Origin of the sequence: Chromobacterium sp. IIBBL 290-4, from assembly GCF_024207115.1 — a bacterium.
Taxonomy (GTDB): domain Bacteria; phylum Pseudomonadota; class Gammaproteobacteria; order Burkholderiales; family Chromobacteriaceae; genus Chromobacterium.
Genome location: NZ_CP100128.1, coordinates 3,338,751 through 3,451,950 on the forward strand (window position 1 = coordinate 3,338,751; position 113,200 = coordinate 3,451,950).

General features: G+C 63.8%; 102 protein-coding genes (2 of these 102 only partly in view). 55 read left to right on the plus strand and 47 right to left on the minus strand.

Going from position 1 to position 113,200, the window contains the following annotated elements; genetic code table 11:
• Window positions 1–584: the 3' portion of a cytochrome b/b6 domain-containing protein gene (locus NKT35_RS15630; RefSeq protein ID WP_254294615.1), read on the plus strand. 73 nt of this gene lie to the left of the window's left edge; the window shows 584 of its 657 coding nt (coding positions 74–657); the start codon falls outside the window, past its left edge; its stop codon occupies window positions 582–584.
• Window positions 585–696: 112 nt separating this feature from the next.
• Here the strand turns inward: NKT35_RS15630 and NKT35_RS15635 are convergent, their stop codons facing one another.
• Together NKT35_RS15635 and NKT35_RS15640 are read right to left on the minus strand one after the other, a co-directional pair.
• Window positions 697–1,137 carry a c-type cytochrome gene (locus NKT35_RS15635; protein WP_254294617.1) on the minus strand — a complete coding sequence of 147 codons (441 nt, stop codon included), beginning with the start codon at window positions 1,135–1,137 and terminating at the stop codon, window positions 697–699.
• A gap of 105 nt (window positions 1,138–1,242) precedes the next feature.
• Complete coding sequence (locus tag NKT35_RS15640) at window positions 1,243–1,671, minus strand: c-type cytochrome (RefSeq protein ID WP_254294618.1); 429 nt, start codon at window positions 1,669–1,671, stop codon at window positions 1,243–1,245.
• 142 nt (window positions 1,672–1,813) lie between these two features.
• On the opposite strand from NKT35_RS15640, the gene NKT35_RS15645 reads away from it, so the two are divergent.
• The 6 genes from NKT35_RS15645 to NKT35_RS15670 are packed head-to-tail and all read left to right on the plus strand — an operon-like array spanning window position 1,814 to window position 5,891.
• Window positions 1,814–2,248, plus strand: coding sequence for a Fur family transcriptional regulator (locus tag NKT35_RS15645; protein WP_254294620.1), 435 nt, complete (start codon window positions 1,814–1,816; stop codon window positions 2,246–2,248).
• A gap of 12 nt (window positions 2,249–2,260) precedes the next feature.
• On the plus strand, window positions 2,261–3,178 hold the full coding sequence (locus NKT35_RS15650; RefSeq protein WP_254294622.1) for a CobW family GTP-binding protein: 918 nt from the start codon (window positions 2,261–2,263) through the stop codon (window positions 3,176–3,178).
• A complete protein-coding gene (locus tag NKT35_RS15655; protein ID WP_254294624.1) occupies window positions 3,175–3,366 on the plus strand; it encodes a hypothetical protein in 192 nt (63 codons plus the stop codon). Before NKT35_RS15650 ends, NKT35_RS15655 begins: the two co-directional genes overlap by 4 nt.
• On the plus strand, window positions 3,363–4,106 hold the full coding sequence (locus tag NKT35_RS15660) for a metal ABC transporter ATP-binding protein (RefSeq protein ID WP_254294626.1): 744 nt from the start codon (window positions 3,363–3,365) through the stop codon (window positions 4,104–4,106). The genes NKT35_RS15655 and NKT35_RS15660 overlap by 4 nt, the downstream gene beginning before the upstream one ends.
• A complete protein-coding gene (locus tag NKT35_RS15665) occupies window positions 4,106–4,981 on the plus strand; it encodes a metal ABC transporter permease (RefSeq protein WP_254294627.1) in 876 nt (291 codons plus the stop codon). The genes NKT35_RS15660 and NKT35_RS15665 overlap by 1 nt, the downstream gene beginning before the upstream one ends.
• 13 nt (window positions 4,982–4,994) lie before the next feature.
• Entirely contained in the window at window positions 4,995–5,891 is an 897-nt protein-coding gene (locus NKT35_RS15670) for a metal ABC transporter substrate-binding protein (protein ID WP_254294629.1), read from the plus strand.
• Here NKT35_RS15670 and NKT35_RS15675 read toward each other — a convergent pair.
• Window positions 5,884–6,549: a sulfite exporter TauE/SafE family protein gene (locus NKT35_RS15675; RefSeq protein WP_254294631.1), complete on the minus strand. Its 666-nt coding sequence runs from the start codon at window positions 6,547–6,549 to the stop codon at window positions 5,884–5,886. The genes NKT35_RS15670 and NKT35_RS15675 overlap by 8 nt on opposite strands.
• A 351-nt stretch (window positions 6,550–6,900) precedes the next feature.
• Between NKT35_RS15675 and NKT35_RS15680 the strand changes: the two genes are divergently transcribed.
• From NKT35_RS15680 to NKT35_RS15695, 4 genes are all read left to right on the plus strand, one after another.
• A complete protein-coding gene (locus NKT35_RS15680; RefSeq protein WP_254294633.1) occupies window positions 6,901–7,689 on the plus strand; it encodes an enoyl-CoA hydratase in 789 nt (262 codons plus the stop codon).
• A 151-nt stretch (window positions 7,690–7,840) separates the two neighbouring features.
• Window positions 7,841–8,764, plus strand: a complete 924-nt coding sequence (locus tag NKT35_RS15685; RefSeq protein ID WP_254294635.1) for a LysR family transcriptional regulator — start codon at window positions 7,841–7,843, stop codon at window positions 8,762–8,764.
• A 10-nt stretch (window positions 8,765–8,774) separates the two neighbouring features.
• The gene (locus tag NKT35_RS15690; RefSeq protein ID WP_254294637.1) at window positions 8,775–9,224 is read left to right on the plus strand and encodes a hypothetical protein; all 450 of its coding nucleotides are present in this window, start codon (window positions 8,775–8,777) and stop codon (window positions 9,222–9,224) included.
• A 29-nt stretch (window positions 9,225–9,253) separates the two neighbouring features.
• Complete coding sequence (locus NKT35_RS15695) at window positions 9,254–9,775, plus strand: GNAT family N-acetyltransferase (protein ID WP_254294639.1); 522 nt, start codon at window positions 9,254–9,256, stop codon at window positions 9,773–9,775.
• 70 nt (window positions 9,776–9,845) lie between these two features.
• On the opposite strand, the gene NKT35_RS15700 is transcribed toward NKT35_RS15695, so the two are convergent.
• The gene (locus NKT35_RS15700) at window positions 9,846–10,049 is read right to left on the minus strand and encodes a cold-shock protein (protein ID WP_254294641.1); all 204 of its coding nucleotides are present in this window, start codon (window positions 10,047–10,049) and stop codon (window positions 9,846–9,848) included.
• A gap of 295 nt (window positions 10,050–10,344) precedes the next feature.
• On the opposite strand from NKT35_RS15700, the gene NKT35_RS15705 reads away from it, so the two are divergent.
• The 3 genes from NKT35_RS15705 (at window position 10,345) to NKT35_RS15715 (ending at window position 18,437) form a co-directional block, all read left to right on the plus strand.
• Window positions 10,345–10,797, plus strand: coding sequence for a MarR family winged helix-turn-helix transcriptional regulator (locus NKT35_RS15705; RefSeq protein ID WP_254294643.1), 453 nt, complete (start codon window positions 10,345–10,347; stop codon window positions 10,795–10,797).
• A 389-nt stretch (window positions 10,798–11,186) separates the two neighbouring features.
• Complete coding sequence (locus tag NKT35_RS15710) at window positions 11,187–13,658, plus strand: two-component system response regulator (protein WP_254294646.1); 2,472 nt, start codon at window positions 11,187–11,189, stop codon at window positions 13,656–13,658.
• 54 nt (window positions 13,659–13,712) lie between these two features.
• Window positions 13,713–18,437, plus strand: coding sequence for a PAS domain-containing hybrid sensor histidine kinase/response regulator (locus NKT35_RS15715; RefSeq protein WP_254294648.1), 4,725 nt, complete (start codon window positions 13,713–13,715; stop codon window positions 18,435–18,437).
• A gap of 52 nt (window positions 18,438–18,489) precedes the next feature.
• Here NKT35_RS15715 and NKT35_RS15720 read toward each other — a convergent pair whose 3' ends face one another.
• Window positions 18,490–20,793, minus strand: a complete 2,304-nt coding sequence (locus tag NKT35_RS15720) for an FdhF/YdeP family oxidoreductase (RefSeq protein ID WP_254294650.1) — start codon at window positions 20,791–20,793, stop codon at window positions 18,490–18,492.
• Between the two features lie 147 nt (window positions 20,794–20,940).
• A complete protein-coding gene (locus tag NKT35_RS15725) occupies window positions 20,941–21,222 on the minus strand; it encodes a hypothetical protein (protein ID WP_254294652.1) in 282 nt (93 codons plus the stop codon).
• Window positions 21,223–21,282: 60 nt separating this feature from the next.
• Here NKT35_RS15725 and fdhD point away from each other — a divergent pair, with 60 nt between their 5' ends.
• Window positions 21,283–22,101, plus strand: a complete 819-nt coding sequence (gene fdhD / locus NKT35_RS15730; RefSeq protein ID WP_254294654.1) for a formate dehydrogenase accessory sulfurtransferase FdhD — start codon at window positions 21,283–21,285, stop codon at window positions 22,099–22,101.
• A 9-nt stretch (window positions 22,102–22,110) separates the two neighbouring features.
• On the opposite strand, the gene mobA is transcribed toward fdhD, so the two are convergent.
• The 8 genes from mobA to NKT35_RS15770 form a co-directional block, all read right to left on the minus strand.
• Window positions 22,111–22,722: a molybdenum cofactor guanylyltransferase MobA gene (mobA, locus tag NKT35_RS15735; RefSeq protein ID WP_254294656.1), complete on the minus strand. Its 612-nt coding sequence runs from the start codon at window positions 22,720–22,722 to the stop codon at window positions 22,111–22,113.
• Between the two features lie 215 nt (window positions 22,723–22,937).
• On the minus strand, window positions 22,938–26,000 hold the full coding sequence (locus NKT35_RS15740) for an efflux RND transporter permease subunit (protein ID WP_254294658.1): 3,063 nt from the start codon (window positions 25,998–26,000) through the stop codon (window positions 22,938–22,940).
• A gap of 9 nt (window positions 26,001–26,009) precedes the next feature.
• Window positions 26,010–27,116 (minus strand): efflux RND transporter periplasmic adaptor subunit, encoded by a 1,107-nt coding sequence (locus NKT35_RS15745; RefSeq protein WP_254294660.1) that lies wholly within the window; start codon window positions 27,114–27,116, stop codon window positions 26,010–26,012.
• 47 nt (window positions 27,117–27,163) lie between these two features.
• Window positions 27,164–28,690, minus strand: coding sequence for an efflux transporter outer membrane subunit (locus tag NKT35_RS15750; RefSeq protein WP_254294662.1), 1,527 nt, complete (start codon window positions 28,688–28,690; stop codon window positions 27,164–27,166).
• Window positions 28,691–28,871: 181 nt separating this feature from the next.
• Window positions 28,872–29,639 carry a glycine betaine ABC transporter substrate-binding protein gene (locus tag NKT35_RS15755; protein WP_254294664.1) on the minus strand — a complete coding sequence of 256 codons (768 nt, stop codon included), beginning with the start codon at window positions 29,637–29,639 and terminating at the stop codon, window positions 28,872–28,874.
• Window positions 29,636–30,595, minus strand: a complete 960-nt coding sequence (locus NKT35_RS15760; protein WP_254294666.1) for an alpha/beta hydrolase — start codon at window positions 30,593–30,595, stop codon at window positions 29,636–29,638. Before NKT35_RS15760 ends, NKT35_RS15755 begins: the two co-directional genes overlap by 4 nt.
• Window positions 30,592–30,888: an antibiotic biosynthesis monooxygenase family protein gene (locus NKT35_RS15765; RefSeq protein WP_254294668.1), complete on the minus strand. Its 297-nt coding sequence runs from the start codon at window positions 30,886–30,888 to the stop codon at window positions 30,592–30,594. The genes NKT35_RS15760 and NKT35_RS15765 overlap by 4 nt, the downstream gene beginning before the upstream one ends.
• 47 nt (window positions 30,889–30,935) lie before the next feature.
• Window positions 30,936–31,949 (minus strand): zinc-binding alcohol dehydrogenase family protein, encoded by a 1,014-nt coding sequence (locus NKT35_RS15770; RefSeq protein ID WP_254294670.1) that lies wholly within the window; start codon window positions 31,947–31,949, stop codon window positions 30,936–30,938.
• Between the two features lie 106 nt (window positions 31,950–32,055).
• Here NKT35_RS15770 and NKT35_RS15775 point away from each other — a divergent pair, with 106 nt between their 5' ends.
• The 7 genes from NKT35_RS15775 to panD all read left to right on the plus strand — a co-directional run bounded on the left by NKT35_RS15775 (window position 32,056) and on the right by panD (window position 37,705).
• Entirely contained in the window at window positions 32,056–32,961 is a 906-nt protein-coding gene (locus NKT35_RS15775; RefSeq protein WP_254294672.1) for a LysR family transcriptional regulator, read from the plus strand.
• A gap of 142 nt (window positions 32,962–33,103) precedes the next feature.
• A complete protein-coding gene (gene pcnB, locus NKT35_RS15780) occupies window positions 33,104–34,462 on the plus strand; it encodes a polynucleotide adenylyltransferase PcnB (protein WP_254294674.1) in 1,359 nt (452 codons plus the stop codon).
• Window positions 34,459–34,947 carry a 2-amino-4-hydroxy-6-hydroxymethyldihydropteridine diphosphokinase gene (folK, locus tag NKT35_RS15785; RefSeq protein ID WP_254294676.1) on the plus strand — a complete coding sequence of 163 codons (489 nt, stop codon included), beginning with the start codon at window positions 34,459–34,461 and terminating at the stop codon, window positions 34,945–34,947. Before pcnB ends, folK begins: the two co-directional genes overlap by 4 nt.
• A gap of 24 nt (window positions 34,948–34,971) precedes the next feature.
• Window positions 34,972–35,607: a deoxynucleoside kinase gene (locus NKT35_RS15790; protein WP_254294678.1), complete on the plus strand. Its 636-nt coding sequence runs from the start codon at window positions 34,972–34,974 to the stop codon at window positions 35,605–35,607.
• 51 nt (window positions 35,608–35,658) lie between these two features.
• Window positions 35,659–36,447: a 3-methyl-2-oxobutanoate hydroxymethyltransferase gene (gene panB, locus NKT35_RS15795; protein ID WP_254294680.1), complete on the plus strand. Its 789-nt coding sequence runs from the start codon at window positions 35,659–35,661 to the stop codon at window positions 36,445–36,447.
• Window positions 36,448–36,466: 19 nt separating this feature from the next.
• Window positions 36,467–37,300: a pantoate--beta-alanine ligase gene (panC, locus tag NKT35_RS15800; RefSeq protein ID WP_254294682.1), complete on the plus strand. Its 834-nt coding sequence runs from the start codon at window positions 36,467–36,469 to the stop codon at window positions 37,298–37,300.
• Between the two features lie 24 nt (window positions 37,301–37,324).
• Window positions 37,325–37,705 (plus strand): aspartate 1-decarboxylase, encoded by a 381-nt coding sequence (panD, locus tag NKT35_RS15805; RefSeq protein WP_043573938.1) that lies wholly within the window; start codon window positions 37,325–37,327, stop codon window positions 37,703–37,705.
• Window positions 37,706–37,756: 51 nt separating this feature from the next.
• On the opposite strand, the gene NKT35_RS15810 is transcribed toward panD, so the two are convergent.
• The gene (locus NKT35_RS15810; protein ID WP_254294684.1) at window positions 37,757–38,545 is read right to left on the minus strand and encodes a substrate-binding periplasmic protein; all 789 of its coding nucleotides are present in this window, start codon (window positions 38,543–38,545) and stop codon (window positions 37,757–37,759) included.
• Between the two features lie 271 nt (window positions 38,546–38,816).
• Here NKT35_RS15810 and NKT35_RS15815 point away from each other — a divergent pair, with 271 nt between their 5' ends.
• From NKT35_RS15815 to NKT35_RS15825, 3 genes are all read left to right on the plus strand, one after another.
• A complete protein-coding gene (locus NKT35_RS15815; RefSeq protein WP_254294686.1) occupies window positions 38,817–40,811 on the plus strand; it encodes a bifunctional 2',3'-cyclic-nucleotide 2'-phosphodiesterase/3'-nucleotidase in 1,995 nt (664 codons plus the stop codon).
• Window positions 40,812–40,864: 53 nt separating this feature from the next.
• Window positions 40,865–41,572, plus strand: a complete 708-nt coding sequence (locus NKT35_RS15820) for a tetratricopeptide repeat protein (RefSeq protein WP_254294688.1) — start codon at window positions 40,865–40,867, stop codon at window positions 41,570–41,572.
• Window positions 41,573–41,710: 138 nt separating this feature from the next.
• On the plus strand, window positions 41,711–42,118 hold the full coding sequence (locus NKT35_RS15825; RefSeq protein ID WP_254294691.1) for a GFA family protein: 408 nt from the start codon (window positions 41,711–41,713) through the stop codon (window positions 42,116–42,118).
• Here NKT35_RS15825 and rraA read toward each other — a convergent pair.
• Both rraA and aceA read right to left on the minus strand, forming a co-directional pair.
• Window positions 42,115–42,594 (minus strand): ribonuclease E activity regulator RraA, encoded by a 480-nt coding sequence (gene rraA, locus NKT35_RS15830; RefSeq protein ID WP_254294693.1) that lies wholly within the window; start codon window positions 42,592–42,594, stop codon window positions 42,115–42,117. The two genes, NKT35_RS15825 and rraA, sit on opposite strands and share 4 nt — an antisense overlap.
• A gap of 106 nt (window positions 42,595–42,700) precedes the next feature.
• Window positions 42,701–43,999, minus strand: a complete 1,299-nt coding sequence (aceA, locus tag NKT35_RS15835) for an isocitrate lyase (RefSeq protein WP_254294695.1) — start codon at window positions 43,997–43,999, stop codon at window positions 42,701–42,703.
• Between the two features lie 443 nt (window positions 44,000–44,442).
• Here aceA and grpE point away from each other — a divergent pair, with 443 nt between their 5' ends.
• From grpE to dnaJ, 3 genes are all read left to right on the plus strand, one after another.
• Complete coding sequence (gene grpE, locus NKT35_RS15840; RefSeq protein ID WP_254294697.1) at window positions 44,443–44,988, plus strand: nucleotide exchange factor GrpE; 546 nt, start codon at window positions 44,443–44,445, stop codon at window positions 44,986–44,988.
• Between the two features lie 114 nt (window positions 44,989–45,102).
• Window positions 45,103–47,028, plus strand: coding sequence for a molecular chaperone DnaK (gene dnaK / locus NKT35_RS15845; RefSeq protein ID WP_254294699.1), 1,926 nt, complete (start codon window positions 45,103–45,105; stop codon window positions 47,026–47,028).
• Window positions 47,029–47,154: 126 nt separating this feature from the next.
• The gene (gene dnaJ / locus NKT35_RS15850; protein WP_254294701.1) at window positions 47,155–48,279 is read left to right on the plus strand and encodes a molecular chaperone DnaJ; all 1,125 of its coding nucleotides are present in this window, start codon (window positions 47,155–47,157) and stop codon (window positions 48,277–48,279) included.
• A gap of 141 nt (window positions 48,280–48,420) precedes the next feature.
• On the opposite strand, the gene NKT35_RS15855 is transcribed toward dnaJ, so the two are convergent.
• Together NKT35_RS15855 and NKT35_RS15860 are read right to left on the minus strand one after the other, a co-directional pair.
• Complete coding sequence (locus NKT35_RS15855) at window positions 48,421–49,491, minus strand: porin (RefSeq protein WP_254294703.1); 1,071 nt, start codon at window positions 49,489–49,491, stop codon at window positions 48,421–48,423.
• Between the two features lie 489 nt (window positions 49,492–49,980).
• Complete coding sequence (locus NKT35_RS15860; RefSeq protein ID WP_254294705.1) at window positions 49,981–51,087, minus strand: porin; 1,107 nt, start codon at window positions 51,085–51,087, stop codon at window positions 49,981–49,983.
• Window positions 51,088–51,512: 425 nt separating this feature from the next.
• Here NKT35_RS15860 and hemB point away from each other — a divergent pair, with 425 nt between their 5' ends.
• From hemB to tdh, 4 genes are all read left to right on the plus strand, one after another.
• Window positions 51,513–52,520, plus strand: a complete 1,008-nt coding sequence (gene hemB, locus NKT35_RS15865) for a porphobilinogen synthase (protein WP_254294707.1) — start codon at window positions 51,513–51,515, stop codon at window positions 52,518–52,520.
• Between the two features lie 69 nt (window positions 52,521–52,589).
• The gene (locus NKT35_RS15870; RefSeq protein ID WP_254294709.1) at window positions 52,590–52,796 is read left to right on the plus strand and encodes a hypothetical protein; all 207 of its coding nucleotides are present in this window, start codon (window positions 52,590–52,592) and stop codon (window positions 52,794–52,796) included.
• Between the two features lie 133 nt (window positions 52,797–52,929).
• On the plus strand, window positions 52,930–54,129 hold the full coding sequence (locus NKT35_RS15875; protein WP_254294711.1) for a glycine C-acetyltransferase: 1,200 nt from the start codon (window positions 52,930–52,932) through the stop codon (window positions 54,127–54,129).
• 54 nt (window positions 54,130–54,183) lie between these two features.
• Entirely contained in the window at window positions 54,184–55,209 is a 1,026-nt protein-coding gene (tdh, locus tag NKT35_RS15880) for an L-threonine 3-dehydrogenase (protein WP_254294713.1), read from the plus strand.
• Window positions 55,210–55,317: 108 nt separating this feature from the next.
• Here the strand turns inward: tdh and NKT35_RS15885 are convergent, their stop codons facing one another.
• Complete coding sequence (locus NKT35_RS15885) at window positions 55,318–56,850, minus strand: methyl-accepting chemotaxis protein (protein ID WP_254294721.1); 1,533 nt, start codon at window positions 56,848–56,850, stop codon at window positions 55,318–55,320.
• Window positions 56,851–56,936: 86 nt separating this feature from the next.
• Complete coding sequence (locus NKT35_RS15890) at window positions 56,937–58,586, minus strand: methyl-accepting chemotaxis protein (RefSeq protein ID WP_305883434.1); 1,650 nt, start codon at window positions 58,584–58,586, stop codon at window positions 56,937–56,939.
• 435 nt (window positions 58,587–59,021) lie between these two features.
• On the opposite strand from NKT35_RS15890, the gene hemG reads away from it, so the two are divergent.
• The 9 genes from hemG to NKT35_RS15935 all read left to right on the plus strand — a co-directional run bounded on the left by hemG (window position 59,022) and on the right by NKT35_RS15935 (window position 67,990).
• Window positions 59,022–60,308, plus strand: a complete 1,287-nt coding sequence (gene hemG, locus NKT35_RS15895; protein ID WP_254294723.1) for a protoporphyrinogen oxidase — start codon at window positions 59,022–59,024, stop codon at window positions 60,306–60,308.
• Window positions 60,309–60,385: 77 nt separating this feature from the next.
• Window positions 60,386–61,276, plus strand: coding sequence for a glycine--tRNA ligase subunit alpha (gene glyQ / locus NKT35_RS15900; RefSeq protein WP_254294725.1), 891 nt, complete (start codon window positions 60,386–60,388; stop codon window positions 61,274–61,276).
• Between the two features lie 62 nt (window positions 61,277–61,338).
• A complete protein-coding gene (locus tag NKT35_RS15905; protein WP_505190921.1) occupies window positions 61,339–61,770 on the plus strand; it encodes a surface-adhesin E family protein in 432 nt (143 codons plus the stop codon).
• A 14-nt stretch (window positions 61,771–61,784) separates the two neighbouring features.
• Window positions 61,785–63,845, plus strand: coding sequence for a glycine--tRNA ligase subunit beta (gene glyS / locus NKT35_RS15910; protein ID WP_254294732.1), 2,061 nt, complete (start codon window positions 61,785–61,787; stop codon window positions 63,843–63,845).
• Window positions 63,846–64,039: 194 nt separating this feature from the next.
• Entirely contained in the window at window positions 64,040–64,591 is a 552-nt protein-coding gene (gene gmhB, locus NKT35_RS15915; protein ID WP_254294734.1) for a D-glycero-beta-D-manno-heptose 1,7-bisphosphate 7-phosphatase, read from the plus strand.
• A 2-nt stretch (window positions 64,592–64,593) separates the two neighbouring features.
• Window positions 64,594–65,370 (plus strand): lysophospholipid acyltransferase family protein, encoded by a 777-nt coding sequence (locus NKT35_RS15920; protein ID WP_254294736.1) that lies wholly within the window; start codon window positions 64,594–64,596, stop codon window positions 65,368–65,370.
• Window positions 65,330–66,040, plus strand: a complete 711-nt coding sequence (locus NKT35_RS15925) for a M48 family metallopeptidase (protein ID WP_254294738.1) — start codon at window positions 65,330–65,332, stop codon at window positions 66,038–66,040. Before NKT35_RS15920 ends, NKT35_RS15925 begins: the two co-directional genes overlap by 41 nt.
• Before the next feature lie 13 nt (window positions 66,041–66,053).
• Window positions 66,054–66,443 (plus strand): lactoylglutathione lyase, encoded by a 390-nt coding sequence (gloA, locus tag NKT35_RS15930; RefSeq protein WP_254294740.1) that lies wholly within the window; start codon window positions 66,054–66,056, stop codon window positions 66,441–66,443.
• 137 nt (window positions 66,444–66,580) lie between these two features.
• Entirely contained in the window at window positions 66,581–67,990 is a 1,410-nt protein-coding gene (locus NKT35_RS15935; RefSeq protein WP_254294743.1) for a sodium:proton antiporter, read from the plus strand.
• Window positions 67,991–68,052: 62 nt separating this feature from the next.
• Here the strand turns inward: NKT35_RS15935 and NKT35_RS15940 are convergent, their stop codons facing one another.
• From NKT35_RS15940 to NKT35_RS15955, 4 genes are all read right to left on the minus strand, one after another.
• Window positions 68,053–69,861, minus strand: a complete 1,809-nt coding sequence (locus NKT35_RS15940) for a carbon starvation CstA family protein (protein WP_254294745.1) — start codon at window positions 69,859–69,861, stop codon at window positions 68,053–68,055.
• A 119-nt stretch (window positions 69,862–69,980) separates the two neighbouring features.
• On the minus strand, window positions 69,981–70,751 hold the full coding sequence (locus tag NKT35_RS15945; protein ID WP_254294747.1) for a type 2 periplasmic-binding domain-containing protein: 771 nt from the start codon (window positions 70,749–70,751) through the stop codon (window positions 69,981–69,983).
• Between the two features lie 89 nt (window positions 70,752–70,840).
• The gene (btsR, locus tag NKT35_RS15950) at window positions 70,841–71,560 is read right to left on the minus strand and encodes a two-component system response regulator BtsR (RefSeq protein WP_254294750.1); all 720 of its coding nucleotides are present in this window, start codon (window positions 71,558–71,560) and stop codon (window positions 70,841–70,843) included.
• Window positions 71,554–73,395, minus strand: coding sequence for a sensor histidine kinase (locus tag NKT35_RS15955; protein ID WP_305883435.1), 1,842 nt, complete (start codon window positions 73,393–73,395; stop codon window positions 71,554–71,556). The genes btsR and NKT35_RS15955 overlap by 7 nt, the downstream gene beginning before the upstream one ends.
• 117 nt (window positions 73,396–73,512) lie before the next feature.
• Between NKT35_RS15955 and NKT35_RS15960 the strand changes: the two genes are divergently transcribed.
• From NKT35_RS15960 to NKT35_RS15975, 4 genes are all read left to right on the plus strand, one after another.
• Entirely contained in the window at window positions 73,513–74,292 is a 780-nt protein-coding gene (locus tag NKT35_RS15960) for an HAD-IIA family hydrolase (RefSeq protein WP_254294752.1), read from the plus strand.
• Window positions 74,293–74,387: 95 nt separating this feature from the next.
• Window positions 74,388–74,762, plus strand: coding sequence for a VOC family protein (locus NKT35_RS15965; RefSeq protein ID WP_254294753.1), 375 nt, complete (start codon window positions 74,388–74,390; stop codon window positions 74,760–74,762).
• 76 nt (window positions 74,763–74,838) lie between these two features.
• Entirely contained in the window at window positions 74,839–75,528 is a 690-nt protein-coding gene (locus NKT35_RS15970; RefSeq protein ID WP_254294756.1) for a helix-turn-helix transcriptional regulator, read from the plus strand.
• 214 nt (window positions 75,529–75,742) lie between these two features.
• A complete protein-coding gene (locus NKT35_RS15975; RefSeq protein WP_254294758.1) occupies window positions 75,743–76,393 on the plus strand; it encodes a hypothetical protein in 651 nt (216 codons plus the stop codon).
• 76 nt (window positions 76,394–76,469) lie between these two features.
• Here NKT35_RS15975 and NKT35_RS15980 read toward each other — a convergent pair whose 3' ends face one another.
• From NKT35_RS15980 to NKT35_RS16000, 5 genes are all read right to left on the minus strand, one after another.
• The gene (locus NKT35_RS15980; protein WP_254294760.1) at window positions 76,470–77,702 is read right to left on the minus strand and encodes a cytochrome c; all 1,233 of its coding nucleotides are present in this window, start codon (window positions 77,700–77,702) and stop codon (window positions 76,470–76,472) included.
• Window positions 77,703–77,714: 12 nt separating this feature from the next.
• Window positions 77,715–79,592, minus strand: coding sequence for an NAD(P)/FAD-dependent oxidoreductase (locus tag NKT35_RS15985; protein WP_254294762.1), 1,878 nt, complete (start codon window positions 79,590–79,592; stop codon window positions 77,715–77,717).
• Window positions 79,593–79,832: 240 nt separating this feature from the next.
• Window positions 79,833–80,906, minus strand: a complete 1,074-nt coding sequence (gene arsB, locus NKT35_RS15990; RefSeq protein ID WP_254294764.1) for an ACR3 family arsenite efflux transporter — start codon at window positions 80,904–80,906, stop codon at window positions 79,833–79,835.
• Window positions 80,907–80,915: 9 nt separating this feature from the next.
• On the minus strand, window positions 80,916–81,329 hold the full coding sequence (locus NKT35_RS15995; RefSeq protein ID WP_254294766.1) for an arsenate reductase ArsC: 414 nt from the start codon (window positions 81,327–81,329) through the stop codon (window positions 80,916–80,918).
• Complete coding sequence (locus tag NKT35_RS16000; RefSeq protein ID WP_254294773.1) at window positions 81,326–81,682, minus strand: ArsR/SmtB family transcription factor; 357 nt, start codon at window positions 81,680–81,682, stop codon at window positions 81,326–81,328. Before NKT35_RS16000 ends, NKT35_RS15995 begins: the two co-directional genes overlap by 4 nt.
• A 305-nt stretch (window positions 81,683–81,987) precedes the next feature.
• Here NKT35_RS16000 and NKT35_RS16005 point away from each other — a divergent pair, with 305 nt between their 5' ends.
• From NKT35_RS16005 to NKT35_RS16045, 9 genes are all read left to right on the plus strand, one after another.
• Window positions 81,988–82,731: a (Fe-S)-binding protein gene (locus tag NKT35_RS16005; RefSeq protein WP_254294780.1), complete on the plus strand. Its 744-nt coding sequence runs from the start codon at window positions 81,988–81,990 to the stop codon at window positions 82,729–82,731.
• The gene (locus NKT35_RS16010) at window positions 82,728–83,426 is read left to right on the plus strand and encodes a LutC/YkgG family protein (protein WP_254294782.1); all 699 of its coding nucleotides are present in this window, start codon (window positions 82,728–82,730) and stop codon (window positions 83,424–83,426) included. Before NKT35_RS16005 ends, NKT35_RS16010 begins: the two co-directional genes overlap by 4 nt.
• Window positions 83,423–84,880, plus strand: a complete 1,458-nt coding sequence (locus NKT35_RS16015; protein ID WP_254294791.1) for a LutB/LldF family L-lactate oxidation iron-sulfur protein — start codon at window positions 83,423–83,425, stop codon at window positions 84,878–84,880. Before NKT35_RS16010 ends, NKT35_RS16015 begins: the two co-directional genes overlap by 4 nt.
• Window positions 84,877–87,696 (plus strand): FAD-binding and (Fe-S)-binding domain-containing protein, encoded by a 2,820-nt coding sequence (locus NKT35_RS16020; RefSeq protein ID WP_254294793.1) that lies wholly within the window; start codon window positions 84,877–84,879, stop codon window positions 87,694–87,696. The genes NKT35_RS16015 and NKT35_RS16020 overlap by 4 nt, the downstream gene beginning before the upstream one ends.
• Window positions 87,697–87,821: 125 nt before the next feature.
• On the plus strand, window positions 87,822–89,456 hold the full coding sequence (locus NKT35_RS16025; protein ID WP_254294796.1) for a lactate permease LctP family transporter: 1,635 nt from the start codon (window positions 87,822–87,824) through the stop codon (window positions 89,454–89,456).
• A 514-nt stretch (window positions 89,457–89,970) separates the two neighbouring features.
• On the plus strand, window positions 89,971–90,855 hold the full coding sequence (gene cysM, locus NKT35_RS16030; protein ID WP_254294798.1) for a cysteine synthase CysM: 885 nt from the start codon (window positions 89,971–89,973) through the stop codon (window positions 90,853–90,855).
• A gap of 224 nt (window positions 90,856–91,079) precedes the next feature.
• A complete protein-coding gene (locus NKT35_RS16035) occupies window positions 91,080–91,751 on the plus strand; it encodes an HAD family hydrolase (RefSeq protein WP_254294800.1) in 672 nt (223 codons plus the stop codon).
• Window positions 91,752–91,830: 79 nt separating this feature from the next.
• A complete protein-coding gene (gene yfcF, locus NKT35_RS16040) occupies window positions 91,831–92,442 on the plus strand; it encodes a glutathione transferase (protein ID WP_254294802.1) in 612 nt (203 codons plus the stop codon).
• A 397-nt stretch (window positions 92,443–92,839) separates the two neighbouring features.
• Window positions 92,840–93,748, plus strand: a complete 909-nt coding sequence (locus tag NKT35_RS16045; RefSeq protein WP_254294804.1) for a S41 family peptidase — start codon at window positions 92,840–92,842, stop codon at window positions 93,746–93,748.
• A 120-nt stretch (window positions 93,749–93,868) separates the two neighbouring features.
• On the opposite strand, the gene NKT35_RS16050 is transcribed toward NKT35_RS16045, so the two are convergent.
• From NKT35_RS16050 to NKT35_RS16110, 13 genes are all read right to left on the minus strand, one after another.
• A complete protein-coding gene (locus NKT35_RS16050; protein WP_254294806.1) occupies window positions 93,869–95,500 on the minus strand; it encodes a sigma 54-interacting transcriptional regulator in 1,632 nt (543 codons plus the stop codon).
• Window positions 95,501–95,593: 93 nt separating this feature from the next.
• A complete protein-coding gene (hycI, locus tag NKT35_RS16055) occupies window positions 95,594–96,073 on the minus strand; it encodes a hydrogenase maturation peptidase HycI (protein ID WP_254294808.1) in 480 nt (159 codons plus the stop codon).
• Window positions 96,063–96,473 carry a formate hydrogenlyase maturation HycH family protein gene (locus NKT35_RS16060; protein ID WP_254294810.1) on the minus strand — a complete coding sequence of 137 codons (411 nt, stop codon included), beginning with the start codon at window positions 96,471–96,473 and terminating at the stop codon, window positions 96,063–96,065. The genes hycI and NKT35_RS16060 overlap by 11 nt, the downstream gene beginning before the upstream one ends.
• Entirely contained in the window at window positions 96,470–97,216 is a 747-nt protein-coding gene (locus NKT35_RS16065; protein WP_254301402.1) for an NADH-quinone oxidoreductase subunit B family protein, read from the minus strand. The genes NKT35_RS16060 and NKT35_RS16065 overlap by 4 nt, the downstream gene beginning before the upstream one ends.
• Before the next feature lie 50 nt (window positions 97,217–97,266).
• Window positions 97,267–97,806, minus strand: a complete 540-nt coding sequence (locus tag NKT35_RS16070) for a formate hydrogenlyase complex iron-sulfur subunit (protein ID WP_254294812.1) — start codon at window positions 97,804–97,806, stop codon at window positions 97,267–97,269.
• A 9-nt stretch (window positions 97,807–97,815) separates the two neighbouring features.
• Window positions 97,816–99,522, minus strand: coding sequence for a hydrogenase large subunit (locus tag NKT35_RS16075; protein ID WP_254294814.1), 1,707 nt, complete (start codon window positions 99,520–99,522; stop codon window positions 97,816–97,818).
• Between the two features lie 16 nt (window positions 99,523–99,538).
• Window positions 99,539–101,056, minus strand: coding sequence for a hydrogenase 4 subunit F (locus NKT35_RS16080; protein ID WP_254294816.1), 1,518 nt, complete (start codon window positions 101,054–101,056; stop codon window positions 99,539–99,541).
• Between the two features lie 4 nt (window positions 101,057–101,060).
• On the minus strand, window positions 101,061–101,711 hold the full coding sequence (hyfE, locus tag NKT35_RS16085) for a hydrogenase 4 membrane subunit (protein ID WP_254294818.1): 651 nt from the start codon (window positions 101,709–101,711) through the stop codon (window positions 101,061–101,063).
• A 10-nt stretch (window positions 101,712–101,721) separates the two neighbouring features.
• Window positions 101,722–103,161 (minus strand): hydrogenase 4 subunit D, encoded by a 1,440-nt coding sequence (locus NKT35_RS16090; RefSeq protein ID WP_254294820.1) that lies wholly within the window; start codon window positions 103,159–103,161, stop codon window positions 101,722–101,724.
• 9 nt (window positions 103,162–103,170) lie between these two features.
• Complete coding sequence (locus NKT35_RS16095; protein ID WP_254294822.1) at window positions 103,171–104,109, minus strand: respiratory chain complex I subunit 1 family protein; 939 nt, start codon at window positions 104,107–104,109, stop codon at window positions 103,171–103,173.
• Window positions 104,110–104,119: 10 nt separating this feature from the next.
• Window positions 104,120–106,141 carry a hydrogenase 4 subunit B gene (gene hyfB / locus NKT35_RS16100; protein WP_254294823.1) on the minus strand — a complete coding sequence of 674 codons (2,022 nt, stop codon included), beginning with the start codon at window positions 106,139–106,141 and terminating at the stop codon, window positions 104,120–104,122.
• Window positions 106,138–106,704 (minus strand): 4Fe-4S dicluster domain-containing protein, encoded by a 567-nt coding sequence (locus tag NKT35_RS16105; protein ID WP_254294825.1) that lies wholly within the window; start codon window positions 106,702–106,704, stop codon window positions 106,138–106,140. The genes hyfB and NKT35_RS16105 overlap by 4 nt, the downstream gene beginning before the upstream one ends.
• Window positions 106,705–107,030: 326 nt before the next feature.
• A complete protein-coding gene (locus NKT35_RS16110; RefSeq protein WP_254294827.1) occupies window positions 107,031–107,963 on the minus strand; it encodes an IS5 family transposase in 933 nt (310 codons plus the stop codon).
• A gap of 208 nt (window positions 107,964–108,171) precedes the next feature.
• On the opposite strand from NKT35_RS16110, the gene NKT35_RS16115 reads away from it, so the two are divergent.
• Entirely contained in the window at window positions 108,172–108,744 is a 573-nt protein-coding gene (locus tag NKT35_RS16115) for an REP-associated tyrosine transposase (RefSeq protein ID WP_305883437.1), read from the plus strand.
• A 126-nt stretch (window positions 108,745–108,870) separates the two neighbouring features.
• Here the strand turns inward: NKT35_RS16115 and hypE are convergent, their stop codons facing one another.
• The 4 genes in view from hypE to hypF are tightly spaced (at most 10 nt apart) and all read right to left on the minus strand, a layout consistent with a single transcriptional unit that may run on beyond the window.
• Complete coding sequence (gene hypE, locus NKT35_RS16120) at window positions 108,871–109,902, minus strand: hydrogenase expression/formation protein HypE (protein WP_254294829.1); 1,032 nt, start codon at window positions 109,900–109,902, stop codon at window positions 108,871–108,873.
• On the minus strand, window positions 109,899–111,038 hold the full coding sequence (gene hypD / locus NKT35_RS16125; protein WP_254294831.1) for a hydrogenase formation protein HypD: 1,140 nt from the start codon (window positions 111,036–111,038) through the stop codon (window positions 109,899–109,901). Before hypD ends, hypE begins: the two co-directional genes overlap by 4 nt.
• 9 nt (window positions 111,039–111,047) lie before the next feature.
• Window positions 111,048–111,290 carry a HypC/HybG/HupF family hydrogenase formation chaperone gene (locus NKT35_RS16130; RefSeq protein WP_254294834.1) on the minus strand — a complete coding sequence of 81 codons (243 nt, stop codon included), beginning with the start codon at window positions 111,288–111,290 and terminating at the stop codon, window positions 111,048–111,050.
• Between the two features lie 10 nt (window positions 111,291–111,300).
• Window positions 111,301–113,200 carry the 3' portion of a carbamoyltransferase HypF gene (gene hypF / locus NKT35_RS16135; RefSeq protein ID WP_254294836.1) on the minus strand. Its footprint extends 395 nt past the window's final position, so only the last 1,900 of its 2,295 coding nucleotides appear in the window; its start codon lies beyond the right edge, outside the window — the gene reads right to left on this strand; its stop codon occupies window positions 111,301–111,303.

Sequence of the window (113,200 nt, forward strand, 5' to 3'; positions counted from 1 at the left end):
GCATGTGGTTTTGCGCGGAGCAGGGCGGCGACTGGCTGCAATACCATATCTATTGCGGCGTGGCGCTGGCGGCATTACTGGTGTTCCGTTTGATCTGGGGCGTGGTGGGCAGCCAGACCGCGCGCTTCTCCAATTTCGTGCGCGGGCCGCGCGCGATCTTGCGCTATTTGAAGGGCGAGATGCCGGAGCGCGAAGCGCCGGGTCATAATCCGCTGGGCGGCTGGATGGTGGTGGCGATGTTGCTGGCGCTGCTCGCGCAGGTGGGAACGGGCTTGTTTTCGGCCGATGTGGACAGCTATCTATACGATGGCCCGCTGGCCAAGCATATCGACGGCTCGCTGGCGGAGTCGCTCACCAGCGTGCACAAGCTGTTGTTCAATGGCTTGCTGGGCCTGATCGCGCTGCATGTGACGGCCATCATCCTGTACCGGGTGGTGAAAAAGCAGAACCTGGTGCGGCCGATGCTGACGGGTTACAAGCAAATGGCCGGGGACAAGCCCAAGCTGCATTTCGCGCACGGGGCCCTGGCGCTGGCGGCGCTGCTGTTGTCGGCCGGCGGAATATACTTCGCGCTGTTGCGCTGAGCCGGCTAACGTTCTCGTGCGGCGGGGGCGCGTTCTTGGCGCGTCGAATGAAAAAGCACCGTCTGGATGACGGTGCTTTTTGTTTGGGCTGGCGGCGCGCGGCGGCTTGGGTTTACTTCTCCGGCCCGCGGAAGGCGTCATGACAGGTCTTGCAACTCTGCGCCACTTGGCCGTAGCTCTTCTTGATGGCGGCCAGATCGCCGCTCTTGGCGGTGGCGGCCAACTCGTCGACGGACTTCAGGAAGGCGTCTCGATCAGCCTGGAATTTGGCGGGCTGGCTCCAGATTTCCGGCTTGGCGCGGCTCTTGTCGCTGATGCTGCCGGCCGGGAAATGCTTGAACGGCTCCGCGGCCAGCGTTTTCAATGCTTCAGCCTGCTGTTCGAACTGGGTTTTGTTGTAGGGCGCGCGTTCGCGCACGGCCATGCCCATCGGTTCGAAAGAGGTCAGCAACATTTTCTTGAAGGCTTTGCTGCGGATTTCTGCGGGCGTATCGGCTTGGGCGGCCGGAATGGCGATGGCTGCCAGCAGCAGCGCGGTGAGGATTGTTTTCATGGTCACTCTGCAAGAGGTGGATCAATGCGGCCGCGGTGGGGCGGCCTGCCGATTATATCCATGATGCGAGCGTAATGGGCCGGCGAGCGGCCCAAGATGGCGGGATCAGTCTTTGCGGAAAGATTGATGGCAGGCTTTGCAGGTCTGGCTGGTGTCGGCGAATTGCTTCTTGATGGCGGCCAGGTCGCCGGTTTGCGCCGCTTGTTTCAGTTTGGCGGTGGCGGCCTTGTGGTTGTCGACGGCCTTTTGCCAATCGGCTGGCTTGCTCCAGATTTCCGGCTTGGCATCGGTTTTCCCTGCATCGCTGCCAGGAGTGAAATATTGCCAGGGTTGCTGCGACAGCTCATCCAGCTTGCCGGCCAGCTTGGCGAACTCTTCCTTATTGTACGGCGTGTCGCCCTTTACCATTTTGCCCATGGCGCCGACCACCGGCTTGTATTGCTTGAACACTTCCTTGCGCTGGCTGATGGGGTCGGCGGCGAAGGCGTGGGCGGCGAAGGCGGCTAAACAGGCGCCGATCAGGATATTTTTCATCTAAATTTCCACTTTTCAGGGCAAAAAATAGCTATGACAGGCGAGGGGGCTGGGCGTTCCCAAGAAACCCTGTTTTTTTCATGGTTGTGAGTTTGTGATGTTATACAGTAACATCTGGTATTCATTACGCCATCGCTTAATCATGGATGCCATCGCTTATCTCGCCGCCGCCGAGCGCCATTGCGCCGCGCGCGGCAGCAAACTCACCGATTTGCGCCGCCAAGTGCTGGAGCTGGTGCTGAGCCGCAGCGGCGTGGTCAAGGCCTACCAAGTGCTGGCCGACCTGCAGCAGCAGCGCGGCTCGGCCGCGCCGCCCACCGTTTACCGCGCGCTGGACTTCCTGGTGGAGCATGGCCTGCTGCACAAGGTGGACGCGTTGAATGGCTTCATCGTGTGCGAGCACTTTGATTGCCAGCACGAGAGCCTGATCCTGGTGTGCGAACAATGCGGCCGCGTCAACGAAGTGGACGCCGCAAGCGGCCTGGCCCGGCTGCGCGAGATGGCGCAAGCCGCCGGCTTTGCGCTCAGCCCGCAAAACCTGGTGCTGGCCGGACGCTGCCAGTCCTGTGCCGCCTGAACCTGAAAAATCATGAACAAGACCAAAGTCAATCTGTTTACCGGCTTTCTGGGCGTGGGCAAGACCACCGCGCTGCGCCATCTGATAGCCAACCGTCCACAGCATGAAAAGTGGGCGGTCATCGTCAATGAGTTCGGCGAAGTCGGCATCGACGGTGCCGCGCTGCTCAACGACGAACTGGCGGTGGCCGAGATCGCCGGCGGCTGCCTGTGTTGCGTGGCCGGCCCGCAAATGACCGCCACCGTGGCCACGCTGCTGCGCCGCGAGAAGCCCGACCGCCTGTTGATCGAGGCCAGCGGCCTGGCTCACGCCGCCGGGGTGATCGACGAATTGCGCGCCAAGCCGCTGGGCGAGGCGCTGGAAGTGGCCGCCGTGCTGACGCTGGTGGACCCGCGCCAGTTCATCCAGCCCGATTACCACCGCCAGCCTTTGTACCGCGACCAGATCTCCATCGCCGACGTGCTGGTGGCCAACAAGATAGACACTGCCGACATCCCGACCATGGAAGCCTTCCGCGCGCAGGCGGCGGCGTTGTTTCCGCCCAAATCGCTGGTGGGCGAAGTGCGCGAGGGGCAACTGGACGTGTCCTGGCTGGACGCCGAGCTGGCGGCCAAGCCGCGTTACCGCCCGGCGGCGCTGCCGGACAATAGCAGCGCTTGGCAATCGGCCGGCTGGACGTTCGATCCCGAACTCAATTTCGACGGCGAGCGCTTGACCCGCTTCTTTGACGACTTGCCGAAGAAAGTGCCGGGCCTGGTGCGCGCCAAGGGCGTGTTCCGCGTGCTGGACAGCTGGGTATGGTTGAACTGGGCGGCAGGGCAGTGGGGCGCGGCCCAGGTATCCTGGCGGCGCGACAGCCGTTTCGAGCTGATCGCGCCGGCGTTTGCAGCCGAGCAAGTGGAAGCCTGGCTGAAGGAGTGCCTGGAATGAGCGGCGAACACAAGCATGAGCATGGCCACGACCATGCCCATCCGCCGCATCAGCATCTCACCGCCGCCAATCTGCGAGCGCCGCTGAGCCTGCTGGCGATGTCTGCCGGCCAGCGCGTGCTGCTCGCGTTATTGCCCTTGGCCGGCTTGTGGCTGCTGGTGTGGTGGGCTTTGCAGGAGCTGGCATGAGCATCATTCTGAACAATCTGACAGTCTCCTATCAGCGCCATCCGGCGGTGCATCACATCAGCGGCCGTTTCGCCGAGGGGGATGCCACGGCTATCTTCGGCCCGAACGGCGCGGGCAAGAGCACCTTGCTGAAAACCATGATAGGCGCGCTGACGCCGGATTCCGGCCATGTGGACCTGAACGGCCATCGCCGCGGCGACATCGCCTATCTGCCGCAACAGGCGGAGATAGACCGCAGCATGCCGGTGAGCGTGCTGGAGCTGGTCGGCACCGGCTTGTGGCATCGCACCGGCCCGTTCGGCAAGATTCCGCAGGCCGGCATTGAACGCGCGCTGGCCGCGCTGGAGCAGGTGGGCCTGGCCGACTTCGCGCTGCGGCCGATCGCGGCGCTGTCCAGCGGCCAGTTTCAACGGGTGTTGTTCGCCCGCATCCTGGTGCAGGATGCGCGGGTGATTCTGCTGGACGAGCCCTTCAACGCGGTGGATGCCAAAACCACCGAGGATTTGCTGCGGCTGGTAGCGCGCTGGCGCGAGGAAAAGCGCACCGTGATCGCGGTGCTGCATGACGCCATGCAGGTGAAAACGCACTTTCCCAACACGCTGCTGATGGCGCGCGAAGTGATCGCCTGGGGCGGCACCGGCGCGGTATTGACGGACGACAATCTGCTGCGCGCGGTGGAAACCGCCGCCCACTGGCAGGCCCAGGCGCCGGTTTGCGGCCTGGATGGAGCGAGAGCCTGATGCAACATTTGTACGATTTATTGGTTTCGCCGTTTGTCGAGTTCGGCTTCATGCGCCGCGCCTTGGCCGGTTGCCTGGCTCTGGCGCTGGGTTCCGGCCCTATCGGCCTGTTCCTGGTGATGCGGCGCATGAGCCTGATGGGCGACGCGATGAGCCATGCGGTGCTGCCCGGCGCGGCCATCGGCTTCATGTTCGCCGGCCTCAGCCTGCCGGCGATGAGCCTGGGCGGTTTCTTCGCCGGCGTGCTGGTGGCCTTGCTGGCCGGCTTGGCCACCCGCTTCACCAGCATCAAGGAAGACGCCAGCTTCGCGGCCTTCTATCTGTTGTCGCTGTCGCTGGGCGTGCTGCTGGTGTCCAAGGGCGGCAGCAATGTCGACCTGATGCACATCCTGTTCGGTTCGGTGCTGGCGGTGGACGACGCCGCGCTGTACCTGGTATCCGGCGTCGCCACGGTCACGCTGCTGACGCTGGCCATCATCTACCGGCCGCTGCTGCTGGAAAGCCTGGACCCGGTCTATCTGCGCGCGGTGGGCGCGCGCGGCGCCTGGTGGCATCTGTTGTTCCTGATGCTGGTGGTGCTGAACCTGGTGGCCGGCTTTCAATCGCTGGGAACCTTGATGGCGGTGGGTTTGATGATGCTGCCAGCCATCACCTCGCGGCTGTGGACCGAGCGCATCGAGGCCATGCTGGCGCTGGCGGTGGCCATCGCCTTCTTCAGCGGCCTGGGCGGCCTGTTGCTGTCCTATCACTTCGAGCTGCCGTCCGGCCCCGCCATCATTTTGCTGGCCGGTGTCGTTTATCTGCTGTCTTTGTTGTTCGCGCCGGTGGGCGGCGCCTTGCCGCGCTATATCCGCGCCCGCCATTTGGAATCCTGAGGAGAGGAAAAGTATGAAGAAGCTGTTTGGCGCCCTGCTGTTGCTGGGCATGCCGGTGTTCGCGCTGGCCAAGGTGCCAGTGGTGGCGAGTTTCAGCATCATCGCCGACATGACCCGCGAAATCGGCGGCGACCGCGTGGAGGTGGTGTCGCTGGTGGGGCCGGATCAGGACGCCCACGTGTTCCAGCCTTCGCCGGCCGACATTAAAAAAGTGTCCGCCGCCAAGGTGCTGGTGGTGAATGGCCTGGGCCTGGAAGGCTGGATGTCGCGGCTGGACAAGGCGGCCAATTTCCGCGGCGTGACCGTGGTGGCGTCCAAAGGCATCAAGACGCGCCAAGCGCCGGCTGAAGAGCACGCTGAAGGCGAGCACGGCCACGATCACGGCGATGTCGATCCGCATGCCTGGCATGATCCCTCGCGCGTGCAGACCTATATCAAGAACATCAGCGCCGGCCTGATCCAGGCCGATCCGGCAGGCAAGGCCGAATACCAGCGCCGCGCCGCCGATTACGCCGCCAAGCTGCAAACGCTGGATGACTGGGCGAAGAAGCAATTCGCCACCGTGCCGGTCGCCAAGCGCAAGATGCTGACCTCGCATGATGCTTTCGGTTATATGGGCGAGCACTACCAGCTGAAGGTGCTGGCGATCCAGGGCGTCAGCACCGAGGCTGAGGCATCGGCCAAGGGCGTGGCTCAACTGACCCGCCAGGTGCGGAAAGAGGGCGTCAAGTCCATCTTCATGGAAAACATGAGCGACAAGCGTTTGCTGCAGCAGCTGTCCAACGAGGCCAAGGTGCAGATCGGCGGCGAGTTGTACGCCGATGCGCTGTCCGGCCCCAAGGGCCCGGCCGCCAGCTATCTGCAGCTGGTGCGCTACAATGTCGAGACCATCCTGAGGTCGTTCAAATAAGCAGCTGAAGCAGCCGCCAGGCGCCCAAGCCCGCTACGCCCAGTCCGGCAGCCAGCCGAACTGGGCGTTGTTGCATCCAGCGGCGCAGTTTGTCCGCGAACACCCCCATCAGCAGTAAATTAGGCAGCGTGCCCAGACCGAAAGCCAGCATCAGCCCCGCGCCGCGCCAGGCTGAGCCGCTGGCCAGCGCCGACAGCGAGGCGCTGTAGACCAGGCCGCAGGGCAGCCAGCCCCAGACGGCGCCGACGGCCAGGGCTGAAGCCGGGCTGCGGATGGGCAGCATGCGGCCGAGCAGCGGTTGTAATCTGCGCCAAACCGGCTGGCCGATTTTTTCCAGCAATACGATGGCGCCGGTCAGACCGGCCAGATACAGGCCCATCGCCACCAGCATCAGATTCGCCAGCGCGTAAAGACCAAGTTGGAAGGGGTGGGAATCCGCCAGGCTGAGCCCGGCGGCGGCCAGGCCGCCCAGCAGCGCGCCGATCAAGGCGTAACTGGCGATCCGGCCCAGGTTGTAGCCCGCCAGTATTGTCCAGCGAGCGGCGCCGGCCGGCTGATTAAGCGTGAGTGCGGCGACGATGCCGCCGCACATGCCGACGCAGTGGCCGCCGCCCAGCAAGCCGGCGGCCAGCAGAATCCAGAAATTGCTTTCGATCATGCCGCAATTCGACCATGAAAGCTCTATGGTAACAGAGTGGCATGACGAAGTTACGGTTTGCGCGTCTGGGCTTGCCGTGCGGATGGGCCATGTCGCTCGCCGATTCTTTTTGGCATTATCGAAACAATCCTTCTACAAAAAAGGTTGGATATAATTGTTTCGCCTACTGGCCAAAAGGTCAGTTTGCAATGAGAATGTAACGGATTGGCGCGGCTTGCGTTTTGCTCATGGCGATACGTAAAGGGCTGCGTCGATACCCTTACCGTGATGGAGAAGTCACAGCCCGCTCGCTGGATACCGCCAGCGCGGCGGACTGAACGAAGATAGATGGGGATACATGAGGAACACAATATGGCCAGGTATTTGACACTTGAACGGCTGGGCAAGTCAGCCATCATCACCCTTTCCAATCTGCCTGCGAACCTGTTGACGACGGAAAGCCTGAAAGAGCTGACGGCGACGCTGCGGGATTTGAATGCTGATGACGGCGTGCGTTCGGTGGTGATTACCGGCGCCGGCGACGCGTACTTTTCCGCCGGAGCGGATTTGAAGCAATTCGCCTCGGGTGACAAGGCAGCGGCGGATGTCGTGCTGCAGGCTTTCGCCGATGCCCTGCAGGCCATACGCAATTATCGCGGCGTGACCGTGGCGGCTGTCAATGGTTACGCCTTGGGCGGCGGGCTGGAATGCGCCCTGGTATGCGATTACATCATCGCCGAACGCGGCTCCAAGCTGGGGCTGCCTGAGACGAAGGTGGGCCTGATCCCCGCGGCGGGCGGCACCAAGACGCTGGCCGACAAGGTCGGCGTGTCTTGGGCCAAGCGCATCATCCTGGGCGGCGAGGTGGTCAGCGCGGAGCAGGCGCTGAAAATCGGACTGATCGAAGAGGTGGTGGATCAAGGTTTCGCCAAGATCGTGGCCGTGAGCCTGGCCAACAAGGTGTCGTCGCAGGCGCCTGGCGCGGTGGCGGTGGCGCGCAAGCTGATTGAGGACAGCCCTAATCTGTCACTCGATGAGCATCTGAAGCGCGAGCGCGCGGCCACGCTGGGCCTGGTGGGCGGCGACGAGCAGCTGGAAGGCGTGTCCGCCTTCATCGGAAAACGCGCGCCGAGCTGGGCGCAGGAGGATGAGGACGACTGATCGACGCCCCTGACGCGTCGATCCTGTCAGCCGCCCGTCAGCATGTTCTGCCGGGCGGCTTTGTTTTGCCTGCGGGCCCTGTGCTAGCCTAGACTGCATTTGGCATCATCCTGCCGAATTCAAAAAATAGTCTTTAAAGACAGGGGAGAACATGGAAATCTACCAGTTGCGGACCTTTGTCACCGTGGCTCAGCAGGGCCACTTGACGCAGGCAGCCGAACTGTTGCATCTATCGCAGCCGGCGGTGACGGCCCAGATCAAGGCGCTGGAGGAGGAGGTGGGCATGCAGCTGTTCGAGCGCAACGCCGGCGGCGTCAGCCTGACTCGGGCAGGGCAGGAGCTGCTGCCGCAGGCGCAAGGCGTGCTCGGCGCGGCGCGAGACATCATTCATCATGCCAAACAATTGAAAGGCCAACTGGCCGGCGCGGCTAAAATCGGCGTGACGCTGATGCCCGATATCCTGAAGCTGGGGCCTTGGGTGGCGGCGCTGGTGGAGCGCTATCCCTTGCTGGAAGTGCAGCTGACGCATGGCGTGTCGGTGGATGTCTTGAATCTGGTGCGCAAAAAGGAACTGGACGCGGGCTTCTTTCTCGGCCGCAATCCCTATATGAACGTCTGCACGGTGCCGCTGCAAACCTTGAATTTCCGCGTGGCGCTGCCCGTGGCCTGGGCGGGGCAGCTGCGCGAAGGCAAGCTCAAGGATTTGGGCAAGCTGCCCTGGCTGGGCATCTCGCAATTCTCCAGCTTGTCCAAGATCACCTCGGAACTCTGGCGCGAATTGAATATCTCGCCGAAGAAAGTGACCGAGTGCGACCACCTGTCGGTTATGCTGGAACTGGTGGCCGCCGGCGTCGGCGCGGCGCTGATCCGAGATGAAGACGCCCAGCCCTGGCAGGACGCCGGCAAGATTTGGTTGGCGCCGGATGTGAGCAAGCGCGCGGATTTACAATTTGTTTATCCGGCGGACCGGGCGGGCGATCCGGTGCTGGAAACCCTGCTGCGGGAGTTGAGGTCGGTATGGCAACTGCCCTGTCCCCAGCCCATGACAGATCCCGGCGCGTTTGCGCCAAGCTAGAGGAGGCCACATGGCCAGCTGGATAGTCGGTGCGGTGGAAACGTATTGCGGCGCGGTGGAAAGGGGTCAGCGCCGCTGGTTGGAGGTGCAGGAGGATGTCTGTCGCAGCTGGCTGTCGTCGATTGTGCCAGGCTTTCCGATGACGCAGGGCGAGCTGGACGACAGGATAGACGGCAATCTGCTGGTGGGCGCCTCTGTATGGCAGGCGCAGGCGGATACCCAGCGCGACTTGATGCTGGCCACGGAAAAAATGTGGGCCGAGATGGGGCGATGTATCCAGCAGCAATTGCCCGATCACCCGCCCATCGCAGTGATGCGCCAGGCACTCGAGCTTGGTTATGCCTCCGGCGCGGCGATGTCCAAGGCGTCCAGGCAAGCGGGCCATTTCGCCGCGACCAATCTATCCGCCACTCCCCTGAAAGCAGCCCGCAATATGCGCAAGGTCATGCGCAAAACATGACGGCGCGCACTTGAAAAAAGAAATTGCGCATGTCGATTATCATTGAGCCGGCCGCGGACATGCGGCGGGTGGTGCTGGAGCCAGCGTCTATCCGTCAATGGCGCGAGTGGCTGGCCGCCGGCGAGGCCTCTGCCTTGGGCCTGCGCAGCGCGGTTGGCGCCTTGCCGCCCGCAGAAGTGCTGCTGCGGGGGTTCGAACAAATGGATCAAGGCGGGGATGCCGCATGGTGCTTGCCTTACTGCATGGCACTGGCCGACTGCGTGGTCGGTTCCTGCGGCTTCAAGGGCGAGCCTTGTCTGGGCATTGTCGAGATCGGCTATGGGGTGGCGCCTGCTTGGCAAGGACGCGGCATAGCCAAGGGCGCGGTGCTGGCATTGCTGGATATCGCGCGCGATAGCGGGAGGGTCCGGATGGTGCTGGCCCAGGTGAATCCGCAAAACCAGCCATCCACTCGACTGGTTCGCTCGCTGGGTTTTGAGGCGGGGGAGATACTGCTCGACGAGCGGGATGGCGAACCGTTGCGGCAGTGGTTATGGCCTGTCGAGGGCTGAAGCGGGACGGGTTGCGGAGAGATCAAAAAAACCGGCCAAGGCCGGTTTTGCTCATCGATGCCAAGGCGCTTTATTCAGGCTGGATGTTGGAGGCCTGCTTGCCCTTGGGGCCTGCGATGACGTCGAAACTTACACGCTGGCCATCTTTCAGCGATTTGAAACCGCTGGAGTTGATGGCGGAGAAGTGGGCGAACAGATCGTCGCCGCCTTCATCCGGCGTGATGAAGCCAAAGCCTTTTGCATCGTTGAACCACTTTACGGTACCGGTTGCCATTGTGTTTCGTTCCTAATCGAAATAAGAGCGGATGCCCTGATGGAATGATATGCAAGGCGGGAGAGGAAGTTCAAATGCAATTGACATGGTTGATGCTGGCCGTTAGGTCAGTTTTTACGTTTTAGCACGGGAAAATTGGTTCCGAAGGGAACTTTCCATGCTTGATATGGCCGGCTTGGGCATGTCTTGATCGATAGGGAATGGGGGGGGCAGTATGGAGAGTCAAGGGCCTTGAGGTGGTCATGCGGGGCGTTTTATTGTAAAAATAATAAGCTAACTTACTATAAGCAGAGTGATGAAACTGACCCTGATAGAGCGATTCGGCTTCCTGGTGAGCGACACCGGGCGTTTATACGGCAGGGTGTTCGATCAACGCGCCAGGCAGCAACTGGGGCTATCGTTGGCCCAATGTCGTTTGCTGGGCGCCTTGGCCGCGCATCAAGGCAAAGACGCATTGTCGCAGGCGGAACTGGCCGATAGGCTGGACCTGACCCCGATGGGCGTGGCAACCCTGTGCGATCGAATGCAGGCGGCTGGCTGGCTTAGGCGCGTGGCCTGTCCGCAGGATCGACGCGTCAATAAGATAGAACTGTTGCCGCCAGCCTATGAGGCGCTGACTGCGGCGATGGCGCTGGGGGATGAATTGCAGGCCCAAGCGCAGCAAGGCTTGAGCGAAGAGGAGGCGGCGCGTTTGCGCGTCCTGCTGCGCAAAGTCCATGGCAATCTGTCCGCGCTGATGGTGCGGTGAAGGCTGCTGTCCGCCAGCGCGGGCGTTGACCTTGGGCGGCATCCCGCCGCCCTTCTGTTCGCCGCGTGTCGCGCGCGTTTTTGAATTTCCCTTCCCTATGGATTTCAGGCGGGCTTCACGCGGCCATTCCTGATCTTTTCCGACGTTTTGATTGGACGCGTTCGACGCCAGTTCTGGCGGTCAATTGTCCTCAAGGGCTACGTACTTACCATTAATTTGCTGCAGGTGCGATGCAAACAGGGTGGCGGGTCCTTGTCGCTGCTTCCGGAGAAGTCTATTCCTAAAAGCGATGGCTCAGTTGATCCATGTCCCTGCCGTCCCTCGAGGGCTGCATACCGATTGATCCGGAAGCATGCCGGCGCGGCATGCGTTTGGTCCAGGAATGCCAGATGTTCAATGATACTCTGCAAGAACAGGTCAAGATACTGATTGTCGATGACATGGCGAGCAATATCCATGTGATACGCGAAGCCGTGCGCGACCTGGGAGAGGTGCGCTTCGCGACCAGCGGGCAGGCCGCGCTGGAGATCGCCCGCCGCATCGTGCCGGATCTGATCTTGCTCGATATCGAAATGCCGGGCATGGATGGCTACGCGGTATGCCGTGAAATCAAGACGATTCCAGGCTTGGCGGATATCCCGGTGATTTTCGTCACCTCGCACGACCAGGATGGCCATGAGCTGCAGGCGCTCAATCTGGGGGGCGTGGATTTCCTGCTCAAGCCGCTGAACGTCCCGATCGCGCGCGCGCGCATCCAGACCCAGCTCAATCTGCGCCATCAAACCCGGCAACTGGCGAGGGCGCGGCAGGACATGGCAGATGTCTTGCAGTATCTGCCTGCTTTCGTCGCCAGCTGGAACGCCGAGTTGCGCAACGAGTTCTGCAATGATCAGAACGGCAAATGGTTTGGCCTGGGCGCGGCGGCGATATTGGGCATGCATTTGCGCAAGGTGTTGGGAGAGGCGAACTTTCGCGAAGTGGAGCCCCATTTGGGCGCGGTGCTACGGGGTGACAATTGCGCCTTCGATTTGTGCCTGACCCGCCGCGACGGGGGCGTCGTCTACGGGCAGGCTGCCTTGGTCCACCGTCCGCAAGCGAGTGGGGAGCCGGGTTTCTTGATGCTGATCACCGATGTGACCGAGCGCCGCCGAGCGGAGCAGGCGCTGCGCGACGAGAAGGAGCGCATCCGCATCATGCTCAACTCCATCGGCGACGCGGTGATCGCGACGGATACCGCCGGCCGGGTCACCTTTCTCAATCCCATCGCGGAGGCGATGACAGGCTGGCAAGCGCGCGAGGCGATGGGAGAGACGATTGAAAAAGTGATGCCCTTGCGGGCGAGCGACTCCGGCCATGTGCACGACAACCCTGTCCGCCTGGTGTTGAGCGAGCAGAGGGCGGTGGGCATGGCGATGAACTGCTCGCTGCAAACGCGCGATGGCCGGTTGGTCGAGGTCGAAGACTCGGCATCGCCGGTGCTGGACCACGCCGGGCGGCTGTCAGGCGCCATCGTCGTGTTTCATGATGTCAGCGAGGCCAGGGCGCTGGCGGTCAAAATGAGCCATATGGCGCATCATGACGCCCTCACCAATCTGCCCAACCGGATGCTGCTGAAGGATAGAACCCTGCAGGCCTTGCAGCAGGCGGCCCATGTCGGCGAGCGGCTGGGCTTGTTCATCCTGGACCTGGACCATTTCAAGACCATCAATGACGCCATGGGCCACTCCACCGGCGACAAACTGCTGCAATTGGTCGCCAAAAGGCTGTTGGAGTTGGCGCAGCCGGGCGATACCGTCAGCCGGCAGGGCGGCGACGAGTTTTTCATTCTGAAACGCGGCATGCCGGGCATCGAGTCGCTGGGCGCGTTTGCCAGCCGGCTGTTGAAAAACCTGTCCGAGCCTTACTGGCTGGGCGAGGGGCGCTTCGATCTGTCGGTCAGCATCGGAATCAGCGTCTACCCGGACGACAGTCAAAACCAAGAAGAGCTGTATCGCCATGCCGACGCGGCGATGTATCAGGCCAAGGAGGAGGGGCGCAACCGCTTCCGCTTCTTCTCTTCGGAAATCGAGGAGGCGCTGCTGACCCGCCAGGCGCTGGAGCGCCATATCCGGATGGGCGCGGAGCAGGGCGGCTTCGTCGCTTTCTATCAGCCCAAAGTGCTGGCGCCGTCCGGCAAGGTGGTGGGCGTGGAGGCGCTGATGCGATGGCGCAAGGACACCGGAGAGGTGGTGTCGCCGGGCGCTTTCATTCCCTTGGCGGAGGAAACGGGACTGATCCTGCCGCTGGGGCGATATATCCTGCGGCAAGCCTGCCTGGACGGCAAACGTTGGGCGGATGCCGGCCGCAGGCTCAAAGTGGCGGTGAATGTGTCGGCGGTGCAGATCGCCGAAGGCTGCTTTTCCGATACGGTGCGCTCCATCATCGCGGAAACTGGCTTCGATCCCTGCCTGCTGGAGCTGGAGATCACCGAGGGCGTATTGGCCGCCAATGTTCAGCAAACCATGCAGGTGCTGAGCGAACTCAAGACCTTGGGCGTATCCATCGCCATCGACGATTTCGGCACCGGCTATTCCAGCCTGGCCTATCTGAAACAGTTCCCCATCGATGTGCTGAAAATAGACCAGAGCTTTGTCCGCGACATGCTGGAAGACCGCAGCGACGCGGCGATTGTGGCGGCCATCGTCAATATGGCGCAGGGACTGGAATTGCAGCTGGTGGCCGAAGGGGTGGAGCGTCCAGAGCAGGAGTCGGCGCTGCTGTGCCTGGGCTGCCGGGTGATGCAGGGCTATCTATATGGACGGCCGATGCCGGCGGGCGAGTTGGAGCAGAGCCTGAATGCGGACATGTCGGCCGCCGATTGATCCGGGCCATGGCGCCCGGCTTTGCGGCTTATGGCCGTTACAAGGGGAAGCGTCGTGAAAGCGATAGCAAGACTGGCCGTCCTGAAGGGCGGCCGCGGCATGATATGGGCGTGGCTGCTTTGGCTGGGCGGGCTCCTGTGCACCGCCGCGCTGATCAACCAATTGCTGCGGGAGGACGCGGTGCAGCGGAGCGTGGAGACCAGCCGCCTGGCCCGTCTCGCCTCTGAGCAATTGCAATCCGCCTATGCCGAAAAGCTTGCCTGGTTGCGGACCTTGGACCGGGTGATCGATGCCGGAGGGGCGCCTGAGCATGTTCGGCGGCAACTGGCCCTATGGTTTCCCAAATCGGCATCCGCCAGCGTGGGTCCTGGCTTCGTCGCCAGGCCGGCGCCGAGCGCTGGCGCGTCTCCAGTAGAGGCGTTCAGCGGCATGAAGGCGGATCAGCGCGCGCTCATACAGGCATCGATGCGCGATGGCCATGCCGTTCTGATCTTTCCGTTCGCGGGAGCGGGCAGCGCCGACATCTGGCTGCCCGTTTACCGCGGCGCTCCGCCGCCGGGCGATGGCTACGCCAGGATGCGCCAGGGCGTGGGATGGCTGACGCTTGAGGTCCCGGTTCGCAGTTTGCTGCCTGGCGGTGAAATCCTGCCGAATGGGATGCGTCTCGAGTTGAGGCATTTGGGCTTGGCCCAAATCTCCTGGGCCGGCATGGGCAAGGCGAGTCCAAGCAAGCTAGAGGCTGTGGCGCCCTTGTCCGGTTTGGGCGAAGGATGGCAGTTGGCGGTACTGTCTAGCCCGAATTGGCGAGTGGGATGGGCGTGGCGGCTCTGGCTGGCGGGGCTGTGCGGCGTTTTGGCCAGTTCAGCCTTGGCCCTGTGGCTGGGCAAGCGCTTGGCTGAGAGGCATGGCAAGGCCAGGGAGGCGGACCAGCTCAGCCTGCGGGCGCGGAATGACGCCCTGGAAGGCTTGGTGGCGGAGAGGACAGCCGAACTGAGCCGCGCCAGGCATGCCTGGAATTTGGTGCTGGACGGCGTGCCGTCCCTGATCGGCTATTGGGACAGGCAGCAGATCAATCGCGTGGCCAATCATGGCTATACCGACTGGTTCGGGGTGCCGGCTGAATCGCTGATCGGCACCTCGCTGCGCGACTTGCTAGACGAGTCGCGCTATCAATCCATTCTGCCGCATATCGAAGGCGCGCTGCGCGGCGAGCCGCAGGCGTTTCAGCGCGAGCTGCCCAAGCCGGATGGCCGGATGCGTTATGTGTTGACGCACTTTCTGCCGGATGTCGACCATGGCGAAGTGATGGGTTTCTTCTCCATTGCCCATGACGTGTCGGAGTTGGTGGAAAGCCGCCACAGCCAGGAGCATGCCCAGCAGGAGGTCGAGAGGCTGCTTGCAACGGTCAATGAACAGCTGTTGCACTGGGTGGTGGACGAGGATGGATGTCTGCTGGAGTGCAATGCGATGTTCCGCCAGGCCTTGGGCTATGGCGAGGATGCCTTGCCCGAGTCCGGATGGTTGGATGAAAGTCAGCATGCTGACAGCTTCTGGGCGGGCGTGGCCGCGCATCTGCGCGACAATAAAGCGTGGCGCGGCGAACTCTGCCTGGTGGCGCGGGATGGCGGCCGACGCTGGCTGGATACGGTATTGGCCCCAGGCGTGGGCCAAAACGGCATGGCGACGAGCTATATCGCGCTGAGCACGGACCGTACGGATAGGCGGCAGGCCGACGCCGAATTGGCCAGGCTGAACCGCTTGCTGGAAAATGTGCTGGATGCCGCGTCGGAGTTTTCCATCATCGCCACCGACGCCCACGGCATCATCACCCTATACAACAGCGGCGCCGCCAGAATGCTGGGGTATAGCGAGGAAGAGATGGTCGGCGTCAGCACGCCGCAGCGTTTCCATATACCGGAAGAGGTGGAGGCGCGCAGCCGCGAATTGAGCGCGCGATACGGCAAGCCGATTGAAGGCTTCGACATCTTTGTGCACGAGCCCAATCTCCATGGCGTGGACAGCCAGAAATGGACCTATGTCCGCAAGGACGGCAAGCAATTGATGGTGTCTTTGGTCGTGACAACCATGCGCGACGAGGCCGGCCGCATCCATGGCTATCTTGGGGTCGCCATCGACATTACCGATCAAGTCCGGCAGCAAAGCGAATTGACTGCCGCGCGCGACCAATTGCAGATGGCGGCGGAAATGGCGGGGCTGGGCGTGTGGAGCTGGTCTCCGCTCGAGGATAAGCTGCAGTGGAACCGCAAGATGTACGAGATTTACCGCCAGCCTGAAGCGCTGGAGGCCGAGGGGCTGGGTTACGGGCATTGGCGGGAGCGCATACATCCCGATGACCGGGACGAGGCGGAACGCATCGTCCGCGACGCACTGGATGGAAAAATCCCCTACGAAACCAATTTCAGGGTGGTCTATCCGGATGGACAGGTCCGTCTGATACAAGCCGGCGCCCGGGTGGAGAAGGACGCGAGCGGCCGCGCGCTGCGCATCACCGGCATCAATCGCGACATCACCGAGCAGCGCGGCTACGAGGACAACCTGCTCAAGGCCAAACAGCAGGCGGAGCAGGCCAGCGTGGCCAAAAGCCGTTTCCTCGCCAATATGAGCCATGAAATACGCACGCCGATGAACGCGGTGCTGGGCTTGCAGCAATTATTGCTGCACACCAGCCTGAACGAACGGCAGCGGGACTATGTGGACAAAACCCAGAAAGCCGCGCGCTCGCTGCTGGGATTGCTCAACGACATTCTGGATTTTTCCAAGATCGACGCCGACAAGCTCAAATTGGATCCGCATCCTTTCGACCTGGAAGCGCTGATGCGCGACCTGGCGGTGGTGTTGTCCGGCAATCACGGCGAAAAAGACGTGGAAGTCATGTTCAGCATGGATCCGGTCTTGCCGACCATGCTGCATGGCGACCGTTTGCGATTGCAGCAGGTGTTGATCAATCTGGCCGGCAATGCGCTGAAATTCACCGAACAGGGACACGTGCTGGTGTCGCTCAGCCTTCAGGCGCGCAGGGAGGCGGAAATCACCTTGCGCTTCGAGATCATCGACACCGGCATCGGCATCGCTCCGGATCAGCTGGAGCGGATTTTCGATGGCTTCACCCAGGCCGAGGCGTCAACTACGCGGCGTTTCGGCGGCACGGGCTTGGGTTTGGTGATCAGCAAGCGCTTGATCGAGCTGATGGGCGGCAGCCTGCATGTGGAAAGCGAGCCGGGCAAGGGCAGCCGTTTCTGGTTTGAATTGCCTTTCGGCATGACTGGCGATGCGATGCTGGCCGTTTCGCCGGCGGAATTGAAGGCGGACATGCGGGTGCTGGTGGTGGACGACAATGCCATCGCCGGCGAAATCCTGGTCAACACCATCACGCAGGTGGGGTGGCAGGCGGGTTATGCCGAAGGCGGCGATGAGGCCATCCGCTTGTTGCGGGAGGCGGTGGCCGCGGGCCAGCGTTACGATGTGGTGCTGATGGATTGGCGGATGCCGGGCCTGGACGGCGTGGCGGTGGCGCGGCAGGTGCGGCAGGAAACCGAGCCGGACTACGCTCCCATCATCGTGATGGTGACGGCTTTCGGCCGCGAGGTGCTGGCTGAGATCGCCCGCCGCCCCTTGGCGCCGTTCTGCGATGTCTTGACCAAGCCCGTTACGCCGCAGCAGCTGGTCGACTCCATCGGGAGGGCCGTGGCGGGGCTGGAGCTGATGCCGCCCCTGGCGTCGGCGGGGCCGAGATTGGGCGGCATGCGGGTATTGCTGGTGGAGGACAATCCGCTCAATCGCCAGGTGGCTTCCGAATTGCTGAGCGCCGAAGGCGCGATGGTGGCGCTGGCCGAGGGCGGCCGCCAAGGGGTGGACAGGGTGACGATGTCGGGCGAGGCGTACGATGTGGTGATCATGGACATGCAAATGCCGGACATGGACGGCATGGAAGCGACGCGCCATATCCGCGCCGATGCGCGTTTCTCCAAGCTGCCTATCCTGGCGATGACAGCCAATGTCTCCGCTGCCGATAGGGATGCCTGTCTGGCCTCAGGCATGAATGATCATGTCGGCAAGCCTATCGACATCGATGAAGTCGTGGCCAAATTGTTGCAATTGTGCGGCCTGGAACACGAGCTTAAGCCAGAGCCGGTCCTGGGCGGGGCGTTGGATGGCGCCTTGATTGAGCCCCTGTCGTCTCGGCTGCGGCGTTTTGGCAACAAGCTCAAGGTATACCGCGCGGCATTGACGGCCTTCTACCCGGAATGCGACCGCCTGTTGAAACTGATGGTCTCGCAAGCGCAAAGAGAGGATTGGGCGGAACTGATGGCCAGCCTGCATGCGCTCAAGGGAGCGGCGGCCACCATGGGCGCCTTGGAATTGGCGCGGCAGTCCGCCTTGCTGTTGCAGCAGTTGCGCGCGGCGGATGACAGATTGAGGCGGGAACTGGCCGTCGCCGCCCATCTGACGGCCTTGGCGAGGCTGGCGGCGGATAGCGCCGAGCATTTGATCGCCTCGCTTCCTGAAGAGCCCAGAGAAAAACAGGCTGTCGTTCTTGAGCCCCAGAGCCTGTTAAGAATGCGCGGCCTGCTGGAGGATAATAATCTGGAGGCGATGGACTTGGTGGCGGATTGGCTGGAGCGCGATCTGGGACGCCATGAATCCGCCATGAACCAAGTGGCGCTGTGTGTGCAGAGGCTGCAGTTCGACGAAGCCAAGCGCATCGTGGGCGAATTGCTGGCCGAACTTTCCCGTGAGGGCGAGGCATTCGAGCGTTAGGGCGGCCGCCCGGCGTGGCCGGGCCGGCCGAGATCCCCTAGCCAGGCGTGGCTTATGCGACGGCTGGCCGCAGCAGCACCGGGACCGATTTGGAGGTGGGGGTGTTGGACACGTCGGCCACGCTGTCCAGCGGGATCAGCGGGTTGGTTTCCGGAAAGTAAGCGCCCAGGCAGCCGCGCGGGATGTCGTATTCCACCAGGCGGAAACCGTCGGCGCGGCGTTCGACGCCATCGTGCCATACCGTGAAGATGTCCACTTTGTCGCCGTCGGCGAAGCCCAGCTTCGCGATGTCGTCGCGGTGTATCAGCAGCACGCGGCGCTGGCCATACACGCCGCGGTAGCGGTCGTCCAGCGCGTAAATCGTGGTGTTGTACTGATCGTGCGAGCGCGCCGTCATCAGCACCATCAGCTTGTCGCCGTGCAGCGCGCGTGCGCGGGAAATCGGGGTGTCTTGCTGCAGCGCGTTGACGATGAACTGCGCTTTGCCGCTGGCGGTGAGCCAGCGCCGTTCGCGTGAGGCCGGCGTCAGATGGAAACCGCCGGGCTTGGCCACGCGGGCGTTGAAGTCGTCGAAGCCGGCGATGGCTTGCGCGATTTCATCGCGGATTTTGGCATAGTCATCCGCATAGTCCAGCCAGGCGACTTTGCCGCTGCCCAGCGTGGCGTGCGCCATGCCCGCCGTGATGGCGGTTTCCGAGCGCAGCAGCTTGGACGCCGGCGGGTTGATGCCGTAGGACAGGTGCACCATGCACATCGAATCCTCCACCGTCACGCCTTGCGCGCCGGTTTTTTGCTGGTCGATCTCGGTGCGGCCCAGCGTAGGCAGGATCAGCGCGTCCTTGCCGTGGATCAGGTGGCTGCGGTTGAGCTTGGTGGATATCTGCACCGTCAGCTCGCAATTGCGCAGCGCTTCGAAAGTGCGCGGCGTGTCCGGCGTCGCCATGGCGAAGTTGCCGCCGAGGCCGACGAAGACCTTGACCCGGCCGTCCAGCATGGCGTGGATGGTTTCCACCGCGTCCAGGCCGTGGCGGCGCGGCGGCTCGAAATCGTAAACCTTGGCCAGGCGGTCGAGAAAGGCCGGCGTCGGCTTGTCCTCTATGCCCATGGTGCGGTCGCCCTGCACATTGGAGTGGCCGCGCACCGGACACAGGCCGGCGCCGCGCCGGCCGATCTGGCCGCGCATCATCATCAGATTGGACAGCATTTGGATGGCGGCCACCGAATCGCGGTGCTGTGTCAGGCCCATGCCCCAGGTGCAGATGACTGCCTTGCCTTTGGCGTAGACCTGGGCGAGGGCGTCGATGTCCTGGAACGGCACGCCGGAGGCGGAAACCAGGCCAGGCCAGCTTTCGGCGCGCAGATCGGCGGTGAAGGCTTCGAAACCATCGCAGTGCTCAGCCAGGAAGTCGACGTCCAACACCCGCGCCGTGCCTGCGGAGACGGCGGCGTCATCGAGCTCCAACACCCGCTTGGCCACGCCCTTGATCAGCGCGAAATCGCCGCCCAGCGTCGGGCGAATGAACAGCGAGCTGATCTGCGCGCCGCCGTTCACCAGGTCCAGCGGGTGCTGCGGGCTGGCGAAGCGGTCCAGCCCCTTTTCCTTGAGCGGGTTGATCGAAACAATGGTCGCGCCGCGTTTGGCAGCCGCGCGCAGCTCGTTCAGCATGCGCGGATGGTTGGTGGCCGGGTTCTGGCCGAATACCAGGATGGTGTCGGCGTGTTCGAAATCTTCCAGAATCACCGTGGCTTTGCCGACGCCTACCGTCTGCGGCAGCGCGCGGCTGGACGATTCGTGGCACAGGTTGGAACAATCCGGGAAGTTGTTGGTGCCGTACAGGCGTACAAACAATTGGAACAGAAAGGCGGTTTCATTGCTGGTGCGGCCGGAAACGTAGAACGAAGCCTGGTCCGGATCGGGCAGGGCGTTCAGATGCCGGGCGATCAGGGCGAAGGCGTCGTCCCAGGCTATCGGCAGATAGCGGTCGCTGGCGCGGTCGTAAACCAGCGGCTCGGTCAGGCGGCCGTGTTGCTCCAGCTCGTAGTCGCTTTGCTCCAGCAGCTCCGTCACGCTATGGCGGGCGAAGAAGTCCGCGCCTACGCGCTTGGAGGTGGCCTCGGCCGCCACCGCCTTGACGCCGTTCTCGCAAAACTCGAAGGTGGAGGTGTGTTCGCGGTCCGGCCAGGCGCAGCCGGGGCAGTCAAAGCCGTCGGGCTGATTCTGGTGAAACAGCGTTTTGTAGCGGTTGCCCGGCACTTTTTCCTTGAGCAGCGACACGGTGGTGCTCTTGATCGAATCCAGGCCGCCCGCAGGCTGCGCGTAAGGCTGGATGCGTTCGCTGTTCTTGGAATGGCTCATAGGGGGACGGCTCCTGCTGAACGGATGGGTTCCGGTTTTGTTTTGGATCAAGGGGTGAAGGATAAAGGAAGGCGGCTGATGGCGGTCAACTTCCTTGCAAACAAGCGTTGCCGCGCTGGCGCGCGCGGCGGATCGGGCGGGATAATGTCAGCCGGAGGCGTTTGAGCCAAACCAGACCTGGCAACAAGCCAGGCCGTGTTCGCTCAGCCAGGCGCGGCCGCGGCTGTTTTCGCCGATTCTCGCCTGAGCCAGTTCCGCCTCCAGCAGCAGATTCAGGCTGCGCAGCAGCGTGCTCATCCGCAGGCCGGATTGTTTGGCCAGCCGGGCGAGCGACCAGGGCGCATCGCCGGATTGGGCGGCGCGCCATAGCTGGGCCAGCAAGGCTGCGAGCTGGGGATCGAGCTGATCGAGAGCGGGAAGGTCGGTCATGGCATGGGCGTGATGGCTGGGCGATCAGTTTACCCGATGAAGCATCAAGCGAGACAGGGAATGGATAAAAGCGATAGCGAGGCAAAGCGCGGCGCGGCGGCGTTGGCGGTGAGGCGGCACCGGGATGGAGAGTGCCGGGCGGATCAGGACCGCGTAGCCGAGGAGACGCCGGTGGCGCTGGTGTTCAACGGCATTTCCCACGCGGTGATGATGGCGACGCCGCTTGATCTTGAGCAATTGGCCATCGGCTTCGCGCTGACCGAAGGCATCGTGTCGCGCGCCGCCGAAATTTTCGATGTCGAGGCCGAGTTTGTCTGCGGCGGCGCGGAAGTGCGGCTGGAAATCGCCCAACCGGCTTTCCTGGCGCTGAAGGACAAGCGACGCAGCCTGGCCGGCCGCACCGGCTGCGGTGTTTGCGGCATAGAAAGCCTGGGCCTGCTGGATTTGCAGCCGGAGCGGCTATCCTCGCCGCGCATGCGCGCCGATGCGGCGGCGATTTCCCGCGCCGCGAGCGAGCTGCCGCGCTGGCAGGCGTTGATGAAGGAGACCGGCGGCGTCCACGCGGCGGCCTGGTGCGCGCCGGCTGGCGAGGTGTTGCGGGTGTTCGAAGACGTCGGCCGCCACAACGCGCTGGACAAGCTGATCGGCCAACTGACGCGGGATGGGGAAGACATGGGCAGGGGCTTCGTGTTCATGTCCAGCCGCGCCAGCTACGAACTGACGCGCAAATGCGCGCGCATGGGCATTCCATTGCTTGCCACCATCTCCGCGCCGACGTCCTTGGCGGTGGATATCGCCCGCCAGGCGGGGATGACGCTGGCGAGCTTCTGCCGGCAGAACGGTTTTGTCGAATATACGGCGGACGACGCTCAAGCCTGAGCAAGGGCCTTAGTTTTGCTGCCGCCAGGCTTGCTCAAGCTTGGCCAGGTCTTCCGGATGATTCAGATTGCTGAAGGCTTCCGGAAGGTCGTCGAACGCCACCGCGACGGCGCCGGCCGACGCCTGCCATTCACGTACCCGGCGGCCGCCGCCGCGAAGATAAGCCTGCAGCGACGGCAACAGCCCGCGCGACAGCGCCATGCACACCGGATGCGGATGGCCGGCGCAATGCGCCACGCTGATTCGGGCCTCGCCTTGCAGCAGCGGCTCCATCAGCCGCGCGGCCAGATCCGCAGGCAGCAAGGGCAGGTCGCAAGGGGCGGTGACTAGCCAATCGCTGGCGCAAGCTCTTAAACCCGCCTCCAAACCCGCCAGCGGGCCGCACTCTGAGAACTCAGGCGCGTCTTCAATCACTAGGCCGAGCGCGGCGTAGCGTTGCAGATTGCGATTGGCGCTGATCAACAGCGCTTCGGCCTGCGGCCGAAGCCGCGCCGCCACGCGTTCGGCCAAGGCTTGTCCCTCCAGCATCAGCCAACCCTTGTCCGCGCCGCCCATGCGCGTGCCTTGGCCGCCAGCCAGCAGCAGGGCGGTGAGTCGGGGCGTGGGGCAGGGTGCAGACATGGCGGACTCCAACAGTGAGTGGCGGGCGTAAGCCTCGGTTAGGCAGGGTTGTTGCGCCTTGGCTTGAACAGCCCTTGTGGAAGCCCTGATGGACGGCGACGGCGGAACGCCCAGCGAGCCGGGCTTCCGCCCTACGGGGCCATCTCGGCATGGGCCTGGGCAATGAAAAACGGCGGCCAAACGGCCGCCGTCAGATCATAGCCCAAAGCGCGCGCTCAATGCAGCTGCGGCGCTTCCTCCGGGATGGTCTCTTCTTGCTTGGCATCGCGGCGCGAGGCGATGAACATATACATCGCCGGCACCACGAACAGCGTGAACAGCGTGCCAATGGACAGGCCGGTGAAGATCACCAGGCCCATGGCGTAGCGGCCGGCGGCGCCGGCGCCGGAAGCGATCACCAGCGGGATCACGCCGAACACCATGGCGGCGGTGGTCATCAGGATGGGGCGCAAGCGGATGGATGCCGCCTGTTCGATGGCCTCTCGCTTGGACAGGCCGGTTTTGCGCAGCTCATTGGCCACTTCCACGATCAGGATGCCGTGCTTGCTGATCAGGCCCATCAGCGTCACCAAGCCCACCTCGGTGTAGATATTGAGCGAGGAGAAGCCCAGGAAGATGAACATCATCGCGCCGAACAGCGCCAGCGGCACCGACACCAGAATCACCACCGGATCGCGGAAGCTCTCGAACAGCGCCGACAGTGCCAGGAATACGATGATGACCGCGAACAGCATGGTGACCAGGAAGCCGCCGGATTCCTGCATGAACTGGCGCGACTGGCCGGAGTAATCCACGCTGTAGCCGGATGGGGCAGCCTGTTGCACCGTGTCGCGCAGGAATTGCAGCGCTTCGCCTTGCGACACGCCGGACACGCCGGAGATGGTCACCGAGTTGAGCTGCTGGAAGCGGGTGATCGATTCCGGCACCACGCTATAGCTGAGCTTGGCCACAGTGCCGACCGGGATCACGCCGCTGGCCGGCGTCTTGATGTAGTAGTCCATCAATTGCGAGGGGTTGAGGCGGTCCACCTGCTGCACCTGCGGAATCACCTTGTAGGAGCGGCCGTCGATGGAGAAGTAGTTGACGTAGCCGCCGCCCAGCGCCGCCGACAGCGCATTGCCCACGTCCTGCTGGGTCAGGCCCAAGGCGGTCAGCTTGTCTCTATCCACTTGCACCGTGGCTTGCGGCTTGTCGATTTTCAAGTCGCCGTCGATGAAGTAGAACTTGCCGGAGGCGCGCGCCTTGTCCAGCACCTGCTGCGCCACCTGGTTCAGGTTTTCGAACGGTTCGGTGGTGTTGATCACGAACTGCACCGGCAAGCCTGAAGCGCCAGGCAGCGGCGGAAACTGGAAGGCCGCCACGCGCGCGCCGGCGATCTTGTTCCAGCGGGCTTGCAGATCCAGCTGGATTTCGTGCGCATTGCGCTTGCGCTCGCCCCAGTCTTTGAACAGCACGCCGCCGATGCCGGCATTGACGGTCGGCACGCCGGTGATCTGGAACATCTGCTCGTATTCTGGCATGCCCTTGGCCACCTGGAACACCTGGTTGGCGTAAGTCTGCATCTGATCGGACGTCGCTGTCGGCGCGCCCACCACTTGCGACATCACGATGCCCTGGTCTTCCTCCGGCGCCAGCTCGGACTTGGACATCTTGAACATCAGGCCCAGCAGCAGGATCAGGATCACGCCCATCACGATCAGCACCGGCCAGGTTTGCAGCAGGCTGTGCAGCAAGCGCTGATAGCCGTGGCGCACCCGCTCGAAGGTGCGGTCGATGGCGTGGACGAAGGGGCTGTTGTCCATGTCGGCGTTGAAGAAGCGCGAGCACATCATCGGCGACAGGGTCAGCGCCACGATGCCGGACACCGTCACCGCGGCCGCCAGCGTGAAGGCGAACTCGGTGAACAGCGCGCCGGTCAGGCCGCCCTGGAAGCCGATGGGCACATATACCGCCACCAGCACCACGGTCATGGCCAGAATCGGGCCGCCCAGCTCGCGCGCGGCGACGATGGAGGCCTGGAACGGCGTCATGCCCTCGCGCATGTGCCGGTCCACGTTCTCCACCACGATGATGGCGTCGTCCACCACCAGGCCGATGGCCAGCACCAGCGCCAGCAGCGTCAGCAGGTTGATCGAATAGCCCAGCATCAGCATGATGAAGAAGGTGCCGATCAGCGACAGCGGCATGGCGATGACCGGCACCACCACGGCGCGGAAGCTGCCGAGGAACAGGAAGATCACCACCGTTACGATCACCAGCGCTTCCACCAGCGTTTTCACCACTTCGTCGATGGAGGTGTTGATGAAGTCGGTGGAGTCGTAGACGATCTCGCCGGTCAGCCCGGAGGGCAGTTGCTTTTGCACGTCGGGGAAGGCTTTGCGCACGCGCGAGGCGACGTCCAGGATGTTGGCTTCCGGCGCCACCTTGATGCCGATGAATACCGAGCGCACGCCGCTGAACGCGACATTGAAGTCATAGTTGTCCGAACCCAGCGTCACATTGGCCACATCCTGCAAGCGGACGATGGCGTCGCCGTTGCGCTTGACCGCCAGTTGCTTGAACTCGTCGACCGTGTGCAGGTCGGTGGCGGCGGTCAACGGGATGGTCACCATCTGGCCCTTGCTGGAGCCCAGCGCCGTCAGCGTGTTGTTGCTGGCCAGCGCGGCGCTGACATCGGCCGCGGTGACGCCGTGCGCCGCCATCTTGGCCGAATCCAGCCAGGCGCGCAGCGCGAACTGGCGGCCGCCCAGGATTTCGGCGGTTTGCACGCCGGAGATGGAGTCCAGCTTGGGCTTGACCACCCGCACCAGGTAATCGGTGACGTTGTTGGTCGGCAGCGTGTTGCTGTAGAAGCCCATATACATCGCGTCGGTGGTCTGGCCGGTCTGCACCGTCAGCACCGGCTGCTGAGCCTGGGCAGGCAGCTGGTTCTTAACCGAGTTGACCTGGGTGTTGATCTCGGTCAGCGCGCGGTTGGCGTCGTAGTTCAGCCGCAGCGTGGCGGTGATGGTGGACACGCCGCTGGTGCTGGACGAGGACAGATAGTCTATGCCTTGCGCCTGGGCGATGGCCGATTCCAGCGGCTGGGTGATGAAGCCGGCCACGGTCTTGGCGTCGGCGCCGTAATAGGCGGTGGAAATGGTCACCACCGCGTTCTGCGTCTGCGGATACTGGTTGATCGGCAGGCCGAACAGCGAGCGCAGCCCCAGCACCACAATGAGCAGACTCACCGTGGTGGCCAGCACCGGCCGCTTGATGAAGATGTCGGTAAAGTTCATGGCTGCGCCTTATTGTTCCTGCGGCGTCGGATTCGGGCTGTTGGCCGGCTGCACCGAGTTGTTGACGGCGATCGGCGTGCCGGTTTTCAACTTCAGCTGGCCGGTGGTGACAACTTCGTCGCCTTCCTTGACGCCGCTGAGCACCGCCACCTGATCGCCGCGGGCGTCGCCGGTGGATACGAAGGCCTGCTGCGCCTCCAGGCCGTTCTTGCCCTGCTTGACGATGAATACGGTGGAGCCGTAGGGGTTGTAGGTGATGGCGGTTTGCGGCAGCGTCAGATGGGGCTGCTTGCTGCCCACTGCGATGCTGGTGTTGGCGAACATGCCGGGAATCAGCTTGCCCTTGGGATTGGCGATGGTGGCCTGCACCTGCACATTGCGGGTGGCGGGGTCGATCTTGGGGTTGATGGCGTTGATCTTGCCGTGGAACAGCTCCTGGCCGAAGGCGTCGCTCTTGATGCTGACCGGCTGGCCGGCGCGGATTTGTCCGATCTGGCGCTGCGGCAGGTTGAAATCGACGTAGATCGGGTCGATGGTCTGCAAGGTGACGATCTTGTCGCCCGGGTTCAGATACTGGCCAGGATTGACCGGGCTGATGCCGACGCGGCCGGAGAAGGGCGCGCGTATGGTTTTCTTGGCCACTTGGGCGGCTTGTTGCGCCACCAGCGCCTTCTTGCTCTTCAGGTCGGCCTCGTCGGCGTCCACCTGGGCTTGGCTGACGCCTTGCACTGCCAACTGGGCGCGGTCGCGCTTCAGCGTGGTGGCCGACAGCTCGGCGGCCGCTTCAAGCGAGCGCAGCTGGGCCTGGTCGGCATCGGCGTTCAGCTGGACCAGCACGTCGCCGGCCTTCACGTCCTGGCCGGACTTGAAGTGCAAGCTGCGCACTTGCCCCGCCACTTCGCTGCTGATGTCCACGCCGTGGACGGCGGAGAGAGAGCCGACGGAATTGAGCTGGGGCTGCCATTCCAGCTTTTGGGCCTTGGTGGTGGAGACGGTCTGCGGGCCCGGTTTGGGCGAGCTGGCGATCAGCTTCTGGATGTGCAGGAAAAAGCCGCCGGCGAGCAGGACAACCAGCGCCAGCACGCCGCCCAGCATGATCAGCATTCGTTTGGTCATGGTTATGGTTCTCTATGATTGTGTGATTACGTGTTCTAGCCGCGGGTTCAACTGCCGCTGTTCTTGTCCAGCGTGGCAGGCTGGTTCCACCAGCCGCCGCCCAGCGCCGCGAACAGCGCCACGGTGTCGCTGTAACGGGTGGCCTGCGCCTGGATCAGGCCGATGCGCGCCTGTTGATAGCTGCGCTCGGCGTCCAGCAGCGCCAGGTAGCTGATGCCGCCCAGCTTGTATTGGCTGGTATGCACCTCAAGCGATTCGCGGGCCCGGGTTTCGGCTTCCGTCTGGGCCTTCAGAGCCAGCGCGTCGGATTCGACCGCGCGCAGGCTGTCCGCCACGTTCTGGAAGGCTTTCAGTACGGTAGATCGGTATTGCGCCTCCGCTTGCTGGTAGGCCGCCTCGGCGCCGCGCCGCTTGGCGCTGAGCGCGCCGCCGTTGAACAGCGGCTGGGTCAAGCCGCCCATGGCGTTCCATAGCGTGTTGCCGATGTCCATATTGGGCAGCACCGTGTGCTGGGTGCCGTAACTGCCGCTGAGCGTGATCTGCGGGTATTGGCTGGCCGTGGCCACGCCGACTTGGGCGCTGGCCTGATGCAGCAAGGCCTCGCTGGCGCGGATGTCGGGCCGCTGCCGCGCCAGGGCGGAGGGCAGCGATACGGGCAGTTGTTCCGGCAGCCGCAGCGCGTCGAGATGGAATTCCGGCAGGCCGCCTTCGCCGGGGAAGCGGCCGGCCAATACGGCCAGTTGATGGCGGGTTTGCGCCAGCGCCTTGTCCAGCGGCGGCACCTGGGCGCGAGTCTGCGCTACCAGCGTATCCTGAGTCAGCGCGGTGGCGCGGGGCTGGGCGCCCAACTCCACTTGCTTGACGATGATGGCCAGCTGCGCCTCTTGAGCCTTGAGCAATTCGCGGGTCGCGTTCAGCTGGCTGCGCAAGGAGGCCTCCTGCACCGCGGTGGTCACGACATTGGCGATCAGGGTCTGGTAAGCGGCCTCGGTTTGGAAGCGCTGGTATTCGGTCGCCGCCATCAGGCCTTCCAGCTGCCTGCGCTCGCCGCCGAACAGGTCCAGCGTGTAAGACACGCCTATGGTGCCGCTGTAAACGTTGAACTCGTTCGGCGTTTCGCCGCTGAGGATGGCGCGTTGGCGACCGCCTCCCAGCTGGGCATTGACGCTGGGGAAATAAGTGGTGCCGGCGGCGGCGTTGTAGTTTTCGCGGGCCTGGCGCAGCGCCGCCTGAGCGGCGTCCAGCGACGGATTGTGCTCCAGCGCGGCGCGGATCAGCTGATCCAGCTCAGGCGAGCGGAACAGCTCCCACCAGCGGGCGGGGATATCCCGGCCGGGCGCGAAAGACTGGGCGGCGCCGGCCTGGCCGACATGGTCGCCGCGAGCCTCTACGGTGCGGGGGGCGAGCGGGCTTTCGGTGTAAGGGCCCTCGGCGGCCTTGGGCAGCGAGGGGCTATGGAAGTCCGGGCCGACCGCGCAGCCGGCGAGGGCCAGCGCGGCGGCCAGCGCGCCTATGCGCAATAAACGCGGCCTTCGCGGATGGGCGGCCGAGGAGGGCATTGATTTGGAATGCACAGCATGCTCCTGAATGATTGAACCGCCGCGCCGTTTGGGGCGCGGCGTTTCCGGAACTTTCCCTTGCCGCCGGCGGCGAGCGGGCGCAAAGGGATCAGCCTGCTATGCTCTATGGATTTTGTTCGTATGTCTACTGACTTGTCGCGCGGGTGAATAAAATGTCGTTTTGTTGATAGGCGGCTTATTGCCCCAGTTGCGCGGCCGCTTCGCGGGGCGTCAGGCCTTGGTGGCCTGTCAAGTGGTCCAGATAGCATATGGCCTGGTTGCCGGGGGCTAGCGCGCGTAATTCCTTCAGCGCTAGCGCTGGCAATTTGGCCAGGGCTGTTTTGCGTATCAGCAAGGTCGCTTCGTCTTTGCCGCGCAACAGCTTGTCCGGGTCGGACAGTTCGCGGATGCGCTGCGTCCAGTGCAGGTATTGCGGTTGCCACAGCGGCGCCACCACCCAGTCGCCCCGCGCCGCGGCTTGCTCGTACGCGCCGACGCAGTCTTCCAGGCTGCCATTTTCAAAATGGTATCCCAGTTCGTCCAGGCGATAGCGGGCCATGATCTCTCGGGAGAAGCGGCTGATGCCGGCGCCGGGGTTGATGCCCTGGATTGTCTTGATCATCCGGGCGGCGACCTCTGGTTTGGCCAGGTCCGCCAGCGTGGAGACAGCTTCCACCGGCACATAGTCCGGCACGCCCCACATGGCGTACGGCGTGTACAAAACGGCCAGCTTTTCCACTTCCTGCTCGAAGGGCGCCAGATAGGCGCCGTGGCTGCCGGGCAGCCAGGCGCTGCATAGTATGTCTCCCTGGCCGCTGGCCAAGAGTTCGAAGGCGCGCTCGTGAGGCGCGCGCCATTCGCTGACGCTGATGCCGTGCTTTTCCAGCACGGCGGCGACCAGGCCGGCGCTGGCGGCGTGAAAGGAGAGATCAATGCTGATTAGGGTCAGATGGGCTTGGGTCATGATTGCTGTCCATGGTTGAGGAGAGCCTGGCGCAAGACCCGACCGGCATGGTCGATCACGGCTCGGGCAGAGGGGGCGACGCCGTCCAGATGCAGGCTGGCGTGGGGCAGGCCAGGCAACAGGGTGGATTCAACCGCCACGCCGGCCGCGCGCAGCGCGTTTGCGTAATCGAGGCCATCGTCGCGCAGCGGATCCAGTCCGGCGGCGATGATGGAGGCGGGAGGCAGGTCTGCCAGGTCAGCGCGCAGCGGCGAGGCATACGGAGACGCGGTGGCCGCGGCATCCGGCAAATACATGTCCCAGCAACTACGCATCGCGTCGCGGGTGAGCAGATAGCCATCGCCAAAGTGCTGATACGATTCGGTGTCGAAGCGGCAATCGGTGGCCGGATAGATCAGCAGTTGATGGCCAGGCATCGGGCCGCCATGGTCGCGCAGCCACAAGCAGGCCGCGGCGGCCAGGTTGCCGCCGGCGCTGTCTCCGGCCAGGGTCAGCCGCGTTTCGTCCGCGCCCAGCGCGGCGGCGTGGGCGGCTGCCCATTTGAAGGCCGCGGCCACGTCGAGCAGAGGCGTGGGGAAACGGTGCTCCGGCGCCAGCCTATAGTCCGGCGCCAACAGCAGGCAGCGGCCAGCGTTGGCCAGCGCGCGCGCCGGGGCGTCGTACAGATCCAGCGTGCCGCGGGTCCAGCCGCCGCCGTGGGCGAATACCGCCAGCGGCAGCACGGCGTCGCCGCTGCCGGCCGGCCGATACAGCCGCGCCGGCAAAGCGAAGCCATCGGCGGCGGGAAGGGTCAACATCTTGACTTCATCCACCGCCTCCGGCGGCGCTTGCCAGCGGCGAAGTCCCTCGGCCGCCGCCCGCGCCTGTTCCAGCGTTTCGGCTGAGATGTCCAGCGCTCCGGCAGCGCGGGCGCGCGCCAGGAAAGCGGTCATCTGCGGGTCGGCGGGCTGGCTCATAGCGCCGGGTTGGGCTGGAAGTGGATCAGGTCCGGCTCGCCGTCGAAGAAGTGCCAGAAGCTTTGGGCGAAGGGCTGGAAGTCGGCGTGGGCCATGAAGGCGAGGTGCGCGTCCAGGCTGTCCCACTGCACGGCCAGCACGTAGTCGCGTTCGGTTTCCAACTGGCGGCCCAACTTGTGCGCCTGATAGCCAGGCTTGCCGCGCAGATAGCGGCCGGAAGCCTCGGCCCAGGCGGTTTCGAAGGCTTGCAGTTGGCCCGGTTTGACGCGCAGGCGGACGATTTCGACGATCATTTCATTGTCTCCATTGACGATGGGGGGCGAATAGCGGCGGCAAAAGCTCAGAAGCCGGACAGTACGATCTTGCCCTTGGCGGTATTGCTCTCCAGCAGCGCGTGGGCGCGCTTGATGTTGGCGGCGTTGATCGCGCCGAAGCGTTCCGCCACCGTGCTCTTGACGATGCCGGCGTCGACCAGCCGCGCCAGTTCGCTCAGCAGCTTGTGTTGCTCGATCTGGTCGTCGGTGGCGAACATCGAGCGGGTGTACATGAATTCCCAGTGCAGCGAGATGCTCTTGCGCTTGAGCTGGGCAATATCCAGCGCGGCCGGGTCGTCGATCAGCGCGAGCTTGCCCTGCGGCGCCAGCGATTCAACAATCTCGGCGAAATGCTGGTCAGTCTGGTTCAGGCTGGCCACGTAATCGACCTGTTCGATGCCGATGCGCTTCAGTTCCCGGCTCAGCGGCTGGCGGTGGTCGATGACGTGATGCGCGCCCAGCTCGGTCACCCAGGCTTGGGTTTCCGGGCGCGAGGCGGTGCCGATGACGGTGAGGCCGGTGAGCTGGCGCGCCAGCTGGACCAGGATGGAGCCGACGCCGCCGGCGGCGCCGACCACTAATAGTTTCTTGCCGGAGGGCTGTTGGTTGGCCAGCACCTGCAAGCGGTCGAACAACAGCTCCCAGGCGGTGATGGCGGTCAAGGGCAGCGCGGCGGCGGTTTCGAAGTCCAGGCTGTTCGGCATGCGGCCGACGATGCGCTCGTCCACCGCGTGCAGTTCGCTATTGGCGCCTGGACGCTGCAAGGCGCCGGCGTACCAGACGCGGTCGCCCGGCTGGAACAGGCTGACCTGGCTGCCTACGGCCTTCACCACGCCGACGGCGTCCCAGCCCAGCACGCGGGCCTGGCCGGCTTCAGGCGGCATATTGGCGCGGACTTTCACATCCACGGGGTTGACCGAGATGGCTTTCACTTCGACCAGCAGGTCGCGCTCGCCGATCGCGGGTTCCGGCAGCTGAATGTCCAGCAGCGCTTCCGGATGGTTGATAGGCAGGCTTTGGTAGTAGGCGACGGCTTTCATCGCGGCTCCTTGAGGTGGGAAGTTGTCGATGGCTGCATGGTAGGGGGATTCGCCGCGGAGAAAATCCGGCTAGAATTCAAATCAGTTTCAAAAATAAATTGATAAAATGGTCAGACTGGACGATTTGCAGGTATTTATCCGCGCAGCGGACCATGGCAGCCTGTCGGCGGCGGCGCGGCAGCTGGATTTGAGCCCGGCGGTGGCCAGCGCGGCGTTGAAGCGGCTGGAGCAAGCGGTGGGCGCGCAGTTGCTGGCGCGCTCCACGCGCAGCCTGCGGCTGACGCTGGCCGGCGAGCGTTATCTGGAGCACGCCCGCGTGGCGCTGGATGCGGTGGTGGCCGGCAGTCTGGCGCTGGCGCAGGATAGGCAGGCCTTGAGCGGCAGCCTGTCTTTATCCATGCCGTCCGATCTGGGGCGCAATCTGCTGCGGCCCTGGCTGGATGATTTTCTGGACGAGCATGCCGGCTTGGGTTTGCAATTGCGCATCAGCGACCGGCTGGCGGACTTGTACCGGCAGCCGGTGGACGTGGCCCTGCGTTACGGCGTGCCGGAGGATTCCAGCCTGGTGGCGCTGCCCTTGGCGGCGGACAACCGCCGGGTGCTGTGCGCTTCGCCGGAGTATTTGGCGCGGCAGGGCGAGCCGGATTCGCCGCAGGCTTTGCGCGATCACGTGTGTTTGCGGCTGGTGTTGGGCGACGCGGTGCATGAGCGCTGGCGCTTCGGGCGGGATGGCGAGTCCTTGATCGTGCCGGCGTCTGGGCGCTGGGTGAGCGACGACGGCGAAATCGTCCGGCAATGGGCCCTGGCCGGGCGAGGCATCGCTTACAAGTCGCGGCTGGATGTGCTGGCCGATCTGCGGGCCGGCCGCTTGCGGGCTTTGTTGCCCGATTATCAAACCGAGGCCGCGCCGCTGTATCTGGTGACGCCGCATCGTTTGATGCTGTCGCCGGCGGTCACCGCCATGCGCGCGTATCTGCAAAAGCGGCTGGATGATTATCAGTCTGAGCCATAATGGAGTTCGGCAGTAGATTCAAATCGGAACAAGTTCTTATCGCGGAGGCGGCGATGTGTATTTTCCATAAAGAATCGGGCTATAATCGCGGCCTCGAATCCCTAACCTTGCGAATCCAGCATTCCAAGTCACAATCTTCCACATGATCCGCAAGCTCATCCGTAAAGTCCTGGAACTGCCCATGGGCAAACGCCGCGGCAAGCCGCGCGTCTATCCTTTGCCGCAACACGGCGTCCGCCGCGACCAACTCAGCTCCGCCGCCCTGCGCGTGACCAGCCGTCTGCAAGAAGCCGGCTACTCCGCCTTCGTGGTGGGCGGCGCGGTGCGCGACCTGATGTTGGGCGTGTCGCCCAAGGATTTTGACGTGGCCACCAACGCCACGCCGGAGCAGGTGCATCACCTGTTCCGCCGCTCCCGCATCATCGGCCGCCGTTTCCGCATCGTCCATGTGATGATGGGTCCGGAAACCATTGAGGTGACCACCTTCCGCGGCGGCAGCGTCGACGACACCAATGAAACCGGCCGCATCATGGCCGACAACAGCTTTGGCAGCCAGGAAGAGGACGCGCACCGCCGCGACTTCACCGTCAACGCCTTGTTCTACGATCCGTCGAATGAGACGGTGATCGACTATCACAACGGCGTCAAAGACCTGCATGCCAAGAAACTGGTGATGATAGGCCAGCCGGCCCGCCGCTATCAGGAAGACCCGGTGCGCATGCTGCGCGCGGTGCGTCTGGCCGCCAAACTGGGTTTTGAGATCGACGACGACACCAAGAAGCCCATCCGCGCGCACGCCCATCTGCTGAAAAAAGAGCCGGCGGCGCGTCTGTTCGACGAAATGCTGAAGCTGCTGATGTCCGGCCATGCTTACGCGTGCTTGAAAAAGCTGCGCGAAGAAGGCCTGGCCCGCGGCGTATTCCCCTTGCTGGACGCGGTGATGGACGACAAGGGCGGCGATGACGCCTTCCTGCGCCTGAGCCTGGAAAGCACCGACGCGCGCTTGCGCGCCGACAAGCCGATCTCGGTCGGCTTCCTGCTGGCCACGCTGCTGTGGCGCCAGGTGAATCAAGGCTGGCAGAAGCGTCTGGCCGCCGGCGAGAAGAGCCTGCCGGCGCTGCTGGAAGCCATCTCCGAAGTCGAGAGCGAGCAAGACAATGATTTCGCCATTCCGCGCCGCTTCAGCGTGACCATGCGCGAGATCTGGACCCTGCAGGCCCGTTTCGACAGCCGCACCGGCGCGCGTCCTTACCGCTTCCTGGAGCAGCCGCGCTTCCGCGCCGCTTACGACTTCATGGCCTTGCGCAGCGAGGCGGGCGAAGTGCCGGCCGAACTGGTGCGCTGGTGGGAAGCCTTCCAGCGCGGCGACGCCGAGGATTGCGAGCGCTTGATCGCCGAAGCCAAGCAGGGCGGAGCGGAAGAGCCGGCCAAGAAGCGCCGTCGCCGCCGTTCCAACGGCCGCCGCAAGACCGAGGGCGGCGGCGGGGAGAGCGCCGAGTGACGCTGGCCTATGTGGCGCTCGGCAGCAATCTGGAACACCCGGATCGGCAAGTGAGCGCGGCGCTCGCTGCGCTTGCCGGGATCGCCGGCACCCGCGTGCTGCGGCATTCCTCTTTATACCGCACCGCGCCGGTCGGCTATGCCGACCAGCCGGACTTCATCAATGCGGTAGCCGCCCTGGACACCGCATTGCCGCCGCAAGCTTTGTTGGCAGAGCTATTTGCGCTGGAGCAACGCTTTGGCCGGCAGCGCAGTTTCCGCAATGCGCCAAGAGTTCTAGATCTTGACCTTTTGTATTACGATGGCGTCATGTCGTCTGATCCGAACATGATCCTGCCGCACCCGCGCATGCATGAGCGCGCTTTCGTGATGGCGCCGTTGGCCGAAATCGCTGCCGGACAAACGCTGGCGGGCATAGGCGATGTTTCCGAACTGGCGGCGTCGCTCGACGCCGGCGGCATCGTCCGGCTGGATGAGGCTGTCTGAACCCATCCCTATTCTGGAATTAAGATGACCCAATTGCGCTATGTCGTGGTGGAGGGGCCTATCGGCTCCGGCAAGTCTTCGCTGGCCAAACGCTTGTCCGGCTACTGGAATGTGCAGCTCAAGGCCGAGGATCCCGCGGCCAATCCTTTTCTGCCCCGTTTTTACCGCAATATGCCGGCTCATGCGCTGTCTACCCAACTGAGCTTTTTGCTGCAGCGCGCCGACATCGCGCGCGACATGCTGCAAGGCGAACTGGCGGCCGCGCCGCTGGTGTCGGACTTTCTGTTCGAGAAAGACGAGCTGTTCGCCCGCGTCAATCTGGACGAGCAGGAGCTGGCCTTGTACCGCCGGCTGGCCCGTCAGGCCTTGCCCGAGTATCCGGTGCCGGACCTGGTGATCTATCTGCAAGCGTCGGAGGACGTATTGCTGGAACGCGTCGCCGCGCGCGCCATCGATTACGAAGTGAACTTCCCCGAGGGGTACCTCAAGCGGGTGCACGCCGCCTATAGCGAATTTTTTCATCAGTACGAAGCCGCGCCGTTGCTGATAGTCAACACCGACCACCTGAATCTGGTGGACGGCGACGAGGACTTCGAGTTATTGATCCGCTGCATTGCCGAAATGCGCGGTCAACGCAGCTATTTCAACAAGAGCGCCTGATCCGGAAAGCTTCCGCGCGGCGCCGCAGATGGAACACGAGGAAATCGAGAGATGAAAATAACCGTCAATACGCTGAACAAGCTGGCTGCGGAAGGCCAGAAAATCACCATGCTGACCTGCTATGACGCCAGCTTCGCCAGCTTGCTGGACGAGGCCGGCGTGGAAATCCTGCTGGTCGGCGATTCGCTCGGCCCGGTGATGCAGGGCGTGGATTCCACGCTGCCGGTGCGCGAGGAAGAGATGCTCTATCACATCCGTTGCGTGGCCCGCGGCAGCAAGAACGCGCTGATTCTCGGCGACATGACTTTCGGCGCCTACCAGGAAACGCCGCAGCAAGCCTTCGCCCACGCCGCCCGCCTGTTGCAGGCCGGCGCGCATATGGTGAAGCTGGAAGGCGGCGCCTATATGGCTGAAACCACGCGTTTTCTCGTGGAGCGCGGCATTCCGGTCTGTTCCCACATCGGCTTGACTCCGCAGTACGTCAATATGTTTGGCGGCTACCGCGTGCAAGGCCGCGGCGATGACGCGCAGCGCATCCTGAACGATGCCAAGGCTCTGGCCGAGGCCGGCGCCAACTTGGTGCTGATGGAGTGCGTGCCGGCGGCGCTGGCCAAGGAAATCACCGAAACCGTCAAGGTGCCGACCATAGGCATAGGCGCAGGCGCGGACACGTCCGGCCAGGTGCTGGTGCTGCACGACATGCTGGGCGTGTATCCGGGCAAGAAGGCCAAGTTCGTCAAGAATTTCATGGAAGAGGCCGGCAGCATCCAGGGCGCTGTCGAAGCCTATGTCAAGGCCGTGAAGGATAAGACCTTCCCGACTGAAGAGCACACTTACTAAGCCCGGGAGAGAACAAACGATGGAAATCATCCGTAGCGTGGCGGACATGCGCGCCTGGCGGAAGCAGGCCGGCAAGCTCGCCTTTGTGCCCACCATGGGCAATCTGCACGAGGGGCACTTGAGGCTGGTGGCGGAGGCGCGCCAGCGCGCCGAGAAGGTGGTGGTCAGCATTTTCGTCAACCGGCTGCAGTTCGGCCAGGGCGAAGATTTCGACGCCTATCCGCGCACCTTCGAGGCGGATTGCGACAAGCTGCGCGCCGCCGGCGTGGACGCGTTGTTCTTCCCGTCCGAGCGCGAACTGTACCCGCGCGTGAAGCAGGATTTCAACGTCGAGCCGCCGCATATCCAGGACGAGCTGTGCGGCGCCTTCCGCCCCGGCCACTTCCGCGGCGTGGCCACCGTGGTGACCAAACTGTTCAATATCGTGCAGCCGGATCTGGCTTGTTTCGGCAAGAAGGATTACCAGCAGCTGCATGTGATCCAGGCGATGATCAGCGATCTGAACTCGCCGATCGAGATCGTGCCGGTGGATACCGGCCGCGCGGAAGACGGCCTGGCGCTGTCCTCGCGCAATGGCTATCTGACCGCCGAAGAGCGCGCCGAAGCGCCGCGCCTGTATCGCAACCTGACAGCGATCCGCAATGGCCTGATGGCCGGCAGCCAGGATTACGCGGCGCTGGAACAAGCCGCGCGCGGCGACCTGTCCGCCGCAGGCTGGACGGTGGATTATGTGGAAGTGCGCCAGGCCGATACGCTGGAAATCGCCCACGCCGGCGAAAAGCGCCTGGTGGTGCTGGCCGCCGCTCGCCTGGGCAAGACCCGTCTGATCGACAATATCGAAGTGTTCCGTTAAACCGGGACGAGAAGGAAAGCTGTCATGCAACGCAATATGCTCAAGTCCAAGCTCCATCGCGTGACCACCACGCATGCCGAGCTGCATTACATCGGCTCCTGCGCCATCGACGAGAACCTGCTGGAAGCGGCGGATATTCTCGAATACGAAGAAGTGCAGATCTGGAACGTCACCAACGGCGAGCGTTTCGCCACTTACGCGATCAAGGCCGAGCGCGGTTCCGGCGTGATTTCGGTGAATGGTTCGGCCGCGCGCCGCGCCGCGCCGGGCGATTTATTGATCATCGCTTCGTTCGCGCAGTATGAAGACGCCGAGCTGAAAAACCATTCACCCAAGCTGGTGTTCGTCGACGGCGACAACCGCCTGACCGAGGTCAAGGGCGCGACCCCGACGCAACCGGCTTGATGGAACAAGCGTTTCATTCCAAACCGCAGGGCCTTGGCCTTGCGGTTTTTTTTATCGCTTCACGTATTTCGCCAGCAACCGGTCCAGCTCGCCGGAGCGGCGCATGGCTTCCAACTCGCTGTTCACCAGCGTCTGCAGTTCCTGGCCGCGCGGATTCTTGCGGCTGAAAATCATGTGGAAAGGGTTGCTGCTGATGCCGGGCATGGGCGTTCTGCCTATTTCCTTGTCCCCGATGACATCCAGCGAGCCTAGGCTGGCTATGCCGGCCAGCACCTCGTAGTCTTCGGCGAAAACATCCAGACGCTTGGCTTTCAGCATTTTGACCAGTTCAGGATAGTTGGCGGCGCGGATCATCTTGTCGCGGTCGACGAAGTCCAGGCTGGAATAGGCATAACCCTTGATGCCGCCCAGCCGGTAGCGATTGAGATTGGCCTGGGTGTCCAAGGTCAGCCCTTTTGGAAATTTCTCTTTCGAATAAAAAACATAGTAGTGGGTTTGGTAGTAGGGGTTGGAGTACAAGAATTGCTTTTCCCGTTGAGGGTTCTTGCTGGCGCTGAGCGCCATGACATATGTTTCGCCGGCGTCGATAGAGGCCAGGCAACGTTTCCAGGGGGGCAGCTCGATGTGGAAGGGAATCTGGTGCTTGTTCAGGATTTCGCTGATGACGTCAACGGAAAAGCCGACGATGCGCTGGCTGGGTTTGCCGTCCACCCGTTGGTAATAGGTGAATGGCGGCCACTCGTCGCCATCATCGCAGATTTGAACCATGGAGCGATCCAGCGCCCAGCCGCGAAGCGGAGAGCCGAGCGCGAGGATGAGGAGGGCAGCATTGAGGCGCATGTGGTTCTCCTTGGCGTGGATTGGATGGTTTATAGCCTTTTCATTTCATTTTTGCTGAAAATAATTGCGTATCGAGATGTTGATGGATTGGGCGGTTTGAATGTCCGACATTTTCCTGTTTATTTTCGATGCGGCATGGCTAAATCATTTTTTGTCAGATTTGTCTTTATATTGAAATAAAAAAATAATGTTTGCATTGTGAATAATTTTTACAAAAGGAATAGAATGCCGCTGGGCATGAAACGCCCGTATAAAAATGAAAGGCTCTGTGATGAAGAAATGTCTTGCTCTGGCGGGATTGGCAGGGGTTGTGCTATCCGGCTGTTCCAGTGTTTCCAATAACAATCAGCCAGCCGAAGGGACTACAGTCAATGTGGCGCTGCTGGAGACTACCGACATCCACCAGAATGTGCTCAGCTACGATTACTACAAGCTGGCCGCTAATCCGTCTTTCGGCTTGGAGCGCGCGGCTACCTTGATTCAGCAGGCGCGCGCGCAATATCCTAATAATTTATTGCTGGATGATGGTGATTTGATTCAAGGCACGGCCTTGGGCGATTATCAGGCGGTGGTGAATCCGGTCAAGTGCGGCGATACGCTGGCGGTGCACAAGGTAATGAATTACCTGAAGTATGACGCCGGCACCATAGGCAATCACGAATTCAATTACGGCCTGCCTTTCTTGTCGCAGGTGACCAATACCAATTTCCGCTTGTCCAACATCCAGGCGCCGAATGGCTGCGGCGCGCCGGCTTATCCGCTGGTATTGGCGAATGTCGCCAATTTGTCCGACAAACAGCCAATCTTCAAGCCATATGCCATTTTGTCCCGCACTTTCGCCGGCACCGCGCCGGACGGCAGCAGCGTGCAGGTGCCGGTGAAAGTGGGCGTGATCGGCTTCACCCCGCCCACCATCATGGATTGGGACAAGAAAAACCTGCAGGGCCAGGTCTACACCAATGGCGTGGTGGAAACCGCCAATACCTATATTCCCAAGATGCGCCAGGAGGGCGCGGACCTGGTTGTCGCCTTGTCGCACGGCGGTCTGGACCCATCGGCTTATAGTCCGACGATGGAAAACGGCAGCTGGCATTTGACCAAGACCGGCATAGACGCGCTGCTGATCGGCCATTCGCACGATATCTTCCCCAATCCGGGCGCAGCCAGCTCGCAGTTCAACAATATGCAGGGCGTGGACAACAGCAAGGGCTTCGTCAACGGCGTGCCGACGGTGATGGGCGGCAACTGGGGCAATCGCCTGGGCGTGATCAAGCTGACCTTGAAGTTCACCGGCGGCAAATGGGTGGTGCAGAACGACAAGAGCGCGGTGGAAACCCGCTCCATCCGCAATGCCGATGGCAGCTATGTGGCGGCGGATCCAAATGTGTCCCAGCTGGCGGCGGCCGAGCATCAAGGCACCATCAATTATGTGAAGACGCCGATCGGCACCACCGATTTCGAGATGAATACCTATTTCGCCCTGCTGGGCGATGTCAGCGCGATCCAGATCGTCAATATGGCGCAAAAGGCTTACGTGGAAAACTACGTCAAGACCAACCTGCCGCAATACGCCAATATCCCGGTCTTGTCCGTGTCCGCGCCGTTCAAGGCCGGTCGCAACGGCGCCAGCGACTATACCGATGTGGCGCCGGGCGCGGTCGCCATCAACAATGCCGCCGACCTGTATCTGTACCCGAATACCGTGCAGGCGGTGCTGGTGAAGGGCAGCGACATCAAGAACTGGCTGGAGCGTGCGGCCCAGATGTTCAACACCATCGCGCCGGGCGCGGCGGGACAGGAGTTGATCAATTCCAACTTCCAGGTGTTCAACTTCGACGTGATGTATGGCGTGAAGTATCAGATCGATGTCAGCCAGCCGGTTGGCAGCCGCATCGTCAATTTGACTTACAACGGCAGCGCTATCGATCCGAACCAGCAGTTCATCGTCGCCACCAATAATTACCGCGCCAGCGGCGGCGGCAACTTCCCCGGCATTGACGGCACCAAGACCATTGTCCAGGCCCCGGATGCCAACCGCGATGTGCTGATCCAGTACATCAAGGATAGAGGCGGCAAGCTGGATCAGGCGACTTATGGCGCCAGCCGTTCCTGGTCTTTCGTGAAAATATCCACGCCGGGCGGCGTCGTGTTCAAGAGCATAGATGGCAAGCAGGCGATCGCCCAGGCGGCTGGCGTCAGCCTGATCGGCTCTCCCAAGCCGAATGGCGACGGCACGGCCACCTATATGGTGGATCTGGGCCAGTAAGCGGATAGGCGCTGCGCGCGCCCGGTTTCGGCTGGGCGCGCGGGGAGATGGATATGAAAAGAATGAGTTGGCTGCTCTTGTGCTGCGCGCTGTCGGCTTGCGCGGGCAAGCCTACCCAAGCCGAGCTGGACGATGCCAGGCAGCATGCCTTGTTCGCTCGCGACGCCGATGCCTGGCGCAAGCTGAAACAATGGGCGCAAAGCGGCGATCCGGCCGCTCAGCGGGCGCTGGCCGATGCTTTGGTCAACCCCGGATCGCCAGCGGCCTGGCGCGACGCCGCGCCCTGGTATCGCCAGGCGGCGGAGCAGGGCGATGCGGAGTCGGCTTTCCGTTTGGCGCGCATGCATGGCAAGGGTTTGGCCGGCGAGAAGAACGCCGCGCAATCGGCTTATTGGCTGGGGCGCGCCGCGCAAGGCGGCCAGCCTGACGCGGCTTGCCTGCTGGGGCTGAGGGCGAAAGACCGGGGCGATCAGGCGACCGCTCGCGGCTGGTTCGCGCGGGCCGCGGCCAAGGGCAGTTCCGAAGCGATGTTTCAGCTGGCCATCATCTATCAAGAAGGGCTGGGCGTGCGGCCGGATCGCGCCAAAGCGCTGGATTGGTATCAGCGGGCCGCCAAGCTGGAAATGCCGGGGGCGCTGCAGACCTTGGCGATGGCCTATCAGGATGGCGATCTGGGGCTGCCAAGGGATGCGATCAAGGCTGGCGAGATGTTCAACCTGGCCGCGCATGCGACGCATGAGTTCGAATCGCAGCTGTTTTGACATGGTTTTGTAGCATGCGCATCACCGGACCCGTCTGGCGGACGGGTTTTTTTGCGCTTGCAGCATCGGTCAGGCATAGTAAAGCAGAGGGCCGCAAGATCCTTTTGGATCAAGGGCCTGCCACTGTGGGAGCCTTGGATGATTCCTAGCCTGACCGGCGGTTGTTTGTGCGGCGCAGTACGTTATCGCCTGAGGGGCCAGCCCTACCATGTGACCCACTGCCATTGCCGCAGTTGCCGGCGGGCCAGCGGGGCAGCTTTCGTCACCTGGTTCACCGTGAGGGTGCATGAGCTGGAATGGCGGGGCGAAAAACCGGTGCAATATCATTCATCGGCGGCGGTGTCGCGCGGCTTTTGTCCGCATTGCGGGTCCACGTTGACCTATTTCCATGAGTCGGATCCAGAGGAAATCGACATCACCGCGGCTTCGCTGGACACGCCCGAAGTCTTGGCGCCTGAGCATCATACTTGGTGGGAGCAACGCCTGGAGTGGGGCACCGCCAGCGCGCAAGGCGCTTTGCCGGTGCATCAGCGCGGCGGCGGCTAAGCCAGGGCGCGCGGGCTGATGATCACGCCGTCTTCATCGGCATAAAGCCATTGTCCTGGTTCGATGTCCTGGCCGGCGATGCGGATCGCCAATTGTTTCTGGCCCGCGCCGGTTTTCACTGATTTGCGCGGATGCGCCGCCAAAGCTTTGACGCCCAAGGGCAGTTGGGCCAGCGCTACGCTATCGCGCACGCAGCCGTCTATCACCAATCCCGCCCATCCGTTTTTCACCGCCATTTCGCCCAATTGATCGCCCAGCAGGGCGCAGCGGCGCGAGCCGCCGCCATCCACCACCAGCACCTTGCCCTGGCCGTCCTCGCCCAGCGTTTCCCGCACCAGACTATTGTCCTCGAACAGTTTCAGCGTGACGATGCGGCCGTGAAAACGGGCATGGCCGCCGAAGGACTGGAAAATGGGCTCCAGCACCTGGATTTCATTTTCGAAGGCGTCGCAAAGATCGGTTGTGGCGAAGCTCATGTCAGGCTCCTTGTGCGAAACAGGATATGAAAATGCCGTCCCGGCGCAAGGCTGGACGGCATGGCCCGCGGGGTACGCGGGCGGTGTGGTCGCCGCTTGTGGCAGCTTAATGGAACTGTTCTTCTTCCGTGGAGCCGGTCAGCGCGGTGACGCTGGACGCGCCGCCTTGGATCACGGTGGTCACATCGTCGAAGTAGCCGGTGCCCACTTCCTGCTGGTGGGACACGAAGCTGTAGCCGCGGTCGCGCGCGGCGAACTCGGGCTCCTGCACCTTTTCCACGTAGGCGGACATGCCGCGGGCGACGTAGTCCTGCGCCAGGTCGTACATGTTGAACCACATGCTGTGGATGCCGGCCAGGGTGATGAACTGGTACTTGTAGCCCATGGCGCCCAGCTCGCGCTGGAATTTGGCGATGGTGGCGTCGTCCAGGTTCTTCCTCCAGTTGAAGGAGGGCGAACAGTTATAGGCCAAGAGCTTGCCCGGATGCTTGGCGTGGACCGCTTCCGCGAACTTGCGGGCGAATTCCAGATCCGGCGTGCCGGTTTCGCACCATACCAGGTCGGCGTAGTCGGCGTAGGCCACGGCGCGGCTGATGGCTTGCTCCAGACCCTTCTTGGTCTTGTAGAAGCCCTCGGCGGTGCGCTCGCCGGTCAGGAAGGGTTCGTCGTTGGCATCCACATCGCTGGTCAGCAGGTCAGCGGCTTCCGCGTCGGTGCGGGCGATCACCAGCGTCGGCACGCCGTAGACGTCGGCGGCCAGGCGAGCTGCGATCAGCTTCTGGATGGCTTCCTGCGTCGGCACCAGCACCTTGCCGCCCATGTGGCCGCATTTCTTCACCGAGGCCAGCTGGTCTTCGAAGTGCACGCCGGCGGCGCCGGCGCGTATCATCGCCTTCATCAGCTCATAGGCGTTCAGCACGCCGCCGAAGCCGGCTTCCGCGTCCGCCACGATGGGGGCGAAGTAGTCGACATAGCCCTTGTCGCCTTGTTCCAGGCCCTTGGCGTGCTGGATTTCGTCGGCGCGGGTGAAGGCGTTGTTGATGCGCTCCACCACCTTGGGCACCGAATCCACCGGATACAGCGACTGGTCCGGATACATGGCCGAGTATTCGTTGTTGTCGGCGGCGACTTGCCAGCCGGATAGGTAGATGGCCTTGACGCCGGCTTTCACCTGCTGCATGGCTTGGCCGCCGGTCAGCGCGCCCAGACAGTTGATGTAAGGCTCGTTGTTGACCAGATTCCACAGCTTTTCCGCGCCGTGGCGGGCCAGCGAGTGCTCAACTTGCAGCGAGCCGCGCAGGCGTTCGACGTCGGCGGCGGTATAGCCACGCTTGATGCCTTTCCAGCGCGGGTTTTCGTCCCAGTCTTTCTGGATGGCTGCAATGCGTTGTTCGCGAGTCGTCATGTTAGAACCCTTCTCGATACGTTTCTCTGCTCGCCGGCGGGGCCGGCGTCCTCATAGCGTTTTGCGTATCCGGTGTTCCGGATTTTTTTGTCTAAATCAGGCCTTGTCGGCTCGGATTTATCGGCCGCGGCCCGGCGCGCGGTTGGCGCCGCCGGAGCGGCTTGCTCCTTGGTGTGAGCCCATTATAAGCACAAAAAAAACGGCTTGTGTGCGGTGCAGCAGAGAAAAAAGCCAGTGTTTTCATTAGTTAACAATCCGGCTATTTAAACGAATCGATAAGCCGCTGGAAATGTTGTCATTGCGAAAAAATGACAGCTTGAATGTGCGCATTGCGGATTTTTCGCTTCAGATCAAGATTGACGAATCAGGGCTTGAAATCGAGCCAAAAGGCCCTACCTAGCGTCTGGACATCGATTTAGCCGGTGCAATTCCGAGGAAACGTCATGCAAGAAAATCAAAACCCGACGGCAGAAGCCGTAGAAAACGAAGTGACCGATACCGCCAGCGCGGCGCATACCGAGCTGGAGCAAACCCCTGAGCAGCATATCGCCGGGCTGGAAGCCGAAATCGCCGAACTGAACGACACCCTGCTGCGCGCCCGCGCCGAGCTGGAAAACCAGCGCCGCCGCGCGCAGGACGAGGTGGCGGCCGCGCATAAATATGCGATCGGCAAATTCGCGGCCGAGTTGGTGACGGTGAAGGATTACCTGGAAATGGCGCTGCTGGACCAGAGCGGCCAGATCGACACGCTGAAGATGGGCGTGGACATGACGCTGAAGCAGCTGGTCTCCGCTTTCGAAAAGGCCCAGATCAAGGACATCGCGCCCAAGGCCGGCGACAAGCTGGACCCGCACCAGCATCAGGCGATGAGCGCGGAAGAGTCCGACGCCGAGCCGAACACCGTGGTGCGCGTGATGCAGAAGGGCTATCTGCTGGCCGACCGCGTGCTGCGTCCGGCCATGGTGGTGGTAGCCAAGGCCAAAGCATAAAAAAGGCGGATGCCGCCCTCTTGAAAAGCGCGGCATAGCCAATATTTATTGAGACAACAGGTTCTGACTATCAGACAAGTCAAAGCCGGAACGAATAGAGAAAAGGAATACATCATGGGTAAAATCATCGGTATCGACCTGGGCACCACCAACTCCTGCGTAGCAGTCGTAGAAGGCGGCAATCCGAAGGTTATCGAAAACGCCGAAGGCAACCGCACCACCCCGTCCATCATCGCTTATGTGGAAGACGGCGAAATCCTGGTGGGCGCGCCGGCCAAGCGCCAGGCCGTGACCAATCCGAAGAACACCATCTACGCCGCCAAGCGCCTGATCGGCCGCCGCTTCGAAGACAAGGAAGTGCAGAAGGACATCGACCTGATGCCTTTCGAAATCCTCAAGGCCAAGAACGGCGACGCCTGGGTGAAAGTGCGCGAGCAGGAACTGGCTCCGCCGCAAATTTCCGCAGAAGTGCTGCGCAAGATGAAGAAGGCCGCCGAAGACTACCTGGGCGAAGAAGTGACCGAAGCCGTGATCACCGTGCCGGCCTACTTCAACGACAGCCAGCGCCAAGCCACCAAGGACGCCGGCCGCATCGCCGGCCTGGAAGTGAAGCGCATCATCAACGAGCCGACCGCGGCCGCGCTGGCCTTCGGCCTGGCCAAGCAGGAAGGCGACCGCAAGATCGCGGTATACGACCTGGGCGGCGGCACTTTCGACGTGTCCATCATTGAAATCGCCGACGTGGACGGCGAGCACCAGTTCGAAGTGCTGTCGACCAACGGCGACACCTTCCTGGGCGGCGAAGACTTCGACCAGCGCGTGATCGACTACATCGTCACCGAGTTCAAGAAGGAGCAAGGCGTCGACCTGAAGAAGGACGTGATGGCGCTGCAACGCCTGAAGGAAGCCGCTGAAAAGGCCAAGATCGAGCTGTCCTCGGCCACCCAGACCGAAGTGAACCTGCCGTATATCACCATGGACGCCACCGGTCCGAAGCACCTGGCGATGAAGATCACCCGCGCCAAGTTCGAAAGCCTGGTCGACGACCTGATCACCCGCTCCATCGAGCCGTGCCGCGTGGCCCTGAAGGACGCCGGCGTATCGCTGTCCGACATCACCGACGTGATCCTGGTCGGCGGCCAAACCCGCATGCCCAAGGTGCAGGACGCGGTCAAGGAATTCTTCGGCAAGGAACCGCGCAAGGACGTGAACCCGGACGAAGCCGTGGCCGTGGGCGCCGCCATCCAGGGCTCCGTGCTGTCGGGCGACCGCAAGGACGTGCTGCTGCTGGACGTGACTCCGCTGTCGCTGGGCATCGAAACCCTGGGCGGCGTGATGACCAAGCTGATCCAGAAGAACACCACCATCCCGACCAAGGCCTCGCAAACCTTCTCCACCGCCGACGATAACCAAACGGCCGTGACCATTCACGTGCTGCAAGGCGAGCGTGAAAAGGCTGCCGCCAACAAGTCGCTGGGCCAGTTCAATCTGGGCGACATCCCGCCGGCGCCGCGCGGCATTCCGCAGATCGAGGTTGAGTTCAACATCGACGCCAACGGCATCCTGCACGTGTCCGCCAAGGACAAGGCTTCCGGCAAGCAAGCCAACATCACCATCCAGGCTTCCTCGGGTCTGTCCGAAGCCGAGATCGAGCGCATGGTGAAGGACGCCGAAGCCAACGCCGAAGAAGACAAGAAGCTGCACGAGCTGGTGACCGCGCGCAACCACGCCGAAGGCCTGATCCACAGCATCAAGAAGTCCCTGTCCGAGCATGGCGACAAGATCGGCGCCGACGAAAAGGCCAAGATCGAAGACGCCATCAAGGCGGCTGAGGAAGTGGTGAAGAGCGACGACAAGGAAGCCATCGAAGCCAAGGCCGAAGAACTGGCCAAGGCCAGCCAGAAGCTGGGCGAGATCATGTACGCTCAAGCCGCTCAGGCTGAAGGCGGCGCCGAGGGCGCGCAAGCCGCCGCCGGCGACAAGAAGGACGACGGCAACGTAGTGGACGCCGAATTCGAAGAAGTGAAAGACAAGAAGTAAGCTGCGGTCTTCATAGATCGAGGCACAGGGAATGGGGGAGGCGTCTCCGCCGGCCTCTGTGCCTTTGCCGTATCAAGACGAGCGATTGTGCGGAGCGATTCCGGACAATTCTGAAAGCGAATGACAATGTCGAAAAAAGATTTCTACGATGTGCTGGGCGTCAATCGCGATGCGTCCGACGACGACATCAAGAAGGCCTATCGCAAACTGGCGATGAAGTACCATCCGGACCGCAATCCGGACAGCAAGGAAGCCGAAGACAAGTTCAAGGAGGTGAAAGAAGCCTACGAGATCCTGTCGGATAGCCAAAAACGCAGCGCTTACGATCAGTTCGGCCATGCCGGCGTCGATCAGCAAGCCGGCGCGGGCGGCGGCCAGGGCTTTGGCGGCTTTGGCGATTTCGCCGACATCTTCAGCGACATCTTCGGCGGCGGCCGGGGCGGTCAAGGCGGCGGGCGTTCCAACGTCTATCGCGGCGCCGACCTGCGCTACAACATGGAGATTTCGCTGGAAGAGGCGGCGCGCGGCTGCGAGAAGCAGATCCGCATCCCCTCGCACGAATCCTGCGCCACCTGCAGCGGCACCGGCGCCAAGCCGGGCACGTCGCCCAAGACCTGCTCCACCTGCGGCGGCCACGGCCAGGTGCGGATGAGCCAGGGCTTCTTCTCCATCCAGCAGACCTGCCCGACCTGCCACGGCAGCGGCAAGCAGATCACCGATCCGTGCACCAGCTGCCACGGCGCGGGCCAGAAGAAGACCACCAAGACGCTGAACGTGAAGATTCCGGCCGGCGTGGACGAGGGCGACCGCATCCGCCTGGCGGGCGAAGGCGAACCGGGCCAGAACGGCGGTCCGGCCGGCGATCTGTATGTGGTGACGCATATCAAGCAGCACGCGGTGTTCCAGCGCGATGGCATGGATCTGCATTGCGAGATGCCGATCTCCTTCGCCATCGCTGCCTTGGGCGGCGAAGTGGAAATCCCGACGCTGGACGGCATGGCCAAGGTGAAGATCGCGGCTGAAACCCAGAGCGGCCGGGTGTACCGTCTGCGCGGCAAGGGCGTGAAGGCCGTGCGCGGCGCCGAGTACGGCGATCTGCATTGCCATGTGATCGTCGAGACACCGGTCAATCTGACCGAGCGCCAGAAAGAGCTGCTGCGCGAGTTCGAGTCCATCAGCCAGGGTGATGTGGCCACGCACAATCCGCGTTCCAAATCCTTCATGGACAAGCTGCGAGACTTCTTCGAATAATCGAAGCCTGTCTTTTCAGTCAAACGCCAGCCGGTTTACGCCGAGCTGGCGTTTTTCATGCTCTTTGAATTTTATTGTTCCAAGCAAAACAGCCGCCCTTGCGGGCGGCTGTCTGCACATTCCAGAAACCGGGACGACTGCTTAGAAGTTGTGCTTCATCATCGCCCAAGCCAGGGAAGACGTGTCTTGCGAGTGCTTGGCAATCGCTTGAGCGTCCTTATTCTCCTTCAGCTGGCCGTAGCCGACTTGCACCAGGGTGCGCTTGCTGACGGTGTAGTCCAGCGCGGCGGCCCATTGCTTGGCGCCGAGATCATAGCGCACGCCGTCGATCTTGGCGTTGCCGCGCTGCGAGTACACGACGGACGGTTTGAAGTTGCCGAAGCTGTACGCGGCGTTGATGGCCCAGGTGGTGTTTTCAACCTTGTTGCCGCCCGTGGCCGGAACAGGCGTCAGCGCCAGGCCGCTAGCGTCGCCATAGGTGGTCAGCCACTGATAGCTGGCCGCCAAGTACAGGTTGTTGGCGTTGTAGCCGCCTTCCAGGCGATTGGTGGAGCTGTTGCTGCCTGCTTTGGTATTCAGTTGCGTAGCATTGGCGATGGCGCCGAAGAAGCCGGAATTCTGATAGGCCAGACGCACGCCGTATTGCTCGCCTTGCTTCATTTTGCCGGCGGCTTGGTTTTCGCCCGCGCCGTATTGCAGGGTGGCGTTAAAGCCGGCCAGATCCGGGCTGTCGTAGCGGATGCTGTTCTTGAAGCGGGCATCGCCGTAGGAGAACAGGTCGCCCTGTTCGTACAGCGGGAAGTTGGTGCTCATGCCGTCGCGGCGGGGGCCGTACAGGTTGTCGGTCGCTTCGGTGTCGGCCAGCACATCATCCAGATAGCCGACGCGCAGCTTGCCGAATGCGCCTTCCACGCCGACGAAGGTTTGGCGGTTGGCCAGCGTGCCGGAAGCGGTGCTGCTGCCGATCACGCCATCCATGGCGAAGCCGTTTTCAACTTGCCAGATGGCTTTCAGGCCATTGCCAAGGTCTTCGCTGCCCTTGAAGCCGATGCGGCTGCCGAAATCGTCGACGCCGAAGGTGTTGGAGTAGTTGTTGGCGCTGTTCTTGGTCATGGAAACGCCGGCGCGCAGAGAGCCGTAGAGCGTCACATCAGCTTGAGCGAGTGCGGGGACGGCGGCAGCCAGCGCTGCGAACAGAATGGTTTTTTTCATTTTCTCTAGAAATCCTTTGTTGAGGCCTGCCTGTGGCATTTCTTGCGACGGTTGCTGTTTTTATTCCGTCCGTATTGGCTAGCCGAGTGTCCGTTGCGGCTTGGTTTTTCGTCAAGAAACATTTGTTAACAGGCAAATTTAAATAGCACAACAATGCTGTTTCGCAATGTTTTTGTTTGTCATAGTCCAATGTAATTGGTATTAATAATCATGAATTTGCAGTGATGAGTTGCAAGAATGGAATGGCTTTCATCACGGATGGCATGTTTGTTTTGGTTGCCAATATTTATTTTAAATATTATTTCCTTGTTGTTTTTTTGCTAATTTGTTGCTTAGCAGCAAAGAGAATTTATTTTGAATAATGGTAAGGTCGTTTGACTTTATTTTAGTGAATCGCCCCAAATTCATATTTAAATTGAATGGAATTGCGCTGGGGGATGCAAAACGCCGCCTGAAAAGGCGGCGTGTCAGGGGGCGGATCCAGCCTTTTTAGAAGCTGTGCTTGATCATGGCCCAGTAGCTGGATGCGGTGGTGTCGGTCCAGGCGAAGGCCTTGCGCGCGCCTTCGCCCTGCTTGATCTGACCAAAGCCCGCGCGCAGCAGCGTGGCTTTGCTGGCCTTGTAGTCCAAGGCCAGCGCCCATTGATTGGCGCTGCTGTTTTCGATGCGCGCGCCGTCCACCTTGGCGTCGCCGCGGCGGGAGAACATCGCCCACGGCGTGTAATTGCCTATGGTGTAGCCGGCGTTCAGCGCCCAGTCATGGTTCTGCAGATGGTTGCGGCCGCTCGGCGCGATGCCGGTGCTGGCGACGCCGGGCAGTATCAGCTTGCCCTCTTTTTTGGCCCAGGCATCGCCCCAGAAATCGACATCCTGATAAGTCGCGGCCAAGTAGAGGTTGTTGGCGTCGTAGCCGAATTGCAGGCGGTTGATCACGCTATTGTGATCGGCCACGGTGTTCAACTTGTTGGCGTAAGCCCAGGCGCCGAAGAAGCCGGCGCGCTTGTATTCCAGGCGGCTGGACCAGAAGTTGTCCTGCTTCATCTGGCCGGCGGCCTGCTTTTCTCCGGCGCCATATTGCAGCGCCAGGTTGAAGCCGGCGTAATCGGCGCTGTCGAAGCGCACGCTGTTCTTGAAGCGGCCATCGCCGTAGCTGCCGAACAATTCGGTTTTTTCGTACAGCGGGAACATGGCCATGGTGTAGTCGCGGCGCGGCGCGGTCAGTTTGTCCGTCGCTTCCGTATCGGACAGGATGTCGGTGACGTGGCCGATGCGGATCTTGCCGAAATTGCCTTGCACGCCGAGGAAGCTTTCGCGATTGGCCAGGATGCCGGAGCCGGTGCCGGTATCCGGCATGCCGTCCACGTGGAAGCCCGTTTCCACCTGCCAGATGCCTTTCAGGCCATTGCCGAGGTCGTCGCCGCCCTTGAAGCCGATGCGGCTGCCATAGTCGTCCACGCCGAAAGTGGAGCGGAAGTTGTTGGGATTGTCCTTCACCACCGAGAGGCCGGCGCGGATGGAGCCGTAGATGGAAACTTCGGCCTGAGCGAGAGCCGGGAGCATTGCGGCGGAGCAGGCCGCCAATATCATTTTTTTCATGCCACTACATTCCTTTGCTATCCAAAACAGCCGACAGGCTGGCCGCGCGCCGTCTAAGCGGGCTGCGAGGCGGCGCCAGTTTGTAGAGCTTGGGAATGACGGTCAAGAAACATTTGTTAACAATATGATGTAATTATAAATGCGCTTAATTGCTACCTATTATTGTCGGACAGTGCGTGAATCTGGCGCTTTGTGGGATTCTTGTAAATTCAAGCATGGATAAAATTTCAAATGAAGAGATATCCTTGGTCATAATATGCTTTTATGTCGAATGGGAATTGCGGCGGTGCGGCATGAATGTTGCAAAAATGTTTCGCGCTGAATTTACGCATCGGTAGCGCCGCGCGATTGCATCCCGCTTGGCTCTGCCGATGCGAGCGGAATCGGCGTACAATTGCCCCTGTCTTTTTGGGGGTATTGCCGTCATGATTTTTGCAAATCGCTTTTTCCCTGCGGCCCGTCTGCGCCGCATGCGTTCCGATGATTTTTCCCGCCGCCTGATGCGCGAGAACGTGCTCACCGCCAACGATCTGATCTATCCGGTGTTTGTGATGGAAGGCAGCAACCAGGTGCTGGAAGTGTCGTCCATGCCGGGCGCGCCGCGCCAGACGCTGGACAAGCTGCTCTATACCGCCGAAGAGGCCTTGAAGCTGGGCATCCCGATGCTGTCGCTGTTCCCGGTGATCACCGAGGGCAAGGACAACGAGGCGCGCGAAGCCTACAACCCGGATGGCCTGGTGCCGCGCGTGGTGCGCGAACTGAAGAAGCGTTTCCCGGAATTGGGCGTGATGACCGACGGCGCGCTGGACCCGTATACCATCCATGGCCAGGACGGGCTGATAGACAACAAGGGCTATGTGCTCAACGACGAAACCATCGAGGTGCTGGTCAAGCAGGGCTTGTGCCACGCCGAGGCCGGCGTGGATGTGTTCGGCCCGTCGGACATGATGGATGGCCGCATCGCCTCCATCCGCGAAGCTTTTGAAGAAGAAGGCTATCGCAATACCAAGATTCTGGCTTACTCCGCCAAATACGCCTCCGCCTTCTATGGCCCGTTCCGCGACGCGTTGGGCTCGGCCGCCAATCTGGGCAAGGCCGACAAGAGCACCTATCAGATGGACCCGGCCAATCTGGACGAAGCCATCCAGGAAGTGGCGCAAGATCTGGAAGAGGGCGCCGACATGGTGATGATCAAGCCGGGCATGCCGTACCTGGATGTGATCCGCCGCGTCAAGGATACCTTTCATGTGCCGACTTTCGCTTACCAAGTGTCCGGCGAGTACGCCATGCTGAAGGCGGCCTTCCAGAACGGCTGGCTGGACGAAGAGAAATGCGTGCTGGAAAGCCTGCTGGCCTTCAAGCGCGCCGGGGCCGACGGCATCCTGACTTATTTCGCGATGGATGCCGCTCGCCTGTTGCGCCAGCGCGGCTAAAATAATGATGTGCCCACGCCCCTTTCCGCAGCCGCGGCGAGGGGCGTTTTGCATGGCGGGGAGACAATAATGGATGTATTGCATGCCACTTGGTTCTGGGTCGTGATCATCGTCGCGCCGGCGCTGGCGGTGGTGGGGACGCTGGCACGTCTGGCCAGGCGCGAGCCGCCGATCAAACTGCCGCCGGGCGTGCGGGCGCAGGCGTGGGATGACGAAGAAGAGGACGCGCCGTCCGGCGAAACCGGCAACGGTGACAGAGAGGTTGCAAAACACTGACAACTGTCACTGCTGAAGCGCCAAGGGAAGGGCTAGAATGGCGACAGTTATCAGAGCGCGCCGATTCGCACGGCGGCGCGCAGCGCCTGAGGCCGCGGGTTCGATTCCCGCCGCCGCCATCCAAAGGACTGTCATGAACCATACTTATCTGGCCCACCTGGAGGCCACCCTGGCGCAGATCCGCGCCGACGGTTTCGAGAAACCGGAACGCGTGATCGCCACGCCGCAAAGCGCCGGCATCGCCCTGAAGAGCGGCGAACAGGTGCTAAACTTCTGCGCCAACAACTATCTGGGCCTGGCCGACGATGCCCGCCTGGTGCAAGCGGCCAAGGATGGCATGGACCGTTACGGTTACGGCTGCGCGTCGGTGCGCTTCATCTGCGGCACCCAGTCCGTGCACAAGGATCTGGAACAGGCGATTTCCGATTTCCTCGGCACAGACGACACCATTCTGTATTCCAGCTGTTTCGACGCCAACGGCGGCGTGTTCGAAACCCTGCTGACCGAAGAAGACGCGGTGATTTCCGATGAGCTGAACCACGCCTCCATCATCGACGGCGTGCGTCTGTCCAAGGCCAAGCGTTTCCGCTACAAGAACAACGATATGGCCGATCTGGAAGCGCAGCTGCAAGCGGCCGAAGCGGCCGGCGCGCGCTTCAAGCTGATCGTCACCGACGGCGTGTTTTCGATGGACGGCATCATCGCCGACTTGAAAACGCTGTGCGAAGTAGCCGACCGCCACGGCGCCATCGTGATGGTGGATGATTCCCACGCCGTGGGCTTCATCGGCGAAAGCGGCGCCGGCACGCCCGAGCAGTGCGGCGTGGCTGATCGCATCGACATCTACACCGGCACCCTGGGCAAGGCGCTGGGCGGCGCATCCGGCGGCTACGTCTCCGGCCGCAAGCCCATCATCGACTTGCTGCGCCAGCGTTCGCGTCCCTATCTGTTCTCCAACACCCTGGCCCCGGCCATCGCCGCCGCCAGCATCGAGGTGTTGAAGATCCTGAAGGGCGGCGAAGGCGCGGAGTTGCGCGCCAAGGTGCGCCGCAACGCCGAGCTGTTCCGCCAGGAAATGTCCGCAGCCGGCTTTACACTGGTGCCGGGCCAGCATCCCATCATCCCGGTGATGCTGGGCGATGCCCGCCTGGCCGGCGAAATGGCCGCCAAGCTGCTGGCCGAGGGCGTGTACGTGATCGGCTTCTCCTTCCCGGTGGTGCCCAAGGGCAAGGCGCGCATCCGCACCCAGATGTCCGCCGCGCACAGCGAGGAGCAGGTGAAGAAGGCCGTGGCCGCCTTCATCAAGGTAGGCCGCGAACTGGGCGTAATCTGATTTGACCGCATGACAGGCCGCGCGGCCATCCGCGCGGCTATCAAGGATAGAGACATGAAGGCGCTTGCCAAGCTGAAGGCCGCTCCCGGCCTGGAAATGACCGACGTTCCGCTGCCGGAAGTCGGCCACAACGATCTGTTGATCAAAATCACTAAGACCGCCATCTGCGGCACCGACATTCACATCTGGAACTGGGACGAGTGGTCGCAGAAGACCATCCCGGTGCCTATGCATGTCGGCCATGAGTACGTCGGCGTCGTCGCCGGCATGGGTTCGGAAGTGCAGGGCTTCCAGATCGGCCAGCGCGTGTCCGGCGAAGGCCACATCACTTGCGGCCATTGCCGCAACTGCCGCGCCGGCCGCCGCCACCTGTGCCGCAACACCACCGGCGTGGGTGTCAACCGCGAAGGCGCGTTCGCCGAATACCTGGTGATCCCGGCCTTCAACGCCTTCCCGATCCCGGATGACATCTCCGACGATCTGGCTTCCATCTTCGACCCGTTCGGCAACGCCGTGCACACCGCGCTGAGCTTCAACCTGGTGGGCGAGGATGTGCTGATCACCGGCGCCGGCCCGATCGGCATCATGGCGGTGGCCATCGCCAAACACGTCGGCGCGCGCCACGTGGTGATCACCGATGTCAACGATTATCGGCTGGAACTGGCGAAGAAAATGGGCGCCACCCGCGCCGTCAACGTCGCCAAGCAGGACCTGAAGGAAGTCATGCAGGAATTGGGCATGACCGAAGGTTTCGACGTCGGCCTGGAAATGTCCGGCAATCCGCAAGCCTTCCGCCAGATGCTGGAAACGATGAACCACGGCGGCAAGGTGGCCTTGCTCGGCATTCCGCCGTCCAACACCGCCATCGACTGGAACCAGGTGATCTTCAAGGGCCTGGAGATCAAGGGCATCTACGGCCGCGAAATGTTCGAGACCTGGTACAAGATGGTGGCGCTGATCCAATCCGGCCTCGACATCAAGCCCATCATCACCCATCACTTCAAGGTGGACGAGTTCGAAGCCGGCTTCGCCGCCATGCTGTCCGGCCAAAGCGGCAAGGTGATCCTGGACTGGAGCTGAGCGTCGCAGGGCAGAAGCCCGGCTAGCCGGGCGTTCTGCCTCGTCTGGCGTCATCGGCGCTGGCTAGGCTGACAGCGAAGCAGGCGGCTCGGGAACGAGCCGCTTTTTTCATGCGGTTTTGAAATAGGCGATCATCTGCCGCAGCCGCGCCGCCTGATCGTTCAGTTGCTCCGAGGCGGATGACAGCTGTTCCGATGTCGAGGCATTCATCTGCGTCGCCAGCGAAAGCTGGCTGACCGCGGTATTGATCTGTTGCAGGCCTTCGCTTTGCTCTTGCGAGGCCAGCGAGATTTCCTGCACCAATTGGGCGGTTTTGTGGATGGAGGGCAAAAGTTGCCCCAACATGGCGCCGGCGCGCTCGGCGCGTTCCACGCCATCGCCAGTCAGGCGGCCGATTTCGCGGGCGGCCTCCTGGCTGTGTTCGGCCAGCTTGCGCACCTGGGACGCCACCACGGTGAATCCCCGCCCTTGTTCGCCGGCGCGCGCGGCCTCTATCGATGCATTGAGCGCCAGCAGATTGGTCTGGTAGGCGATATCGTCTATCACGTCGATTTTCTGGGCGATGTCCTGAATGGTTTGCACCGCCTGGCTGACGGCGTCGCCGCCTTCGCCGGCATTTTGCGCGGCCTGGCCCGCCATCGAATCCGTCATGGCGGCGTTTTCCGAATTGTGCGCCACCATGGACGCGATCTGCTCCACCGAGGCGCTGGTTTCCTCCAGGCTGGCGGCCTGCTGCGAGGCGCTCTGGCTCAGCGCGTGGGCGGAGGCGGACACTTCGGCGGCGCTCATCCCCAGCTGGCCGGCGTTCAGATTCAGTTCCTCCACCACGCCGGTGAGTTTGTCCACCATGGTCTGCATGGCGCGCAGCACGCTGCGCTCATCGCCGGCGCGCAGGGCCACTTTGACGCACAGGTCGCCGGCGGCGACGCGGGCGGCGACGGCGGCGACCTCGGCGGGTTCTCCACCTATCTGGCGCATCAGCGCCATGCCGGTCAGGGCGATGACGGCGATCAGGGCCAGCATGCCGATGGCGGTGGCGATCAGAAACAGATTGCGGGCTTGGGTATAGCTTTGGCGAGTGTCGGCGATTTGTTCCTGCAATAGCTGTTCGAAGTCTGCGCGCACGGTTTCGCTGGCGCGCAGCAGCTGCTCGGTCATGTCGCGGTCTATGCCGCGCACCTGCTGGTCCACCTTCTGGCCGGACAGCCGGTCTTCCACGCGAAAATCCGCCAGCGCATTGCGGTAGCGCCGTTCCAGTTGGCGGAGGGTGTCGGCCAGCGCCAGCAGGCGAGAGGCGTCTTCGCCGCCGGCCTGCAGATCGTAGACCGCCTGGGCAAGCTGGCTTTGCACGACGCGGCTTTCATCGTTGAAGGCGGCCAGATAGGCATCGCGGTCCTGGGCGGCATTGCCGCGCAGCAAAATGTCTTTCCAGTCTTGCACCTGGATTTTGAAATGCAGATTGGCCAGCTGAACGCTGCGGTTGATCTGGCTTTGGTGGTTGACGCGCTCCAGTTGGCGCTCCACCGCCTGATCCATGGCCTTGAGCTGGTAAATGCCCGCGCCGGCCAGCAGCAATAGCGTGGCCAGGTTGATCGCCAAAAGGGCAAACAGCCTGGCCTTCATGCTTAAGGTATTCGGCATGGCGGAGCTCTCGTTCGTGGTCGGACTGTTTTGTGTATAGTCCGCCGCGGCGAGTCTGCTTGCGCATGCAGCAAGCTCGCGCCGGATTACAAGGCGAACTGGCTGGTTTGCGCGCGGAGATTTTCCGCCATGCCCGATAAGGATTGCAGGGCCTGAATCAACTGCCGGACCGCCAGATTGTTCTGTTCGCTCATCTGGGCGATGCCCTCCACATTGCCGCCCAGCACTCGGCTGGCTTCGCTTTGCTCCTTCAGCGACAGCGAAATATCGCCTATGGTGTGCACCACCACGCTGGCGCTGTGCTCCAGCCGCATGATGGTTTCGCCGGTCGCCGCCACCAAGGAGGCGCCGTCGCGTGCCTGCTCGCAAGCCTCAGCCATGCTGTCCACCGCGCGCGCGCCTACCGCCTGGATGGCGCTGATCATCGCATCCACCTCGCCCAGCGATTGATTGGTGCGCTCGGCCAGCTTGCGCACTTCGTCGGCCACCACGGCGAAGCCGCGGCCCTGTTCGCCGGCGCGGGCCGCCTCGATGGAGGCGTTCAGCGCCAAGAGATTGGTCTGGTCGGCGATGTCCTTGATCACCTGGACGATGCCGCTGATGCGGCTGGCGTGCAGGTTCAGCTCGGCCAGCTCGCGGCTGCTTTGCTGCACGCTGTCGCGCAGCTTTTCCATGTCCTGGCTGGCGTGGCGGGCCTGCTCGGCGCCTTGCTGCGCCATCTGGCCGGTGGCGTGGCATTGCTCGTGGCCGCGGTTGGAACTGTCGGCGATCTGGCTGACGGCGCTGAGCATTTCCTCCACGGCGGCCGCCATGCTGCCCGCCGCCTCGGTTTGCTGTTCCACCGCGCTGCCGATCTGGCTGGCGCTGCTGCTCATCTGGCTGACGGCTTCGCTGGTGTGCGATACGCCGTCCACCATGCGGCCTATCAGGCTGTGCAGCGTCCGCTGCATGTGATGGACGCTGGCGAGCACGCTGTCGCGATCGCCTTGGCGCAGATGGATGGGGTCGCGCAAGTCGCCGGCGGCGATGGTGCGGCTGATGCGGTTGAGCTCGGCCGGTTCGCAACCGAGCTGGCGCATCAGGTTGCGGCGTATGGCCAAGGCAATGCCGCCGCCGGCCAGCAAGGCCGCCGCGATCAGCGCGATGGCGATCAGGCGGGCTTGCCGGTAGTGGATTTCGGCCGCGGCGAATTCCTGGGCCGCCACTTTTTCCTGCAGTTCGCAAAGCTGTTCGATGACATGCATTACTTGCGCGCCCTCGGAGCTTTGCTCGTCGTACAACTGCTGCTGGATGTCCGCGGCCAGTGCGACGCCCTGCGGCGCGGCCAGCACGCGGTCGTACACCTGCTGGCGGAACAAGGGCATGTGCAGTTCGTAAATGGCGATCAGACGATTCTCGTCATCGGTCATCTGCGTGCTGCGATAGTCGCGCCATTGCTCGTCTATCCAGTTGCGGCCGTTGCGCAGCATGGCCAGCTCCGGCTGGGAGCGGGCGATGCCGTCGGGGCCTTGCTTATAGAGTTCGTTGACCAGTTTCAGCCTTTGCAGGCTGGCGCGGTGCCAGCGAGCGATCTTGCCTAATTGCTCCAGCGGCACCGTGCGGTCCTGATAGACGGTTTGCAGGCGGGCAGTGGTGTCGGACATGCCTTTCAGGCCGATCAGGCCGACCAAGAGTATGAGGAGCGACATCGCGCCCATGATCAGTAGCAGTTGCGTGCTGACTTTCCAGTTCTTCATGTTTGCACCACGGAAAAGATTTATTGCGCGCGCAGCCGCGCACGCCGAGTGCGTGAGCATTGGGCGTGAGGCTGCCTGTCCTGATATGTGAAGGACGGCTTGCTTGGGGCTGCGCGAAAGTGGGCGGCGATGCGCCGCGGATTAACAGGAGCGGGAGGGGGTCAAGGCTTTTCCGGGAGCGGAACCGCGATATTGGTCAGCGCGTGTTTCTGAGCTGTGTGTAGGGGTTGTTTTGCCATGACGGTTCTTTGCCGTTTGTGGGTGTTTAGCCGTTGCCGATTGTAGCGGGTGTAATGTAAATAATTCGTAAAATGTTTGCAATCGAAATATAGATCTTTGGCATATGAAAAACACGGCTTGATTGGCATCAAAGATGGCGCGGTTCTCATCTGGATAATCATCGATATTGAACATGCATTGCGATGGAGGTCCGCCATGATTGCGATAATCGGCGCCGGGGTGTCCGGCTTGTCCTGTGCCTGGTGGCTGCGCGAGCGCGGCGCGCGGGTCACGGTGTTTGAAACAGGAGCGGAGGTGGGCGGCAAGGTGCGCAGCGAAGCCGGCGAGGCGCTGCGCGAAGCGGGGCCGCACACGCTGTTGGCCGATGAGGAATTGCTCGACTGGATGAGGCGTCTGGGCTTGAGTCCCGTTTGGCCGGACCCGGCGGGCGAGGCGAGGCATGTGCTGCTGAATGGGCGATACCGGGCCTTGCCCAGCGGCGCTTTGGGCTTGCTGGGCGGCAATCTGCTCAGTTGGGGCGGCAAGCTGGATCTGCTGCGCGGCATATTGAAGGCGGGCAGCCAGGGCGAGGGCGATTTGAGCCTGGAGGCGTTTTGCCGCGCGCGCTTCGGCGACGAAGCCTTTGTCCGGCTGTTGGAGCCGGCGGTGAACGGCATTTTCGCCGGCGACGCCCGCGAGCTGGTGTTGCGCGAAACCATGCCCGGGCTGGCGGTCGCGGCGGAATCCGGCCGGTCTTTGTGGCGGGGCATGCTGCGAGGCTCTGCGCGCCGCCGCCGTTCTTGCTACTTGTCCGGCGGCTTGCAGCAATTGCCGCGCCGGCTGGCGCGCGACCTGGATGTCCGCCTGAATGCCGAGGTGACGGCGTTGCGGCGCGATGGCGAAGGCTGGCTGCTGCGGACGGGCGGGCGCTGGGAGCAGGCCGAGCAGGTCGTGTTGGCCTTGCCGGCCAAGGCCGCCGCCGCCTTGCTGCACCCTTTGCGCCCGGAGGTGGCGGATATCTGCCGGCGCATTCCTTACGCGGCGATGGCGGTGGTGTCCACGCTGCTGGAGGACGATGCGCTGGAAAAACCGTTGCCGGGGGCGGGGGCCTTGCATCCTAGCGCGGAAGAGAGCGTGGCCCTGGGGCACCTGCTGGTCAGCAATAGTTATCCCGAAGTGTGCGACAAGGGCTACCGGCTGATGAGCAGCTTCATCGGCGGCCGCCGCCATCCGGAAAGGCTGGAATGGCCGGACGAGAGGCTGCTGGCGGAATTGAACCGGGAGCTGGAAGAACGCTTCGGCCTGCGCGGATCGCCGGCGGAGCAGCGCGTGGTGCGCTGGCGCGAGGCCCTGCCGCAGGGCACGGCTCTGCAGGGGCGTCTGCGCTCGGCCTTGGCGCCCTTGCAGGCCAAGGGTTTGCATGTCTGCGCCAACTGGCTGGACGGGGTGTCGCTGGCCGATTGTTTGCGCAAGGGCAGGAAATTGGCCGAACAATTGGCCTGAGCGGGGCGGTTCGGCTTTGCGGGAGCGGCGGCAGGCGGTAGAATCGACGTTTATTTGTCCATTTTATCGTCACGTTTATGCTTACCTTCCAGGAAATCATTCTCAAGCTCCAGCACTACTGGAACCGCCAGGGCTGCGTGCTCCTGCAGCCGTACGACACCGAGGTGGGCGCGGGCACTTCGCATACCGCCACCTTCCTGCGCGCGCTGGGGCCGGAGCCTTGGAACGCCGCTTACGTGCAGCCCAGCCGCCGTCCCAAGGATGGCCGCTACGGCGAGAACCCGAACCGCCTGTTCCAGCACCACCAGTTCCAGGTGGTGCTCAAGCCGTCCCCGTCCAATATCCAGGAACTGTATCTGGGCTCGCTGCAAGAGCTGGGCCTGGACCCGACGGTGCAAGACATCCGCTTTGTCGAAGACAACTGGGAAAACCCGACGCTGGGCGCCTGGGGCCTGGGTTGGGAAGTGTGGCTGAACGGCATGGAAGTGACGCAGTTCACTTACTTCCAGCAAGTGGGCGGCCTGGACTGCAAGCCGGTGCTGGGCGAGATCACCTATGGCCTGGAGCGCCTGGCCATGTACCTGCAGGGCGTGGAAAACGTCTACGACCTGATCTGGACCCATCTGCCGGACGGCCAGCCGGTCACCTACGGCAATGTGTTCTATCAGAACGAAGTGGAGCAATCCAAGTACGCCTTCGAGCACAGCAATGTCGAGCTGCTGTTCCGCCAGTTCAACGATTACGAAGCCGAGGCGCAGAAGCTGCTGGAAGCCTGCCTGCCGCTGCCGGCTTATGAAATGATCCTGAAGGCGGGCCACACCTTCAACCTGCTGGACGCGCGCGGCTCCATCTCGGTGACCGAACGCGCCGCCTACATCGGCCGCATCCGCAATCTGTCGCGCGGCGTGGCGCAAGCCTATTACGACGCGCGCGAGGCTTTGGGCTTCCCGATGTGCCGCAAGGATTGATGGTTGGCGATCGCCTATGCTGTTAGGGTCGGCATGAGCCGGCCCGACCGATGGGAGCGAGGATGAGAGCCTGTTTGGCGATGTTGTGCATGGCTAGCCTGTCCGCCTGGGCGGAGCAGCCTGCCGATTGGGTGGTTTACCAGAACGGCAGCCAGCTGCAGCTGGCGATAGACGGCAACTCGCTATGGCTGGGCAAGGATGGCCTGGTGCATTTCATCAACCAGGAGCGCTTTGCCAAGCAGCAATACGAAAAACCGTACAAACTGCATTTTTATATCCGCCGCACCGTCGGTTACGCCGATTGCAAGCAATACCAGTATGTGTTTGTCAGTTCCGCTTATTTCGACAAGAACAACAAGCACGTTTTTTCCACGATGTTTCCGGTGCCTCGCTATGCCTGGAAGTGGCAGCCGGTGGCCGAAGACTCGGTCGCCCACTCCATGATGAAGGTGATCTGCGAGGCGGCCGGAGCCGCGGCTCAAATATCCAACTGAATTGAATAGATAGAATGAACGCAACCCTGCTGATCGAACTCCTGACCGAGGAGCTGCCGCCCAAGGCGCTGCCGCGTCTGGCCGCCAGTTTCGCCCAGACCGTTACCGAAGAACTGAAGAAGATGCAGTTCGTCGCCGCCGACGCCGAGGCGGTGGTTTACGCTTCGCCGCGCCGCCTGGCGCTGCAGCTGCCGGGCGCGCTCGCCGTGCAGCCGGACCAGCACATCACCCGCCAGGGCCCGGCCGCCGCGGCCGGCATGAAGGATGGCCAGCCGACGCCGGCGCTGGCCGGCTTCGCCCGCTCCTGCGGCGTGGACGTGTCCGAACTGGCCATCGTCAACAACGGCAAGCAAGACGTGTACGCCTACTCCAGCACCAAGGCCGGCGAAGCGCTGTCTTCGGTGCTGGCCGAGGTGGTGTCGCTGGCGCTGAAGAAGCTGCCGGTGCCCAAGCTGATGCGCTGGGGCGATTCCGACGTGCAATTCGTCCGTCCGGTGCATGGCCTGATCATGCTGCACGGCGACCAGGTGATTGCAGGCGAAGTGCTGGGCCTGAAGAGCGGCAATGCCACTCGCGGCCACCGCTTCCTGTCCGAGGGCGAGGTCGTCATCGCCCATGCCGACGGCTACGCCCGCGCGCTGCATGAAAGCGGCAAGGTCATCGCCAGCTTCCAGGCGCGCCGCGAGCTGATCGGCCACAAGCTGACCGAGGCCGCCGCCAAGCTGGGCGCCACCATCGCCGCCCCGGACGAGCTGTACGACGAAGTGACTGCGCTGGTGGAATGGCCGGTGGTGCTGGAGGCCGGTTTCGAGGCCGAATTCCTCAATGTGCCGCAAGAATGCCTGATTCTGACCATGCAGCAGAACCAGAAATACTTCCCGCTGCTGGACGCGCAAGGCAAGCTGATGAACCGCTTCCTCTTGGTGTCCAATGTGGAGACGGCCGATCCGTCCTTCATCGTCGGCGGCAACGAACGCGTGCTGCGCGCCCGCTTGTCGGACGCCAAGTTCTTCTTCGAGCAGGACAAGAAGCACCGCCTGGACAGCCGCCTGCCGCGCCTGGCCAATGTGGTGTACCACAACAAGATCGGCACCCAGCTGGAGCGTGTTGAGCGTCTGCAGAGCATCGCCGGCGCCATCGCCCATCAACTGGGCGCCGACACCGCGCAGGCCGCCCGCGCCGCCTATCTGGCCAAGGCCGACCTGGTGACCGACATGGTGGGCGAGTTCCCTGAGCTGCAAGGCATCATGGGCATGTATTACGCCCAGCACGACGGCGAAAACGCCGAAGTGGCCGCCGCCATCGAGGGTCACTACCATCCGCGTTTCGCCGGCGACACGCTGCCGGAAAGCAAGATCGCCACCGCCGTGGCCTTGGCCGACAAGCTGGAAGCCGTCGTCGGCATCTGGGGCATAGGCCTGATCCCGACCGGCGACAAGGACCCGTTCGCCTTGCGCCGCGCCGCGCTGGGCGTGGTGCGGATGGCGTTGGAAGCCGATCTGGACCTGAAGCAGCTGCTGGCCATCGTGGCCGAAGGCTTCCCGGCCGGCAAGCTGTCCGCCAATGTGGCCGAAGAAGTGTTCGGCTTCATGATGGACCGCCTGAAGAACTACCTGGCCGCCGATTGCAAGGGCGATGAAATCGACGCCGTGCTGGCGCTGCAGCCCAGCCGCCTGCACGAAGTGCGCGCCGTGCTGGCCGCCGTGGCGCAGTTCAAGGCGCTGCCGGAAGCCGCCGCGCTGGCTGCCGCCAACAAGCGCGTCAACAACATCCTGAAGAAGGCGGAAGGCGCAATCGGCTCGGTGGACGCCGCGCTGCTGCAAGAAGCCGCCGAACAGGCGCTGTACGCCGCGGTGCAGGATCTGGCCCCGGCGGTGGAAGCCAAGTTCGCCGCCCACGACTTCGCCGGCGCGCTGTCGCAGCTGGCCAGCCTGAAGGCGCCGGTGGACGCCTTCTTCGACGGCGTGATGGTGATGGCCGAGGACGCCAAAGTCCGCGCCAACCGCATCGCGCTGTTGGCCAGCCTGGCCGCGCTGTTCAACCGCGTGGCGGACATCTCGCTGCTGGCTGAGTAAGGGTAGGGCGGAAGCCCGGCTTGGCCGGGCGTTCCGCCAAGCTTCCAGTCGGCAAGAGTACGAATGGCGGAACGTCCAAAGGAGGCATCCGCCCTATCATGCCAAAGCCCCTCTTCCCTTGCGGGAGAGGGGTTGGGGAGAGGGGAACGGCGGAACGCCCCTGCGGGGCTTCCGCCCTACTAATTGGGGGAAGCGTGAAACTTGTCATTCTCGACCGCGACGGCGTGATCAACGAAGACCGAGACGACTACGTCAAGAACACCACCGAATGGGTGCCGATCGAGCACAGCCTGGAAGCGATCGCCAACCTGACCCAGTCCGGCTGGCGCGTGGTGGTGGCCACCAATCAATCCGGCATCGCCCGCGGCCTGTTCGACATGCATGCGCTCAACGCCATGCATGAGAAAATGCATCGCCTGGTCGGCCAGGCGGGCGGCCGCATCGACGCGGTGGTGTTCTGTCCGCATGGCCCGGACCATGGCTGCGAATGCCGCAAGCCGCTGCCGGGCATGGTGCTGGAGATCGCCGAGCGCTTCAACGCCAAGCTGCAAGGCTTGCCCATGATAGGCGACAGCCTGCGCGATCTGGAGGCCATTTCCGCCGTCGGCGGCCTGCCCATGCTGGTGAAGACCGGCAAGGGCGGCAAGACGCTGGCCAAGGGCGGCCTGCCTGAGAGCACGCTGGTGTTCAACGACCTGTACGATGCCGCCGAGCATCTGATCAACCATTTCGAGGCTCAACGCTAAGCATGATCAGTTTGTGGATACGCAATCTGCTGTACTGGCTGGTGCTGATGATCGCCACGCCCTTGTTCCTGACCTTGTTGATTCTGGCCGCTCCGCTGCCGCGCCGCAGCCGCCACATATTCGGCGTCAGCTGGGCGCTGACCCTGCTGTGGATGCTGGAGCATGTGATAGGCCTGAAATACAAGGTGATAGGCCGCGAGAACATTCCAGCCGAGCCTTCCATCATCGCCTCCAAGCATCAATCGGGCTGGGAAACGCTGTCTTTGCAGAAGATCTTCCCCTGGCAGGTGTATGTGGCCAAGCGCGAGCTGACCTGGATTCCCTTCTTCGGCTGGGGCCTGGTGCTGATGAACCCCATCATCATCAACCGCTCCGACCGCGCCGGCTCCAACCAGCGGCTGTTGCAGCAGGGCCTGGAACGCAAGCGGCACGGTTTCTGGATCACCGTTTTCCCGGAAGGCACCCGCACCAAGCCGGGCGCGCCGGGCAAGTACAAGCTGGGCGCGGCGCGCATGGCCAAGCAGTTCGACATGCCCATGGTGCCGGTGGCGCACAATGCGGGCGAGTTCTGGCCGCGCAACGCCTTCCTGAAATATCCGGGCGAAATCACCGTGATCATCGGCCAGGCGATTCATCCGACCGAAGACGCCGGACCGGAATCGATGATGGCCCAAGCCGAAGCCTGGATCGAGGCTCGCCAGCGCGAGATCGGCGGCGTGGGCCCGTTTGCCGACCCTGATGAAAAACGACAACGTCTGGCGCCGCCTGCCTCTGCCTGACGGCGATGCGCCGGTGGTGCTGATCCGCCGCCGGCGCAAGAGCATAGGCATCAAGGTGCAAAACGGCGTGGTGGAACTGATCGCCGCGCCGGAGGTCAGTCTAATTAGGCTTAACCAGGTGCTGGAGCTGCGGCGCGACTGGATCGTCGGCCATCTGCTGCGCCAGCGCGATCAGCTGGCGGCCGGCGAGGATCTTTCCACCGCCAGGCTGCAAGGCGAGGCGCTGACGGTGAAGCTCGCCGGCGGCGCGCGCAAAACCGCCAAGCGGGAAGGCTCCAACCTGCTGGTGTTCGGCGTGCAGGCCGGCGACGCCGCGGCCTTGAAGGCGGTGGCGGCCAAATTCCTGAAACGCGAGGCGGCTATATTGTTTCCGGCCCGGCTGATCGCCCTGGCGGCGGCTTGCCGGCGCAAACCGACCGGATTGCAGTTGTCGTCCGCCCGTTCGCGCTGGGGCAGTTGCACCAGCGATGGCCGCATCCGGCTGAACTGGCGCTTGATCCAGGCGCCGCCTGCGGTGATCGATTATGTGATCGCCCATGAACTGGCCCATCTGGAACACATGAACCATTCGCCGGCCTTTTGGGCGGAGACGGAGCGTCTCCATCCGGGCTGGCGCGAGGCGCGCCGCTGGCTGAAACAGCATGGCGGCGGCTTGTTTGTCTTTGATTGATAGGATACTGAATATGCGAATGCTCCATACCATGCTGCGCGTCGGCAACCTTGAACGCTCTCTGGCTTTCTATCAGGAAGTGCTGGGCATGAAGCTGCTGCGCCGCAACGACTTCCCGGAAGGCCGCTTCACGCTGGCTTTCGTCGGCTATGGCGAAGAGGACAGCAATACCGTGCTGGAGCTGACTCATAACTGGGACACCGAATCCTACGAACTGGGCAATGGCTACGGCCATATCGCTATTGAAGTGGCCGACGCTTACGCCGCCTGTGACATGGCCCGCGCCAAGGGCGGCAAGGTGACGCGCGAAGCCGGCCCGATGAAGCACGGCACCACCGTGATCGCCTTCATCGAGGATCCGGACGGCTACAAGATCGAATTCATCCAGAAGGGCAGCCGCTAAGTCCTTCGGCGCCGTTTGGCGCCGACCGTACGGACCGGCACCCGGAGCCCGGTCCGTGATTCACTCACAACCGGGGCGCACTTTGCGGCATCGCGCCGCGTCTTTATCTTTTGGGCGACTGCCCAATGGGAAAATCCATGAGCAAGAAACTGTTTGCCGCGACCGCGCTGCTTGTTGCGCCGGTCGTGGCCCGCGCGGCTGATCTGGACGGCGCCGCGCTGGGCCTTGTCTGGGCGGTGCCGTTCGCCGGCATCCTGCTGTCCATCGCCTTGTTTCCCATGCTGGCGCCTGGCGTCTGGCATCATCATTTCGGCAAGATCACCGCGGCCTGGACCGCGCTGTTCCTGGCGCCGTTCGCCGTCGCCTTCGGCCTGGGCCATGCCGGCGCGCTGGTGTTGCATGCGCTGGTGACCGAATACATTCCCTTCATCGCGCTGTTGTTCGCGCTGTACACCGTGTCCGGCGGCATTCTGGTGTGGGGCTCGCTGCATGGTTCGCCCAAGCTCAATACCGGCATCCTGGCCATCGGCACCTTGCTGGCATCCATCATGGGCACCACCGGCGCGGCCATGCTGCTGATCCGCCCCTTGCTGCGCGCCAACGAGGGCCGCAAGCATAATGTGCACGTGGTGGTGTTCTTCATCTTCCTGGTGGCCAATGTGGGCGGCGGCTTGACGCCATTGGGCGATCCGCCGCTGTTCCTCGGCTTTCTCAAGGGCGTGACGTTCGGCTGGACCTTTGTCCATATGCTGGCGCCGGTGGCGACGCTGGCGGCTATCCTGCTGACGGTGTTTTATTTCCTCGACCGCCACCTGTTCGCCAAGGAAGCCCGGGAGGGCACGCTCAAGCCGGTGGACCGCAGCAAGGACAGGCCGCTCAAGCTGCACGGCAAGCGCAATTTCTGGCTGCTGGCCGGCGTGGTCGGCGCGGTGTTGCTGTCCGGCCTGTGGAAGCCAGGCATCGTCTTCGAGTTGCCCGGCGCGCATCTGGAGCTGCAAAACCTGCTGCGCGACCTGGCGCTGATCGCCCTGGCCTTCGTGTCGCTGTGGATCACGCCCAAGCCGGTGCGGGCCGGCAATGAATTCAACTGGCTGCCGATTCTGGAAGTGGGCAAGCTGTTCGCCGGCATCTTCATCACCATCGCGCCGGTGATCGCCATCTTGCGCGCCGGCGACCACGGCGCCCTGGCCGCGCTGGTGAGGGCCGTGTCCGGCCCGGAAAGCGAGCCGCTGGAGATCATGTATTTCTGGATGACCGGCATCCTGTCCAGCTTCCTGGACAATGCGCCGACCTATCTGGTGTTCTTCAATCTGGCCTCTGGAGACGCCGCCACCATGATGGGGCCGCTGGCCGACACCTTGTTGGCCATCTCGATGGGCGCGGTGTTCATGGGAGCTATGACCTATATCGGCAACGCGCCGAACTTCATGGTCAAGGCCATCGCCGAGCACCGCCATGTCAAGATGCCGGGCTTCTTCGGCTATATGCTGTGGTCCGGCGCGGTGTTGCTGCCGTGCTTTTTGGTGCTGTCGGTGTTGTTCTTCTGACCGAGGCGCCGATAGAAAAAGCCCGTCGCAATTGCGGCGGGCTTTTTGGTTTGGAACCGCGATCAGGCTTCCGACAGCGCCGGCTTTGGTTCCGGCTGCGGCGCCGGACGGGCCAGCAAGGCCTTCCAGCGCACGCAGGCGGAGATCAGTATTGCCAGGCCCAAGGCCAGCATCACGATGGAGATGCCGGCGTTGAACAGGTTGTAGCCCTTGGCGGCCGGGTTGAGGTAAACGTTCTTAACCATCCAGTAGCCGGCATAGTTGACGGTGACGTACAGGTAGGCCAGCGGCACCAGGCAGGTCAGCATATAGCTGCGCTTGTGCGACAGCCGCAGGATGATGGTGGCGCCGATGATCAGGCCGATGGAGGCCATCAGCTGGTTGGACACGCCGAACAGTGCCCACACCGAGTTGATGTCGCCGGAGTTGAGCAGATAACCCCACATCACGCAGGCCACAACGGAGGCGCCGATGGCGCCGGGCATCCAGTCGGTGCGTTTCAGCGGCGCCCACAGGTCGCCGACGAAGTCCTGGATCAGGTAGCGGGCGACGCGGGTGCCGGAATCGATGGCGGTGAGGATGAACACCGCCTCGAACATCACCATGAACTGGAAGAAATAAGACGCCAGGTTATGGAACCACGGGATGCGGGTGAAGATGTCCGCCATGCCCACGGCCAGCGTCACCGCGCCGCCGGTGCGGCCGTACAGGTCTAGGCCGATTTCCTCGGACAGCTTGGGCAGATTCACCACCTCCATGCCCAGGGTGTGGAATACGGCCGGTGCGGAGTTGATGGCGAAGTAATCGGCCGGGTGCAGCGCGGTAGCGGCGATCAAGGCCATCACGCCCACCACGCATTCGGCCAGCATGGCGCCGAAGCCCACCGGCAGGATGTCGCTCCATTTGTCGATCTGCTTGGGCGTGGTGCCGGAGCCGATGAAGGCGTGGAAGCCGGAGATCGCGCCGCAGGCGATGGTGATGGAGATGAAGGGCCATACCGGGCCGGACAGCACCGGGCCGCCGCCGTGGATGAACTGGGTCACCGCCGGGAACTGGATCTGCGGGTTGATGAACACCACGCCGACCACCAGCAAGCCGAACACGCCTATCTTCATGAAGCTGGACAAGCAGGCGCGCGGCGTCAGCAGCATCCATACCGGCAGGGCGGTGGCGAAGAAGGCGTAGATCGGCAGCAGCAGCGACACGGTGGACGCCTTCAGCGACAGCCATTCGCCGAAGGCGGTGTGCTGGATATAGGGGCCGGCGAACACGCAGGCCATGATGGCGGCGATGCCGACATAGCTGGCGTTCTTCATGCTGCCGGTCATCCGTTCCCACAGACCCACGCCGATGGCGATGGGGATGGTCATGAACACGGCGAAGGCGCCCCAAGGATTGCGCTCCAGCGCGTGCACCACCACCATGGACAGACCGGCCATGGTGATGGTGATGATGAACAGCATGGCCAGGCCGGTGCACCAGCCGGCCAGCGGGCCGAGCTCGGCCTTGGCCACTTCGGACAGCGACTTGCCATGGTGTTTCATCGAGGCGAACAGCACCACGGTGTCGTGCACCGCTCCGCCGATCACACAGCCTATCAGCAGCCAGATCATGCTGGGCAGGTAGCCGTACTGGGCGGCCAGCACCGGACCCACCAGCGGGCCGGCGGCGGCGATGGCGGCGAAGTGGCCGCCGAAGGCCACCCACTTGCTGGTGGGCACGTAGTCCTTGCCGTCTTTCAGTTCGTGGGAGGGGGTGACTGCGCTATCGTCGACGCCCAGCACCTTGCGCGTGAAGAACACCCCGTACAGGCGGTAGCAGATCGCAAGAATGCACAGGCTGCCGATCACAAAACTCAATGCGTGATCCATGATGGTGGCTCCGGTGAAATCGTGGCTTCACCTTACGCCTTGAAAGATGGGGGCGGGGCAGCTGCTTGAGTCAGCGGCAATATGGCGGTGCGAGCGGCGGCAATGGGACCGCGAGCGGCTCAGGGTTGCCAATCCTGATACGGCGAATGGACCTTGGCGTAGGCCTTTTGCAGCTCGCCGCTGGCGCGCGCCGCGCGTATCGCGCGGCTGATCGCCTGGTTGACGAAGTCGCCGCGGCGGTTGCAGGACATGAACAGCACGTCGGGAAAATCGTCGAAATGCTCGCGATGGATATAGTTGAGCCCATTCTTGCGCACCAGATAGTCGGCCTCCTCTTGGGCCCACAGCACGGCGTCCACTCTGCCCAGGTTCAGCTGCTTCAGCGACAGTTCCAGATTGACCACGCTCTTGGTGGGAAAGCCCCAGTTCACCGGCGGCGCCTCCACGTCATACCGGGCGAGATTGGCGGAGCGCAGGATGTCGATCTTGCGCAGCGGCTTGGCTTTATTGGAGTAGAGCACGAAGGTGACCTTGCCCATCATCTCGTGGGAAAACTGGTAAGGCGTGGCGCTGTCGGCGTTGTCGCGCACCTTCATGATGGGAAAACGAAAATCGGCCCCGCGGTCGTCGGTGTCCAGATAGACGCGCTTGACCGGCTTGATCTCGAAGCTGATCTTGCCGTCAGGGTAATGGCGGGCAATGGTTTTCAACAGTTCGGCGAAGGGGCCGGACTCGCTGTTTTCCAGCACCTGCGGCAGAAACACGGCGATGCCGTGCAGGTCTGGCGCATCCACCCTGGATGCGGTTTCCGGCGTGATCGTGCCGTTGCAGGCCCAGGCCTGCGTCGCGGCCAGCGTCAGCAATGTGCGGATGGATTTGTGCGCGCTCATGGGCTCCCCTGGCAGCCATGCTTCTCATTTCGCGCCTGGCATGCCGAGGCGCTTGCTGATTTGGGTGTAGCGCAGGGCTGGGGCGCGCGTTAGGCGGGAATCCCCAAGGCCTCCTTCAGCGGTTTGAGGAAGCGCCGGCTGACCGGCAGCGAGCGGCCGGCATGGGTGACGATGTCGGCCGCGCCGTTGTCGCCCAGGCGGATTTCGCGGATGGCGCGCAGATTAACCAGATGCTGGCGATGGCAGCGGAACAGGCCGCTGCGCTCCTCGAAGGTGCGCAGGGTCAGCTCGGTGAAGTGCTCGCGGCCGTCGCCGGCCTGCACGAACACGCCGCTGACGCGCGAGGACACGAACTCCACCTCGGCCAGCGGCAATAGCACGATGCGGTTGACGCCATGGCAGGGCACCACCTCCAGCGGCGCCAGCGCCAGGGCAGCCAACGGCTGCGGCGAGGCGTCGCGGCGCAGCCTGTCCAGCGTCTTGGCCAGCCGTTGCGGGTCCACCGGCTTGAGCAGGTAGTCGAAGGCATGTTCTTCGAAGGCCTGGATGGCGTAATCGTCGAAGGCGGTGACGAACACCACGCGCGGCATCCGCTCCGGGTCCAGCATGGCCAGCATTTCCAGGCCGCTGAGGCGCGGCATCTGGATGTCCAGAAACACCACGTCCGGCCGCTGGCGATGGATGCAGGCGATGGCCTCGATGGCGTTGCCGCACTCGCCGTCGATGAGGAAGTCGGGGTGCGCGGCCAGGCACGCGCGCAACTCGTCGCGCGCCAGCGGCTCGTCGTCCACCAGCAGGGTTTTCAGCATGGCGTTTCTCCCGCGCAGGGCACGCTCAGCATCACTCGCGTATATTGATCGGGGACGCACTCCACCGAGACTCCGAAACCCGCGCCGTAGCGCGCGCGGATGCGGCGGTCCACCAGCGACATGCCCAGGCCGTCGCTCTTGCCCTTGGGCGCGTACAGGCCGGCGTTGTCTTCCACCGTCACCGTGAGCGCGCCGCTGCCACAGCGGGCGGCGATGCGGATGCGGCCCGGCTCCAGCAATTGCGAAGCGCCGTGCTTGATGGCGTTTTCCACGATGGGCTGCAGCGAGAAGGCCGGCAGCTCGACATGGCGCGCCGCTTCGGCCAGGTCGATATCCACTTGCAGCCGCCCGGCGAAACGCGCCTCCTCGATGCGCAGATAGGCGCTGACGTGCTCGATCTCGTCGTCCAGCGTGGCCAGCTCGCTGGGCCGCTTGAGGTTTTTGCGGAAGAAGGTGGACAGATATTGCACCAGCCGGCGCGCGTGTTCCGGGTCGCGGCGGATCACCGCCGACAGGGTATTGAGCGCGTTGAACAGGAAGTGCGGGTTCACCTGCGCGTGCAGGAGCTTGATCTCGGTCTGCGCCAACAGCTGTTTTTGCTGGTCGTAGCGGCCTTGCAGTATCTGGCTGGACAGCAGGCGGGCGATGCCTTCGCCCAGCATCAGGTTGATGTGCGAGATCAGCTTGCTGCGCGGTTCGTACAACTTGATGGTGCCTATCACCCGCTCGTCCTCGCCGCGCAGCGGAATCACCAGTGAGGACGCCAGCTTGCATTGCGGATGCAGCGAGCAGCGGTAGGGCGTTTCCACGCCATCGGCGTACACCACCTGATTGCTTTCGATGGCGCGATGGGTGTGCGGAGAAGTGATGGCCGAACCGGGCAGGTGGTGGTCGTCGCCGATGCCGATGAAGGCCAGCAGCCGCTCTCTATCAGTGATGGCCACGGCGCCGACGCCGAGTTCTTCGTACAGGATGCGCGCCACGGTCATGCTGTTTTCGCGGTTGAAGCCCTGGCGCAGCACGCCCTCGGCGCGGGCGGCGATGCGCAGCGCCTTGCTGGAGAAGGTGGAGGAATAGCGGGTGGCCAAGGCGCGCCGATCCAGCAGGATGCGCATGAACATGCCGGCGCCCAGCGTATTGGCTATCATCATCGGCAGCGCGATGTTTTCCACCAGATGCTCGGCGGCATGGTAGGGGCGCACCAGCGCCAGCAGGATGGCCATCTGGCAGATTTCCGCCGCCAGCGCGCTCGCGGCCACGGTCAGCGGGTCGAACAGCTTGGCGCGCTTGCCGCGCCGCACCAGATACCAATGCGCCAGCCCGCCCAGCAGGCCCTCCACCATGGTGGAGATCATGCAGGCGCCGGCGGTGATCCCGCCCAGGGAATAGCGGTGCAGTCCGCCGGTGAAACCCACCGCCAAGCCCACCCACGGCCCGCCCAGCATGCCGCCGAGCACCGCGCCGATGGCGCGGGTATTGGCGATGGAGTCGTCGATATGCAGGCCAAAATAGCTGCCCATGATGCAAAACATCGAAAACACCACATAGCACACCAGTTTGTGCGGCAGGCGCAGCGTCGCCTGGGTCAGCGGCATGAATAGCGGCGTTTTGGACAGCAGATAGGCGATCACCAGGTAGACGCACATCTGCTGCAACAGCGACAGCACCAGGGAGAGTTCGACAAGCATGGGGAGGCGAATGGGTTCGAATGCGGACAGTTTAGCGGCGGCCGGCGCGCCGCGGCTTTGTCCTGGCGCAAGGGTGGACAGCCAGAGGCGGCGCCGGCTGCCGCTTGCCGTCTTGGCCGCGGCCCAGCCGAGGAGATGCCATGCCAAGGGCGAGCCGCGTCAACAGATCGGACCAGCGCCTATGCTATGCTGTGGCCGTCGCGGCGGCATGCCGCGGCCCGCGATCGTGCCCGCGCAAACGGCACCGTGTTCTGGAACCATCGTATGAGCAAAAGCATCATTTCCGACATGGACGGCGTGATTTATCGGGGCAAGCAGTTGATCCCCGGCGCGCGAGAATTCATCCAGCGCCTGGTCGACAGCCAGACGCCTTTCCTGTTCCTGACCAACAACGCCGAGCAGACGCCGCTGGATCTGCGCTTGAAGCTGGAAGGGCTGGGCATTTCCGGCCTGACCGAAGACAACTTCATCACCAGCGCCATGGCCACGGCGATGTTCCTGAAAAGCCAGACCCGCAAGGCCATGCCGACCGCTTACGTGGTGGGCGGCGCGGGGCTGATCAACGAGCTCTACAACGTCGGCTTCTCGATTTCCGAATCCCACCCCGATTACGTGGTGGTGGCTAAGTCGCAAACCTTCAGCTTCGAGCAGATCAAGAAGGCGGTGCGCTTCATCGACCAGGGCGCCAAGTTCATCGGCACCAATCCGGACATGATCGATCCGATCGAAGGCGGCGGCTACGAGCCGGCCGCCGGCACGCTGCTGGCCGCCATCGAGGCGGCCACCGGCAAGAAGCCCTACATCGTCGGCAAGCCCAATTCGCTGATGATGATGCTGGCCACGCGCAAGTTGGGCGTGCATCCGGAAGACGCGGTGATGATAGGCGACCGCATGGACACCGACATCGTGGGCGGCCTGGAAGCCGGCATGTGCACGGCGCTGGTGCTGTCGGGCGTGTCCACTCGCGAATCGATGGAGCAATTCCCGTATCAGCCGGACCATGTGTTCAACAGCGTGGCCGACATCGATCCGCATGTGCTGTAAAAGGGAGTGACAGCACGTTGTCAGCAGCAGGGGAATAGTCTGTGCGGGCGCCGGTCTCTGGTGGGACCGGATCCGCTCAACAGAAAGGAACCGCGATGATGACTGCTTCCCTCAAACCGAATCTGCAGCTGCTGTATGTTTCGGACATTCAACGCTCCACCATGTTTTACCGCCAGCTTCTGCAAGCCGCGCCGGTATTTGTCAGCCCGCGCTACGTGGCTTTCTCCGCCGGCGGCGAAGCCTTGTTCGCCTTGTGGAGCGGCGGCGGCGAGCCCGACGCGCAAGCGCCGCGCTATAGCGAAATCGGCATCATGCTGCCCGGCGGCGACGCGGTGGACCGGGTGTATGAAGCATGGAAAAAACATCCGGACGTCCGCATCGTGCAAGCGCCGCACACGGCGGTGTTTGGCCGCACCTTCGTGGCGGCCGATCCGGACGGCCATTGGATCCGGGTGTGCCCGCTGGACTGAGCCGGGCGGGCCGAGATCAGGATCGCGGGGGCGCGGGGCGCTCCCGTTTTGCTGTTTCTGTTTCGAAGAAAGCCTTATGCGCAAAGCCGATCGCCTGTTTCAACTGGTCAATCTGATCCGCGCCCACCAGCCGGTTACCGCCGCGCGGCTGGCCGAGCGGCTGGAGGTGTCGGTGCGCACCGTTTACCGCTATATCGACGATCTGTCGCAAAGCGGCATTCCGGTGTATGGCGAGGCCGGCGTCGGCTATGCCTTGGACCGCGATTACGCCCTGCCGCCCTTGAACCTGACGCGGGACGAGCTGGAGGCGTTGACGCTGTCGGTGGCGATGCTGTCCCGCTCGACCGGCCATTCGCTGTCGATGGCTGCGCGCTCCCTGCAAGCCAAGCTGGAGGCGGCTCTGCCGCAGGAGATCAAGGCCATGGGCGCATCGCCGATCCGCTCGCTGGCGCCGCCTTTGACCGAGCGGCAGAAGGCCGATTGGGATCGGCTGCGCGAGGCGATACAGACGCGGCAAGCGCTGCGCATGGTGTACCGCAGCAAGTCCGGCGAAGACAGCGAGCGCGACGTGCTGCCGCTGGGGCTGTTCGATTGGGGCGGCGTGTGGACGCTGGGCGCATGGTGCGCCTTGCGCAAGGATTACCGCAATTTCCGTTTTGACCTGATTCAGCGCATTTCCCTGTCTGACAGGGCTGAGCTGGCGGACCTGTCGATCTCATTCGACGCCTATGTGGAGGCGCAGAGAGGAAGACGAGTGGGCGCATAAGGCGAGGCCGGGTACGGAGGGGTGGGTTCGTCCGGCGTTCGCAATGATGCGCAGCGGCCTGGCTGGGCTGCGCAAGGTCAAAAATACGCTAATGTAGATTTTACTTGTCAAAAATATGCTTTTGACAAATTTATAACGCTGCTAGTATTCGCTCTTTGTTTGCCCGCTGCCGCGGAACGCAAGCGGCAGTCGGGCTGAATACGATGGAGCGCGCATGAAAAAAATTTTGGCATTGGCTTTGTCCTGCGGTTTTGCCCTGGCCGGGCAGGCCGCCACCACCACGCCTGTGGTCAATCTGGAGAGCGCCGGCGTCATCGCCAGCGGCAATACGGTCAATCTGTACCGGGTGCCTAGCCTGGACGCGGCGGGCAAGACCCATTATTCCGATGTTGTCTTGACCCTGCCGGTGGATAAGAACGGCGCGATAGGCAAGCCTATGCAGACCGTCAAGCCTTCGGCCAGCCCGCAGGGCTTGCAGTTCGTCGCCGGCAACTATGTCGGCAGCAGCGGCGCCCAGTGTTCGGTCACCACTTCCGCGCTGGCGGATGGGCGGCAGCAAGGCGCGCTCAGTTGCCGACCGTCTGTCGGCGGCTTCTCCACCGGACTCGCAGTCAACTGGGTGAGTGGTCCGTTGGCGGGCCACCCTTACGAAGTGGATCTCACCAAAGCGGGCATTGATCAGATCGCCGGCCGGGCGTCCTACTCCTGGGGGGTGATCAACGATCGCAGCGGCGGTTGGTATTATTGTTTCAATACCGGCGACATCGTCAGCGCGGTGCAGTCCGGGCGGCAAATCGCCCTCAATGTCTATGGGCGGGGCAATATCGTGAAGTGCGGCGATGTATTCACGCTGAGCGCGCCTTGATGGTTGAGCGCGGATGAAAAAAAGCCGTCGCCTGTTTCGAGGCGGCGGCTTTTTCATTTCGGCAGCAAAGTCGGGCTTAGCGCTGCGGCTGCGCCTCGCTGACCAGCTTGCGCACCTTGGCCACATCCGCTGCGGCCACCGGGCTGGCGGCATTGCCCCAGCTTTGGCGCATATAGCTCAGCACATCGGCTACTTCCTGGTCGCTCATCTGCTGGGCGTAGCCCGGCATGCTGTATTCCCAGGATTGGTGATGGGTGCGGGCGTTGACGCCGCCTTCCAGCACCACGCGGATCAGCGAGGTGGCGTCGCGCGCCATCACTGCCGAGCTGCCGGCCAAGGTCGGCACCACGCGGTCGTGTCCCTGGCCGTTGGCCTGGTGGCAGGTGGCGCAGTTCTCGAAGAACAGCGTAGCGCCGGTGCGCACCGGGGCCACATCGGCCGCGCCGGCGCCCGGCAGGCTCTTGATGTAGACGGCGATGGCGCTGAGATCCGCCGCATTGATGTGCTGGCTGCTGTAGTGCACCACTTCCGCCATCGGGCCGAAGGCGGCGGTGTAGCGGTTGCGGCCGGTTTGCAGGTATTCCACCAGCTCCTCGGCCGACCAGCCGCCCAGTCCTTCGCGCTTGTCGGCGGTCAGGTTGCCGGCGAACCAGCCCGCCAGCTGCGAACCGGTCAGATAGCCCGGTTTCTTCTCGCTCAGCGCCACTTCCTGGAAGGCCACGCCGCGCGGCGTGTGGCAGGTGCCGCAGTGGGCCATGCCTTGCACCAGATAGGCGCCGCGGTTCCATTCGGCGCTCTTGGCTGCGTCGGCCTGGTATGGGCTGTCGTCATGGAACACCCAGCGCCACAGCGTCAGCGGCCAGCGCATCGACAAAGGCCAGGGAATGTCGCTGTCGCGGTTGGCCTGCTTGACCGGTTCCACGCCGTGCATGAAGTAGGCGTAGAGGTCGCGCATGTCGGCGTCGTTGATGCGGGCGAAGGAGGTGTAGGGCATGGCCGGATACAGCGAGTGGCCCTGCTTGGCCACGCCCTGGCGCAGCGCGCGGGCGAACTCTTCATAGCTGTATTCGCCGATGCCGGTTTCCTTGTCCGGGGTGATATTGGTGGAGTACACCTTGCCCACCGGCGTGTCCATGGCCAGGCCGCCGGCGTTTTCCTTGCCCTGAGGGGCGGTGTGACAGGCGATGCAGTCGGAAACGCGCGCCAGATAGCCGCCGCGGCGCACGCTGTCGGTGTCCACATTGGCCTGCGCCGCTTGCGCGGCGGCGGCCAAGAGGGCCGCCAGGCCCAGGGTTTTGATCATCTTCATCACGGTATCCTGTTATTTCAGCTCGTTGACGGCGCGCCATGCCTGATCGATGGCGGCGTGGGTGTACGGGTTCCAGTCGGAGTCGGAGTTGGCGATCGTCACATTGCCGGCCGGACGGCGGGCGGTGGTGATGATGCGTTTGGACTCGTCTTCGTCGTCGTACATCGAGTTGAGGAAGTAGGAATAACCGTGCGACCAGCGATTCACCGTGATGGCGGCGATGTCGCGGTTGTGGTCGAAACCGGTGGGGCCGAGGATCCGCTGCAACTGGCCGCGTATCATGTTTTCATGCTCGGAGAAGGGCATGGCCAGCAGCTTGGCGCGGCCCATGCGCCACTGGGTGCGCGGGTCCAGATTGGAGCCGGCGATGGTGGGCACGTAAACCATGTGCAGGCACATCGGCTCGGACGGCTTGCGCGGATGCTGGTAGCCGCCGATGTCCACCGGGTAGTCCATCTTGATGCGGCTATAGGGCATGGACGGGCAATACAGCTCGTGCACGCCCAACTTCATGAAGCTTTCCCAGTTTTTCAGCACCACCTTGGTGTAGACCAGAGGGGCCTTCACGTTCAGCGCCAGCGCCTGTTTCTGGTCGTTTTCCAGTTCCGGCATGATGTGCGGAATCATCATGTTGTAACAGGCCATCACCACGTGGCGGCCTTGCACGCGATGCAGCTGGCCGCCCTTGTCCAGATAGCCGACGTCCACCGGGCCCTTGGCGTTTTCCACGCGCACCACGGTGCTGTTCAGCCGCAGCCGCACCGGGTTGGCCGGCAGGTCCAGCTTGCTGTAGTCGAAGCGGGCCAGCACGATGTCGTTCATGTCCTTGCCCGGCGCCGCTTGCGGGATCATCTTGCGCACCAGGAGGCGGGCGATGGAGGCGTTGCCGTCCGGGAAGTGGTAGATGTAGGGGTCGCGCAGCTCGGCTTCGGCCTCGGCGCTGATCTTGCCCAAGCCGGCCACGCCGTGGAAGCCCGGCAGGTCCAGATTGCGGGCGTCCAGCGCCGGCAGGCCGTCTATGCCCACTGCCTGGAAGTCGTTGCTGCGCGACTGGAAGAAGCGGATGGCGATGGGGCTCAGGCCGACATGGCGCGACAGGTAGGCGCTGTAGCTGATCTTGGCCAGATAAGCCTCGCGCTTGTTCTTGGGCATGTCGCCCAGGTAGTCGCGCTTGCTGGTGTGCAGGTCTATCAGCGCGTCGCGGTCCTTCTTCGACATCGGGAAGTCGTTGATGAAGTCGCGGATCTGGCGCGCGTTCAGGCGCTTGGGATCGATGTCGTCCGCCACCTGCAGATAGGGGTCGCCGCCGACGGTCTTGTCGACGCCGAAGTCTTCCTTATTGAAGAACACGCCGCGCGACAGCTTGAGGTCGGGGTAGAAGTTGCGGTGGAAGTGGCTGGCCAGGCCATCGATGTCGATGGTCAGCTCCTTCATCAGCGCCAGCGCTTCCTTGCTGTACACGTGCTTGGGCGATTGCAGCGATTCGGTGCCGCCATAGCCCAGCATGAAACGGTTGCCCACCTGGAACTCGTTGCGCTTGGCGTGGCCGCCGAAGTCGTCGTGGTTGTCCAGGATCAGCACCTTGGCCTGCGGGTGCTGCTTGCGGTAGTAATGCGCGGCCGCGAGGCCGCTGATGCCGCCGCCGACCACCACCAGATCATACTTTTCCTCTACCTTCTGGCCGGACAGATTGAAGGCGTGATGGGCCCGGCCCAGCTTGTGGGCGTTTTCAAACGAGCCATCGTGATTGCCGCGCAATCCGGTTAGAGAGGGAGGGTAGTAACTGGCGCTGATCTGACGGGGTGCGGCACGGAGAATTTCCAGCGGTGTGAGCCCGGCAGCCACCGTCAACGCGAAACCATTGAGAAAGTCTCGGCGGGTAATAGACATGGCTTTTCCTGATGTTGTTGCAATGAATCAGCAGCCTCTGCGGGCTGTCTGAACCCACATTATAACAAATTGATTAATTGATGCCGTTAAATGATAACGGAATGTCAATTTGTTTTCTAAATTATTAATTTAATTGAACGGAATGGGCGCGAGGCGGCGCGGGGGAGAGGCTCAAGCCAGTTGCGGATGTAAAAAGACCCGGCGTGGCCGGGCCTCTGGGCGGGTTGGCAAAGCGCGCGCTCAGCGAGGCGCTTCGTACCAGCCCTTGCTCGCATTTACCGCCTTTACCACCAGCAGCATGGCCGGCACTTCCACCAGCACGCCGACCACGGTGGCGAGCGCCGCGCCGGAGTGGAAGCCGAACAGGCTGATGGCGGCGGCGACCGCCAATTCGAAGAAGTTGGACGCGCCTATCAGCGCCGACGGGCAGGCCACGCAGTGTTGTTCGCCGGCCTGCTTGTTCAGCCAGTAAGCCAGGGCCGAATTAAAGAACACCTGGATCAGGATGGGCACGGCCAAGAGCGCGATCACCAGCGGCTGGCGCAGGATGGCTTCGCCCTGGAAGGCGAACAGCAGCACCAGCGTCGCCAGCAGCGCCGTTATCGACCATGGGCCTATCCTGGCCATGGCGGCGTCGAAGGCGGCCTGGCCCCTGGCCAGCAGCGCCTTGCGCCACAGCTGCGCCAGGATGACGGGGATCAGGATGTAAAGGATGACCGAGGCCAGCAGCGTGTCCCACGGCACAGTGATGGCCGAGATGCCCAGCAGCAGGCCGACGATGGGCGCGAAGGCGAACAGCATGATGGCGTCGTTCAGCGCCACTTGCGACAGCGTGAACAGCGGATCGCCGTTGCTGAGCCGGCTCCAGACGAACACCATGGCGGTGCAGGGCGCGGCGGCCAGCAGGATCAGGCCGGCGATATAGCTGTCCAGCTGTTCGGCGGGCAGCCAGGGGGCGAACAGCTGGCGGATGAACAGCCAGCCCAGCAGCGCCATCGAAAACGGCTTGACCAGCCAGTTGATCAGCAGCGTGACGGCGATGCCGCGCACATGCTGCTTCACCTGATGCAGCGCGCCAAAGTCCACCTTCATCAGCATCGGGATGATCATCACCCAGATCAGCGCGCCGACCGGCAGGTTGACCTGGGCGATTTCCAGCCGGCCTATTGCTTGGAACAGGCCGGGCGCCCATTGGCCCAGGGCCACGCCGGCGGCGATGCAGAGCAGCACCCAGACTGTCAGGTAGCGTTCGAACCCACCCAGCGCCGAGTTTTGAGCGGCCGGCGCTGCGGCCGTGTTTTGACGGGTAGCCATGATGTCTCCTCAGAGGCCCAGCGCTTCGCGCACGGCCGGCACCAGCCGGGCGCGGATGTCGTCGCGCACGCGGATGAAGCTGTCCAGCGGCTCGCCGTGCGGGTCGTGAAAACCGACATGGATGCGTTTGACCGGCCGCGGGAAAATCGGGCAGCTTTCCCTGGCGTTGTCGCAGACGCTGACCACCAGGTCGATGTCTTCGCGCATCACCGCTTCCACTTGCTTGGGGTACAGATCGTCGGTGGGCAGGCCGGCCAGGCGCAGGGCCTCGATGGCGCCGTCGGCGACCTTGGGCTGCGGCGCGGTGCCGGCGGACAGCGCGCGCGCCAGGCCCGCCAGCTCATGGTTGAGGATGGCTTCGCCCATCTGCGAGCGGCAGGAATTGCCAGTGCACAGCACCAGCACGGTTTTCAGTCGGCTCATGATTGGGGTTCTCCTTTCGCGCTTGCCGCGTTTCGCGGCGAACAGGCGGACGCGCTCGGCAGGCAGGGCTGGCCCTGGCAGCAATTGCGGGTGAGGAAGCCGAGCAGGGCGTCCATGGTTTCGAATTCGGCGAAATAGCGGATGAAGCGGCTTTCCCGCTCGCTCCTGACCAGCTGGACGCGGCTCAGATGCGATAGGTGGAAAGACAGCGTGGCGGCGGGCAGGCCCAGCTTTTCAGCGATGGCGCTGGCTATCATGCCCTGATGGCCGGCTTCGACCAACAGGCGGTAGATGGACAGCCGGGACTCATGTCCCAGGGCGGCCAGGCGTTCGGCGGCGGTTAATGTTTCCATATTTCCATTATTATGGAAATGTTGATGAATGCCAAGCGCGAAACGCGAGACCGGCATTCCTGCCGGCTTCTTTCCGCAATGGCGGCTTAAAGCCTAAGCGGCGGGCGCGCTTGCCGTTTTCTCCAAAAAACCACAATGGCGCCCGGCTTTGCCGGGAGCGGGCCAGGCTGGCCGCTGGCGAACATGGCAATGACACGCCGCGCATCTGTATGTTTTGACTGCCCTTGTCATATTGACGAACTCAAGCATTCACTCTAAAGTGATTTTATAAAAATAATTGGTCTTACCAATTTACAAAGGAAGCCATGAAGACGCCTGCCGACGTTTACCTGTTCGGCACCTGTCTGCTCGACCTATTCCTGCCGGAGGCTGGCCTGGACGCCATCGCCCTGCTGGAAGGCCTGGGCGTGCGGGTGCATTTCCCCCAGGCCCAGAGTTGCTGCGGCCAGCCGGCCTATACCAGCGGCCATCCCAAGGAGGCGCTGGCGGTGGCGCGCGCGCAGCTGGCCTGTTTTGCCGAGGACTGGCCGGTGGTGGTGCCGTCCGGCTCCTGCGGCGGCATGATCAAGCATCACTGGCCCAAGCTGTTCGCCGGCGAGGCGGACGAAATGGAGGCCTGTTCCATCGCGGCGCGAGTGGTGGAATTTTCCGACTTCCTGCTCAATCACCTGGATTGGCGGCCGCAAGACCTGGGAGCGCCGCTCAAGGTGGCGGTGCACACCTCCTGTTCGGCGCGGCGCGAGATGGACGTCCACAAAAGCAGCTGGGCGCTGGTGGACAGGCTGCAGAACGTCGAGCGCGTGGTGCACGATCATGAGTCCGAGTGCTGCGGTTTCGGCGGCACGTTTTCCATCAAGCACCCCGACATCTCCGGCGCCATGGTGAGCGACAAGGCCCAATCCCTGCAGGACAGCGGCGCGATGGCGTTCGTCACCGCCGACGGCGGCTGCCTGCTCAACATTAACGGCAAGCTCGGCCAGTGCGGCAGCGCTTTCAAGGGCCAGCATCTGGCCAGCTTTCTGCTGCAGCGCACCGGAGGCAAGCGATGAGCGTGCGCGCCTCCATTCTGCAAAAGCTGCGCGCCGCGCCGCGCCAGGAACTCGCGCGGCCCGATCTGGCCGGCCACTTCCAGCGTTTTGGCGGCCGGGAAGATGAAATCGCCCGCCTGCGCCATTGGGCGGCGATGATGCGTTCGGTGAAAACCGACATCCTGTGGACGCGCGAGGCGGAGTGGGACGCGGCCTTGGCCGGCTGGCTGGCCGCGCATCCGCAAGACTCGCTGCTGTTGTCCGACACCGCGCATGGCCGGCGGCTGGCGCATAGCCTCGAGGGCGTAGACAAAGCGCCGCGCATAGTCTGCTTCGACCGCGAGGTGGATGGCTGGAAGGCGGAACTGTTCGATATGGCGGCCGGCTTCACCGCCGTTCGCTGCGGCATCGCCGCCACCGGCACGCTGGTTCTGTGGCCGGACGAGGCCGAGCCGCGCACCATGAGCCTGGTGCCGCCGCTGCACATCGCGCTGTTCGACGCCGCCACGTTGTACCCGGACTTCTATTCGGCGATGCAGGGCGAGAATTGGGCCGCCGGCATGCCCACCAACGCGCTGCTGATTTCCGGCCCATCCAAGACCGCGGACATCCAGCAAACGCTGGCCTACGGCGCGCATGGCCCGCGCGACCTGCTGGTGCTGGCGCTGCTGCCGCCGCATATCGCCATCCATGACGTGGAAGGAGAGGCGCGATGAGCGAGAGCAAGATCACCGTTTATCCATCGCGCGCCTTCAAGGACAACGCCAGGCTGGCGCTGACCGACGCCAAGCTGCGGCAAAGCCTGCGCGGCTCGATGGATTTCCTGATGGCCAAGCGGCTGGCGGCGTTTCCCGATGAAGCAGAGCTGTCCGCGCTGCGCACGCTGGGCGAAGGCATACGCCAGCGCTGCCTGTCGCGGCTGCCGGACTTGCTGGAGCAGCTGGAAGACAAGCTCACGGCTAACGGCGTGAAAGTGCACTGGGCCGAGACGGCAGAGGAGGCCAACCGCATTATCCACGGCATCGTCGCCGGCAGGCAGGGCAAGCTGATGGTCAAGGGCAAATCCATGGTCAGCGAGGAGGTGGAGCTCAACCATTACCTGGCCGAGCAGGGGGTGGAGGCGGTGGAGAGCGATATGGGCGAGTACATCGTCCAGCTGGCCGGCGAGAAGCCTACCCACATCATCATGCCGGCCATACACAAGACCAAGCAGGACATCGCCCAACTGTTTCACGAGCAACTGCCGGACACGCCCTACACCGAGGACGTGGACGCGCTGATCCAGATCGGCCGCCGCGTATTGCGGCGCAAGTTCCTGGACGCCGACGTCGGCTTGTCCGGCGTCAACTTCGCCGTGGCCGAAACCGGCACCTTGTGCCTGGTGGAGAACGAGGGCAACGGCCGCATGTGCACCACGGTGCCGGATGTGCACGTCGCCATCACCGGCATTGAGAAGGTGGTGGAAAAGCTGGAGGACGTGGTCCCGCTGTACAGCCTGCTCACCCGCTCCGCCATCGGCCAGCCCATCACCACTTATTTCAATATGATCAGCGGTCCGCGCAGGGCGGGCGAGAAGGACGGCCCGCGCGAAGTGCACCTGGTGCTGCTGGATAATGGCCGCAGCCAGGCCTACGCCGACGAACAGCTGCGCAAGACGCTGCAATGCATACGCTGCGGCGCTTGCATGAACCACTGCCCGGTCTACACCCGCATCGGCGGCCACGCTTACGGCACCACCTATCCGGGGCCGATAGGCGAGATCATCTCGCCGCATCTGATGGGACTGGAAAACACCAGCGACTTGCCCACCGCGTCCAGCCTGTGCGGCGCCTGCGGCGAGGTGTGTCCGGTGCGGATTCCGATTCCGGAGATGCTGATGCGGCTGCGCGAGGAGAGCCAACGCCCGGCCGGCGAGCGGGTGGCGCATCCGCTGCGCGGCCAGGGCGCGGCGGCCAGCGGCGCGGAACGCATGGCCTGGGCCGGATGGCGGCTGGTCAACGCCTCGCCCAATCTGTACCGGATGTTCGGCTGGGCGGCCACGCGCTTGCGCAAGCACGCGCCCAAGAACCAGCTGGGCTGGACGCAAAACCACCTGCCGCTGACGCCTGCGCCCAAAACGCTGCATGAACTGGTGCGCGAGCGTGAAGCGGGCAAGGGGAAATCCGCATGACGCCTGCCCACGCCGATTTTCTGCAGGATCTGCGCCAGACGATGCCGGCGACGCGCATTTTCACCGATCCGCTGTCCACGCTGGCCTACGGCACCGACGCCAGCTTCTATCGCTTGCGGCCGCAAATCGTCGCTCGGGTGGAGAGCGAAGGCGAGGTGGCGGAGCTGCTGCGTCTGGCCAGATTGCACCGTGTCGCCGTCACCTTCCGCGCCGCCGGCACCAGCTTGTCCGGCCAGGCGGTCAGCGATTCGGTGCTGGTTTTGCTGGGCGACGGCTTCAACCGCGGCGAGGTGCTGGACGGCGGCGCGCGCATCCGTCTCAAGCCCGGCATGATAGGCGCGCACGCCAACGCGATGCTGGCGCCGTTCGGCCGCAAGATCGGTCCCGATCCGGCGTCGATCAACACCGCCAAGATAGGCGGCATCGCCGCCAACAACTCCAGCGGCATGTGCTGCGGCACCCGCGACAACAGCTACCACACCATGCAGTCGATTCGGCTGCTGTTGCTGGACGGCGCGGCGCTGGATACCGCCGACGCGGCCAGCGTGGCGGCGTTTCGCGTATCTCATGCGGATCTGCTCGACGGCCTGGCGCAGCTGTCGCGCGAGCTGGCTGGCGATCCGGAACTGGCCGCACGCGTCAGACGCAAATACCGGCTGAAGAACACCACCGGCTACGGCATCAACGCCTTGCTGGACTTTGCCGACCCGGTGGACAAGCTGGCCCATTTGATGATCGGCTCGGAAGGCACCTTGGGCTTCATTTCCGAGATTACTTTCAATACGGTGGTGGAGCATCCGCAGCAGGCGTCGGCGCTGGTGTTGTTCGACGATCTGGAGCGCTGCTGCCGCGCGGTGTCGGCCTTGAGCGCCGAGCGCGACGCCTGCGGGGTGTCGGCGGTGGAGCTGATAGACAGCCGCAGCATCCGCGCGGTGCAGGGCAAGCCGGGGCTGCCGGATTTCCTGTATCAGCCGGTGGGGCCGGCCAGCGCCTGCCTGCTGATCGAGCTGCGCGCGGAAAGCGAGGCCAGGCTGGATGAAGGCTCGGCCCGGATCGAGACGCTGCTGGCCGGCTTTCATCCCAAAGTCTCCAGCGGCTTCAGCCGCGACGCGCGTGAATGCGCAAGCTACTGGGCCTTGCGCAAGGGGCTGTTTCCCGCGGTGGGCGCGGCGCGGCCGGTGGGCACCACGGTGGTGATAGAAGACGTGGCCTTTCCCATCCCGCAGTTGGCCGAAGGCGTGGCCAAGCTGACCGCCTTGTTTGATAGGCATGGCTACGAGGAGGCGCTGTTGTTCGGCCACGCGCTGGACGGCAATCTGCACTTCGTGTTCGCGCCCGGCTTTGAAAGCCCCGCCGAAGTGGCGCGCTACGACGCCTTCATGCAAGACGTCAGCAAGCTGGTGGCCGGAGAGTACGACGGTTCCTTGAAGGCGGAGCACGGCACCGGCCGCAATGTGGCGCCCTTCGTGCGCCAGGAGTGGGGCGATGCCGCCTGGAACATCATGCGCCGCATCAAGGCGCTGTTCGATCCGGAGGGCCTGCTCAACCCCGGCGTGATCATCACCGACAACGACAGGCTGCACCTGGAAAACCTCAAGCCGATGCCGGCGGCGGACGCGCTGGTGGACCGCTGCACCGAGTGCGGTTTTTGCGAGCCGGCCTGCCCCTCGCATGGCCTGACGCTGAGCCCGCGCCAGCGCATCGTCGCCTGGCGGCGTATCCGCCAGCTGGAGCGCGACGGCGAGGGGGCGAGGGAGCTGGCGGCGCTGAAGTCCGGCTACCGCTACCGCGCCATCGACACCTGCGCCGCCACCGGCATGTGCGCCACGCGCTGCCCGGTGGGCATCAACACCGGCCTGCTGATGAAGCAGCTGCAGGGCCCCAGCCGGCGTCCCGCCCTGGCCGGCTTCGCCGCGCGGCATATGGGCTGGATGACGGCGGCGGCGCGGACCGGCTTGCGGCTGGCGCATTTTGCCGGCGCGCGGCGCTTGAGCGCGCTGACGCGCCGCGCGCCGGGCGAGCGCAAGGTGATTCCGCTGATTCCAGCCAATCTGCCGCGCGCCGCCGCGCCGCTGCCCAGGCCGGGCGGCGAGGGCGAACCGGTGGTGCTGTTCGTCAGCTGCGTCAACCGGACCTTGGCCGAAGGCGAGGGCGGCGAGTCCGTCGCGGCGCACACCGTCAAGCTGCTGCGCCGCGCCGGCTTCGCGCCCGTCTATCCGCCAGGCCATGAGGGCTTGTGCTGCGGCCAGCCTTTCGCCTCGGCCAATGCGGCGGATGCGCTGGCCAGCAGCCAGGCGTCGCTGAATCAAGCCTTGCTGCAAGCGAGCGGGCAGGGCCGCCATCCGGTCTACCTCGACAACAGCCCGTGCGCGGCCCGCGTCAAGCAAGCGCAGGCCGAGGGCTTGCTGGACGCCCGGCTGCAGCTGTTCGACGCCGCCGGCTTCCTGGCGCAAAAGGTCTTGCCCAGGCTCGCCATCGCGCAAAAGCTTCCGCAGCTGGCGCTGCACATTCCCTGCAGCGCCACCGCCATGGGCGCGGCGGCCAGTCTGAAGCAGCTGGCGGCCAGTTGCTGCGACGAGTTGACGGTGCCGGACATCGCCTGCTGCGGCTTCGCCGGCGACAAGGGCTTCACCGTGCCGGAACTGAACGCCAACAGCCTGAGGAGACTGAAGCCGGCGCTGCCGGAAACTTGCCGCCATGGCGTGTCGATGAGCCGCACCTGCCAGATCGGCCTGAGCGAACACGGCGGCATTCCGTACCGCAGCATAGAAGCTCTGCTGGATTTTTGTACCACCCCCATCAACGGCCCGTCATGAAGGCCGCCTTTGCCACGATGAAGTCAACCTAAGAAACGCCTGCCAGCCCTGCCATGCCGCAACGATTCCGTTGAGCGGCAGGGGAGCGGCTGCGCCGGCGAAACCCGAATGAGGAGAAGCTGAACATGCATGAAATCTGGACCCAGCAGTATTTCCCGGCCGGCGGCCCCGCGCTGTCGGCGCTGATGGCCGCGCTGCCCATCGTCTTTTTCTTCATCGCGCTGGCGGTGTTGCGGCTGAAGGGCCATATCGCCGGCACCTTGACGGTGCTGATCGCGCTGGCGGTGGCCATGCTGTTTTACGGCATGCCGGCGCAGATGGCGCTGGCGGCCGCCGCCTTCGGCTTTGGCTACGGCCTGTGGCCCATCGCCTGGATCATCATCGCCGCGGTGTTCCTGTACAAGATCACGGTCAAGACCGGGCAGTTCGACATCATCCGCGCCTCGGTGCTGTCCGTGACCGAGGACCAGCGGCTGCAGATGCTGCTGGTGGGCTTTTCCTTCGGCGCCTTTCTGGAAGGAGCCGCCGGTTTCGGCGCGCCGGTGGCCATCACCGCCGCCTTGCTGGTGGGGCTGGGCTTCAAGCCGCTGTATGCGGCCGGGCTGTGCCTGATCGCCAATACCGCGCCGGTGGCCTTCGGCGCGATGGGCATCCCCATCATCGTGGCCGGGCAGGTGACCGGGCTGGACCCGTTCCTGATCGGTGCCAAGGCCGGCCATCAGCTGCCCATTCTGTCGGTGATCGTGCCGTTCTGGCTGGTGATGATGATGGACGGCCTCAAGGGCGTGCGCCAGACCTGGCCGGCCATTCTGGTGGCTGGGGTGTCGTTCGCGGTGACCCAGTTTTTCACCTCCAACTACATCGGGCCGGAACTGCCGGACATCACCTCGGCCCTGGTCAGCCTGGTGTGTCTGACGCTGTTCCTGAAAACATGGCAGCCCAGCGAGATCTTCACTTTCAACGGCCGCCGCGCGCCGTCGGCGCGCCAGGCCAGCGGTTTCAGCCTGGGGCAGATCGCCCGCGCCTGGAGCCCGTTCCTGATTCTGACCGCGCTGGTGACCGTGTGGAGCGTCAAGCCGTTCAAGGCCTTGTTCGCCAAGGGCGGTGCGCTGGAGGGCTGTATCTGGAAACTGCATGTGCCGGGGCTGGACAAGCTGGTGCTGAAAACCGCGCCGATTGTCGCGCATGACGCGCCGTACGAAGCCTTGTACAAATTCGACATCGTGTCCGCCGTCGGCAGCGCCATCTTTCTGTCTGCGCTGCTGTCCATGGCCTTGTTGAAGTTCCGCCCGGCCGACGGCGCGCGCGCCTTCGCCGAGACCCTGGCCGAGCTGCGCCGGCCGATTTTGTCTATCGGCATGGTGCTGGCCTTCGCCTTCGTCGCCAATTATTCCGGCATGTCCAGCACGCTGGCGCTGTGCCTGGCCAACACCGGCCAGGCTTTCCCGTTTTTCTCGCCCTTCCTGGGCTGGCTGGGCGTGTTCCTGACTGGCTCCGACACCTCGTCCAATGCCTTGTTCTCCGCTCTGCAGGCGGCCACCGCGCACCAGCTGGGCGTGTCGGACGTGCTGTTGGTGGCGGCCAACACCACCGGCGGCGTCACCGGCAAGATGATCTCGCCGCAGTCCATCGCCGTGGCCTGCGCGGCGGTGGGCTTGATAGGCAAAGAGGCGGATCTGTTCCGCTTCACCCTGAAGCACAGCCTGATCTTCTGCAGCTTCGTCGGCGCTCTGACCTGGCTGATGGCGCATATGGGGTAGGGCGGCCCCTCTCCCCAACCCCTCTCCCGCGAGGGGAGAGGGGCTTTCAGCCAGCCTGCGCGTCGAGGCGGGTTTCAGGCGGCAACTTAATTACAGCCTATCCCGCGATGCCCTTCCTCTTCTCTTGAGGGAGAGTATCGGGGAGAGGTGCGTGGTCAAACCATGGTCTCCGATGTCCTCACGCATGCCCTGGCTGCCCATTCGCATACCGATTACCGCCTATCCAGCGATGCCCTCCCTCTTCTCTTGAGGGAGAGTATCGGGGAGAGGTGCGTGGTCAAACCATGGTCTCCGATGTCCTCCGGCATGCCCTGGCTGCCCATTCGCATACCGATTACCGCCTATCCCGCGATGCCCTCCCTCTCCCCTAGCGGGAGAGGGCCGGGGAGAGGGGGCAAATCGCCATCAGAAGATTTGACGCCTAGCCTTACCGCCGGTTATTAGATTAGAAATAACGATTTCGCATCTGCTGATAGCCAATCGATATAATGGGGCCAGTTCAGGGAGAGTCTTTGTGTACAAACATCTGGAAGATTACGTCGGCGGCACGCCGCTGGTCCGGCTCAAGCGCCTGCCTTCGGGCAATGGCAATGTGGTGTTGCTGAAGCTGGAGGGCAATAATCCGGCAGGGTCGGTGAAAGACCGGCCGGCGCTGTCCATGATCCGCCGCGCCGAGCAGCGCGGCGACATCCAGCCCGGCGACACGCTGATCGAGCCCACCAGCGGCAACACCGGCATCGCGCTGGCGATGGCGGCGGCGATGATGGGCTACCGCATGGTGCTGATCATGCCGGAAAACTCCAGCGCCGAGCGGGTGCAGGCGATGCGCGCCTACGGCGCCGAAGTGATCCTGACCCCGGCGGCGGGCTCGATGCCGGCCGCCATCGACCTGGCGCGCAGCATGGAAGCGGCCGGCCAAGGCCGCATCCTCGACCAGTTTTCCAACCCGGACAATCCGCTGGCGCATTATGAAACCACCGGCCCGGAAATCTGGGAACAGACTGGCGGCAAGATCACCCATTTCGTCTCCAGCATGGGCACCACCGGCACCATCATGGGCACCAGCCGTTTTCTGAAGGAAAAAAATCCGGCCATCCGCATCGTCGGCGTCCATCCGGAGCCGGGCAGCCAGATCGCCGGCATCCGCAAGTGGGAAGAGCCGTATGTGCCCAAGATCTGCGATTTCGAGCGCATAGACGAGATTCAACATGTCAGCCAGCAGGATGCGGAAGACACCGCCCGCCTGCTGGCGCGGCGCGAAGGCATCCTGGCCGGGCCGTCGTCCGGCGGCGCGCTGGCGGTGGCGCTGCGTCTGGATGCGCTGCTCAGCGAGGCGGTGATCGTGTCGGTGGTGTGCGACCGCGGCGACCGCTACCTGTCCACTGGCCTGTTCGGCTGAGGCTGTCCGCGGGTATCGCCGCTGGCGAACCCGCGCTACAGGCTGGTCATAGGGGGAAGACTGTTGTCTTCCTTTTTTCTTGGGTAAGCGGCAGCAGATCGAACCGGTCGGCAGGCAAGCGTTGAGGCTTGCTCATCTTACCCGTTAAATGGTGTTTTATTTCCATTTGTCATGAATGGCCAAGCCTGCTACTTTCCTGTTTTTTCGCCAAGAAAGGGCAGACCATGTTTTTGCTGATGTTCGACATCGACGGTACGCTGACAAGCTCCTACCAATACGATCAGCAGGTTTTCGCCGAGGCGGTTTCCGAAGTGGCCGGCGCGCCATTCCATGACACCAACTGGCATAACTATGCCCGTATCACCTCGGATGGGGTGACCGAGGAAGTCTTGCTGCGCATGGGGGCGGATGCTTCGCGGGCAGCCATGGTGAAGCAAGCCATGATGCGACGCTTGCATGAGCGGAGGCGGACCCAACCAGACGATTTTGCCGCCATACCCGGCGCGGCGGCTTTCCTGCGTAGTCTGGTCGGGCGGAGCGATATCGCCGTGGCCATCGCTACTGGCTGCTGGCGCGAAGAGGCGATGTTCAAATTGGAAGCCAGCGACATCGACGCGTCCGCCATCTCCATGAGCTGCAGCGAGGATGGCGAACACCGCACCGACATCATGCGCCATGCCTGCTCGCAAGCGCTGGCGGCGACCGGGCGGGATCGTTTCGAGCGGGTGGTCTACCTGGGAGACGGCTTGTGGGACTGGCGGGCGTCCGGCGAGCTGGGTTTCGAGTTTGTCGGCATAGGCGACCGCATCGCGGCGCTGAAAGATGCGGGCGCGGCGCATTGCCATGCTGATTTTTCCGATGCCGCCGCCGTGCGAGCTTCGTTGCGCATCGCTTGACAGTCCGTTCGCCGCGGCACGCTTGCCCGGACGGCATATTGCCCCTAGCATGGCGTTTTTCATCGGGAACTTAACCGTCATGCTGAAGCTTTATGTCGACCATACTTTTCTGAGCCCCTACGCGCTGGCGGCCTTCGTATCCCTGACCGAAAAAGGCCTGCCTTTCGAGCTGCTTACCCGCGATCTGGACGGCGGCGAGCAGTTCGAGCCGGCCTACCGCCGGCAATCGCTGACCGCTCGCGTGCCCATGCTGGCGGACGGCGATTTCTATCTAAGCGAATCGACGGCCATCATCGAATACCTGGAAGAAGCCTATCCCGATACCGCGCGCGTCTTGCCGGGCAATGTGCAGCAACGCGCCCGCGCGCGCCAGCTGCAAGCCTGGCTGCGCAGCGATTTGATGCCGCTGCGCAATGAGCGCAGCACCGAGGTGGTGTATGGCTTGCAGCCTGCCCAGCCCTTGGGCGAGGCGGCAAGAAAGGCGGCTGACAAGCTGATCGCGGTGGCCGAGGCGGTGGTGCCCGCCGATGGCGGCCATCTGTTTGGCGAATGGAGCGTGATCGACACCGAGCTGGCCTTGCTGCTCAAGCGGCTGACGCGGGAGGAGTTGCCGGCCCGCCTGGCCGATTACGCCGAGCGCCAGTGGCAGCGCCCCTCGTTCGCCGCCTGGCGCGCGCATCAGCTCCGGTAGGGCGGATGCCCCGCTGGCGGGGCGATCCGCCGTGCGGCCGTGCTCGCTGTTCGATCTTCGGCGCGATATCCGAATGAATCCCCGCTTGGGCGGGCAGGCCTAGGCCTTGCCCGCGCGTTGGGAGCATCCATCTAGCTCAATGGGGAACGCCCCGCAGGGGCTTCCGCCCTACGTCTTGGTTTCGACGGGGCGCTACCGGAGGCAAGGGCTTGGGTGGGGCTTTATTTTGACATTGTCATAAATTATGATTAATGTTGGGTTTTGCCATGAATGTCGCACCCTCAGGCTCATAAAGTTGATTTCTCTTGCGGAGAACAGACTGAGCCCATGGTCTGCCTGAGTATGCAGGCTGATTTCCCATGCCGTTTCTCCGCGGCAAAGCAGAATGCCGAATGCCATGAATACCGAAACCATCTTTGAGTTGATCTCCCAGTTGCGGCATGAAATCGCGACGCGTTATGTTTTTCCCGAAGTCGCTGAATCGATCTCTTCTTTTTTGAAGTCGAAGTTGAGAGATGGGGGCTATGCCGCCTGCGACGCGCCTGAGGATTTAGCCGCCGCGATCACCGACGATTTGCGGCGGCTCTCCAATGATGAGCATTTGCGTGTCCGCTATTTTGCCGAGCCGCATAGACCCGAGACAGAAGGCGATGAGGTTAGGGAACAAAACGACAGGCAGAAGCACGTTGAGGGTATGGGTTTCGGGATAGCGAGAATCGAATTTCTTGACGGTAATATCGGTTATCTGGATATACGTGAACTGGTGGAGCTCCAGCGGTCGGCCGAGTCCATCAGCGCCGCGATGACTCTGCTGGCCAAGTGCGAGGCGCTGATCATCGATTTGCGCAAATGCTGCGGCGGGGATCCAGCTACCGTCGCCTGGCTGTGCAGCTATTTGTTCAAGGCACGGACCAATCTCAGCGCCTTGCACTTGCGCGAAGCCAAGGCGCTGGTGCAGTTTCATACCCATGACTGGGTGCCGGGCCAGCGTTTCGGCGAGGATAAGCCAGTTTATCTTTTGCAGGCGCACTATACGTTTTCTGGCGCGGAGATGTTGGCTTACGATTTACAAGCCCTGGGCCGCGCGGTGGTGGTGGGCGAAACCTCGGGCGGCGGCGCCCACGCGTGCCAGTTTGTTTGGCTGACGCCGCATTTCAGCTTGTTGTTGCCCGAGGCGCGGTCCATCAATCCAATTACCCAGACCAATTGGGAAAAAGTGGGGGTGAAGCCAGATGTCGATGTCGGCGCGGAAGATGCGCTGGCGGTCGCCGCGAAATTGGCGCGAGACGGGATGGCGCAGGCGTAGGGCGAGCAGGCCTAGGCCTTGCCCGCGCGTCGGGAGCATTCCTCTAGCTCAAAAGCGGAACGCCCCGCCCGCGCGCGTCTATCGAGGTCAATGGCGGAACGCCCCGCAGGGGCTTCCGCCCTACGCTTCGGTTTCGACGGGGCGGCTGCTGATGCCCAGCCGCTGCATCCGCGACAGCAGGGTGGTGCGCTTCAGCCCCAGCTTGGCGGCCGCGCCGCGCGGGCCGGCGACGATGCCGTTGCACTCCTGCAGCACCCTGAGGATGCGCTCTTTTTCCGGCTCGCTGGCGTCGAACAGCGGTGTTTCCCGCCGCGCCGGCGCGGCGGGGGGCGGACAGGGCGGCGCTTGGCGGCAGGCGAGGTCGGCTTGCGGCAAATTGAGCAGCGGGCCGCGGGTGAGGATGACCGCGCGCTCGATCACGTTTTGCAGCTCGCGCACATTGCCCGGCCAGTCGTGGGCTTGCAGTCGCTGCAGCGTGTCGGCCGGTATGCTTTCGATGCCGCGGTTCATCCGGCGCGAGAATTTCTGGGTGAAGAACTGAGCCAGCAGCGGGATGTCGTCCGGCCGCGCCCTGAGCGGCGGCAGCAGGATGGGGAAGACATTGAGCCGGTAGTAGAGGTCGCTGCGGTAGCGCTTGTCGGCGATCATGCCCATCAGGTCGCAGCTGGTGGCCGAGATCACGCGCACGTCCACCGGAATGATTTTCTGCCCGCCCAGCCGTTCCACCTCGCGCTCCTGCAGCACGCGCAGCAGCTTGGGCTGCAGCTCCAGCGGAATATCGCCTACCTCGTCCAAAAACAGCGTGCCCTGGTCGGCCTGTTCGAAGCGGCCCAGCCTTTGCGCCGCCGCGCCGGTGAAAGCGCCTTTTTCATGGCCGAACAGCTCGCTCTCCAGCAGGCCGGCGGGAATGGCGGCGCAGTTCATATTGACCATGCGCTTGCCAGCGCGCGGGCTGTGGGCGTGGATGGCGCGGGCGATCAGCTCCTTGCCGGTGCCGGTTTCGCCCAATAACAGCACCGAGCAATCGCTGGCGGCGACGATTTCCACCTGCTCCAGCACGGCCGATATGGCCGCGCTGTGGCCGATGATTTCGTCGAAATTCTGGTAGTGCTGGATCTCGCTGGTCAGCTGCAGGTTTTCCGTCGCCAGCTGATCCTTGAGGCGGGATATCTCCTGGTAGGCCTGGGCATTGGCCAGTCCCAGCGTCAGCCGGGCGGCCACCTGCTGCAGCAAGGGCAGGACGGCGCGGAAATAGCCGCTGTCGCCGGGGTAGGCCAGCAGCAGCGCGCCCACGGTGCCGGCCGTGCCGCACAGCGGCAGCACGCACAGCGAGCGGCAGCCGGCGCGCATCACTTCGGCGAAGCGCGGGTGGACGGCGGCCATCTGCTCCAGCGTCGGCTCGCTGGCCAGCAATAGCTGATGGCCCAGCATGGCTTCGCGGGCCGGCAGCCGGTCGCGCGGATAGCGCGTGTGGCGGCAGCGCTCGCGGCCTTCGCGCTCCAGGTAGATATCATGGACTTGCAGCTCGCCGTCGTCTTCGCCATGCAGATTGAGGCCGACGAAGCTGACGCCGAAAGCCAGCTGCAAGGCTTGGGCCGCTTTTTCCGCCAATTCTTCCAGCTGCAGCGTGGACAGCACCGCGTTGGTGACGTCCACCAGGATTTGCAGCTGGTCGCGGTCGGCGCGCAGCGCGGCGGCGGCGTCGAGTGGCGGCGCGTCGGGGCCGCAGGAATGGGGCGCGGTTATCGGCATGGTCGGGCTCGGTGGCGGCGGGAACTTGCAGGATAAATTTTACCGGCCGGCCGCGCCTGCTCATAGCATGGATGCCGTCTAATCGCAGCGGGTTTAATCTGCGTCAGACAGCCAGGGCAAACTGTCCAGCGCCGGGTCGTCGCGCAGCGCGGCGTAGAGCCGGTCCACCGCCTGGCGCACCCGTTCGGTCATCGGGCAATAAAAGGCCACCAGATCGGGCTGGATGCCGATGAACTCCACTTGCGGCACTGTTTCGGCCAGCCTTTCCATCAAGAAGCTCAAAGGCAGGTCGTGGGTGCTCATGATGAACATCTCGGCCAGCGCTTGCGGCGGCACGCGGCGGATTTCGCCGGGCGCCAGGCCCATGTCGGCGGCGTCCACCAGCACCACGCGGCGCGGCGCGCGCGCGGCGACGCGGTGGGCGGCGTTTTCCGGCGCGCTGCCGCCGTCTTCAACCTCCCAGCCGGGAATGGCTTGTTGTTTCATCAGTTCGGCCAGCAGAGGGCCGGCGCCGTCGTCGCCCATCATGCTGTTGCCCACGGCCAGGATCAGATCGGGCGCATCAGTTTTCATGTCGTTTCACCATCAGGTAAAGCGCGGGTTCGGCGGCCATCGCCGCCAGCTCGCGCATCAGCGCGTCGCTCCAGCCGCGCTGTTCTTCGCTCATCGCCGGGCGGCCCTGATCGAGCGCGCGCGCCAGCAGGGCGGCGTGGCCGGCGTCTATCATGATTTCGCCAAAGCGCAGCGCGCCGGCCAGCTTGCGCCGCGCCTCGCCTTCGGGCAGCGCGGCCAGCCAGGCCGCGTAGCCGTCTTCCGGGCAGCTGAGCCGCGCTTGCAGGCAGTCGATCACGCCGATGTGGTGGCCCAGCGCCAGCGTCTGGTAGATCACCTGGCGCGCGCCGTCGTCGGCAGGCATGTCCTCTTCGCGCTGCAGGAATTTGCGGCCCAGCGCGTGAAACACGATGCGGTTCATCGCGCGCCTCTCGCCATGCCGACATCCCACAGCCGGGTGAAGATTTCGTTCTCGCGCGGATCGTCTATCGCCGAGAGATGGCGTTTGACGCGCTCGTCCAGGCTCAGGCCGTCGGCCTGGCTGGCCAGGTCCATGAATTGCTCGGCCAGGATGCGGCCGCTGCGGTATCCGGCCAGCCGCCGCGCCTCGCGCTCGATGCGCACCCGCGTATCCAGCGGAATGAAAGGGTGGGGCAGCAAGGCGCGGTCTCCATCGCCTTCTTCCTGATGGCTGGCATGCAGCTTTTGTTCCAATAGGCCCAGCGCCATGGCGAAGCCGTAAATCGTGGCGGCCGGCGTGGGCGGGCAGCCGGGAATGTAAACGTCCACCGGCACGATTTTGTCGCTGCCGCCCCAGACGCAGTAAAGGTCGTGAAAGATGCCGCCGCTGCAGCCGCACGCGCCGTAGGACACCGAGATTTTCGGGTCCGGCGCGGCCTGCCAGGCGCGCAGCGCCGGCATGCGCATGGCGCGGGTGACGGCGCCGGTGAACAGCAGGATGTCGGCGTGGCGCGGCGAGGCCACCACCTTGATGCCGAAGCGCTCGGCGTCGAACACCGGGGTGATGGCGGCGAAGATCTCGATCTCGCAGCCGTTGCAGCCGCCGCAGTCCACGCGGTAGACATAGGCCGAGCGCTGAATGTCCTTGAGCAGCTTCTGTTTCAGCTGGGTTATGCCTTCGCTTTCGGTCAGCGGCTTGGGCATGCCGTATTCGTCGCGCGGAATGATCAGGCCGGCGTCGGATTGGATCGGAATCATGCTCGCTCCTCCTCGCGGCGGCTGCGGGTCAGCGCGTCGCGTTCTATGGTCTGCTTGCGTTTGCATTCGGGGCAGGCGGCGTACAGCTTGCGCTGCGCCTCATCCAGGATCAGGCCGCTCTGGCGCAGCAGGTCCATGACGTGGTGGACCTCTTTCAGCGGCGCGAAGGGTTTGCCGCAACAGGCGCAGTTCTCCAGCCGGAAGCTGGCGCGCTGGACCAGGTCCGCCTTGCAGGCCACCGCCAGCTCGAACTCCTGGCTCAGTTGGATGGCGCGGGTGGGGCAGACTTCCTCGCAGCGGCCGCAAAAAATGCAGCGGCCCAGGTTCAGCGCCCACTCGCGCCGGCCGGCGCGGCTGTCGGTCTGCATGGTCAGCGCACCGGCCGGGCAGGCCTGGGTGCAGGCGGCGCAGGCGATGCACTGGCCGGCGTTCAACTCCGGCTTGCCGCGAAAGCCGGGGCTGACCGGGAACGGGGCGAACGGGTATTTCGTGGTCGGCTCGCCCGCCTTGGCTATGATCTTGAATAGCTTGAACATGGCGTTTTCCTATTTCAGCGGCGAATGGGTGCGCTCGCGGCCGTAGCGCTCGATTTCCTGGTAGGGCACGGTGGTGGATTTTTTCTTCTTGACGTCCACCAGCGTCACGCGGTCGGTGCAGGAATAACAGGGGTCGATGCTGGCCACGATCAGCGGCGCGTCGGACACGGTATTGCCGCGCAGCATGTAGCGCAGCGGCGGCCAGTTGGCGTAGGTGGGCGCGCGGCAGCGCCAGCGGTACAGCTTCTGGTTGTCGCCGGTCATCGCCCAGTGGATGTCCTCGCCGCGCGGCGCTTCGGCGAAGCCCAGCGCGAATTTGTGCGGCTGATAGGCGAAACCCTCCAGCAGCACCGGGCCCGGCGGCAGGTTGTCCAGCGCGAACTGTATGATGTCCAGCGAGTTGAAGAACTCGCGGGCGCGGATCAGCACCCGGCCCAGCACGTCGCAGCTGTTTTCGCTGTGCAGCTCGAAAGGCAGCTCGGCATAAGCGCCGTAGGGGTGGTCGGCGCGGATGTCGCGGCGGTAGCCGCTGGCGCGCAGCAAGGGGCCCACCGGGCTGAAGTCGCGCGCCACCTTGCGGTCCAGCACGCCCACGCCGCTGGTGCGCTGGCGCAGATTGGGCGTGGACAGCAGCATGTCGACCAGGCGGGTGGTTTCCTCGCGCAATTCGATTACCAGCTTCAGCGTGCGCCGACGCTCTTCTTTCAGGATGTCGCGGCGCACGCCGCCTATCAGGTTCATGCCGTAGGTTTTGCGCGCGCCGGTCAATAGCTCGGCCATGGTCATGGCTTTTTCGCGGACGCGGAAAAACTGCATGAAGCCGGTGTCGAAGCCGACGAAGTGGCTGGCCAGCCCCAGGTTGAGCAAGTGGCTGTGCAGCCGCTCCACCTCTAGGAACACGCTGCGTATCATCTGCGCGCGCGGCGGCACCGCCAGGCCCAGCGCGTTTTCCACCGCGCTGGCGTAAGCCACGCTGTGGGTGAAGCCGCAGATGCCGCAGACGCGGTCGGACAGGAAGGTGACTTCGTCGTAGCCCATCCGCGTTTCGGCCAGCTTTTCCATGCCGCGGTGCACGTAGAACATGCGGTAGTCGGCGTCGACTATGGTTTCGCCGTCGACGAACAATCTGAAGTGGCCCGGCTCGTCCGAGGTGATGTGCAGCGGCCCCAGCGGCACGTCGCGGGTGACGCCGGCGGCGTCGTTGACGAAGGTGTAGGTTTCGGTGTCGGTGGTGGGCGCGGGGCGCTGGTTGTAAGCCATCGCGTCCTTGCGCAAGGGGTAGAGGTCGCCCGGCCAGTCGTCCGGCAGCACCAGCCGGCGCTCGTCGGGCAGGCCGACCGGCGTCAGGCCGTACATGTCGCGCACTTCGCGCTCGCCCCACACCGCAGCCGGCACCCGCGGCGTGACGGAGGGGAACTCCGGCCGCTCCGGGTCTATCAGCGCGCGCACCACCAGCCAGCATTTGACCGGCCCTTCCATCGACAGCACGTAGTAGACGGCGAAGTGGCCGTTCAGCGGCCGCTCGTCGTTGCCGAACAGCACCGACAGCCAGCCCTCGTTCTGGTAATACAGCCACTCCACCACTTCGGGCAGGCTGGACAGCTTCACCGTGACGGTGAGCTGGTCGGCGGTTTGCCATTCCTCCTCCAGCACCGTGTGCGGGAAGCGTTGCTTCAGGCCATCCAGATAATTGCGGCCCAGTTTGTCGTCATTCATGTTTTTCTCCCAGGCCTCAGCGGATCGCGACGGGGTGGTTGGCGGCGGCCAGCACCAGCTGGCTGGCCTCGCGCAGCAGGGTTTGCAGGCTGTCCGGCATGAACAGGCCTATCGCCAGCATGGCCAGCATCAGCAGGATCAGCGGCAGCAGCGTCAGCCAGCCGGCTTCGCCCGGCTCCACTTGGTCAGGCGCGGGACCGAACAAGGTGGCCGCCAGCATCCGCGCCAGCCCGGCCAGCACGATGGTCAACAGCAGCAGCACGACGACAGTCAGCGCGACATGGCCCTGGCTGAAGCCGGCGGCCACGATCAGGAATTCGCTGTAGAACACGTTGAACGGCGGGATGCCGCCCAGCGCCAGCGCGCCGGCGCCGAACAGCATCGCCGTCAGCGGCGCGGCGCGCAGCAGGCCTTTCACCGAGCCCATGTCCGGCGTGCCGTACTTGAGCAGCACATTGCCGGATCCGCAGAACAGCAGCGCCTTGGCCAGGCTGTGGTTGACGGTGTGGAACAGCGCCGCCATCACGCCCAGCGGGCCGCCCAGGCCCAGGGCGATGGCGATCAGGCCCATGTTCTCCACGCTGGAATAAGCCAGCAGCCGCTTGATGTGGCGCTGCGACAGGATGAACAGCGCGGCCACCGCCACCGACATCAGGCCGAAAACCAGCAGCAGCGTTTCCGAGAAGCCCGGCCCCAGCGCGCGCGAGGCCAGCATGTGGAAGCGGATCACGATCAGCAGCGCGCAGTTGAGCAGCACGGCGGACAGCAGCGCGCTGACCGGGCTGGGCGCCTCGCTGTGCGCGTCCGGCAGCCAGGCGTGCATGGGGAAGAAGCCGGCCTTGGTGCCGAAGCCGATCAGCACGAAGACGAAGGCGATGCGCGTCAGCGCCGGGTCCAGTTGCTGGGCCATGGCCAGCAGCGTGGTCCATTGCGCCGCGCCGCCGTGGTCGCCCAGCAGGCTGGCGGCGTTGGAATAGACCAGCAGCACGCCGTACAGGCCGAAGGCCACGCCCACGGTGCAGATCACCATGTATTTCCAGGCCGCCTCCAGCGAGGAGCGCTGGCCGTAAAAGCCCACCAGGAAGGCCGAGCCCAGCGTGGTGGCTTCCACCGCCACCCACATCATGATGACGTTGTTGGCGGTGACGGCCAGCAGCATGGTGAACAAAAACAGCTGGAAGATGGCGTAGAAGCCGGCCAGCCGCTCCGGCCCCACCTCGCCGTGCCGCAGCTCGTGGCGCATATAGCCCACCGCGTACAGTCCGGTGGCGAAACCGAGCACGCCTATCAGCGCCAGGAACAACGCGCCCAGCGCGTCGACGCGCAGCCAGCCGTCCAGCGCGGCCAGCGGTCCGCCGCTTATTATCCCGGCGCAGGCGGCTAGAGACAGAACCAGCAGCAGCGAGACGCTGGCCAGGTGCAGCGCAGACGCCAGCCACGCGCAAGCCTCGCCGGCCAGCCGGCAGCCCGCGCACAGCAGCGACGCCGCCAGCGGAATCAACAACAGCAGAACAAGCCAATGCGTAGCAGTCATGGCCTCAACCCTTCAAAGCGGTCAGTTGCCGCACGTCCAGCGTTTGCAGCGTGCGATGAATGCGGCGCGCCAGCAGCGCCATGATCAGCACCGCGCACACCGCGTCGGTGGCGATGCCTATTTCCACCAATTCCGGCGCCTTGCCGGCCATCAAGGCCAGCGTCAGGTGGGCGCCGTTCTCCATCAGGCAGTAGCCGAAAATCTGCTTGAGGATGTTGCGCGAGGTGACGATGCAGGCCAGACCCAGCAGGAAATGGCCCAGCGACACCGCCAGCGCCGGCTTCAGCGGCGCCACCACGGCCAGCCGCACCGCATCCACCGCATACCAGCTGACCAGCACGATCAGCGCCGCCAGCACGGCCATCCAGGCCGGGCCGAGCAGGCCCTTCAGCGCCGGGTCTTCCGGCAGCGGGCCCAGCAGCTTGATCAGGATCAGCGGCGCCAGCACCACCTTGGTGACAAAGGCCGAGGCCGCCCACAGCGTCAGCTCGTGCGAGCCCTGGGTAAGCGCCAGCGCCAGGAACACGCCCACCAGCGTCAGCGATTGCAAGACGTAGAAGCAGGCGGCCGTCGCCACGCGATTGGCGCAAATCACCAATAGCGAAGTGACGATCAACAGCCCGGCCAGATTATTGACGATCAGCATGCCGTCCATCCTCGTCTCCTCAGGCCAGCCATGCCGAAGCGATGAAGCTGGAAGCCAGGCTCATCGCCAGCAGCGCGGCCAGCACGGTTTTCATTTGCCAAGGCAGCGGCTGGGCCGCGGCCACCACGGGGGACATCTCGCCCGGCACCGTCTTGCCGAACCAGCGCAGGAACCACGCGAAGCTGGCCACCGATTCCGCCATCGCCAGCAACATCAGCGGCAGCAGCCACGGCTCGTCGGTCGAAAGCTGGAAGCCGGCGGCGAAGATGGCGAACTTGCTGAAGAAGCCGTTGAACGGCGGCACGCCGGTAATGGCCAGCGCGGCCACGCAGAAACTCACGCCCAATAGCGGCGCGCCGCGCAACAGGCCGCGCAAGGACGGCAGCATCCGGGTGCCGCAGCTGTAGCTGAGCGCGCCGGCCACCAGGAAGAACAGGCTCTTGGCGAAGGCGTGGTTGAAAATGTGGGCGATGGCGCCGTTGAAGGCCAGGCGCGAGCCGAAGACCGACAGCGACAGCGCCAGGAAGATGTAAGACAGCTGGGTGATGGTGGAGTAGGCCAAGAGACGCTTCATGTCTTTTTGCGGCAGATACATCCAGAAGCCGTACAGCAGCGTAAGCGTGGCCATCACTGCGCCCACCCAGCCCACCAGATGCGGCACGTTGCCGGCGGCGTCCAGCGCGCGGGCGAAGATGTAGACGCCCACCTTCACCATGGAGGCCGCGTGCAGATAGGCGGACACCGGCGTCGGCGCTTCCATCGCGTCCGGCAGCCACATATGCAGCGGCAGTTGGGCCGATTTGCCCCAGGCCGCCCACAGCACGGCCAGCAGCACCACCACCTTGGCGGAGTCCGGCAGCGCGGCGATGGCGGACAGGCTGAAGCTGCCGCTGTGGGCGAACAGCCAGCCGGCGGCCAGATACAGGCCCAGCGAGCCGATATGGGTGATCAGCAAAGCTTTCAAGGCCGACTGCAGCGCCTTGGGCTTCTGGTAATAGCCGATCAGCCCCCAGGAGCAGGCGCCGGTGATCTCAAAGCAGACCAGCTGGCCCAAGAGCGTGGACGACAACACCAGGCCGGCCATCGCGCCGATGAACACCAATAAGTAGGCGTAGTAGCGCGGCGCGGCCTGGTGCGGATGCTCGCGGTTGGCCGGGGTCATGTAGGCGGTGGAGTAGAGCGCCACCAAGAAGCCCAGGCCTACCACGGCCATGCCGATCAGCGTGCTGAGCCGGTCCACGGCGAGGCCCAAGAGCTCGATGCCATTGAAACTGAGCAAGGGATAGTGCGCGGCCATGCCGCCGGCTGTTTTGAATGCCGCGGCCAGCCAGACGGCGCCGACGGTCGCCAGCAGCGCGAACAGCGGCGCCAGGAAGCGGCCGGCTGGACGCGGGCTGGCCAATACCAGGGCCGCGCCGAGGAAGGGCAGCAAGATGGTCGCCAGAGCGAGGTGTTCCATGAATGCTCCTTAAAGACCGGTGAGATAGAAGACGAAAGACAGCGCGGCCAGGCCGAAGCCCACCCAGGTGACGCGCGCGGTCAACAGGAACCGTCCGCGCGCCATGCTGTTTTCAATGACGGCGGCGATGAGGAACACCGCCAGCAGCTTGAGCGGCAGCCAGGCCGCTGCGGCCAGCAGCGCGCCGGGTTCCAGGCTGTCCGCCGCGCCCAGCGGCAGGAACACGCCCAGCATGAACTGCGCGAGCACCACCTTCTTCAGCGCCAGGCCCAGCTTGAGCAGCGCCAGCGAGGGGCCGGAGTATTCGGTCAGCGGGCCTTCCTGCAGCTCCTGCTCGGCCTCGGCCAAGTCGAAGGGCAACTTGCCCATCTCGATGAACACGGCGAAGGCGAAGGCGGCCAGCGCCAGGCCGATGGCGGCCGGCGACTGCAGATAGCTGCCGGACATGCCGGTGGCGATGGCGCCCAGATTGGTGCTGCCCTCGATCAAGGCCACCACCAGCAGCGAGAGCATCATCGTCGGCTCCACCAGGATGCCCAGCGTCAGCTCGCGGCCGGCGCCTATGCCGGCGAAGGAACTGCCGGAGTCCACGCCGGACAGCGAGAGGAAAAAGCGCGCAAGGCCGAACAGGTAGACGAAGCTGATCAGATCGGCCAGCGGGCCGGCCGGCGAGTGGCGGGTGAGGGCAGGCAGCGCCATCGCCAGCATCAGCATGATGGACAGCTGCGCCGCCGGCGCCAGGCGAAAGGCGAGGCCGGCCTGGCCCGGCGCCACGTCCTGGCGGCGGAACAGCTTGAAAATATCGCGGTAGTCCTGCAGCACGCCGGGGCCGCGCCGCGAATGCATGCGGGCGCGGATCATCCGCGACACGCCGGTGAACAGCGGCGCCAGCGCCAGCAGCAGCGCGGCTTGCGCGATGGCCAGGGGGAGGGATTGCAATGCTTGCATGGTGGTTCTCCTAGCGCGCGGCGATCAAGAGCAGCGCCAATAGCGCGATCACCACGTACAGGCAGTACAGGCGGAAGTCGCCGTGCTGCAGCCAGCGGACGCGGGCCGCCAACCGGTCAACCCAGCGTGCGACAGGCAGGGTCAGCATCCGGTCCCACAGCGGCTCGGCGCGCGCGGCGCCGGCTATGGTCTTCTCCAGCGCGGCGTCCAGCCTGGCGGCCGGCGACAACTGGCCGCGCAGGCGGTAAAGCGGGGCGAACATATGCGTCACCGGCTGGCTCAAGCCTTGTGGGCCGACCGACATCGACGCTTCCTGCGCGTAGCCGCAGGCCCAGGCGTCGCCCTGCTGGCGACGGGCCAGCCGCGCGCCGCGCAGCATGGACAAGGCCAACAGCAGAATCAGCGGCAGCGAGATCAGCAGCAGCGCCAGCAGCGGCATGGACACCATGGTTTGAGCGTGCAGGCCGGGGTGGATGGACAGGCCGTCGGTCACCGATTGCGGCGAGGTGTGCGTCAAAGATCCAGCCACATTGGCCATCAGCGGCGACACCGCGTTCGCGCCTACGCCCAGCAACAACAGCGCCAGCGCGGCCAGCAGCATGGCGGCGCGCATGCTTGGCGGCGTTTCGGTCGCCTCGGCGGCATGGTGGCTGCGCGGCGCGCCGGAGAAACACATGCCGTAAGCCTTGACGAAGGCCATCGCCGCCAGCGCGCCGGTCAAGGCCAGCATCACCATGGCCAGCGGGCCAGCCAGCCGCAGCGCGAAGCCGGCATCCTGGCTGACGGCGAACAGCGCCTGGTAGGTGAACCACTCGGAGACAAAGCCGTTGAAAGGCGGCAGCGCGCAGATGGCCAGGCTGCCGGCCAGAAAGCTCAGCGCCGTCCACGGCATGCGCGCGGCCAGACCGCCCAGCTGCTCCATATCCTTGCTGTGGGCTCGGTAGAGAATGGAGCCCGCGCCCATGAACAGCAGGCCCTTGAACAAGGCGTGGTTGAGCAGGTGGTAGCCGGCGGCGACAAAACCCAGCGCGGCCAGCAAGGGCTGGTGCGTCGCCAGGCCCAGCATGCCGGCGCCCACGCCCAGCAGGATGATGCCCACGTTCTCCACGGTGGAGTAGGCCAGCAGCCGCTTCAGATCCCGCTCGGCCAGCGCGTACAGCACGCCCAGCACGGCGGACACGCCGCCTATGGCCAGCACCAACAGGCCCCACCAGGCGGTGTGCGCGCCCAGTATGTCCACGGCCACCTTGACGATGCCGAACACGCCTATCTTCACCATCACGCCGGACATCAGCGCCGAAGCGTGCGAGGGCGCTGCCGGGTGGGCGCGCGGCAGCCAGCCATGCAGCGGCACCATGCCGGCCTTGGCGCCGAAGCCGAACAGCGAGAGCAGGAACACGACGGAAGCGAGCGGGCCATCGAGACGCAGCGCGCGGAAGCTGTCGAAATCCAGGCTGCCGCTTTGCGCGTACATGAGGAAGAAGGCGATCAGGATCAGCACCGAGCCGGCGTGGGCGATCAGGAAGTACAGAAAGCCCGCGTTCACTGCCTCTTCATCCTGCTCGAAAATCACCAGGAAGTAAGACGCCAGCGACATCGCCTCGAACAGGATCAGAAAGTAAAAGGCGTTGTCCATCGCCGCCAGCGCCGTCATCGCCGCGATGAAGGCATTGGCGAAGAAGCCCATCGCGCCGACGCCGCGGCCGCGATATTCCTGAACATAAGACCAGCCGAACAGCGAGGTCAGCAGGGTCAAGGCCGAAATGGCCAGCAGCAGCAGCGCCGAGAATGGGTCCAGCCGCACCGCGAAATGGGCGAACTCAAACGGCCCGGCAGCTGCGAAGCGCTCCACCGAGCCGTTTTGCAGCACCGGCCAGGCGGCGGCCAGACCGCAGGCCGCGCCGGCCATGCCGAACAGCGAAGAAGCGGCGATGGCGAGACACTCCATTCTGGCGAGCAGCAGGCTGAGCAGCGCGCCCGCGCCGTATAGGCAGACGGCCAGCAACAGCCATTGCAAGGGAGCGAGGCTCATGATCTTTCCTCCGGCAGGTTCACATCCTCGCCCAGCGAGTGCAGCGCCGCCTGTCGGCGGGGGCTGGCGGCGCGGGCCAGCGCATCGTTGTCTTCCAGCCGCAGCGCCTGCGTCGGGCAGACGCGCATGCATTCGGGGCCATCGGCCAGGCCCTGGCACAGATCGCATTTGATGGCGATGGCCTTGACGCCCGGCTCCCAAGCCAGTAACGGCGACAGCGTCGCGTTGCTGTTATGCGGCGCGGCGGAAGGCCCGGCCTCAGCTTGCGGCGCTTGCCAGGCCGGACTGACGGCGGCTACGCCGTCGCAAGGCGTGCCGGAGAGCTGGATGGCGCCGAAAGGACAGGCGATGGCGCATAGCTTGCAGCCTATGCACAGCGTTTCATTGAGATCGACGCTGCGGCCGGACAGCGAGATCGCCGCCACCGGACAGACGCGCGCGCAAGGCGCGTCGTCGCAATGGCGGCACAGCACCGGCGCGGTGACGGAGGCCGTGCGGGTGACGGCCAGCCGTGGATGCGCCTGCAGGCCGGCCGCGCGATGCAGCGCGGAACAGGCGGCCATGCAGGTATTGCATCCATTGCAAAGCTCGGGCTCTGCAATGACGAAGCGGTTCATGATTCCCCCAAGTAAAGCCAGGCGGGGCCCGGGATGGCTTATTACTTGCAGGAGGCGTGCCAGCTTAGGTAGGTAAGGAGATCTTCCTTTTATTTCATGGGTTTACTGGTATTTTTAGGAAGGGTCGGGTGTGCCGATGGGGTGTCGGAGTGCTACGCGTATCGACAGAAGTGACGAGTCATGTCGAATTTTTGCATGTTGGGCTGCTGTATTTGAGAGGCTTTGTTGCATAAATAGGCTTCGGCATGCAAAGCCCCTTTCCCCGGACGGATTTATGGCATGCGCACCGTCATCGGCGTCCCGAGCCGCGTGAAGCGGTTCAAGATCGCCGCTCGCACTTGGAGCTCTGCGACTTGACGGTCGAAGTCCCTTGCCATTACCCGCTCGCCCAGCAGCTTGAAACAGCGCATCTTGGTTTCCACCAGGCTGCGGCGATGGTAACCGCTCCATTTCCTCCAGATCGCTCGACCCAGGAGCCGGGTAGCACGCAGTATCTCGTTTCGGACATGGGCGCCCAACCGATTTTCCTTCCACGGCTTGGCATTCTTTCGGGTAGGAATCACCGCCTCGGCTTTTCGCTTGGCAATCGCTTCATGGCAGCCTTTGGTGTCGTAGGCACCATCGCCACTTACTGCAGCAATCCTTTCCCCCGCGGAAATCTGGTCCAGCAACTCCGGCAACATTGGCGCATCGCCCACCGCGTTGTCGGTCACTTCAATCGCCCGGATTTCCAGCGTCTGCGCATCAATGCCCAAATGCACCTTGCGCCACTGACGGCGGTACTCCGCGCCGTGTTTCTTCGTTTTCCATTCGCCTTCACCCAGCATCTTGATGCCGGTGCTGTCGATCAACAGGTGCAGCCCGGTCGTGGTTGGACGGCAAGGAATGGCCACCTGCAAATGCTTTTGCCGCCGGCACACGGTGCTGTAGTCCGGCGTCAGCCAGTCCAGCCCCGCCAGTTTGAGCAGGCTTTGCACCATACCCACGGCCTGTCGGAGCGCAAGATTGAACAGGCATTTGATCGTCAGGCAGAACTGAATGGCGGCATCGCTGAAAGTCGGTGTCCGTCCACGTTTGCCGACTGCAGAGCCATGCCAGCGCATGTCACGGTCCAACCAGATCATCAGCGACCCACGCGCCTTGAGCGCAGCATTGTAGGTCTTCCAGTTGGTGGTCTTGTACTTGGGCGGGGCGGGCTTGCTCATGCCGTCATTCTACCCCGCCTGCTGGGAGGGTGATTTGTGCAACAAAGCCCCTGCCCGCCCTACTTGTCTACTTGTTTGTATTAATCGTCTTCGCCAACCCCGTAGGGCGGGCAGGCCGCAGGCCTTGCCCGCGCATTGTCTACGTTTATGCCTGATGAAGAATGCCCCATGAATTTAGGCCAGTTTCCGGTGTAGCGCAGAGGCCGGCATGCTGATCGCTTTTTTGGGGAGATGGCCGGTGCCCTATTACTGCAGGGAGCATGTGGCAGGCGCGTGCTATTTCTTCACCGTGGTGACGGAGCGCCGTCAGCCGATACTGACCGAGCCCTTGCTGCGGCAGGCTTTGCGCGCGGCGGTGATCGCGGTGCGGCGGGAGCGTCCGTTCGCGATAGATGGCTGGGTCTTGCTGCCGGATCACTTGCATGCGATATGGACCTTGCCGCCGGGCGACGGCGATTTTTCGGTGCGTTGGAGCGCGATCAAAAGTCGAGTGACGAGGGCGGTGGGTGGACATTATTTCCGTGCGGATTGGCAATCGGCGCGCCGGGCGGCAAAACGCCATGGAACGCTGTGGCAGCACCGGTTTTGGGAGCATCGCATCCGCGACGAGGCCGATTTCGCCGCGCATCTGGATTATCTGCATTTCAACCCGGTGAAGCATGGCTGGGCGGCGAGGGTGGGCGATTGGCCGTATTCGACCTTCCATCGCTATGTGGCGCAGGGGCAATATCCCGGCGATTGGTCGGGGGATGGTGTGATGGCCGCTATTCGACGCCGGTGAGGCGCGGGCAAGGCCTGCGGCCTGCCCGCCCTACCAGAATGTCCGCTCCGCCGTTGTCCGCGCATCGAGCCACGTAGGGCGGGCAGGCCAGGGGCCTTGCCCGCCTTATCGTTGTCCTCCCCGCGCTCAACAAATCCTCGGCAACTGCTCGCCATTGATCCAATCCACCATTCTCCTGCCGCCGAAGGCGGTTTCCATCTGCACAAACTGATTGGCGTCGGCGATGGCTTCGCCTATTACGGCGGCGTCTCGCCCTTGCGGGTGGGCGCGCATCGCGGCCAGCAGCGCGTCGGCGTCTTCCGGCGCGCAGATGGCCACCAGCTTGCCCTCGTTGGCCACATAGAGCGGGTCCAGGCCTAGGAGCTCGCAGGCAGCGGCCACTTCCTGCCGTATCGGCAGCGTGGACTCGCGGATCAACATGCCGCAGCCGGCCTGCTGGGCGAATTCATTGAGCACCGCCGCCAGGCCGCCGCGTGTTGGGTCGCGCAGGCAGCGCAGGTCCGGCGCGGCGCGCAGCATGTCGGCCACCAAGGTGTGCAAGGAAGCGCTATCGGATTGCAAGGCGGTTTCAAAGCCCAGGTTTTCCCGCAGCGACATGATGGTCACCCCGTGGTCTCCCAAGTGGCCGGAAAGCAGTATCTTGTCGCCGGGGCGGATGCGGCGCGGCGAGATGGCTATGCCGGCCGGCGCGTAGCCGACGCCGGTGGTGGAGATGAACACGCCATCGCCCTTGCCTTGCTGCACCACTTTGGTGTCGCCGGTGACGATGGCCACGCCGGCCTCGCGCGCCGCGGCGGCCATGGATTGCACGATGCGGTGCAGGTCAGCCAGCGGGAAGCCTTCTTCCAGGATGAAGCCGGCAGTCAAATACAAGGGCGTGCCGCCGCACATCGCCACATCGTTGACGGTGCCGTGCACCGCCAGGCTGCCGATATCGCCGCCGGGAAAGAATAGGGGCGATACCACGTGGCTGTCGGTGGCCAGGATCAGCCGGCTGCCAGCGGGCAGCGGGGGTAGGGCTGCGCCGTCGTGCTGCGCCCCCAGATAGCCGTTGTCGAACTCGGCCACGAACAGCTGTTCGATCAACTGGGCCATGGCGTGGCCGCCGCTGCCGTGGCTGAGGTCGACGCGGCCATGCTTGAAATCGATGCGGGTCATGCCGCGTCTCCGTTTTTATCGGCCGCGCGGAAGCGGTCATAGGTGAAATGGGCGGCGCAAGCGCCTTCGGACGACACCATGCAAGCGCCCAGCGGCCGCTCCGGCGTGCAGGCGGTGCCGAAGGCGCGGCAGTCGGCCGGCTGTTTTTGGCCACGCAGGATGGCGGCGCACTCGCAGGCCTTGTGGTCCGGCACTGCGCGGTAGGGCAGGGCGAAGCGGCGTTCGGCGTCGAAGGCGGCGTATTCCGCGCGGATGCGCAGCGCGCTTAGCGGCACCGTGCCCAGGCCGCGCCAGTCGTACTCGTCGCGTAGTTCGAACACCTTCTCGCACATCGCCTGCGCCTTGAGGTTGCCTTCGCGGCTGACCACGCGGCTGAACTGGTTCTCCACTTCGGCGCGGCCATCGTTGAGCTGGCGCACCAGCATCAGGATGGACTGCATCACGTCCAGCGGCTCGAAGCCGGAAATGACCACCGGCCGGCAATACTGCGCGGCGAATCCCTCATAGGCGCCATAGCCTATCACCGTGCTGACATGGGCCGGGCCGATGAAGCCGTCCAGCGCCACCGCGTCCGGATCAGCCTGCGATTCCATGATGTGAACCATGGCGGCAGGCGTGAGCACGTGGTTGCAGAACACGCTGAAATTGGCCAAGCCCAGCGTCTGCGCGCGCAGGATGACGGCGGCGGTGGGCGGGGTGGTGGTTTCGAAGCCGATGGCGAAGAACACCACTTGCCGGTCTGGATGGGCCTGGGCGATGGTCAGCGCATCGTCGCAGCTATAGACCATGCGCACGTCGGCGCCGGCGGCTCGCGCCTTGAGCAAGGACACGCCGCCGCTGGCAGGCACGCGCAGGGTGTCGGCGTAAGTGCAGAGGATGAGGCCGGGTTCGCGCGCCAGCTCAATGGCGCTGTCTATGCGGCCGGCCGGGAGCACGCACACCGGGCAGCCGGGACCGTGGATCAGGCGGATATTGGCCGGCAGCAGGTCAGGCAGGCCGTAGCGGGCGATGGCATGGGTGTGGCCGCCGCAAAACTCCATCAGCCGATATTGTCTGGCAGGGTCGGCTTCGGCGGCGATGGCGGCGGCAAGCCGTCGCGCCAGCTCGCCGTCACGGAACGCATCTATGTATTTCACTTTTGTTTCCTAGCGATAGGCGGCCGGGTTGTCCAGCGTCGTGCCCATTTCCGACAGCAGCGCCAGCGTGCGTTCGGCCTCGGCCGGGTCCAGCTTGCCGATGGCGAAACCGACGTGGACGATCAGGTAGTCGCCGGTTTTGACGTCATCCACCAGCGCGGTGGAAATGGTTTTTTGAATGCCGCCCAGCGCCACCCTGGCCTGGTCGGGTTCCAGGGTTTCGATGACGCGGGCGGGGATGGCCAAGCACATGGGGTGTTCCTTATCGATGGAAATGTCTTTGCGCCACCCAGGCCTGGCCCAAGGCCAAGCCGCCATCGCCGGCGGGCGCTTGCCGCGCTTGCAGCATGGTGAGGCCGCGCTTGCCCAGGGCCAGGTGCAGGCCGCGGGCCAGGATGGCGTTTTGCAGGCAGCCGCCGCCGCAGGCGACCAGGCGCAGGCTGTGGCGGCGCGCGTTGACGGCGGCCCAGTCGGCCAGCGCTTCGATCAGGCAGGCGTGGAACAGCGCCGCGCCCTCCGAAGGACAGAAGCCTTCGGCCAGCCTATGCAATAAGGGCGAGAGATCTAGCACATTGGAGGCGTCTAGCTTGTGCAGCTTGGGCGGCCGGCGCGGCAGGCCGCGGCGCTCTGCCAGCCCTTCCAGCCGCATCGCGGCCTGGGCCTCGAAGCTGGAGCGCGCGGCGATGCCCAATAACGCGGCGGCGGCGTCGAAGTGCCGCCCCAGGCTGCTGGTGCGGTTCAGCGCCTTGCCTTGGTTCAGCCAGCGCAGCAGCTGGGCGGCGGCGGGTTCGTCGGGGAAACGGTCGAGAATGGCCTGCTCCTCGCCCCAGCTGTGCAGCGCGGCGGCGGCCATGCGCCAGGGTTCGCGCGCGGCGCGGTCGCCGCCGGGCAAGGCCAGCGTGGCCAGATGGCCCAGGCGTTGAAAGTGCGCGCCGTCCACCAGCAGCAATTCGCCGCCCCAGGCGCCGCCATCGTCTCCCAGGCCGACGCCGTCCAGCGCCAGGCCCAATACCGGCTCTTCGCACTGATGCTCGGCCAGAATGGCGGCGATATGGGCGTGGTGGTGCTGCACCGCCAGAGCGAGGATATCCAAGCGTCGGGCCCAACGTTTGGCCAGATGCGTGCTGAAGTAGTCGGGATGCAGGTCGTGGGCGATATAGGCAGGCTGGCTGGCCAACAGCTTTTGCAGATGTTCGGCGGCGGCTTCCAGCGCCTGGCAATTGGCCACGCGGTCCAGGTCGCCGATGTGCTGCGACAAAAACGCCTCGTTGCCGCGGGTCAGGCACAGGGTGTTTTTCAGGTGCGCGCCCAAGGCCAGCACCGAAGGCCCGCCGCGCGACAGGGCGATGGCGTTAGGCGTGTAGCCGCGGCCGCGGCGCAGCAATTGGGCGCGCCCCTGGCTGCCCACGCGCAGCACGCTGTCGTCGCAACGGGTGACAATGTCGCGGTCATGCTCCAGCACCGCGTCCGCCAGGTCCGGCAGCAGGGCGCGGGCGGCATCGTTGTCTGTAATCAGCGGCTCGCCGTGGAGATTGGCGCTGGTCATCACCAGCAGCAGCGGCTGGGGCTGGTTCAGCCAGTCCAGTCCGGTTGGCCGGCCGGCGGCTTCGTGGAACAGCAGGTAATGCAGCGGGGTGTAAGGCAGCATGACCCCCAGCCAGGCGCTGTCCGGCGCGACGCCGCGCAGGGCGTGTTCGCAAACGGCGGTTTGGGGCAGCAGCACGATGGGGCGCTGCGGCGAATTCAGCATCCGGATGGATAGCTCGTCCGGCGCGGCCATTCCGTGCAAAGAGGCGGCGTTGGCGGCCATCACCGCCAGCGGTTTTTCCTCGCGCGCTTTTCGTTGACGCAGCCGGGCTACGGCTGCGGCGTTGCGGGCGTCGCAGGCCAGGTGGAAGCCGCCTAAGCCCTTGATGGCGACGATGCCGCCGGCCAGCAGCCGCCGCAGGGTTTCCCGCAGCGGATCTCCCCGCACCGGGCCGTCTACGTCGCGCAGCGTCAGCCGCGGGCCGCAGTCCGGGCAGGCATTGGGCTCGGCGTGGAAGCGGCGATGCCGCGGATCGCTGTACTCCTGCAGGCAGGCCGGGCATTGCCCAAAGGCCGCCATGCTGGTTTGGGCGCGGTCGTAAGGCAGGCTGCTCACCAGGGTGTAGCGCGGGCCG

Bases quoted from the DNA above. Each gene is read 5' to 3' on its own strand.
- tdh (WP_254294713.1), top strand. From the start codon at position 54,184: ATGAAGGCGCTTGCCAAGCTGAAGGCCGCTCCCGGCCTGGAAATGACC.
- glyS (WP_254294732.1), top strand. From the start codon at position 61,785: ATGAACGCAACCCTGCTGATCGAACTCCTGACCGAGGAGCTGCCGCCC.
- NKT35_RS15645 (WP_254294620.1), top strand. From the start codon at position 1,814: ATGGATGCCATCGCTTATCTCGCCGCCGCCGAGCGCCATTGCGCCGCG.
- NKT35_RS15790 (WP_254294678.1), top strand. From the start codon at position 34,972: ATGACCCAATTGCGCTATGTCGTGGTGGAGGGGCCTATCGGCTCCGGC.
- NKT35_RS16130 (WP_254294834.1), bottom strand. From the start codon at position 111,290: ATGTGCTTGGCCATCCCCGCCCGCGTCATCGAAACCCTGGAACCCGAC.
- NKT35_RS15970 (WP_254294756.1), top strand. From the start codon at position 74,839: ATGCGCAAAGCCGATCGCCTGTTTCAACTGGTCAATCTGATCCGCGCC.
- hemB (WP_254294707.1), top strand. From the start codon at position 51,513: ATGATTTTTGCAAATCGCTTTTTCCCTGCGGCCCGTCTGCGCCGCATG.
- NKT35_RS15885 (WP_254294721.1), bottom strand. From the start codon at position 56,850: ATGCCGAATACCTTAAGCATGAAGGCCAGGCTGTTTGCCCTTTTGGCG.
- hycI (WP_254294808.1), bottom strand. From the start codon at position 96,073: ATGAAAACTGATGCGCCCGATCTGATCCTGGCCGTGGGCAACAGCATG.
- NKT35_RS16070 (WP_254294812.1), bottom strand. From the start codon at position 97,806: ATGTTCAAGCTATTCAAGATCATAGCCAAGGCGGGCGAGCCGACCACG.
- NKT35_RS15640 (WP_254294618.1), bottom strand. From the start codon at position 1,671: ATGAAAAATATCCTGATCGGCGCCTGTTTAGCCGCCTTCGCCGCCCAC.
- panB (WP_254294680.1), top strand. From the start codon at position 35,659: ATGAAAATAACCGTCAATACGCTGAACAAGCTGGCTGCGGAAGGCCAG.
- dnaK (WP_254294699.1), top strand. From the start codon at position 45,103: ATGGGTAAAATCATCGGTATCGACCTGGGCACCACCAACTCCTGCGTA.
- NKT35_RS15815 (WP_254294686.1), top strand. From the start codon at position 38,817: ATGAAGAAATGTCTTGCTCTGGCGGGATTGGCAGGGGTTGTGCTATCC.
- hypE (WP_254294829.1), bottom strand. From the start codon at position 109,902: ATGACCCGCATCGATTTCAAGCATGGCCGCGTCGACCTCAGCCACGGC.
- NKT35_RS15690 (WP_254294637.1), top strand. From the start codon at position 8,775: ATGGCCAGCTGGATAGTCGGTGCGGTGGAAACGTATTGCGGCGCGGTG.
- NKT35_RS15660 (WP_254294626.1), top strand. From the start codon at position 3,363: ATGAGCATCATTCTGAACAATCTGACAGTCTCCTATCAGCGCCATCCG.
- NKT35_RS15740 (WP_254294658.1), bottom strand. From the start codon at position 26,000: ATGAACTTTACCGACATCTTCATCAAGCGGCCGGTGCTGGCCACCACG.
- NKT35_RS15980 (WP_254294760.1), bottom strand. From the start codon at position 77,702: ATGAAGATGATCAAAACCCTGGGCCTGGCGGCCCTCTTGGCCGCCGCC.
- NKT35_RS15760 (WP_254294666.1), bottom strand. From the start codon at position 30,595: ATGAGCCAGCCCGCCGACCCGCAGATGACCGCTTTCCTGGCGCGCGCC.
- glyQ (WP_254294725.1), top strand. From the start codon at position 60,386: ATGCTTACCTTCCAGGAAATCATTCTCAAGCTCCAGCACTACTGGAAC.
- NKT35_RS15755 (WP_254294664.1), bottom strand. From the start codon at position 29,639: ATGACCCAAGCCCATCTGACCCTAATCAGCATTGATCTCTCCTTTCAC.
- NKT35_RS15965 (WP_254294753.1), top strand. From the start codon at position 74,388: ATGATGACTGCTTCCCTCAAACCGAATCTGCAGCTGCTGTATGTTTCG.
- NKT35_RS15945 (WP_254294747.1), bottom strand. From the start codon at position 70,751: ATGAGCGCGCACAAATCCATCCGCACATTGCTGACGCTGGCCGCGACG.
- NKT35_RS15635 (WP_254294617.1), bottom strand. From the start codon at position 1,137: ATGAAAACAATCCTCACCGCGCTGCTGCTGGCAGCCATCGCCATTCCG.
- hyfB (WP_254294823.1), bottom strand. From the start codon at position 106,141: ATGAGCCTCGCTCCCTTGCAATGGCTGTTGCTGGCCGTCTGCCTATAC.
- NKT35_RS15725 (WP_254294652.1), bottom strand. From the start codon at position 21,222: ATGACCGACCTTCCCGCTCTCGATCAGCTCGATCCCCAGCTCGCAGCC.
- NKT35_RS15855 (WP_254294703.1), bottom strand. From the start codon at position 49,491: ATGAAAAAAACCATTCTGTTCGCAGCGCTGGCTGCCGCCGTCCCCGCA.
- NKT35_RS15810 (WP_254294684.1), bottom strand. From the start codon at position 38,545: ATGCGCCTCAATGCTGCCCTCCTCATCCTCGCGCTCGGCTCTCCGCTT.
- NKT35_RS16110 (WP_254294827.1), bottom strand. From the start codon at position 107,963: ATGAGCAAGCCCGCCCCGCCCAAGTACAAGACCACCAACTGGAAGACC.
- NKT35_RS15995 (WP_254294766.1), bottom strand. From the start codon at position 81,329: ATGAGCCGACTGAAAACCGTGCTGGTGCTGTGCACTGGCAATTCCTGC.
- NKT35_RS15975 (WP_254294758.1), top strand. From the start codon at position 75,743: ATGAAAAAAATTTTGGCATTGGCTTTGTCCTGCGGTTTTGCCCTGGCC.
- NKT35_RS15765 (WP_254294668.1), bottom strand. From the start codon at position 30,888: ATGATCGTCGAAATCGTCCGCCTGCGCGTCAAACCGGGCCAACTGCAA.
- NKT35_RS15825 (WP_254294691.1), top strand. From the start codon at position 41,711: ATGATTCCTAGCCTGACCGGCGGTTGTTTGTGCGGCGCAGTACGTTAT.
- NKT35_RS15670 (WP_254294629.1), top strand. From the start codon at position 4,995: ATGAAGAAGCTGTTTGGCGCCCTGCTGTTGCTGGGCATGCCGGTGTTC.
- NKT35_RS15685 (WP_254294635.1), top strand. From the start codon at position 7,841: ATGGAAATCTACCAGTTGCGGACCTTTGTCACCGTGGCTCAGCAGGGC.
- NKT35_RS16005 (WP_254294780.1), top strand. From the start codon at position 81,988: ATGAAGACGCCTGCCGACGTTTACCTGTTCGGCACCTGTCTGCTCGAC.
- NKT35_RS15875 (WP_254294711.1), top strand. From the start codon at position 52,930: ATGAACCATACTTATCTGGCCCACCTGGAGGCCACCCTGGCGCAGATC.
- arsB (WP_254294764.1), bottom strand. From the start codon at position 80,906: ATGGCTACCCGTCAAAACACGGCCGCAGCGCCGGCCGCTCAAAACTCG.
- NKT35_RS16060 (WP_254294810.1), bottom strand. From the start codon at position 96,473: ATGAACCGCATCGTGTTTCACGCGCTGGGCCGCAAATTCCTGCAGCGC.
- NKT35_RS15655 (WP_254294624.1), top strand. From the start codon at position 3,175: ATGAGCGGCGAACACAAGCATGAGCATGGCCACGACCATGCCCATCCG.
- NKT35_RS16035 (WP_254294800.1), top strand. From the start codon at position 91,080: ATGTTTTTGCTGATGTTCGACATCGACGGTACGCTGACAAGCTCCTAC.
- NKT35_RS16045 (WP_254294804.1), top strand. From the start codon at position 92,840: ATGAATACCGAAACCATCTTTGAGTTGATCTCCCAGTTGCGGCATGAA.
- NKT35_RS15870 (WP_254294709.1), top strand. From the start codon at position 52,590: ATGGATGTATTGCATGCCACTTGGTTCTGGGTCGTGATCATCGTCGCG.
- NKT35_RS16050 (WP_254294806.1), bottom strand. From the start codon at position 95,500: ATGCCGATAACCGCGCCCCATTCCTGCGGCCCCGACGCGCCGCCACTC.
- dnaJ (WP_254294701.1), top strand. From the start codon at position 47,155: ATGTCGAAAAAAGATTTCTACGATGTGCTGGGCGTCAATCGCGATGCG.
- NKT35_RS15665 (WP_254294627.1), top strand. From the start codon at position 4,106: ATGCAACATTTGTACGATTTATTGGTTTCGCCGTTTGTCGAGTTCGGC.
- NKT35_RS15960 (WP_254294752.1), top strand. From the start codon at position 73,513: ATGAGCAAAAGCATCATTTCCGACATGGACGGCGTGATTTATCGGGGC.
- rraA (WP_254294693.1), bottom strand. From the start codon at position 42,594: ATGAGCTTCGCCACAACCGATCTTTGCGACGCCTTCGAAAATGAAATC.
- NKT35_RS15775 (WP_254294672.1), top strand. From the start codon at position 32,056: ATGGTCAGACTGGACGATTTGCAGGTATTTATCCGCGCAGCGGACCAT.
- btsR (WP_254294750.1), bottom strand. From the start codon at position 71,560: ATGCTGAAAACCCTGCTGGTGGACGACGAGCCGCTGGCGCGCGACGAG.
- grpE (WP_254294697.1), top strand. From the start codon at position 44,443: ATGCAAGAAAATCAAAACCCGACGGCAGAAGCCGTAGAAAACGAAGTG.
- gloA (WP_254294740.1), top strand. From the start codon at position 66,054: ATGCGAATGCTCCATACCATGCTGCGCGTCGGCAACCTTGAACGCTCT.
- NKT35_RS16115 (WP_305883437.1), top strand. From the start codon at position 108,172: ATGCTGATCGCTTTTTTGGGGAGATGGCCGGTGCCCTATTACTGCAGG.
- NKT35_RS16090 (WP_254294820.1), bottom strand. From the start codon at position 103,161: ATGGAACACCTCGCTCTGGCGACCATCTTGCTGCCCTTCCTCGGCGCG.
- NKT35_RS15700 (WP_254294641.1), bottom strand. From the start codon at position 10,049: ATGGCAACCGGTACCGTAAAGTGGTTCAACGATGCAAAAGGCTTTGGC.
- NKT35_RS15985 (WP_254294762.1), bottom strand. From the start codon at position 79,592: ATGTCTATTACCCGCCGAGACTTTCTCAATGGTTTCGCGTTGACGGTG.
- panC (WP_254294682.1), top strand. From the start codon at position 36,467: ATGGAAATCATCCGTAGCGTGGCGGACATGCGCGCCTGGCGGAAGCAG.
- NKT35_RS15705 (WP_254294643.1), top strand. From the start codon at position 10,345: ATGAAACTGACCCTGATAGAGCGATTCGGCTTCCTGGTGAGCGACACC.
- NKT35_RS16065 (WP_254301402.1), bottom strand. From the start codon at position 97,216: ATGCCCAAGCCGCTGACCGAAAGCGAAGGCATAACCCAGCTGAAACAG.
- hyfE (WP_254294818.1), bottom strand. From the start codon at position 101,711: ATGGACGGCATGCTGATCGTCAATAATCTGGCCGGGCTGTTGATCGTC.
- NKT35_RS16010 (WP_254294782.1), top strand. From the start codon at position 82,728: ATGAGCGTGCGCGCCTCCATTCTGCAAAAGCTGCGCGCCGCGCCGCGC.
- NKT35_RS16015 (WP_254294791.1), top strand. From the start codon at position 83,423: ATGAGCGAGAGCAAGATCACCGTTTATCCATCGCGCGCCTTCAAGGAC.
- NKT35_RS15770 (WP_254294670.1), bottom strand. From the start codon at position 31,949: ATGAAAGCCGTCGCCTACTACCAAAGCCTGCCTATCAACCATCCGGAA.
- NKT35_RS16095 (WP_254294822.1), bottom strand. From the start codon at position 104,109: ATGCAAGCATTGCAATCCCTCCCCCTGGCCATCGCGCAAGCCGCGCTG.
- NKT35_RS15720 (WP_254294650.1), bottom strand. From the start codon at position 20,793: ATGAGCCATTCCAAGAACAGCGAACGCATCCAGCCTTACGCGCAGCCT.
- fdhD (WP_254294654.1), top strand. From the start codon at position 21,283: ATGGATAAAAGCGATAGCGAGGCAAAGCGCGGCGCGGCGGCGTTGGCG.
- NKT35_RS15890 (WP_305883434.1), bottom strand. From the start codon at position 58,586: ATGAAGAACTGGAAAGTCAGCACGCAACTGCTACTGATCATGGGCGCG.
- NKT35_RS16080 (WP_254294816.1), bottom strand. From the start codon at position 101,056: ATGACTGCTACGCATTGGCTTGTTCTGCTGTTGTTGATTCCGCTGGCG.
- NKT35_RS15920 (WP_254294736.1), top strand. From the start codon at position 64,594: ATGATCAGTTTGTGGATACGCAATCTGCTGTACTGGCTGGTGCTGATG.
- NKT35_RS16000 (WP_254294773.1), bottom strand. From the start codon at position 81,682: ATGGAAACATTAACCGCCGCCGAACGCCTGGCCGCCCTGGGACATGAG.
- NKT35_RS15675 (WP_254294631.1), bottom strand. From the start codon at position 6,549: ATGATCGAAAGCAATTTCTGGATTCTGCTGGCCGCCGGCTTGCTGGGC.
- hemG (WP_254294723.1), top strand. From the start codon at position 59,022: ATGATTGCGATAATCGGCGCCGGGGTGTCCGGCTTGTCCTGTGCCTGG.
- aceA (WP_254294695.1), bottom strand. From the start codon at position 43,999: ATGACGACTCGCGAACAACGCATTGCAGCCATCCAGAAAGACTGGGAC.
- NKT35_RS15860 (WP_254294705.1), bottom strand. From the start codon at position 51,087: ATGAAAAAAATGATATTGGCGGCCTGCTCCGCCGCAATGCTCCCGGCT.
- NKT35_RS15680 (WP_254294633.1), top strand. From the start codon at position 6,901: ATGGCCAGGTATTTGACACTTGAACGGCTGGGCAAGTCAGCCATCATC.
- NKT35_RS15695 (WP_254294639.1), top strand. From the start codon at position 9,254: ATGTCGATTATCATTGAGCCGGCCGCGGACATGCGGCGGGTGGTGCTG.
- NKT35_RS15905 (WP_505190921.1), top strand. From the start codon at position 61,339: ATGAGAGCCTGTTTGGCGATGTTGTGCATGGCTAGCCTGTCCGCCTGG.
- NKT35_RS15820 (WP_254294688.1), top strand. From the start codon at position 40,865: ATGAAAAGAATGAGTTGGCTGCTCTTGTGCTGCGCGCTGTCGGCTTGC.
- NKT35_RS16105 (WP_254294825.1), bottom strand. From the start codon at position 106,704: ATGGCCGCCTGTTCCGCGCTGCATCGCGCGGCCGGCCTGCAGGCGCAT.
- NKT35_RS15940 (WP_254294745.1), bottom strand. From the start codon at position 69,861: ATGGATCACGCATTGAGTTTTGTGATCGGCAGCCTGTGCATTCTTGCG.
- NKT35_RS15925 (WP_254294738.1), top strand. From the start codon at position 65,330: ATGAAAAACGACAACGTCTGGCGCCGCCTGCCTCTGCCTGACGGCGAT.
- NKT35_RS15935 (WP_254294743.1), top strand. From the start codon at position 66,581: ATGAGCAAGAAACTGTTTGCCGCGACCGCGCTGCTTGTTGCGCCGGTC.
- NKT35_RS16020 (WP_254294793.1), top strand. From the start codon at position 84,877: ATGACGCCTGCCCACGCCGATTTTCTGCAGGATCTGCGCCAGACGATG.
- pcnB (WP_254294674.1), top strand. From the start codon at position 33,104: ATGATCCGCAAGCTCATCCGTAAAGTCCTGGAACTGCCCATGGGCAAA.
- NKT35_RS15745 (WP_254294660.1), bottom strand. From the start codon at position 27,116: ATGACCAAACGAATGCTGATCATGCTGGGCGGCGTGCTGGCGCTGGTT.
- NKT35_RS15650 (WP_254294622.1), top strand. From the start codon at position 2,261: ATGAACAAGACCAAAGTCAATCTGTTTACCGGCTTTCTGGGCGTGGGC.
- yfcF (WP_254294802.1), top strand. From the start codon at position 91,831: ATGCTGAAGCTTTATGTCGACCATACTTTTCTGAGCCCCTACGCGCTG.
- mobA (WP_254294656.1), bottom strand. From the start codon at position 22,722: ATGTCTGCACCCTGCCCCACGCCCCGACTCACCGCCCTGCTGCTGGCT.
- panD (WP_043573938.1), top strand. From the start codon at position 37,325: ATGCAACGCAATATGCTCAAGTCCAAGCTCCATCGCGTGACCACCACG.
- NKT35_RS16025 (WP_254294796.1), top strand. From the start codon at position 87,822: ATGCATGAAATCTGGACCCAGCAGTATTTCCCGGCCGGCGGCCCCGCG.
- NKT35_RS15710 (WP_254294646.1), top strand. From the start codon at position 11,187: ATGTTCAATGATACTCTGCAAGAACAGGTCAAGATACTGATTGTCGAT.
- NKT35_RS16075 (WP_254294814.1), bottom strand. From the start codon at position 99,522: ATGAATGACGACAAACTGGGCCGCAATTATCTGGATGGCCTGAAGCAA.